Source organism: Ruegeria sp. CH5 (genome assembly GCF_056537025.1).
Genome location: NZ_JBQFQT010000001.1, coordinates 57,672 through 171,030, shown reverse-complemented (window position 1 = coordinate 171,030; position 113,359 = coordinate 57,672). Strand labels below are relative to the sequence as shown.

Annotated in this window: 109 protein-coding genes, 3 tRNA genes and 1 pseudogene (2 of these 113 only partly in view); 56 read left to right on the top strand and 57 right to left on the bottom strand. The window is 60.0% G+C overall.

What is annotated here, in order from left to right; all coding sequences use genetic code 11:
* From ACR0JC_RS00820 to ACR0JC_RS00800, 5 genes are all read right to left on the bottom strand, one after another.
* Positions 1-39, bottom strand: the 5' end (the start) of a protein-coding gene (locus ACR0JC_RS00820; protein WP_170339693.1) for a tetratricopeptide repeat protein. The gene continues 1,956 nt to the left of window position 1, outside the view; only the first 39 of its 1,995 coding nucleotides appear in the window; it begins with the start codon at positions 37-39; the stop codon falls past the left edge of the window.
* Positions 36-971, bottom strand: a complete 936-nt coding sequence (locus ACR0JC_RS00815) for a hypothetical protein (protein WP_170339695.1) — start codon at positions 969-971, stop codon at positions 36-38. The genes ACR0JC_RS00820 and ACR0JC_RS00815 overlap by 4 nt, the downstream gene beginning before the upstream one ends.
* A gap of 5 nt (positions 972-976) precedes the next feature.
* Positions 977-1,960, bottom strand: a complete 984-nt coding sequence (locus ACR0JC_RS00810) for a glycosyltransferase family 2 protein (RefSeq protein ID WP_170339697.1) — start codon at positions 1,958-1,960, stop codon at positions 977-979.
* Positions 1,961-2,324: 364 nt separating this feature from the next.
* Positions 2,325-2,401, bottom strand: a tRNA-His gene (locus ACR0JC_RS00805).
* A 47-nt stretch (positions 2,402-2,448) separates the two neighbouring features.
* A complete protein-coding gene (locus ACR0JC_RS00800; RefSeq protein WP_170340075.1) occupies positions 2,449-2,940 on the bottom strand; it encodes a GNAT family N-acetyltransferase in 492 nt (163 codons plus the stop codon).
* Between the two features lie 70 nt (positions 2,941-3,010).
* Here ACR0JC_RS00800 and ACR0JC_RS00795 point away from each other — a divergent pair, with 70 nt between their 5' ends.
* Entirely contained in the window at positions 3,011-3,199 is a 189-nt protein-coding gene (locus tag ACR0JC_RS00795; RefSeq protein WP_093961768.1) for a DUF6324 family protein, read from the top strand.
* Between the two features lie 2 nt (positions 3,200-3,201).
* On the opposite strand, the gene ACR0JC_RS00790 is transcribed toward ACR0JC_RS00795, so the two are convergent.
* From ACR0JC_RS00790 to ACR0JC_RS00760, 7 genes are all read right to left on the bottom strand, one after another.
* On the bottom strand, positions 3,202-3,633 hold the full coding sequence (locus ACR0JC_RS00790) for an MmcB family DNA repair protein (protein WP_170339701.1): 432 nt from the start codon (positions 3,631-3,633) through the stop codon (positions 3,202-3,204).
* Positions 3,634-3,982: 349 nt separating this feature from the next.
* Complete coding sequence (locus tag ACR0JC_RS00785) at positions 3,983-5,365, bottom strand: PIG-L family deacetylase (RefSeq protein WP_480762980.1); 1,383 nt, start codon at positions 5,363-5,365, stop codon at positions 3,983-3,985.
* An 84-nt stretch (positions 5,366-5,449) separates the two neighbouring features.
* Positions 5,450-5,746 (bottom strand): hypothetical protein, encoded by a 297-nt coding sequence (locus ACR0JC_RS00780; RefSeq protein WP_170339706.1) that lies wholly within the window; start codon positions 5,744-5,746, stop codon positions 5,450-5,452.
* Positions 5,747-5,813: 67 nt separating this feature from the next.
* A complete protein-coding gene (nusB, locus tag ACR0JC_RS00775) occupies positions 5,814-6,296 on the bottom strand; it encodes a transcription antitermination factor NusB (RefSeq protein ID WP_149776798.1) in 483 nt (160 codons plus the stop codon).
* The gene (locus ACR0JC_RS00770) at positions 6,293-6,844 is read right to left on the bottom strand and encodes a 6,7-dimethyl-8-ribityllumazine synthase (protein WP_005983872.1); all 552 of its coding nucleotides are present in this window, start codon (positions 6,842-6,844) and stop codon (positions 6,293-6,295) included. Before ACR0JC_RS00770 ends, nusB begins: the two co-directional genes overlap by 4 nt.
* A 2-nt stretch (positions 6,845-6,846) precedes the next feature.
* Positions 6,847-7,968 carry a 3,4-dihydroxy-2-butanone-4-phosphate synthase gene (ribB, locus tag ACR0JC_RS00765; RefSeq protein WP_170339708.1) on the bottom strand — a complete coding sequence of 374 codons (1,122 nt, stop codon included), beginning with the start codon at positions 7,966-7,968 and terminating at the stop codon, positions 6,847-6,849.
* A gap of 116 nt (positions 7,969-8,084) precedes the next feature.
* On the bottom strand, positions 8,085-8,672 hold the full coding sequence (locus tag ACR0JC_RS00760; protein WP_170339710.1) for a riboflavin synthase: 588 nt from the start codon (positions 8,670-8,672) through the stop codon (positions 8,085-8,087).
* 152 nt (positions 8,673-8,824) lie between these two features.
* On the opposite strand from ACR0JC_RS00760, the gene ACR0JC_RS00755 reads away from it, so the two are divergent.
* The 3 genes from ACR0JC_RS00755 to ACR0JC_RS00745 all read left to right on the top strand — a co-directional run bounded on the left by ACR0JC_RS00755 (position 8,825) and on the right by ACR0JC_RS00745 (position 13,353).
* Entirely contained in the window at positions 8,825-10,123 is a 1,299-nt protein-coding gene (locus tag ACR0JC_RS00755; RefSeq protein ID WP_170339712.1) for a capsule biosynthesis protein, read from the top strand.
* Positions 10,124-10,215: 92 nt separating this feature from the next.
* Positions 10,216-11,349, top strand: coding sequence for a polysaccharide biosynthesis/export family protein (locus ACR0JC_RS00750; RefSeq protein ID WP_367647286.1), 1,134 nt, complete (start codon positions 10,216-10,218; stop codon positions 11,347-11,349).
* Positions 11,350-11,352: 3 nt separating this feature from the next.
* The gene (locus ACR0JC_RS00745) at positions 11,353-13,353 is read left to right on the top strand and encodes a capsular polysaccharide biosynthesis protein (protein WP_480762977.1); all 2,001 of its coding nucleotides are present in this window, start codon (positions 11,353-11,355) and stop codon (positions 13,351-13,353) included.
* Between the two features lie 9 nt (positions 13,354-13,362).
* On the opposite strand, the gene ribD is transcribed toward ACR0JC_RS00745, so the two are convergent.
* The 4 genes from ribD to ACR0JC_RS00725 all read right to left on the bottom strand — a co-directional run bounded on the left by ribD (position 13,363) and on the right by ACR0JC_RS00725 (position 15,888).
* Positions 13,363-14,463 carry a bifunctional diaminohydroxyphosphoribosylaminopyrimidine deaminase/5-amino-6-(5-phosphoribosylamino)uracil reductase RibD gene (ribD, locus tag ACR0JC_RS00740; protein ID WP_170339718.1) on the bottom strand — a complete coding sequence of 367 codons (1,101 nt, stop codon included), beginning with the start codon at positions 14,461-14,463 and terminating at the stop codon, positions 13,363-13,365.
* Entirely contained in the window at positions 14,460-14,930 is a 471-nt protein-coding gene (gene nrdR, locus ACR0JC_RS00735; protein ID WP_039534475.1) for a transcriptional regulator NrdR, read from the bottom strand. Before nrdR ends, ribD begins: the two co-directional genes overlap by 4 nt.
* Positions 14,931-15,050: 120 nt before the next feature.
* Positions 15,051-15,464: a secondary thiamine-phosphate synthase enzyme YjbQ gene (locus ACR0JC_RS00730; protein ID WP_170340078.1), complete on the bottom strand. Its 414-nt coding sequence runs from the start codon at positions 15,462-15,464 to the stop codon at positions 15,051-15,053.
* A gap of 22 nt (positions 15,465-15,486) precedes the next feature.
* Positions 15,487-15,888, bottom strand: a complete 402-nt coding sequence (locus ACR0JC_RS00725) for a hypothetical protein (protein ID WP_170339720.1) — start codon at positions 15,886-15,888, stop codon at positions 15,487-15,489.
* 325 nt (positions 15,889-16,213) lie between these two features.
* Between ACR0JC_RS00725 and ACR0JC_RS00720 the strand changes: the two genes are divergently transcribed.
* Positions 16,214-17,320, top strand: a complete 1,107-nt coding sequence (locus ACR0JC_RS00720) for a helix-turn-helix domain-containing protein (RefSeq protein ID WP_480762972.1) — start codon at positions 16,214-16,216, stop codon at positions 17,318-17,320.
* A 187-nt stretch (positions 17,321-17,507) separates the two neighbouring features.
* Here the strand turns inward: ACR0JC_RS00720 and rpoD are convergent, their stop codons facing one another.
* The 9 genes from rpoD to ACR0JC_RS00675 all read right to left on the bottom strand — a co-directional run bounded on the left by rpoD (position 17,508) and on the right by ACR0JC_RS00675 (position 29,576).
* The gene (gene rpoD / locus ACR0JC_RS00715; protein WP_170339724.1) at positions 17,508-19,496 is read right to left on the bottom strand and encodes an RNA polymerase sigma factor RpoD; all 1,989 of its coding nucleotides are present in this window, start codon (positions 19,494-19,496) and stop codon (positions 17,508-17,510) included.
* A 114-nt stretch (positions 19,497-19,610) separates the two neighbouring features.
* Positions 19,611-21,563: a DNA primase gene (gene dnaG / locus ACR0JC_RS00710; RefSeq protein WP_170339727.1), complete on the bottom strand. Its 1,953-nt coding sequence runs from the start codon at positions 21,561-21,563 to the stop codon at positions 19,611-19,613.
* Between the two features lie 80 nt (positions 21,564-21,643).
* Positions 21,644-21,940 carry a hypothetical protein gene (locus tag ACR0JC_RS00705; RefSeq protein ID WP_170339728.1) on the bottom strand — a complete coding sequence of 99 codons (297 nt, stop codon included), beginning with the start codon at positions 21,938-21,940 and terminating at the stop codon, positions 21,644-21,646.
* A gap of 33 nt (positions 21,941-21,973) precedes the next feature.
* A complete protein-coding gene (locus tag ACR0JC_RS00700; protein WP_170339730.1) occupies positions 21,974-22,519 on the bottom strand; it encodes a sarcosine oxidase subunit gamma in 546 nt (181 codons plus the stop codon).
* The gene (locus ACR0JC_RS00695; RefSeq protein ID WP_170339733.1) at positions 22,512-25,445 is read right to left on the bottom strand and encodes a sarcosine oxidase subunit alpha family protein; all 2,934 of its coding nucleotides are present in this window, start codon (positions 25,443-25,445) and stop codon (positions 22,512-22,514) included. The genes ACR0JC_RS00700 and ACR0JC_RS00695 overlap by 8 nt, the downstream gene beginning before the upstream one ends.
* On the bottom strand, positions 25,442-25,705 hold the full coding sequence (locus ACR0JC_RS00690) for a sarcosine oxidase subunit delta (RefSeq protein ID WP_005983905.1): 264 nt from the start codon (positions 25,703-25,705) through the stop codon (positions 25,442-25,444). The genes ACR0JC_RS00695 and ACR0JC_RS00690 overlap by 4 nt, the downstream gene beginning before the upstream one ends.
* 53 nt (positions 25,706-25,758) lie before the next feature.
* Positions 25,759-27,012 (bottom strand): sarcosine oxidase subunit beta family protein, encoded by a 1,254-nt coding sequence (locus tag ACR0JC_RS00685; RefSeq protein ID WP_170339735.1) that lies wholly within the window; start codon positions 27,010-27,012, stop codon positions 25,759-25,761.
* 134 nt (positions 27,013-27,146) lie between these two features.
* Positions 27,147-28,001 (bottom strand): hypothetical protein, encoded by an 855-nt coding sequence (locus ACR0JC_RS00680; protein ID WP_174822022.1) that lies wholly within the window; start codon positions 27,999-28,001, stop codon positions 27,147-27,149.
* Between the two features lie 144 nt (positions 28,002-28,145).
* Positions 28,146-29,576, bottom strand: coding sequence for a Glu/Leu/Phe/Val family dehydrogenase (locus ACR0JC_RS00675; protein WP_093961747.1), 1,431 nt, complete (start codon positions 29,574-29,576; stop codon positions 28,146-28,148).
* Between the two features lie 430 nt (positions 29,577-30,006).
* On the opposite strand from ACR0JC_RS00675, the gene ACR0JC_RS00670 reads away from it, so the two are divergent.
* From ACR0JC_RS00670 to ACR0JC_RS00660, 3 genes are read left to right on the top strand one after another with little or no spacing between them, the layout of a single operon-like run.
* Positions 30,007-31,674 (top strand): pilus assembly protein TadG-related protein, encoded by a 1,668-nt coding sequence (locus ACR0JC_RS00670; RefSeq protein WP_254430712.1) that lies wholly within the window; start codon positions 30,007-30,009, stop codon positions 31,672-31,674.
* A complete protein-coding gene (locus ACR0JC_RS00665; RefSeq protein ID WP_480762964.1) occupies positions 31,671-32,231 on the top strand; it encodes a TadE/TadG family type IV pilus assembly protein in 561 nt (186 codons plus the stop codon). Before ACR0JC_RS00670 ends, ACR0JC_RS00665 begins: the two co-directional genes overlap by 4 nt.
* Positions 32,218-32,802, top strand: a complete 585-nt coding sequence (locus ACR0JC_RS00660; RefSeq protein WP_093961744.1) for a TadE/TadG family type IV pilus assembly protein — start codon at positions 32,218-32,220, stop codon at positions 32,800-32,802. The genes ACR0JC_RS00665 and ACR0JC_RS00660 overlap by 14 nt, the downstream gene beginning before the upstream one ends.
* 3 nt (positions 32,803-32,805) lie before the next feature.
* Here the strand turns inward: ACR0JC_RS00660 and ACR0JC_RS00655 are convergent, their stop codons facing one another.
* A complete protein-coding gene (locus ACR0JC_RS00655) occupies positions 32,806-33,276 on the bottom strand; it encodes a hypothetical protein (protein ID WP_170339740.1) in 471 nt (156 codons plus the stop codon).
* A 158-nt stretch (positions 33,277-33,434) separates the two neighbouring features.
* Here ACR0JC_RS00655 and ACR0JC_RS00650 point away from each other — a divergent pair, with 158 nt between their 5' ends.
* Positions 33,435-34,346, top strand: a complete 912-nt coding sequence (locus ACR0JC_RS00650) for a pirin family protein (protein ID WP_170339743.1) — start codon at positions 33,435-33,437, stop codon at positions 34,344-34,346.
* Between the two features lie 31 nt (positions 34,347-34,377).
* Here the strand turns inward: ACR0JC_RS00650 and ACR0JC_RS00645 are convergent, their stop codons facing one another.
* Positions 34,378-34,965, bottom strand: a complete 588-nt coding sequence (locus ACR0JC_RS00645; protein WP_170339745.1) for a TetR/AcrR family transcriptional regulator — start codon at positions 34,963-34,965, stop codon at positions 34,378-34,380.
* Positions 34,966-35,065: 100 nt separating this feature from the next.
* Between ACR0JC_RS00645 and ACR0JC_RS00640 the strand changes: the two genes are divergently transcribed.
* From ACR0JC_RS00640 to ACR0JC_RS00575, 14 genes are all read left to right on the top strand, one after another.
* Positions 35,066-35,314, top strand: a complete 249-nt coding sequence (locus ACR0JC_RS00640) for a hypothetical protein (protein WP_170339166.1) — start codon at positions 35,066-35,068, stop codon at positions 35,312-35,314.
* Between the two features lie 132 nt (positions 35,315-35,446).
* A complete protein-coding gene (locus ACR0JC_RS00635; protein WP_170339748.1) occupies positions 35,447-36,733 on the top strand; it encodes a homoserine dehydrogenase in 1,287 nt (428 codons plus the stop codon).
* A 72-nt stretch (positions 36,734-36,805) separates the two neighbouring features.
* Positions 36,806-37,789: a class II fructose-bisphosphatase gene (gene glpX / locus ACR0JC_RS00630; protein ID WP_093961740.1), complete on the top strand. Its 984-nt coding sequence runs from the start codon at positions 36,806-36,808 to the stop codon at positions 37,787-37,789.
* Between the two features lie 68 nt (positions 37,790-37,857).
* On the top strand, positions 37,858-39,600 hold the full coding sequence (recJ, locus tag ACR0JC_RS00625; protein ID WP_170339750.1) for a single-stranded-DNA-specific exonuclease RecJ: 1,743 nt from the start codon (positions 37,858-37,860) through the stop codon (positions 39,598-39,600).
* Positions 39,601-39,709: 109 nt separating this feature from the next.
* Positions 39,710-39,784 (top strand) — tRNA-Glu (locus ACR0JC_RS00620).
* 24 nt (positions 39,785-39,808) lie between these two features.
* Positions 39,809-39,883 (top strand) — tRNA-Glu (locus tag ACR0JC_RS00615).
* 319 nt (positions 39,884-40,202) lie between these two features.
* Complete coding sequence (locus tag ACR0JC_RS00610; RefSeq protein ID WP_170339752.1) at positions 40,203-41,942, top strand: ABC transporter substrate-binding protein; 1,740 nt, start codon at positions 40,203-40,205, stop codon at positions 41,940-41,942.
* 93 nt (positions 41,943-42,035) lie between these two features.
* Complete coding sequence (locus ACR0JC_RS00605) at positions 42,036-43,094, top strand: ABC transporter ATP-binding protein (protein WP_170339754.1); 1,059 nt, start codon at positions 42,036-42,038, stop codon at positions 43,092-43,094.
* A 1-nt stretch (position 43,095) separates the two neighbouring features.
* On the top strand, positions 43,096-44,172 hold the full coding sequence (locus ACR0JC_RS00600; protein ID WP_170339756.1) for an ABC transporter ATP-binding protein: 1,077 nt from the start codon (positions 43,096-43,098) through the stop codon (positions 44,170-44,172).
* Entirely contained in the window at positions 44,169-45,032 is an 864-nt protein-coding gene (locus ACR0JC_RS00595) for a carbohydrate ABC transporter permease (protein ID WP_005983941.1), read from the top strand. Before ACR0JC_RS00600 ends, ACR0JC_RS00595 begins: the two co-directional genes overlap by 4 nt.
* Entirely contained in the window at positions 45,029-45,826 is a 798-nt protein-coding gene (locus ACR0JC_RS00590) for a carbohydrate ABC transporter permease (protein WP_170339760.1), read from the top strand. The genes ACR0JC_RS00595 and ACR0JC_RS00590 overlap by 4 nt, the downstream gene beginning before the upstream one ends.
* 146 nt (positions 45,827-45,972) lie before the next feature.
* The gene (locus tag ACR0JC_RS00585) at positions 45,973-46,242 is read left to right on the top strand and encodes a DUF2160 domain-containing protein (RefSeq protein ID WP_370797609.1); all 270 of its coding nucleotides are present in this window, start codon (positions 45,973-45,975) and stop codon (positions 46,240-46,242) included.
* A 68-nt stretch (positions 46,243-46,310) separates the two neighbouring features.
* Positions 46,311-46,706 carry a BlaI/MecI/CopY family transcriptional regulator gene (locus ACR0JC_RS00580; protein ID WP_170339764.1) on the top strand — a complete coding sequence of 132 codons (396 nt, stop codon included), beginning with the start codon at positions 46,311-46,313 and terminating at the stop codon, positions 46,704-46,706.
* On the top strand, positions 46,693-47,790 hold the full coding sequence (locus ACR0JC_RS00575) for a M56 family metallopeptidase (protein ID WP_170339766.1): 1,098 nt from the start codon (positions 46,693-46,695) through the stop codon (positions 47,788-47,790). Before ACR0JC_RS00580 ends, ACR0JC_RS00575 begins: the two co-directional genes overlap by 14 nt.
* Here ACR0JC_RS00575 and ACR0JC_RS00570 read toward each other — a convergent pair.
* Genes ACR0JC_RS00570 through ACR0JC_RS00545 form a run of 6 tightly spaced genes read right to left on the bottom strand, consistent with a single transcriptional unit; the run spans position 47,778 to position 52,460 of the window.
* The gene (locus ACR0JC_RS00570; protein WP_170339767.1) at positions 47,778-48,938 is read right to left on the bottom strand and encodes an NnrS family protein; all 1,161 of its coding nucleotides are present in this window, start codon (positions 48,936-48,938) and stop codon (positions 47,778-47,780) included. The genes ACR0JC_RS00575 and ACR0JC_RS00570 overlap by 13 nt on opposite strands.
* Positions 48,939-48,947: 9 nt before the next feature.
* On the bottom strand, positions 48,948-49,859 hold the full coding sequence (gene ubiV, locus ACR0JC_RS00565; RefSeq protein ID WP_170339769.1) for a ubiquinone anaerobic biosynthesis protein UbiV: 912 nt from the start codon (positions 49,857-49,859) through the stop codon (positions 48,948-48,950).
* A 4-nt stretch (positions 49,860-49,863) separates the two neighbouring features.
* On the bottom strand, positions 49,864-50,862 hold the full coding sequence (ubiU, locus tag ACR0JC_RS00560; protein ID WP_170339771.1) for a ubiquinone anaerobic biosynthesis protein UbiU: 999 nt from the start codon (positions 50,860-50,862) through the stop codon (positions 49,864-49,866).
* Complete coding sequence (ubiT, locus tag ACR0JC_RS00555) at positions 50,859-51,386, bottom strand: ubiquinone anaerobic biosynthesis accessory factor UbiT (protein WP_170340083.1); 528 nt, start codon at positions 51,384-51,386, stop codon at positions 50,859-50,861. The genes ubiU and ubiT overlap by 4 nt, the downstream gene beginning before the upstream one ends.
* 48 nt (positions 51,387-51,434) lie before the next feature.
* Complete coding sequence (locus ACR0JC_RS00550) at positions 51,435-51,968, bottom strand: DUF2478 domain-containing protein (RefSeq protein WP_170339773.1); 534 nt, start codon at positions 51,966-51,968, stop codon at positions 51,435-51,437.
* A 12-nt stretch (positions 51,969-51,980) separates the two neighbouring features.
* Positions 51,981-52,460, bottom strand: coding sequence for a hemerythrin domain-containing protein (locus ACR0JC_RS00545; protein WP_254430713.1), 480 nt, complete (start codon positions 52,458-52,460; stop codon positions 51,981-51,983).
* Positions 52,461-52,566: 106 nt separating this feature from the next.
* On the opposite strand from ACR0JC_RS00545, the gene ACR0JC_RS00540 reads away from it, so the two are divergent.
* The 3 genes from ACR0JC_RS00540 (at position 52,567) to ACR0JC_RS00530 (ending at position 55,250) form a co-directional block, all read left to right on the top strand.
* Entirely contained in the window at positions 52,567-52,995 is a 429-nt protein-coding gene (locus tag ACR0JC_RS00540) for an RrF2 family transcriptional regulator (protein WP_170339775.1), read from the top strand.
* Positions 52,996-53,251: 256 nt separating this feature from the next.
* Complete coding sequence (locus ACR0JC_RS00535; protein ID WP_170339777.1) at positions 53,252-54,133, top strand: AraC family transcriptional regulator; 882 nt, start codon at positions 53,252-53,254, stop codon at positions 54,131-54,133.
* 139 nt (positions 54,134-54,272) lie between these two features.
* On the top strand, positions 54,273-55,250 hold the full coding sequence (locus ACR0JC_RS00530; RefSeq protein ID WP_170339780.1) for an oxidoreductase: 978 nt from the start codon (positions 54,273-54,275) through the stop codon (positions 55,248-55,250).
* Positions 55,251-55,387: 137 nt separating this feature from the next.
* Here the strand turns inward: ACR0JC_RS00530 and ACR0JC_RS00525 are convergent, their stop codons facing one another.
* Positions 55,388-56,221: a DeoR/GlpR family DNA-binding transcription regulator gene (locus tag ACR0JC_RS00525; protein ID WP_170339783.1), complete on the bottom strand. Its 834-nt coding sequence runs from the start codon at positions 56,219-56,221 to the stop codon at positions 55,388-55,390.
* Between the two features lie 169 nt (positions 56,222-56,390).
* Here ACR0JC_RS00525 and ACR0JC_RS00520 point away from each other — a divergent pair, with 169 nt between their 5' ends.
* From ACR0JC_RS00520 to ACR0JC_RS00505, 4 genes are all read left to right on the top strand, one after another.
* Positions 56,391-58,052, top strand: a complete 1,662-nt coding sequence (locus tag ACR0JC_RS00520) for a Na/Pi cotransporter family protein (RefSeq protein WP_170339786.1) — start codon at positions 56,391-56,393, stop codon at positions 58,050-58,052.
* A 194-nt stretch (positions 58,053-58,246) separates the two neighbouring features.
* Positions 58,247-60,172 carry a DUF3604 domain-containing protein gene (locus ACR0JC_RS00515; RefSeq protein WP_254444167.1) on the top strand — a complete coding sequence of 642 codons (1,926 nt, stop codon included), beginning with the start codon at positions 58,247-58,249 and terminating at the stop codon, positions 60,170-60,172.
* A gap of 150 nt (positions 60,173-60,322) precedes the next feature.
* Positions 60,323-61,153: a peptidyl-prolyl cis-trans isomerase gene (locus ACR0JC_RS00510; RefSeq protein WP_170339788.1), complete on the top strand. Its 831-nt coding sequence runs from the start codon at positions 60,323-60,325 to the stop codon at positions 61,151-61,153.
* Complete coding sequence (locus tag ACR0JC_RS00505; RefSeq protein ID WP_367647288.1) at positions 61,150-62,151, top strand: HupE/UreJ family protein; 1,002 nt, start codon at positions 61,150-61,152, stop codon at positions 62,149-62,151. The genes ACR0JC_RS00510 and ACR0JC_RS00505 overlap by 4 nt, the downstream gene beginning before the upstream one ends.
* 17 nt (positions 62,152-62,168) lie before the next feature.
* On the opposite strand, the gene ACR0JC_RS00500 is transcribed toward ACR0JC_RS00505, so the two are convergent.
* From ACR0JC_RS00500 to ACR0JC_RS00485, 4 genes are read right to left on the bottom strand one after another with little or no spacing between them, the layout of a single operon-like run.
* On the bottom strand, positions 62,169-63,092 hold the full coding sequence (locus tag ACR0JC_RS00500; protein WP_170339790.1) for a 2-hydroxyacid dehydrogenase: 924 nt from the start codon (positions 63,090-63,092) through the stop codon (positions 62,169-62,171).
* Positions 63,085-63,933 carry a fumarylacetoacetate hydrolase family protein gene (locus ACR0JC_RS00495; RefSeq protein WP_170339792.1) on the bottom strand — a complete coding sequence of 283 codons (849 nt, stop codon included), beginning with the start codon at positions 63,931-63,933 and terminating at the stop codon, positions 63,085-63,087. Before ACR0JC_RS00495 ends, ACR0JC_RS00500 begins: the two co-directional genes overlap by 8 nt.
* An 11-nt stretch (positions 63,934-63,944) precedes the next feature.
* The gene (locus ACR0JC_RS00490; protein ID WP_170339793.1) at positions 63,945-65,741 is read right to left on the bottom strand and encodes an IlvD/Edd family dehydratase; all 1,797 of its coding nucleotides are present in this window, start codon (positions 65,739-65,741) and stop codon (positions 63,945-63,947) included.
* Positions 65,738-66,496: an SDR family oxidoreductase gene (locus ACR0JC_RS00485; RefSeq protein WP_170339795.1), complete on the bottom strand. Its 759-nt coding sequence runs from the start codon at positions 66,494-66,496 to the stop codon at positions 65,738-65,740. The genes ACR0JC_RS00490 and ACR0JC_RS00485 overlap by 4 nt, the downstream gene beginning before the upstream one ends.
* Before the next feature lie 194 nt (positions 66,497-66,690).
* Here ACR0JC_RS00485 and ACR0JC_RS00480 point away from each other — a divergent pair, with 194 nt between their 5' ends.
* Positions 66,691-67,575, top strand: a complete 885-nt coding sequence (locus ACR0JC_RS00480) for an NAD(P)-dependent oxidoreductase (protein WP_170339797.1) — start codon at positions 66,691-66,693, stop codon at positions 67,573-67,575.
* Entirely contained in the window at positions 67,572-68,540 is a 969-nt protein-coding gene (denD, locus tag ACR0JC_RS00475; RefSeq protein WP_170339799.1) for a D-erythronate dehydrogenase, read from the top strand. Before ACR0JC_RS00480 ends, denD begins: the two co-directional genes overlap by 4 nt.
* Here the strand turns inward: denD and ACR0JC_RS00470 are convergent.
* Positions 68,537-69,187: a GntR family transcriptional regulator gene (locus ACR0JC_RS00470; RefSeq protein ID WP_170339801.1), complete on the bottom strand. Its 651-nt coding sequence runs from the start codon at positions 69,185-69,187 to the stop codon at positions 68,537-68,539. The two genes, denD and ACR0JC_RS00470, sit on opposite strands and share 4 nt — an antisense overlap.
* A 198-nt stretch (positions 69,188-69,385) precedes the next feature.
* Between ACR0JC_RS00470 and ACR0JC_RS00465 the strand changes: the two genes are divergently transcribed.
* The 10 genes and pseudogenes from ACR0JC_RS00465 (at position 69,386) to ACR0JC_RS00420 (ending at position 80,390) form a co-directional block, all read left to right on the top strand.
* Positions 69,386-70,399: a TRAP transporter substrate-binding protein gene (locus tag ACR0JC_RS00465; RefSeq protein WP_093961716.1), complete on the top strand. Its 1,014-nt coding sequence runs from the start codon at positions 69,386-69,388 to the stop codon at positions 70,397-70,399.
* 78 nt (positions 70,400-70,477) lie between these two features.
* On the top strand, positions 70,478-71,647 hold the full coding sequence (locus ACR0JC_RS00460; protein ID WP_170339803.1) for a mandelate racemase/muconate lactonizing enzyme family protein: 1,170 nt from the start codon (positions 70,478-70,480) through the stop codon (positions 71,645-71,647).
* A gap of 16 nt (positions 71,648-71,663) precedes the next feature.
* On the top strand, positions 71,664-72,506 hold the full coding sequence (locus tag ACR0JC_RS00455; protein WP_174819626.1) for a TRAP transporter small permease subunit: 843 nt from the start codon (positions 71,664-71,666) through the stop codon (positions 72,504-72,506).
* Positions 72,506-74,128, top strand: coding sequence for a TRAP transporter large permease (locus tag ACR0JC_RS00450; protein ID WP_170339805.1), 1,623 nt, complete (start codon positions 72,506-72,508; stop codon positions 74,126-74,128). The genes ACR0JC_RS00455 and ACR0JC_RS00450 overlap by 1 nt, the downstream gene beginning before the upstream one ends.
* A 10-nt stretch (positions 74,129-74,138) precedes the next feature.
* Positions 74,139-75,089 (top strand): phytanoyl-CoA dioxygenase family protein, encoded by a 951-nt coding sequence (locus ACR0JC_RS00445; RefSeq protein ID WP_170339806.1) that lies wholly within the window; start codon positions 74,139-74,141, stop codon positions 75,087-75,089.
* Between the two features lie 24 nt (positions 75,090-75,113).
* On the top strand, positions 75,114-76,616 hold the full coding sequence (locus ACR0JC_RS00440) for a UxaA family hydrolase (protein WP_480762934.1): 1,503 nt from the start codon (positions 75,114-75,116) through the stop codon (positions 76,614-76,616).
* Positions 76,613-77,617, top strand: coding sequence for a Gfo/Idh/MocA family protein (locus ACR0JC_RS00435; RefSeq protein ID WP_170339810.1), 1,005 nt, complete (start codon positions 76,613-76,615; stop codon positions 77,615-77,617). The genes ACR0JC_RS00440 and ACR0JC_RS00435 overlap by 4 nt, the downstream gene beginning before the upstream one ends.
* A gap of 125 nt (positions 77,618-77,742) precedes the next feature.
* A pseudogene (locus ACR0JC_RS00430) lies at positions 77,743-78,645 on the top strand (NAD(P)-dependent oxidoreductase); the annotation flags it as partial.
* A gap of 3 nt (positions 78,646-78,648) precedes the next feature.
* Positions 78,649-79,530 carry a DMT family transporter gene (locus ACR0JC_RS00425; RefSeq protein ID WP_170339814.1) on the top strand — a complete coding sequence of 294 codons (882 nt, stop codon included), beginning with the start codon at positions 78,649-78,651 and terminating at the stop codon, positions 79,528-79,530.
* The gene (locus ACR0JC_RS00420) at positions 79,527-80,390 is read left to right on the top strand and encodes a sugar kinase (RefSeq protein WP_170339816.1); all 864 of its coding nucleotides are present in this window, start codon (positions 79,527-79,529) and stop codon (positions 80,388-80,390) included. Before ACR0JC_RS00425 ends, ACR0JC_RS00420 begins: the two co-directional genes overlap by 4 nt.
* Here the strand turns inward: ACR0JC_RS00420 and ACR0JC_RS00415 are convergent.
* Positions 80,377-81,573 (bottom strand): mannitol dehydrogenase family protein, encoded by a 1,197-nt coding sequence (locus tag ACR0JC_RS00415; RefSeq protein WP_170339818.1) that lies wholly within the window; start codon positions 81,571-81,573, stop codon positions 80,377-80,379. The two genes, ACR0JC_RS00420 and ACR0JC_RS00415, sit on opposite strands and share 14 nt — an antisense overlap.
* Positions 81,574-82,917 carry a glucuronate isomerase gene (gene uxaC / locus ACR0JC_RS00410; protein WP_170339820.1) on the bottom strand — a complete coding sequence of 448 codons (1,344 nt, stop codon included), beginning with the start codon at positions 82,915-82,917 and terminating at the stop codon, positions 81,574-81,576.
* Positions 82,918-83,040: 123 nt separating this feature from the next.
* On the opposite strand from uxaC, the gene ACR0JC_RS00405 reads away from it, so the two are divergent.
* The 7 genes from ACR0JC_RS00405 (at position 83,041) to ACR0JC_RS00375 (ending at position 89,802) form a co-directional block, all read left to right on the top strand.
* On the top strand, positions 83,041-84,057 hold the full coding sequence (locus ACR0JC_RS00405; protein WP_170339823.1) for a Gfo/Idh/MocA family protein: 1,017 nt from the start codon (positions 83,041-83,043) through the stop codon (positions 84,055-84,057).
* Positions 84,054-85,055, top strand: a complete 1,002-nt coding sequence (locus ACR0JC_RS00400) for a Gfo/Idh/MocA family protein (RefSeq protein WP_170339826.1) — start codon at positions 84,054-84,056, stop codon at positions 85,053-85,055. Before ACR0JC_RS00405 ends, ACR0JC_RS00400 begins: the two co-directional genes overlap by 4 nt.
* Positions 85,052-86,104, top strand: a complete 1,053-nt coding sequence (locus tag ACR0JC_RS00395; RefSeq protein WP_170339828.1) for a Gfo/Idh/MocA family protein — start codon at positions 85,052-85,054, stop codon at positions 86,102-86,104. The genes ACR0JC_RS00400 and ACR0JC_RS00395 overlap by 4 nt, the downstream gene beginning before the upstream one ends.
* Entirely contained in the window at positions 86,101-87,282 is a 1,182-nt protein-coding gene (uxuA, locus tag ACR0JC_RS00390; protein ID WP_170339830.1) for a mannonate dehydratase, read from the top strand. The genes ACR0JC_RS00395 and uxuA overlap by 4 nt, the downstream gene beginning before the upstream one ends.
* A gap of 223 nt (positions 87,283-87,505) precedes the next feature.
* Positions 87,506-88,396: an NAD(P)-dependent oxidoreductase gene (locus ACR0JC_RS00385; protein ID WP_170339833.1), complete on the top strand. Its 891-nt coding sequence runs from the start codon at positions 87,506-87,508 to the stop codon at positions 88,394-88,396.
* 11 nt (positions 88,397-88,407) lie between these two features.
* Entirely contained in the window at positions 88,408-89,271 is an 864-nt protein-coding gene (locus tag ACR0JC_RS00380; protein ID WP_170339835.1) for a sugar phosphate isomerase/epimerase family protein, read from the top strand.
* A gap of 111 nt (positions 89,272-89,382) precedes the next feature.
* Positions 89,383-89,802, top strand: coding sequence for a secondary thiamine-phosphate synthase enzyme YjbQ (locus ACR0JC_RS00375; RefSeq protein ID WP_170339837.1), 420 nt, complete (start codon positions 89,383-89,385; stop codon positions 89,800-89,802).
* Positions 89,803-89,832: 30 nt separating this feature from the next.
* Here ACR0JC_RS00375 and ACR0JC_RS00370 read toward each other — a convergent pair whose 3' ends face one another.
* The 8 genes from ACR0JC_RS00370 to ACR0JC_RS00335 form a co-directional block, all read right to left on the bottom strand.
* Positions 89,833-90,603: an SDR family oxidoreductase gene (locus ACR0JC_RS00370; RefSeq protein WP_170339841.1), complete on the bottom strand. Its 771-nt coding sequence runs from the start codon at positions 90,601-90,603 to the stop codon at positions 89,833-89,835.
* The gene (locus tag ACR0JC_RS00365; RefSeq protein WP_170339843.1) at positions 90,600-91,640 is read right to left on the bottom strand and encodes a zinc-dependent alcohol dehydrogenase; all 1,041 of its coding nucleotides are present in this window, start codon (positions 91,638-91,640) and stop codon (positions 90,600-90,602) included. The genes ACR0JC_RS00370 and ACR0JC_RS00365 overlap by 4 nt, the downstream gene beginning before the upstream one ends.
* The gene (locus ACR0JC_RS00360) at positions 91,637-92,737 is read right to left on the bottom strand and encodes a mandelate racemase/muconate lactonizing enzyme family protein (protein ID WP_170339846.1); all 1,101 of its coding nucleotides are present in this window, start codon (positions 92,735-92,737) and stop codon (positions 91,637-91,639) included. Before ACR0JC_RS00360 ends, ACR0JC_RS00365 begins: the two co-directional genes overlap by 4 nt.
* Positions 92,734-93,732 (bottom strand): ABC transporter permease, encoded by a 999-nt coding sequence (locus ACR0JC_RS00355; RefSeq protein WP_170339848.1) that lies wholly within the window; start codon positions 93,730-93,732, stop codon positions 92,734-92,736. The genes ACR0JC_RS00360 and ACR0JC_RS00355 overlap by 4 nt, the downstream gene beginning before the upstream one ends.
* Before the next feature lie 3 nt (positions 93,733-93,735).
* On the bottom strand, positions 93,736-94,713 hold the full coding sequence (locus ACR0JC_RS00350; protein ID WP_170339851.1) for an ABC transporter permease: 978 nt from the start codon (positions 94,711-94,713) through the stop codon (positions 93,736-93,738).
* On the bottom strand, positions 94,698-96,233 hold the full coding sequence (locus ACR0JC_RS00345; protein ID WP_254430714.1) for a sugar ABC transporter ATP-binding protein: 1,536 nt from the start codon (positions 96,231-96,233) through the stop codon (positions 94,698-94,700). Before ACR0JC_RS00345 ends, ACR0JC_RS00350 begins: the two co-directional genes overlap by 16 nt.
* A 67-nt stretch (positions 96,234-96,300) precedes the next feature.
* Positions 96,301-97,275, bottom strand: coding sequence for an ABC transporter substrate-binding protein (locus ACR0JC_RS00340; protein WP_170339853.1), 975 nt, complete (start codon positions 97,273-97,275; stop codon positions 96,301-96,303).
* A 55-nt stretch (positions 97,276-97,330) separates the two neighbouring features.
* Positions 97,331-98,752 (bottom strand): aldehyde dehydrogenase family protein, encoded by a 1,422-nt coding sequence (locus tag ACR0JC_RS00335; protein ID WP_170339855.1) that lies wholly within the window; start codon positions 98,750-98,752, stop codon positions 97,331-97,333.
* A gap of 283 nt (positions 98,753-99,035) precedes the next feature.
* Between ACR0JC_RS00335 and ACR0JC_RS00330 the strand changes: the two genes are divergently transcribed.
* On the top strand, positions 99,036-100,064 hold the full coding sequence (locus ACR0JC_RS00330) for a LacI family DNA-binding transcriptional regulator (protein WP_170339857.1): 1,029 nt from the start codon (positions 99,036-99,038) through the stop codon (positions 100,062-100,064).
* 10 nt (positions 100,065-100,074) lie between these two features.
* Positions 100,075-101,712 (top strand): GMC family oxidoreductase, encoded by a 1,638-nt coding sequence (locus ACR0JC_RS00325; protein WP_170339859.1) that lies wholly within the window; start codon positions 100,075-100,077, stop codon positions 101,710-101,712.
* A gap of 148 nt (positions 101,713-101,860) precedes the next feature.
* On the opposite strand, the gene ACR0JC_RS00320 is transcribed toward ACR0JC_RS00325, so the two are convergent.
* Positions 101,861-102,172: a cupin domain-containing protein gene (locus ACR0JC_RS00320; RefSeq protein WP_170339861.1), complete on the bottom strand. Its 312-nt coding sequence runs from the start codon at positions 102,170-102,172 to the stop codon at positions 101,861-101,863.
* 35 nt (positions 102,173-102,207) lie between these two features.
* Positions 102,208-102,888: a GntR family transcriptional regulator gene (locus tag ACR0JC_RS00315; RefSeq protein ID WP_170339864.1), complete on the bottom strand. Its 681-nt coding sequence runs from the start codon at positions 102,886-102,888 to the stop codon at positions 102,208-102,210.
* A 259-nt stretch (positions 102,889-103,147) separates the two neighbouring features.
* Here ACR0JC_RS00315 and ACR0JC_RS00310 point away from each other — a divergent pair, with 259 nt between their 5' ends.
* The 4 genes from ACR0JC_RS00310 to ACR0JC_RS00295 all read left to right on the top strand — a co-directional run bounded on the left by ACR0JC_RS00310 (position 103,148) and on the right by ACR0JC_RS00295 (position 106,861).
* The gene (locus tag ACR0JC_RS00310; protein WP_170339865.1) at positions 103,148-103,933 is read left to right on the top strand and encodes an SDR family NAD(P)-dependent oxidoreductase; all 786 of its coding nucleotides are present in this window, start codon (positions 103,148-103,150) and stop codon (positions 103,931-103,933) included.
* Between the two features lie 51 nt (positions 103,934-103,984).
* Positions 103,985-104,968 carry a TRAP transporter substrate-binding protein gene (locus ACR0JC_RS00305; RefSeq protein WP_093961689.1) on the top strand — a complete coding sequence of 328 codons (984 nt, stop codon included), beginning with the start codon at positions 103,985-103,987 and terminating at the stop codon, positions 104,966-104,968.
* Positions 104,969-105,043: 75 nt separating this feature from the next.
* Positions 105,044-105,571, top strand: a complete 528-nt coding sequence (locus ACR0JC_RS00300) for a TRAP transporter small permease (protein WP_170339867.1) — start codon at positions 105,044-105,046, stop codon at positions 105,569-105,571.
* A 9-nt stretch (positions 105,572-105,580) separates the two neighbouring features.
* Complete coding sequence (locus ACR0JC_RS00295) at positions 105,581-106,861, top strand: TRAP transporter large permease (protein WP_170339264.1); 1,281 nt, start codon at positions 105,581-105,583, stop codon at positions 106,859-106,861.
* 182 nt (positions 106,862-107,043) lie between these two features.
* On the opposite strand, the gene ACR0JC_RS00290 is transcribed toward ACR0JC_RS00295, so the two are convergent.
* Positions 107,044-108,300, bottom strand: coding sequence for an NADH:flavin oxidoreductase/NADH oxidase family protein (locus tag ACR0JC_RS00290; RefSeq protein WP_170339869.1), 1,257 nt, complete (start codon positions 108,298-108,300; stop codon positions 107,044-107,046).
* A gap of 66 nt (positions 108,301-108,366) precedes the next feature.
* Between ACR0JC_RS00290 and ACR0JC_RS00285 the strand changes: the two genes are divergently transcribed.
* Entirely contained in the window at positions 108,367-108,729 is a 363-nt protein-coding gene (locus ACR0JC_RS00285; protein ID WP_170339871.1) for a MerR family transcriptional regulator, read from the top strand.
* 51 nt (positions 108,730-108,780) lie between these two features.
* Here ACR0JC_RS00285 and ACR0JC_RS00280 read toward each other — a convergent pair whose 3' ends face one another.
* The 5 genes from ACR0JC_RS00280 to ACR0JC_RS00260 form a co-directional block, all read right to left on the bottom strand.
* The gene (locus tag ACR0JC_RS00280; protein WP_170339269.1) at positions 108,781-109,512 is read right to left on the bottom strand and encodes a proteasome-type protease; all 732 of its coding nucleotides are present in this window, start codon (positions 109,510-109,512) and stop codon (positions 108,781-108,783) included.
* Between the two features lie 11 nt (positions 109,513-109,523).
* On the bottom strand, positions 109,524-110,321 hold the full coding sequence (locus ACR0JC_RS00275) for a transglutaminase family protein (RefSeq protein WP_170339873.1): 798 nt from the start codon (positions 110,319-110,321) through the stop codon (positions 109,524-109,526).
* 3 nt (positions 110,322-110,324) lie between these two features.
* Entirely contained in the window at positions 110,325-111,266 is a 942-nt protein-coding gene (locus ACR0JC_RS00270; protein ID WP_170339875.1) for an alpha-E domain-containing protein, read from the bottom strand.
* A gap of 2 nt (positions 111,267-111,268) precedes the next feature.
* On the bottom strand, positions 111,269-112,687 hold the full coding sequence (locus tag ACR0JC_RS00265; RefSeq protein ID WP_480762910.1) for a circularly permuted type 2 ATP-grasp protein: 1,419 nt from the start codon (positions 112,685-112,687) through the stop codon (positions 111,269-111,271).
* A gap of 238 nt (positions 112,688-112,925) precedes the next feature.
* A protein-coding gene (locus tag ACR0JC_RS00260) for a LysR family transcriptional regulator (RefSeq protein ID WP_170339877.1) crosses the window boundary here: on the bottom strand, positions 112,926-113,359 show its final stretch. The gene runs 439 nt beyond the window's last position; only the last 434 of its 873 coding nucleotides appear in the window; its start codon lies beyond the right edge, outside the window; its stop codon occupies positions 112,926-112,928.

Sequence of the window (113,359 nt, the reverse complement as noted above, 5' to 3'; positions counted from 1 at the left end):
TTTGCGCTGGCCGATGAACACGCCCCGTTTGGGCGTCATGACGCGTCTCCTGCCGCCATAGCCCGGCGCATGGCCCGGAACCGCTGGCGGGCGGCCATTACCAGCTTTGGGTGACGCTCTTCGCCCACAGCTTCAATACCGCGCATGTAGATCGGCAGTCTCCGGCGGGCACGCATCATCTTGTAGTACTCGGACGGCTCCAAGGTCCCACGCATCGCCTGCTGCATCACCGGCTTCAAAAGATTGAGTTTCCGCAGCATGGGTGCAGCAAAGTGGTTGGCGAACCAGGTTTTGAGAAGAACGACATTGCCGCCCTGCAGCCGTGTGACCTGTTGCCTGTCCAAGTCAAAGAACGGGTCGTAAAACACATAGGCCCGAGCGGCGGCCTGAACGGTTTCGACAGCGTCACTCAGCGGCAGATCCCAGTCCTGGACACGACCGAACCGATAGCGAGTTTCCCAAGGGACCCGCCGCTCGTCCAATGTGGTCTGAGGATTGAAAGCAATGACGATCGCACCCGGCACCAGCGCTGAGAACGTCAACGCGGCGAACCCTCCCATGGACGCTCCGGCAAACACGACCTGATCGAACTGGTCAAAAAACCCCTCGCGCGACTTGTCCTCGAAATAACCGATGATTTCGGGGTCGCGATACCATGCCTTTGTGCGGGCGATCACGCCCAGATGGGACCATCCCTCGTCCCGGAAAAACTTCCAGCCCCACGGCTCGCGGGCAAAGGACAGGTCATTGGCATTTGCAATATTGTCAAAACTGATGACCAGCCGCGCCGAGTCACGCTGGTGGAAGAGAACCGAGTGACGGTCGAGCTTTTGCAGAAACCCCGTCCCGTCCCCGCCGGGGTAAATCTCGACAAACCAAGGCGGAGGCGGATCGGTCAGAATGCGTTCATAGCCGGTCTTCCGATCCGGGTGGTCAGGTTGCAGCTGCGCTTTGGTCAGGTCGTCCGCCATGGCCGTCACACCAGATTGTCGACCAGCCAAGACCGGAACTCCACCCAATCGGGGCGCATCTTGATCTCGGCGATTTTGGCGCGGTGCCAGTCGCAGGCCCGTTCGTGCAATTCGCGCAGCTCGGGATCCGATTTGAGTTCGTCAAGCAACGGTGCTGCACGCTGGGCGATCGGCTGGATCGAGGTGTCCTGAACCTTGTTTGCATTCATGTCCGACCAGTAGGATTGACCCTGATCCACCTTTACGTGGTTGGTCCGCCCCCGGTCCCGCTTGATAAGAAAGCCATCCAGAGATCGAACGGAATAATGATGGAGCCGTCCGAAGGAATGGTCAAAATTCCGCCAGGCGCGCCAACCGACATTCTGGGCCGGAAACAGATTTCCGCCCGCGTCCGACCATGCGACCTCGGCCTCTTTGCCCTCTTCAATGCCCTTGGGTCTATGCGGACCGAACCGAGTGAACTTGCCATTGTTCCGAAACAGCGTTTTCAGACCATATGCGCGACCCGAATGATAGGGAAACTCCTGATCGGCCATGCAAAATGACCGTGTCACGGGCGTGTCGTCAAAACTGATATTGCCCGACGTCCCAAACAACCGCCATGCGAACGAAATGGCGTCCACCGATTGTCCTGCCTTCTGTTCAACGGCATCAATCAAGGCCGCGAAGCTGTTGTCGCCGCATCGAATGTTCCAAAACTCATCGACATCAAGGCACATCAGCCAATCGGCTTCTTTGACCTTGGGATGTCGCCGTGCCCGCCGGAGCATCTGGTGCTGGGGGTTTCCACCCTCAGGCACAGCATTCGGGACGTGGGATGCCAAACCCATCTGCCCAAGCCGTTGTGCAATCCTATCGGTACCGTCCTCACAGTCATTGGTGAAGATCACAAAATGATCGACGCCCAAAGTCCGATGAAACGCGACCCACTCCAGCATGTAGGGGCCTTCGTTTTTCATCGTCGTGAATACGGTAATGGTCTGAGACATTTACGCCTGTTCCCGAACTGCCTTTGACCTTCTTCTTACACAAACCGCACCAATGCTGCGAGGGTCGAATTCCGTACGGGGGAATGTCTGGGCCCACTGGTGCACCGCTACACGTGTAACCGGCCTTCGGACGCAAGCGCCCTAAGCACCACGGAAGCAGACGACAGGTCCCATCTGGAGTCGATTGCCCTCTCAAATAATCCCAGAATTTTGGGTTACGGCGTAAAAGGGACCAGTAAAAACCAAACTAATTCCGCCAGTTGCACCGCAAATCTCTTGCGACCGGCCTCGTTAATCCCAACCCTACCAACGGAAAAACAGCGCACGTCAAAAGCGGCGGTCGAGCAGTCTTGTCGAGGGGAGATGGTACCGCCTCCCTGGCTTGAACAGGGGACCTCTGGATCCACAATCCAGCGCTCTAACCAACTGAGCTAAGGCGGCACTCGTGAGGGGCGATTTAACGAACGCGTTCGGGGATTGCAAGAGCCTTAAAGTCGAATTGACCAGCTTTGTTCGATGAGATCGACGCCGAAGGAATGAACCGGTTTGCTGTCGGTCAAGCGCCATCCATACGCTTGGTACAGCTTGCAGGCAGCCCTGTGGCTTTCGTGGGTCCACAACACCATCGACGCATAGCCCGCGGATCGTGCAAAATCCATGCATGTCATCAAAAGCCGCGCCCCAAGTCCCCTGCCCCGCGCGTCGGGTTCCAGCAAAAAAAGCCGCAGTTTGGCGGTAGTTTCATCCTGCGCTACACAGAAAATACTACCAAGGCGCTTTCCGTCACTTTCAACGATCCATCCCCTCTCGCGTTGGGGATCATGCCCGGCGACAAATTCGTCCAGAATACGGGCCACCAGCGGAGCGAAGCTCTCGTCAAATCCTTCATCCCGCGCGTAAAGTGTTCCGTGGCGCTCGACCAGCCAATCGCGGTCATCTTCGCGAAACGGCCGGATCTCAGCATTGTCCCCTTGCAGCATCGGCCACACACTCCGCTTGATTCCCATTGCGTTGCAGGCTAGCAGAAACGCTCAGTCCCCGGAGGCGAGAATGGGCATCAATACCGAACGTGACATCGAAGCGAACCTTCAGATCGGTCCGACCGACCATGGAATGGTACGCCTGTTCATCGAGGCGGGCGAGCTGGAAATCCCCATGGATTTCGACCCGGAAGAAGCCGAGGAAATCGCCGACGAGATCCGCGCCGCAGCACAAGCCGCACGCGCCGTCAAAGGCTGAAATCAAAGCCGCGGATCACGCAGGCCGTGCAACCGCCGCGCGGCGTCCATGGCAAATTTCTGGATCATCTTTTTGCGTCTTGCCCCGGCCAACTTGGTCTCGGGGGACATGCGTACGATCTCGGCGTCATAAGCATCCGCAATGATAAGTCCGGTTTCAGCGGGCAGCAGCTCGGTGGGAAAGTCCGTGTCCACCGCCCAGAAGAAGCGGTCGCACCAATCCAGATAGCCCTGCCACTTCGAATCGGACATATAGTCGGCCCGGCTTGACTTGCACTCGATCACCCAAAGCTCGCCCTTTGGCCCCAACCCCATGACATCAACGCGCAACCCGCGGGTCGGGACGAATTCCTCAATCGAAACAAAGCCGTGCGTCACAAGGTGCCGAGAGACCCCCCTGGCCAGTCTTTGTCCGGGCTGAAGTTCAACTGTCATGCGCAGAGTGTGAACAATTAGTGAACAAATTGTCAAGTTGGCGAGTGTTGATCATCATCCCGGATTTGACCCGGCCCGCATGCCCAAGATTTGCTCCCACAATCAACTTCGGCACGACCCAGACCAAAAACTGTTGTGCAAGCCCCTTGTGCAACTCAGTTTTGCGCCCTACTTACGCCCTTGGCGGGTTCTGCCCTTCTCGTGACTGGTAGCATTCCGGTGGCCTTAAGCAATTCCGAGGGAGCTGGCTCTGTTCGGGTCCTGGCCCGTTTACCTGGCGCCCACCTGTACATACAGGTCCTCGGGAATCAAAACCGCACGGTTGCCTGGTGGTCCCGCCGCCTTCCGATCAGGTGAATTCCTGCGGATCGACCCGTGCGAAGGTTTCGTCATCAAGAGCAAAATCATAAAGCCTGCGCCCGTTCCATTGCGGCATATAGCAGTCAAACATTCTGTTTTTTTGCTCCGGCAGGCTTGGCACGGTCAAATCTGCCGCTGGCAGGTTCAATCCAAACGTCAACATCTGGGCGTCCGTGTAACGTGCAGATGCCTGCTTGACCGCATGATGCAACAGCACGTGTTCGACATGCCCGTATTCGCCAACTCGGTTGTGAGTGATGACGGTTGTCGGCGCGAACTGCTTCATCAACGCATAGGCGGATCCGGATAACAGCCCAAACAACGGATGGCGGCGCAATGGCCGGACGATTTCAGGTTCTGGCATGCCATCGCCGGTTGGCATGCGAATAAAACGGCGCAGCCTCGGGTAATCACTTTCGACCGCAAAGGGCAGTTGCACCCGGGTGGCTCCAATCATGTCGCACACCTGTTGCATCGCCGCTTCGCGCGTATCGGTGTCTCGACGGTTGGATGCAGGCCGGAAGAAGCTTGCAACGACAATTTCGGCATGTCCCTTGAGATGCGCCAGAAGTGAGCCGGCAAACAGCGTTTCATCATCTTGATGGCACACGCACACGAGAATGCGCTGATGGGCAAGCCCGTCCAGGCTGAGTGCGTTGCGCGCAACGTCCGGACCGGTCTCCAAAAGGCCGAAATTCGCGCTGTGCAGGGTTTCCGGCCCAACGAGGTTGACGGGCCGCGCGCGCCCTTGCTGGACCAAACGGGCCGAGCTTGCCTGCACATGGCCGTTTCGGTTGTCTCCCTGAATCAGGTAGCATCTGTCAGCCAGGCCAGACCAGACCGCATCCAGCTCGGCGACCCTGCTGTTCTTCTGCGCATCCAAGTGCAACAGGTCGATCGGGCCGAACGGCCGATCCTGAATCGCCTGCTCAAGCCCTTCGATCGCTGGGCTGAGGTAGAACTTCACGCGATCCGGGAAACGGTTTTCGAACCATCGGAATGCGATCGGCACGTAGATGTCGACCGGCGGCCACGAGGCGCGCAAACGCTGTCCGAGGTCGATGCCGATATACTTCAAACCGGGGTTCGAGTGCAGCGCCAACAGACCCGCGTGGCCGCCCGCCACCCCGACCTCGGCAAAGCAATTGCTTTCCTGTGCCAGCCGATGAAGAGAACGCCGTTTCGGCTCCATCGACGGCGCGAGATCGGATAAATGAAAGTCTTCTTGCTTGTGTGCATAGCACACATTTCCATTAATCGCGACTGGCTCGCCTGCTTGTTTCAGACCGTCGGCAATCGCCTGATTCAAACTTGACAGATCATCCAGAAACGCTGGCGAATTGATGACGTCTTCGTAACTTGGCTTGGTCAAGGAAACGGTCTTTCATAGACAATTCGATACGCTTGCGCATCAAATGTCAGGGGCAGACCAATTGCAAGCGCCAGGAACCACCTATCACGACCGGCGCGCTTCAACGCGCACGGGTTCCAACTTGACCGCGACCGGGGTACCGCCCCGCGGGCCTTTGGGTTTTTCGGCCATGCTCATGATCGCATAGGCGAATTGGACGCCTGCAAAGACGATCCCGTTCATGAACCAGATCATGATCAGCGCGATAAAGCCAATGTCGGACCCGGTGATGAGGTGACGCAGGTTGGCCACGTTCAAAAGCAGCAGCACCGCGACAAACACAGCCGAGATCACAAAGCCGAGCGCGACCTGGGTGATGTAAAGACGGATCAGTTTCGGCATGACGCACCTCCTTCACACGACAGGAGTCTAGCGCAATTTCATGCCGGGTAAAATCGCCCGTGGCGCGTCAGAACGCCTCGGGCTTGGCCTCGCGGGCCATGTGATCCAGTACCGCGTTGACGAATTTCGGCTCTTTTCCTTCGGGGAAGAAGGCACGCGCCACGTCGACGAATTCGGTGATGACCACCTTGGGCGGCGTGTCGCTCTGGCTCAGCTCGGCGCCGGCCGCGCGGAACAGTGCCCGCAGGGTCGGGTCGATGCGCGAGATCGGCCACTTGGCCACCAGCGCACGGTCGGTCATCTGGTCGATCGGCGCCTGATAGTTCACAGCATCATCCACCAGCTTGCGAAACAGCGTGCTGTCGCCTTCCAACATCTCGTCGCCCTCGTAGACCGCGCCGAACCGGTGATCCAGAAACTCGTTGACCACCTGCTCGGTCGTCTGGCCCGACTGCTCCATCTGGAACAGCGCCTGCACGGCATACAGCCGCGCGGCGGATTTCATCAGGCGTTTCCGGTTTGCCGGTTTCGGCGTGTCTGTCTGGGTCATGCTGTCGTTGATCCGTTGCTGTCGCCCGCCACGAGGATGGACTCGGACGGCGGTTTGAATCCGACGCCCTTTTTCGAAGCGCCCCACTTACGTCTGAGTGCGATCAGATGCAAGGCCGCAGCCGCCGCGCCGCCACCTTTGTTCATCTTTTCCGGATTTGCGCGCACTTCGGCCTGCGCGTCATTTTCAACCGTCAGGATGCCGTTGCCGATGCACAGCCCCTGCAGGCCCAGCAGCTGGATCGCCCGGCTGGAATCGTTGCAGACGGTTTCGTAATGCGTGGTCTCGCCCCGGATCACGCAGCCCAGCGCCACATAGCCGTCAAAGTTGCACTGGCGGTCGGCCATGGCAATCGCGGTCGGAATCTCGAGCGCGCCGGGCACCTCGACCACCTCGCAACTGCCGCCGGCGGCCTCGATCTCGGCCTTGGCGCCGCGAACCAGGTCGTCGGCGATGGCGCGATAGAACGGGGCCACGACGATCAGCAGCTTGACCGGGTCGTCGAATTTCGGGGTCGGCAGAACGCCGTGTTTGTCTTGCTCAGCCATGCTCAGTCATCCTTGAGAATCGAGCGGGTCCCGACGATGGACAGGCCAAAGGCGTCCAGACCCAGGTATTTCGTCTGCGGCGAGTCGGTCAGCAGCACCAGTTCCTTGATGCCCATCTTGGACAGGATCTGCGCGCCCAGACCGGTTTGCTTGATGGTGCGCGGGCCTTCGTCCTCGGCCGCGTACAACGAGTTGCGCGGGTTGCGGAACAGGCAGACCACGCCGCGCCCCTCGGCGGCGATCTTTTCCATCGCGCGCGGCAGTTCCTGCGGCGACTTCGGACCAAGACCCAGAATGTCCGAAGCCTCGTGCAGCGCATGGGTGCGGGTCAGCACCGGCTCGGGCGTGCTGATGTCGCCCTTGATCATCACCAAATGCTCAATCCCGTGGGTCTGATCGGTGAAGATCCGCATCTCCCACTCACCGCCATATTCCGACGTGACCATCCGGCGCGCGGTCTCGACCACCAGATTGTCGTGGCGCGCACGGTACGAGATCAGGTCGCTGATGGTGCCGATCTTCAGCCCATGCTCCTTGGCGAATTCGACCAGATCGGGCAGCCGGGCCATGGTGCCGTCGGGCTTCATGATCTCGCAGATCACGCCCGAAGGGTTCAGCCCGGCCAGACGCGAGATGTCCACGGCGGCCTCGGTGTGGCCGGCGCGTACAAGCACCCCGCCCCGCTTGGCGCGCAGCGGAAAGACATGGCCGGGCGTGGCCAGATGCGCCATGGTGTTCTGTTCGTTGATCGCGGTGGCGATGGTCAGCGCCCGGTCGGCGGCCGAGATCCCGGTGCTGACGCCTTCGCGTGCCTCGATCGAGACGGTAAAGGCGGTTTCGTGCCGCGACGAGTTGTTCACGGCCATCATCGGCAGGCCCAGCCGGTCGATCCGCTCGGCCGTCATCGGCAGGCAGATCAGCCCGCGGCCATGGGTGGCCATGAAATTGATCGCCTCGGCATCGGCGAATTCCCCCGGGATCACCAGGTCGCCTTCGTTTTCGCGGTCCTCGTGATCGACCAGAATGTACATCCGGCCCTGGCGCGCCTCTTCGATGATCTCTTCGATCGGGCTGATCGCGTCGCGCAGCTGGGCCTCGACCGGTCCGGGTGTTTCAAAGCTCATGGGGCAGCCTTTCACAGAGCAGGTGTTGCATCGCGGGATAGACCAGCGCGCGCGCAAAGGCCAGTCCGCAAACGAAGTGGGCCGTACCTAACGCGACGCAATTTCTTCGCTGGCGATCACGAAACCTCGGCCAGACGGGCCACGTACCGGGCCAGCGTGTCGATTTCCAGATTGACCCGATCTCCGACCTTCGCTGCACCCCAGGTCGTCACCTCTTTGGTATGGGGAATGAAGTTGATCCCGAAATCGCACCCGTCGACATCGTTGACCGTAAGCGAAGTGCCGTTCAGAGCAACCGAGCCCTTGGGCGCGATGAAGCGCGCCAAATCGTTGGGCGCGCGCAGGGTCACGCGGGTGCTGTCACCTTCTTCGGCCATCGCGACGATCTCTGCGACGCCATCCACGTGTCCCGATACGATATGGCCACCCAATTCGTCACCCACCTTCAAGGCCCGTTCAAGGTTGACCCTTGAGCCCACCTTCCAGCCGTCCAGATTGGTTTTGGAAACGGTCTCGGCGCTGATCTGAACATCGTACCAGTCATCACCCAGCGCGATGACGGTCAGGCAAACCCCGTCGCTGGCGATCGACGCACCAATATCTATGCCGGATGTATCATAGCCTGTCCGAATGCGCGCACGCAAATCGCCCTGCTGCTCCAACTCGATGATTGTGCCGATATCGGTGACGATCCCAGTAAACATTCCGTTAACCCTCTGCGCCTAAGCTGTGCCATGCAATCCACGCCGAGGTAAGGCCAAGTGGCGGGCGGAGCAAGCCCTGCCTTGCCCGGCTGGCCGCAAAAAGGCATAGTTTGCTCAACAAAACACGGGCAACAAGAATTCGAGCATCTGGCATGAGGCAACCGAAGGCCACCTCCGACAGTCGCGTATTCCTGTTTCTGCAGGGGCCGCATGGGCCGTTCTTCAGCGGCCTGGGTCGCATGTTGCGCGCGGCTGGCGCGCAGGTGTGGCGTGTCGGGTTCAATGCCGGGGACCAGGCGTTTTGGTTCGATCGCGCCAGCTATATCCCCTATCGCGGCAGGCTCGACGACTGGCCGGAAAGCCTGAGGGACATCATCCTTGCGCGCGGTGTTACCGACATCGTGCTTTATGGCGATGTTCGCCCGGTGCACGCCGACGCGATCCGGACGGCGCGAATCCATGGCATCCGTGTTCATGTGTTCGAGGAAGGTTACCTTCGACCTTGGTGGGTCACCTATGAGCGCAATGGGTCCAACGGGCATTCTCGCCTGATGGATCTGGAAATCGCCCAGATGCAGCAGGCGTTGCAAAGCTCGGGCGCCAAAACGCCCCCACCGCCGTCACATTGGGGAGATATGCGGCAACACGTTTTCTACGGCGCTCTGTACCATTGGTTCGTTCTGTGTGCGAACCGCGGGTACCGAAATTTCCGCCCGCACCGAGAAGTGCCTGTCTCAAAGGAATTCAAACTGTATTTCAAACGTTTGGCGCTCATGCCGATCCATCGGTTGCAGCGCGTTCTCGCCACTTGGCGTGTTAGGCGCGGCGGGTTCCCGTATCATCTTGTGCTGCTGCAACTGGGGCACGACAGTTCGGTCCAGGCGCATTCGGACTTTTCATGCATGGCCGATTTCATCACCCCGGTGATGGAGGGGTTCGCCAAGGGCGCTCCGTCCCACCACCGCCTCGTCATCAAGGAACATCCCCTTGAGAACCAGCGCGAACCGTTGAGAAGACGCGTCCAAGCACAGGCGCGCGCTTTGGGCATCTCGGATCGCGTGCATTACGTGCCTGGCGGAAAGCTGGCGCGACTACTGGATCACGCGAGCTCGGCCCTGACCATCAATTCCACCGCAGGACAGCAGGCCCTGTGGCGCGGCATCCCTCTGCGTGTCTTCGGCAAGTCGGTCTACGACAAGTCTGAACTGGTCTCGCATCAACCGATTGACGAATTTTTCAGGCACCCGCAAAAACCGGACACGGAAGCCTATCGGGCATACCGCCAATTCCTGTTGGAAACCAGCCAGGTGCCGGGCGGCTATTACTCGCGCGGCGGACGGCGCCAGTTGCTGCGGCGGGTTGCTGACATGATGCTGCAGGCTCGCGACCCTTACCAGGCCGCGCTGACCGGAATCGCGACCATCACGCCACAGTTGAAAATCGTTGAATGACACGGTGCTTCGCTGGCTGGAACTTGAAGTATGAAACCGCTAGTTTGACCGCAAACCAAAAGACTACATACGAAACTCGAGGTATTTCGGCAGTGCAGCGTTTCCCTACTCGATGGATACGAGGGTTTTCCCTTGTTGCAGCCGTTGGCCTTCTGACAGCGTGCCAACTGCCCAAGGCAGGGCCGAACAAAACCGAAATTCTGGCGGGCTCGACGGTCAATGGCGGCAACGCCCACGTGGTCGAAGTTGATGACCGGGTGGCCCACGTCACCTCTGCGGTTCCACAGTTTGGTTTTCCGCCTGCCTTCCGGTCAGCACAAAGCGTAACATCCGACACCATTCGTCCCGGCGACGTGCTTGGCCTGACCATCTGGGAAAACGTCGACGACGGTCTGCTGGCTGGCGAAACCGGCCCATCGACCAATCTCGATGAGGTTCAGGTCGACAGCGAAGGCTTTATCTTCGTGCCCTATGCCGGCCGCTTGCGCGCCTCGGGCAATACGCCCGAGCAGCTTCGCTCGCTGATTGCAGAAAAGCTGCGCGAGCAGACGCCTGATCCGCAGGTTCAGATCCGCCGCGTGGCGGGTGACGGTGCGACGGTCTCGGTAACCGGCACGATCGGCGCCTCCGGCATCTACCCGATCGAGCGCCCGACCCGCACCTTGTCGACGATGCTTGCAAGGGCCGGTGGCGTGGCGGTCGCCCCGGATATTGCGCTGGTCACGGTGATCCGCGGCAATCAGCGTGGCACCGTGTGGTATGACGATTTGTTCCGCAATCCTGAAACCGACATCGCTCTGCGCGGCGGTGATCGCATCTTGGTCGAACAGGACACCCGGTCGTATATCGCGCTTGGGGCCACGGGCGGGCAATCCCGCGTCGCCTTCGACAGTCAGGATCTGTCCGCGCTGGAAGCGCTGGCGCAGGTCGGCGGTTTGCAATCGCTGTCCTCGGATCCCACAGGTATCTTCGTTCTGAGAGACGAGCGTGAAGACATTGCACGCAAAGTGCTGGGCCAGGCGAACCTTCAGGGCGAACAACGCGTGATCTACCTGCTGAACCTCACGGCGCCCAACGGTCTGTTTGTTGCACGTGATTTCGTGATCCGAGACGACGACACGATATACGTGACCGAAGCCCCGTATGCACAGTGGACCAAGTCGATTTCGCTGATTGCCGGCGGTCTGACACCCGTTGCAAACGTCGCCACGCTGACCGGAAACTGAGGCATGAAACCCGGCGCCGACACTGCGGACGCCGAGGATCGAACGCGCCTGTATGTCTACAATGGCGGGTTTCTGACCCAACGCAGGGTCCGACGCATCCTGTCGCTGGCGGGATTCGACATTCGCGTTGGGCTTCCGCGTTCGGGCGACATGGTGGGTATCTGGGGCGAAAGCCCGACCGCACACCGCGGAATTCGAGTTGCGAAGGACCGGAAAATCCCGCTGTTGCGGGTCGAGGATGCTTTTCTGCGATCCTTGCTGCCGGGGCGCGATCACGAGCCGCCGCTGGGCCTGCTTCTGGAACGACGTGCGATGCATTTCGATCCGTCACAGCCGTCGGACCTCGAAACTCTGCTGGCCACGCACCCGCTGGATGACACCGCCCTGCTGGATCGGGCGCGCGGCGCGATCGCACGGCTGAAGGAATCGCATCTGAGCAAGTATTCGGCCTGCGACCCGGATATCGCGCCCCCGGATCCGGGCTATGTACTGGTTGTCGATCAGATACAGGGCGATGCGGCGGTTACGGCAAGCCGGGGCGACCCGGCGCGGTTTCTCGAAATGCTGATCATGGCCCAAGAGGAAAACCCCGGCGCGCGTGTGATCATCAAGACCCACCCGGAAACACTGCAGGGTCATCGGCGCGGTTTTTTCTCGGCAGATGACGAAACTGACCGTGTCTCCCTGCTGGCGGATCAGATCAGCCCCTGGTCGTTGCTGGAAGGCGCGATCGGGGTCTATACCCTGTCCTCGCAGCTGGGGTTTGAGGCCATTCTGGCCGGTCACAAACCTAGGGTTTTTGGGCAACCCTTCTATGCTGGGTGGGGTCTGACACAGGACGAGATGCCTCTGGCGCGCCGTCAGCGTAATCTGACCCGCGCTCAACTATTCGCTGCCGCCATGATACTGTACCCGACGTGGTACGATCCCTATCGCGACCAGCTGTGTGAGCTGGAAACGGTGCTGGATACGCTTGAAGCCCAGAGCCGCGCTTGGCGACAGGACAGGCACGGCTGGACAGCGTCTGGAATGCGCTTGTGGAAACGCAGGCATATTCAGCAAACCTTCGGGAAGTGGAAAAAAGTCCGTTTCGTGCCGGAACGACCCTTGGCGACCGATCGGTCCCATATGGTTTGGGGCAATCGTGATCTGGACGCCGAAGATGTGGTCCGCGTCGAAGACGGTTTTGTGCGCTCGCGCGGGTTGGGGGCCAACCTTGTGCCCCCGCTTTCACTGGTGACCGACGACCTTGGAATTTACTACGACCCCACCCGACCCAGCCGTCTGGAAGAACTGATCACCGCTCGCGAAGAGTTGCGACCCGATCAGGAGATACGGATACGCCGCCTGGTGACGCAACTCACCGCGGCGGGACTAAGCAAATACAATACGGGCGGCGGTTGCCCGCCCTTGCCGGACGGGCACCGGATTCTTGTACCTGGCCAGGTAGAGGACGACGCCTCGATCCGGTTGGGCACCAGCACGGTCCGCACAAATCTCGAGTTGCTGAGCACCGTTCGCGCGGCCAATCCCGACGCAGTTCTGATCTACAAACCGCACCCAGATGTTGAGGCCGGGCTTCGAGACGGTCGAATAGACGCCGAGGGTCTGGCGGATGTCGTCCTCCACGATGTCGATCCGGCACTGGTTCTGCCAGAGGTTCATGAGGTCTGGACAATGACCTCACTGCTTGGGTTCGAAGCTTTGCTGCGCGGGATAAAGGTCACTACGCTTGGGGCCCCGTTTTACGCCGGCTGGGGTCTGACGACGGACCTTGGATCGGTCCCGGCACGACGAGGCGCGCGACCGACGGTGTTGGGCCTGGCTTACGCCACGCTCATCGACTATCCACGGTATTTCGATCCAGTCACGCGCGACGCATGCCCGGCGGAGGTTGTCGCAGACCGTTTGACGAATGGCCCGATTGCACCAGCTGGGCCGGCAATTCGGCTGCTGGCTAAGCTTCAGGGGGCTTTTGCAACACATGCGAACCTGTGGCGCTAGGGCTCGCCGCTAGCGGACCGGCCTGCGCCAGACATGCAGGACATCGCCACCCAAGTCCCGGGTTTCGACCAGCGAAAAGCGGGGCGCGTCGCCCAATTCCTCAAGCCCCATGGCGCCAATGGCGGGCAATCCCTCGGCTCCGATGGCCAAGCCCGCGCTGAAACCGACCAGCTCGTCGACCAGATCATTTGCCAGCAGGGACGCAGCCAGAGCCGAGCCCCCCTCGCAGAATACCCGGGTCAGACCGGCCTGCCCCAATTGGTGGAGCATGTCTGCAGCGTCGATCCGGTGATCCTGCAACGCGCAGGATATCAGCCGCGCGCCCAGTCCCTGCCACGCCGCGGCACGCTCGGGATCGGGCGACGGGCCATGGCAAAGCCAAACGGGAATATCAGACGCGGTTCGGGCCAACTGGCTGAGCAAAGGCAATTCGAGGTGACGTGAAACTACGACACGCACGGGTTGCCGGTCGATACCCAGATCACGAACCGTCAGCGAAGGATCGTCGGCCCGCGCGGTGCCCGCGCCGACCATCACCGCATCGTGCCGCGCACGCATGGCATGCACCGCCCGGCGGGCCTCGGGGCCGGTGATCCACTTGCTCTGCCCGGTCTCGGTTGCGATCCGTCCATCAAAGCTGCCGGCAAGTTTCAGCGTCACGAAGGGTCGGCCTTGCTCGGTCTTCATGAAAAAGCCCGCGTGATCCATTGCCGCCTGATCGCTCAGAACCCCGGTCGTGACCTCAATCCCGGCATCGCGCAACATGGCAAACCCCTGCCCCGCGACGCGCGGATCGCTGTCCTCGATCGCCGAAACCACGCGGGCCACTCCGGCGTCGATCAACGCCTGAGCACAAGGTGGCGTCTTGCCGTGATGCGAACATGGCTCCAGCGAAACATAAGCCGTCGCGCCACGCGCTTGTTCGCTGGCCTGGGCCAGAGCCTCGGTTTCCGCATGAGGGCGACCGCCGGGCTGCGTCCACCCGCGCCCGACGATCCGGCCGTTTTTCACCAGAACACATCCGACCGCGGGGTTGGGCCAGCAAGATCCTTGTCCGCGCCGCCCCAAGGACAGGGCCAGCGCCATGTATCGCTTGTCTGTTTCGGTCACTCGTCAGTCGATGGCTGCGGCGGGCGCAGTTCGTGGACGAACTCCTCGAAATCATCGGCCGCCTGGAAATTCTTGTATACGCTCGCAAAGCGAACATAGGCGACGGTGTCGATCCGCGCCAGTGCTTCCATGACGATCTCGCCGATCTTGTTGGACGGAATGTCGGTCTCACCCATGCTTTCCAGGCGCCGCACGATGCCGGATATCATCTGGTCGATGCGGTCCGGATCAATCGGGCGCTTCTGCATCGAAATACGGATTGACCGTTCCAGTTTGTCCCGGTCGAAATCCTCGCGTTTGCCATTTGTCTTGATGACCACAAGGTCGCGCAACTGGACCCGCTCATAGGTGGTGAAACGGCCCCCACACGCGGGGCAGAACCGACGCCTGCGGATGGCCACGTGATCTTCTGCCGGACGCGAGTCCTTGACCTGAGTATCGATATTTCCGCAAAACGGGCAGCGCATCCGCCGTCTCCTCGTCCCTTGTTCCGCCTCTTTTTGTCAGCGCTGTGGCCGACTTATCCACAACTATAGGGCAGCCGCTAGAGTTTGGGTAGTCGGAAATTTCAACCGCTATATGCAGGGTCACCCAAAATGCGCCGCAACTCGGCGAACATGGGGCGCGGTCCTGTGCTCGAACAGGTAGATACCCTGCCATGTTCCCAAGGCAGGTTGCCCACGTCGGACCGGGATCGAAAGCGAGACCGGCATCATAGCCGCCTTGATATGGGCCGGCATGTCATCGGGCCCTTCATACGTATGTTTCAGATAAGACATCGACGGATGATCTGTGGGCGGAACCAGCCGCGAGAAAAATGCCTGCAGGTCCGTCTGAACCTCGGGATCCGCGTTTTCCTGTATCAAGAGTGAACAGGATGTGTGGCGGACGAACAGCGTCAGCAATCCGTCGGCCCCACTTGAGGATAGCCAGTCACGGATGTCGGAGGTGAACTCGTACAGCCCCTGCCCTCGGGTTTCGATGGTGAATTCGGCCTGCATCAACCGGGTGGCCCTGTTTGCGTCAGTTGAAGAATGGGCGCACGTTGCACCGGGCATTCGCACCTTGGACCGACATGCTGTAGCCCGGTTGAAATCCAGAAACCACTACGCTGGGTTGCTGTGGCACGCCGCCTGTCGGCGGTTTGATCGAAAACTGCACGGCGGTCCGACGCCCGGTTGTCACACTGGGCCCGTAGCCGCGCAAAACGTAAATCCGCTGCTGCCAGCCGGCCCCCAGTTTGCGCCGAGCAAAATCCGCCGCCGCGCACCAATACCCATCAACGTCCTGCCGGGCGCGGGGGATGACCTCAAAATCGGTGCTGTTCATCGGCTCGGTCCGGTACCCGTTCGGGGCGGCGTTAGTCTCGACCGGAGCAGCTGCAACCATTGCCGCAACCGCGTAGCATGTCAGAATATGTTTCATTGCAAATATCTTCCCTGATTTTGACACGCATCATAGCCTAGTTTTTCACCAAGCCCAGAACAGCGTCGTTCACGATGATTTCAGGAACAGTGCGCACGCGAGTGGTGCCTTGCGTCCGGGGAACTGGGACATGCATTCAATGTGTGCCGGGGAGCCACAGATCGGTTGGTGTGACCAAATCCTTCGGCTCTGCCCGATCCCCACGGGACTGACCCGGCACGCGGCTGATTTATGACGGCCGTACCATCGAGTCTTTCTTTGCCCGGCCACGTCTTTGTGATCTGAAGCCATTTCCGGTGCACGTAAGTGCGCCGTGTCTGACCCTGTGTGGAAACGGTCACCTCACAAAAACTATGCAAATGACAAAATTCGCTACATAATCCGGCCAATTCAGTGGGTTCCGGAGCGTGGCATGCAAGTCGATATCGCCAGAATTCAGCTGCTGGCGTCCGCGTTGCAGGATCAGGCAGGGAATACTGATACGGTCGTTCGAGTCCTCGCCAAAAGCGGGCTGAGTGCGCAAGACCTCGCGCCGCCTGCAAAGTTGTACAGTGCCCATAGCGAGGCCTTGTTTGCCCGCCACGCTTGCGATGAACTCAACGACATCCTGTTCGGCGCGCGAACGGGCTTGCAGTTCAGCGCAACTTCTAGCCTGACCGCTTATATCAGCAAGTATTCCCGGGATCTCCGGCAGGTACTGGAGAACGCCAACCACTTCCACCGGCTGATTGATCCGGCCTTCGCCGTGAGGCTGCATGAGTCCGGAAATTCGGCAACCATCGAGGCCAGGTGGAAGGACCCAAGCTTTTCGCGGTACCACCGGCGAACCGAGTTCCTCATGTTTGCCTGCATTGCCCGCCTGCGTGCTCTGACGGGGATCCCGATCCAACCGATCGAACTACGGTTTCAGCACAAGGTCGGCGCGCGAGAGGAAGACTATTCCAAACTCGGCAAATTCCCGGTGGTGTTTGGCGCGGAAAAGCTCGAGATCATTTTGCCGCAATCAACGCTCGACGTGCCTGTCCCGACCTACGACCCCAGCTTGCGACAGCACCTGATGGAATATGGTGACCGTCTTCTGCGTGAAAACAGTGACGAAAAACAGACTCTACGGTCGCGGGTCGAAGGGCGGATCACCCAATCGCTTCCGGGAGCCATCGCCCGCGCCGAACAGGTCGCCAAGGATCTGGGCATGAGCCCGCGGACATTCGGTCGGCGCCTGACCGAGGAAGGCACCAGCTTTCGCGAAATTGTCGACGACCTGCGCTGTGACCTCGCCAGAACGTTTCTGAAGAACGACATGAGCCTATCTGAGATCTCATACAGCCTTGGCTACGCAGACCAGGCGGCGTTTTCGACTGCCTTCAAACGCTGGACCGGGCAATCTCCCAGCGCATACAAGGATAAGTCCCGGCGCAGAATGCTTGCCTGACAAGCGGCCGGGGGTCATCAGCGTTGCCGCCTCGCCCCGACCTGTCCCATGAGCGGACACAAGCGATATGGTCCGCGAAGGCTCTGACCACTTGCGAATTCCCGCCAAATTGAATTCACGTTTGGCCGTCGTGAACCAAACCGCAGCTCAAATGAAAGAAGGCGCCTCGGTCGAGGCGCCTTTTTGATCACTGATCCAGGAAGGACCGCAGCTTTCGGCTTCGGCTGGGATGTTTCAGCTTGCGCAGGGCCTTGGCTTCGATCTGCCGGATACGTTCGCGCGTCACGCTGAACTGCTGACCAACCTCTTCCAGCGTGTGGTCGGTGTTCATGCCGATGCCGAAACGCATCCGCAGAACCCGCTCCTCGCGCGGGGTGAGCGAGGCCAGTACACGCGTGGTGGTTTCCTTGAGGTTTTCCTGAATGGCGCTGTCCAGCGGCAGCACGGCATTCTTGTCCTCGATGAAATCACCCAGCTGGCTGTCTTCCTCGTCCCCGATCGGGGTTTCCAGAGAAATCGGCTCCTTGGCGATCTTCATCACCTTGCGGACCTTTTCAAGCGGCATCTGAAGCTTTTCGGCCAGTTCTTCCGGCGTCGGCTCGCGTCCGATCTCGTGCAGCATCTGGCGGCCAGTCCGCACCAGCTTGTTGATCGTCTCGATCATGTGCACCGGAATACGGATGGTGCGCGCCTGATCCGCGATCGAGCGCGTGATCGCTTGACGGATCCACCAGGTCGCATAGGTCGAGAACTTGTAGCCACGGCGGTATTCGAACTTGTCCACCGCCTTCATCAGGCCGATGTTGCCTTCCTGAATGAGATCAAGGAATTGCAGGCCACGGTTGGTGTATTTCTTAGCGATCGAGATCACCAGGCGCAGGTTGGCCTCGACCATTTCCTTTTTGGCCTGACGCGCCTCTTTCTCGCCTTTCTGGACCTGCTGCACGATGCGGCGGAATTCGCTGATGTCCAAACCGACATATTGACCGATCTGCGCCATGTCGTTGCGAAGTTCCTCGACCTTGTCCGACGAGCGTTCGATGAACATCTGCCAGCCCCGGCCCGGCTTTTGAGCCATGTCGGACAGCCAGTTGGGATCAAGTTCGCGACCGCGATACTCGTCAATGAACTCACGGCGGTTGATGCGGGCCTGGTCGGCCAGCTTCACCATGGCACTGTCCAGCGACATCACCCTTTTGTTGATGCCGTACAACTGATCGATCAGGGCTTCGATCCGGTTGTTGTGCAGATGCAGGCCATTCACCAGTTCAACGATCTCGGCGCGCAGCTTTTGATAGGTCTGCTCATCCTTGTCGCTGAACGACCCATCCTCGTTCAGAGTTGCCGAGATCCGGCTGTCCTGCATTTCCGAGAGCTTTGCGAAATCCGTCGAGATCCGCTCAAGCTGGGTCAGAACCTGATCTTTCAGTGCCGCTTCCATCGCGGCCAACGACATGTTCGCCTGATCGTCTTCGTCATCGTCATCATCGTTGGCAATCGGGTTGCCGTCGGCGTCCAGTTCGGGACCCGTGTCCTTGGCGGGCTTGGCGGCCGCGACAGTCGAGGTATCCACCACTGGCTCTTCTACGTCGCCATCCTCGTCCATCTGATTGCCGAATGTCGCTTCCAGATCGATGACATCGCGCAGCAGGATGTCCTCGGACAACAGTTCGTCATGCCAGATCGAGATCGCCTGAAAGGTCAGCGGGCTTTCGCAGAGCCCGAGGATCATGGTGTTGCGACCGGCTTCGATCCGTTTCGCGATGGCGATTTCGCCCTCGCGGCTCAGCAGTTCGACCGACCCCATCTCGCGCAGATACATGCGCACCGGGTCATCGGTCCGGTCCAGCTTTTCGGTTTGCGCACCGGCCAGCGCAACCTCGCGGTTGCTGTCGGTGGTGACCAGATCGGTCGAGCCCTTCTGCTCTTCCTCTTCGGCCTCTTCGTCTTCGATGATGTTGATGCCCATCTCGGACAGCATCGACATAACGTCCTCGATCTGTTCCGAACTGACCTGATCCGGCGGCAGGACCTGGTTGAGCTGATCGTAAGTGATGTAGCCTTTCTCGCGAGCCTCGGCGATCATCTTCTTGACCTGGGCCTGGCTCATGTCCAGCGAGATTTCCTGTTCCTGGTCGTCGGACTTCCGTTCCTCGTTGGTATCCTTGGCGGCCATTCAGTGCTCCTGCAGGGATGGGTGATTCGATGGAACCGAATCATTAGCGCGTAGAAGTGATTCGGCCACCCGTTTACCCGTTTTTCTTTTCCAGTGCTTTATGAAAACACCACTTCAGCGGCGTTTCCGCTCGAACTTGATACCGGACATGATCGCCTGAAACGCGTCTTTCTCGTCACGATTGATTCGCGCCCCGTTGTCCGCAATGTCGAAAATGGCCCTGTCCTCATTCTGGCTGCGGCTTGCGCGGTTGCGTTCTTCGGCGGCCTGGGCCAACCGGAACGTCAACGCTTCGTCCGCCAGATCGGACAACTCCTCTTCGGCTTCAGCAATCTCGGCATCCAGCCCCCGGAGCGCTTTGATTTTTGCGAGTTCCTCGGCCAGAGTCATCTGTGCCTTTTCGACGTCGCCCGGTTTGTGCACACAGGGGATTACAGCGACATGGCGAAGGGCCAGCAGGTTTTCAAGAGGGGCCGGCCCCAAAGACTGAACAATGTGCTCTTTGAGGTTGTCGGGATCGTCGATCGCGTGCCGCAGGATCGCATCGCGTAGGGCCGCGTGATCGGGGTTCAGGCATTCCATCTCTTCCAGTTGATGCTCGAATTGAACGACCACCTCTGGGTTCAGGATTGCAATCGCTAGGATTGCCGCTTCACGCAGTTGGATATCCGCATTCTCCGAGGACGCAAGGAACGAGGCCCGCGCATCCGGAGTTGCCGACGGTTTTGGCGGTTGCCATTTGCCTTTCGGCTGCCAGTTTCGAGCCCCTGCCCCTTGCCGCTGCGGGCGGAAAAGCTGCCAGCGGAGGTCCTTGATTTCCTGCCCGTAATGCGACCGGATCGAGGGATCGCGGATCAGTTGGATCTTTTCGCGCAGCTCCTTGTCGAGGGCCGCCTTGCGCTCGGGGCTGTCGAACACCTTGCCCTCGGTCTCGCGCCGCCACAGAAGCCGCACCATCGGAATGGCCGCGTCCAGCACCGCCTGAACCGCTGCCGGGCCTTCGGCGCGCAGCAGATCGTCGGGATCCTTGCCTTCGGGCATCAGGGCGAACCGCAGAGACTTGCCGGCCACCAGCAGGGGCAGCGCCAGGTCGATGGCCCGCATCGCCGCGCGCAGGCCGGCCGTGTCGCCATCCAGCGCGATGATCGGCTCGTCGGCGATGCGCCACAGCATGTGCAACTGATGTTCGGTGATCGCGGTGCCCAGCGGTGCGACGGCGGCGCCGAAACCTGCCTCGGACAGGGCAATCACATCCATATAGCCCTCGGCCACGATCAGCGGTTGCCCCTTGCCCGCCGCCTGACGGGCCGGTCCGTGGTTGTAGAGGCTTCGCCCCTTGTCGAACAGCGCGGTTTCGGGCGAGTTCAGATACTTGGCGTTGTCATTGGGGTCCATCGCCCGCCCGCCGAACGCGATGCACCGGCCGCGCGGATCGCGGATCGGGAACATGATGCGGTTGCGGAAGGTGTCATAGGGCTTTTTGCCCTTGCTCGACGGCTTGGCCAGACCGGTGCCTAGGATCAGGTCCTCGGCCACGTTCTTGCCGCGCAGATGGTCCCACAACGCCTGCCAGCCATCGGGCGCAAACCCGATTTCCCAGCGGTCCAACGCCTGAGCGTCCAGACCGCGGCGGTCCAGATAGGCGCGCGCCTCGGCCCCTGCCCCGGTCTTGAGTTGCAGGCGAAAGAACTGTACCGCCTGCTCCAAGACATCGGCCAATTGCGCCCGGTGGTCCTGCTTTTCCTGCGCCTTTGGGTCGCGCGCGGGCATCGGCAAGCCGGCCTCGCGCGCCAGGATCTCGACCGCCTCGATGAACGAGACGTTCTCGGTTTCCTTCACAAAGCTGATCGCGTCGCCTTTGGCATGGCACCCGAAGCAGTAATAGAACCCCTTCTGGTCATCCACATGGAACGAAGCGGTCTTTTCGTGATGGAACGGGCATGGTGCCCACATGTCGCCCTTGCCCGGATTGGACTTGCGGTTGTCCCACATGACCTTGCGCCCGACGACCTGAGACAGGCTCAGACGGGTGCGTAGCTCATCCAGAAATCCAGGGGGCAATGACATGCTTCATACATGGCAGAAACCGGGCCGCCCGCCAAGGGCGCGGCGGGCCTTTGTCCACAGCCAATTCGCGGCCCTGTGGATTACTGCTGCAGGCACAGTTCCATCCAAGCCGCGCCAAGGTCTTTTTTGCGGATGTCGCGCATCTTCTGCTCGTAGACCCATGGGGTGATCAACGGGATAGCGGCGTTGTAGTTCTCGGGCCAGGTCGGGCCGGCCTCGGCCAGCGCTTCCGGAACGTCCCGTTCTTTCACGCGATCAAGACGGGCTTTTTGTACCGCCGCCACAACGTCTGCTTGATAGCGGCAGCTTTGCTCCTTGGTTTCAGCGGCAGCCAGCGGTGTGGCAAGCAGTGTGGCGGCAAGTGCGATGCGCAGCATAAGGTCCCCTTGGAATCAGTTCTTTGCAACAGTCTAACCGCGTGCTGCCACACCTTCCATTGCCCTCTGCAGATCATGCACCAACGATGTGGCCATCGACCGGAATACCATGATCTGAAAGGCTTTCTCACCAACCCGAGTGATCGACGCCGTCATGTGAAACAGCAGCGTGCGCGCCGTATGTCCGCGCTTGAAGTGCTGCGGGCGCAGATCGACGGGCACCAGACGGGCCAGGACATCTTCGGCCCCGTCGCCCTCAAGCCGCACCACGGCCCAGGCATCGGACTGGTCGACGACCGCGGCGTGGGCGGACAGCGACGGGTCCGGCGCGGGGCCGAACAGCATGACCTGACCCGGGCCGAACCAGACCGCCCGCGCGCCCGACTTCCCGGTAGCGCGGTTCGGGGCCGGCAGGGCCATGCCATGCGCCGCCTTCATCGCCTCGGACAGTGATTTGGTCTGCCCTTGAAAGGCCGAAACCGCATGTATCGCGCCCGGGTCGACCTCGGTGACCGAGACCGTTCCGATGGTCAGCGGCAGCAGCCCGTCACACGGGGTCTGGGCAATCAGCTTATCCACGCACACGCTCTCCTTCTGGGTCAAAGAACACCGAGTCCGTCACCTCGCACAGCGTGGTTACGCCGCGCAGGTGATCGACCATTTTGACGATCTCGCCATGACGGTCGAGGCCATCGGCCAGAAACGCCAACCCCAGCATGCAGCCCAGCGTCGGCGAATAGCAGACCGAGGTCACATAGCCCTGATCGTTGGTGCGCACCGGCGCGTCCTCTTCGTTGTACAGATGGGCGCCGGCCAGCAACTGGCGGCTTTCCCCGATGGGTTTGATCCCGACCAACCGCTCGCGCCCCGGCTCCTCAAGCCCCGAGCGTTCGGACATAGTCTTGCCGATGCAGTCCTTTTTCTGCGACACCATCCGGCCCATCCCGATGTCAAAGGCCGTGGTTCGCCCGTGGATTTCGGCATGGGTGATGAACCCTTTCTCGATCCGCAGGACGTTCAGCGCCTCCATCCCATAGAGACCGCCACCCAGTGCCTCGGCCCGTTGGGTCAGGATGTCGAACAGGCTGGCCCCGTACCGCGCGGGCACGGCGATCTCATAGGCGTGTTCGCCCGAGAACGAGATCCGGAACAGACGGCCCGGCACCCCCAGAACCGAAACCGGCCCGCAGGCCATGAACGGCCACGCGGCATCATCCAGCGGTGTGTCCAGAACGCCGTTCAGCACCTCGCGCGATTTGGGGCCGGCCACGGCGAATTGCGCCCATTGTTCCGTCACTGAAACCAGCGACACGTCCCAATCGGGCCGCAGCCCCTGGCGCACGAATTCCAGATGCTTCATCACGTCACCAGCGGCGGCGGTCGTGGTGGTCATCAGGAAATGACTGTCACCCAGGCGCGCGGTGGTGCCGTCATCCATGACGAACCCGTCCTCGCGCAGCATCAGCCCATAGCGCACGCGCCCGACCTTCAGTGTCGAAAACATGTTGGTATAGACGAAATCCAGAAACTGAGCGGCGTCGCGCCCCTGAATGTCGATCTTGCCCAGGGTCGAGACATCGCACACGCCGACCGCCGTGCGCACCATCTGCACTTCGCGGTCGCAGGATTGGCGCCATGTGGTCTCGCCCGGCTGCGGGAAATAGCTGGGCCGATACCACAGCCCCGCCTCGACCATCGGCGCCCCGCGCGCCACCGACGCCTTGTGCGAGGTGGTGAAGCGCTGCGGCTTGAACCCCGCCCCCTCGGCCCCCGCGCCCAGCGCGGCAATGGCAATCGGCGCGTAAGGCGGGCGAAAGGTGGTGCTTCCGGTCTCGGGGATCGCACGCCCGGTGGCATCCGCAAGAATGGCCAGCGCCGCGACATTCGAGTTCTTGCCCTGATCGGTGGCCATGCCTTGCGTGGTATAACGCTTCATGTGCTCGACCGAGCGGAAATTCTCGGTCGCGGCCTGTTTGACGTCCTTGACGGTCACGTCGTTCTGGAAATCCAGCCACGCGCGCCCCTTGCCCGGCACCGCCCACAGCTGCGCGATTTCATAGGGTTGATCCTCGGCCTGCGGCGGCTCGAGTTTGGGCGCCTTAAGGCCCAGATCACCCAGCGCCTCGGTCGCAGCCGAAATGCCCTCGCTCAGACAAGCCGCGGTCGAGAACGCGCCGTTGCAGGCCCCGGCCGGGCGCATCCCGGGCACGGCGCCCGGCGTGGGCACGAAGGCGGCAATGTCACGCCGCCAGGTCGGGCGCCCGTTCATGTGGCAGGTCAGGTGGACCGAGGGGTTCCATCCGCCGGTCATCGCCAGACAATCGGTCTGAATGCGCTCTTCTCCGCTGGCGCGGCGCACGGTTATCGACTCCAGCCCCTTGCGCCCCGAACTGCCACAGACCTGCGCCCCGCGCAGCACCGGATAGTCGGTCGACACCGGCCCGTCATGGCGGCTGTCTATCACGGCGGCCACGTGAACACCTGCGGCCAGCAGGTCGCGGGCCGTTCGGTGGATGTCATCGGTGTTGCCGAAGACCGTGACACTCCGGCCGGCCGCGACGCCCCAGCGGTTCAGATAGGCTCGCACGGCCCCGGCGGTCATGATGCCGGGCCGGTCATTGTTTCGAAACGCCACCGGGCGTTCCAGCGCCCCGGCGGTCAGAACCGAGCGGCGGGCGGCGATCCTCCAATAGGTTTCCAGCGGCGCACCGGCGGGACGGTCGCTCGTATGGTGCAAGACCCGTTCGAGCGCGACAAAGGTGCCCTGGTCGTAGGCACCCGCAACGGTCGTGCGGGTCATCAACCGCACATTGTCCATCGCCCGCAGCTCGGCCAGAACCTCGTCTGCCCAGACTTGACCCGGCTTGCCATCCACCTCGAGCGTTTCGGCCAGCAGACGCCCGCCCATCTGGTTGCTTTCATCGGCCAGAATGACATCCGCCCCGGCCCGGCCGGCCGTCAAGGCGGCCATCAAACCCGCCGGGCCAGCCCCGATCACCAGCAGGTCGCAGAAGGCATAGGCGCTTTCATACGTGTCGACGTTGGCCTGCCCGGACAGCGCGCCCAACCCCGCGGCGCGGCGGATCATCGGCTCGTACAGCTTCTCCCAGAAGCTGCGGGGCCACATGAAGGTCTTGTAGTAGAAGCCCGCGCCCAGGAAGGGCGCGGCCAGATCGTTCACCGCCATCACGTCGAAATTCAGGCTGGGCCAGCGGTTCTGGCTGCGCGCCTCAAGGCCTGGATAGATCTCTTGCATCGTGGCCCGCACATTCGGGTCCTGCGCGGCGTCTCGGCCGATGGTGACCAGCGCATTCGGTTCTTCGCTGCCGGCGGTCAGGACGCCGCGCGGGCGATGATACTTGAACGACCGCCCCATCAGGCGCACGCCATTGGCCAGCAGCGCCGAGGCCAGCGTGTCGCCCTGAAAGCCCGAATACCGGATGCCGTCAAAGGAAAATTCGACCGGTGTGCCGCGGTCGATCAGCCCCCTGCCAGCGACCCTCATCGTTTGCCCCCGGACGCAGGTTCGGTCGCCGAAATTTCGTGGGTCAGCGTGTTGCGTGTCACGACGATCCATGCGCCGCAGCCGCCCTCGTGATACCATAGATCCCGCGTCTCGCCCGCCGGGTTGTCGCGCAAATAGACGAAATCGTCCCAAGCCTCCGGCCCGGCATCCGGGGCGGGCCGGTCCAGATCGACGGCGGCCCCGCGATAGTAGAACTCGCGGCGGTCACGCTCGCCGCAATAGGGACAGGTGATCCTCATGGCCGCGCCTCCTGGCTTTCACAAATATTCGAAAGAAACATCCCGGCCCGCCCCTAATGCAGATTGTGCTGAGAGCCCTTGCCCTCTTCATCGATGATCCCGCGCCCGGTGCGGAAACGATCCAGCCGGAACCCTGTCGCGTTCTCGTGGTACCGGTCGGTGGCCATCAGGTGGGCAAACACGTTGCCCGAGCCCGGAACCGCCTTGAACCCGCCGTAGTTCCAGCCGCAGTTCAGGTACAGCCCGTCGATAGGGGTGCGGTCGATGATCGGCGACCCGTCCGGCGACATGTCCATGATCCCGCCCCAGGACCGCAGCACCCGGGCTTTGCCGATCATCGGCATCAGGGCCACGCCGGCTTCCATCACGCTTTCGACCGTCGGCAGATTGCCCCGCGCCGCGTAGGAGGCATAGAAATCCAGGTCGCCGCCGAACACCAGCCCGCCCTTGTCGGATTGGCTGATGTAGAAATGCCCCATGCCGAAGGTCACGACGTGGTCGATGCAAGGCTTCAGCCCCTCGGTCACGAAGGCCTGCAGCACATGGCTTTCGATCGGCAAGCGCATCCCGGCCATGCCGGCAACAAGCCCCGAACGGCCCGCAACCACAATCCCTACCTTCTTGGCCCGGATCGCCCCGCGCGTCGTCTGCACCCCGCGCACGGCGCCGTTTTCGATGTCGATGCCGGTGACCTCGCAATTCTGGATCAGATCCACCCCGCGCTGATCCGCCCCGCGGGCATAGCCCCAGGCCACGGCATCATGCCGGGCCGTGCCGCCGCGCGGATGGTACAGGCCGCCATAGATGGGAAAGCGCAGATCGTCATAGTTCAGATAGGGCAGCATCTCGCGCAGCGCATCGCGGTCCAGCAGGATGGCATCGTCGCCCTGGCTGATCATCATGTTGCCCCGCCGCGCGGCCGCGTCCCGCTGCCCGTCCGAATGGAACAGGTTGATGATACCCCGCTGTGAATGCATCACGTTGTAGTTCAGGTCCTCTTCCATCCCCTCCCACAGCTTGAGGGAATGCGAATAGAACTCGGAATTTCCTTGCAGAAAATAGTTGGCGCGCACGATCGTCGTGTTGCGCCCCACATTGCCGCCGCCGATATAGCCCTTTTCCAGCACGGCGACATTGGTCAGTCCGTGCTCCTTCGCGAGGTAATACGCGGTGCTGAGACCGTGCCCGCCGCCGCCGATGATGACGATGTCGTATTCGGCTTTGGGCTCGGGATCACGCCAATGCGCCGTCCAACCCTTGTTGCCGGTCAGTCCTTCCTTCAGGACGCGCAAGCCGGAAAAGCGCATTCAGATCTCCCTGCGGGTTTGCTGGCATCAAACCAACTTCCAACAGGAGTAGCAATCCGGGCTCGGGGCTCCGCATCCGTTTTCGACAAGAACTTGTCAACGCGCGACCAAACCGGTCGCAAACGAATTCGCCTTCAGAACCGCAGACGGAAGGCAACGCCCACGATCGGAGCGGTATCATAGCCCTGCCGGCTGACCTCTTGCCCTGCTGCGTTGTCCAGGCGCAACTCGCCGTCAAACTCGGCGCCCGCAAATGCCGACAACGAAACTCCGGGGTTTGGCGCGTATTCAACCGACAGAACAACCGGGATGCTGCTGTCCTCGCCTACGCCGCCCGGTGCCAACCCGTTATCGTTCAACTGAAAGCGGACCCTCTCGGACCGAACGGCAAGCCCCACGCTGACACTTTCCGAAGCCTTGTATTCCAGCGTGACCCCGGGGCCTTGAGTGGCCCCCAACGCGCGCCCGGTGCTCAGACGCCAGCGCTCGGCAAAGGTCCAGTCGACCAGAAGCGCGGGAAAGACTTCGAGATCATTGGTTCCAACCTCGGAGAACACGCCAAATGCCGGGCCGATGCGCAGATTGGGGTTCACCGCCCATGAAATACCGGCGAAGGCACCATAGGTGAAGCCGTCCGAGGCACTGGCGCCGGTCTCATAGTCCCATCTCAATTGGGGCGAGACGATCACCGCAGCCCCGTTGTCCAGAGTGAAACGCAATGGAACGCTCAGGCGAATGTCGCGGATGTCGTCCCACGGCTGGTTTCCGGGCAACCCGAAATCGTAGGAAAACTGACCGAAACTCGCCAGCAAACCCACAAAGGACCCGTCACCATAGCTGTAAATGCCGCCTGCCCGCAGAAACGCGCGCGATGCGCTGAAATCACCGCCGTCCTCAAGATCGGCGCTGCCCTGATAGACAGCCAACCCTTCCACAGTCGGCGTCCAGCCCTGTCGGGGCTGGGCAATGGCGGCAGTCGCAAGCGCCAAGGTCGCGGATCCTATCGCCGCGGCCCAAGCTACAGAACGGGTAATTTGCATGAGATCCTCGCTGGTTTCACTGCCTGAACTCCAGCGCAGGATGTGCGGCAACCGGACTTTTTGTCAAAGCCCGATTGCCCGGTTTGCGAGACGTCAGAGGCCCTTGGCCCGATAGCTCTTGGCTACACGGTCAATGGACACGATGTAAGCCGCGGTGCGGAGGTCATCCACGTCGTCGCGATCATGCCAGACCTCGCTCATGGCCTGGTAGGCGATGCGCATCGTGTCATCCAGACCCGAGCGCACCAGCTCAAGTTCATCCGCGCCCTTGAGGTATTTGGCCTTGAAGTCCGGAGACATCGACCACGCGTCGCCAAGATAGCGATCCAGCCGTTCCAGCTCTTTCACGATCAGCTCGTGCCGCGCCTCTTCCTGACGGCGCTGCATCCGGCCGAAACGGATGTGACTGAGGTTCTTGACCCATTCAAAATACGAGACCGTTACACCGCCGGCGTTCGCGTACATGTCGGGAATGATCACGGTGCCCTTCTTGCGCAGCACTTCGTCGGCCCCGGCGGTCACCGGGCCGTTCGCGGCCTCGATGATCAGCGGCGCCTTGATGCGCTCGGCATTAGACAGGTTGATCACGCCCTCCAACGCTGCCGGGATCAGAATATCGCACTCCTCTTCCAACACAGCAGTGCCCTCTGCGGTGTGCGTTGCATCCGGGTAGCCGTTCACGCCGCCATGTTTGACGATCCACTGGTGAACCGCTTCGACGTCGATCCCCTCGGGGTTATAGATCGCACCGTCACGTTCGATGATGCCCACAACCAGAGAGCCGTCTTCCTCACTCAGGAACTTGGCCGCGTGATAGCCCACGTTGCCGAGGCCTTGAACGATGACCCGCTTGCCGTCCAGCGAGCCTGACATACCAGCTTTCTTGACGTCCTCGGGGTGACGGAAGAACTCGCGCAGCGCGTATTGGATGCCACGCCCCGTCGCCTCGACCCGGCCCGAGATGCCGCCGGCATTCAACGGCTTGCCGGTCACGCAGGCCCGCGCGTTGATGTCTGTGGTGTTCATCCGCGCATACTGGTCAGCCATCCAAGCCATTTCACGCTCGCCGGTGCCCATGTCAGGGGCCGGGACGTTCTGCGACGGGTTGATCAGGTCGCGCTTGGCCAACTCATAGGCGAAACGGCGGGTGATCTGCTCCAGCTCATGCTCCTCGTATTTGCGCGGGTCGATACGCAGGCCGCCCTTGGACCCGCCAAACGGAGCCTCGACCAAAGCGCACTTGTAGGTCATCAGCGCAGCAAGCGCCTCGACCTCGTCCTGGTTCACGGCCATCGCATAGCGGATACCGCCCTTTACCGGCTCCATATGCTCGGAATGAACCGAGCGATAGCCGGTGAAAGTATGGATCTGCCCCCGCAGACGCACGCCAAACCGAACGGTGTAGGTCGCATTGCAGACCCGGATCTTTTCCTCAAGCCCGGGCGGAAGATCCATCAGGGCAGCCGCCCTGTTGAACATCAGATCTACACTCTCCCGAAAGCTGGGTTCCTTGATGGCCGTCATAAAATCCTCCATGCCGGTTGACGTCGAGCGTCATGACGTTTTGTCGCACCCTTGGCAAGCAGCTGCAATCGCGATTTGCACTTTTTTTCATCAATTTATGAACAGCGCGTTTCGACCATCCGAGCCGAGTCGCGGACGTTTACGATTTCCGGAAATTGTCCCGAGCAACGAAACAAAGCCACCCTTCCCGGCCAGACTGCCGCCGTTTTTCATTCAAAAAGAGCACCATAGTGACGATCACGCCCAATTCTCGCCACGATCCACATCTAAATTATTAAAGTTCCGAAGAACTGGCTTCGCTGCTTTTGGCCGGCAAAAGGATTTCGTTATGCGCAATTTTGAATGGACATCGACACGGTCGGAGAAACCGCGCCAGGCAGACCGGTGCCGGGGCGCCGTCGAGTCTTTCGTGACCTCGGAAAGCGGGACGATGACCATCTTCGCCCTCTTCCTTCTGATGATCATCTTCACCGCGGCGGGCTTCGCCGTGGACGTTATGCGGTACGATCGCGAACGTGCGCGCCTGCAATATGCTCTGGACCGCGCCGTATTGGCGGCGGCCGACCTGGACCAGGACCTTTGCCCCAAGGACGTAGTCGTCGACTACCTCGCGAAGGAAGGCTTGGACCAGTACCTGGTTGGTGACCCGATCGTGGAACCCAATGTCTGCGGCGCGACCGCCGTTACGATCGAAGGCTACCGCAAGGTCCAAGCGAGCGCCCAGATGGATGTCGGCATGCACTTCATGCAGTGGTGGGATGTTGACTCGATCGTGAGCGCGGCAACCAGCGTTGCCGAAGAAGCCATTGATGATGTTGAGATTTCTTTGGTCCTCGACGTCTCTGGCTCGATGAACAGCTACAATCGCCTGGCCAACCTGAAAGTGGCGGCCAAAAACTTCGTGCAAGAGATGGCGGACAAGACCGAGGACGGGAAGCTGTCGATCTCGATCATCCCATACGCAACTCAGGTGTCGCTGCCCGACTATCTGATGGACGAATTCAGCACGACCGGCACCAATAACCGGGCAAACTGCATCAACTTCACCAGCAGCGAGTTCAACACCACCGCGCTGGACCCCGATACGATCCGCCAACGCACACTGCACTTCACGCCGTGGAGCACCTATGACCGGCGCCCCAGCAACGGCTACGTCTACAGCGAAGTCTGTGACGAACTCGCCAACCGTGAGGTCTCGGTCCTGCAAAAGGATCCGCAGGTTCTCAAAGATCACATCGAAAGTTTTACGGCCGGCGGAAACACGTCGATCGACGTCGGTCTGAAATGGGGTCTTGCCCTGCTTGACGAAAGCATTCAGCCGGTGATCGCACGCCTGGCGGGTGACGAAGTGCCTGCAGAGTTCGCCACCCGTCCCAACAGCTACTCCAGCAACGACTCGATGAAGGTTCTGGTGCTGATGACGGACGGCGCGAACACCACACAATACATGGTAAACGACCCCTACCGTGAGGGTACGTCCATTCTGTGGTGGAATGCCAAAAAGTCCACCTATTCGACCTATGACTACGAGACCGAGAAGTACTTCTGGCACGATGTCAACTATACCGAATGGGACAGCAGCAAAGGTTGGTACTGGGGTCGCGAGATCTGGCAGGACGATCCCTATGGCAACGACGAGTATACTGTCTATCGGTGCACCTACCGGTCCGGCGGCGTCTGCTACAACTTTGACTACAGCAGAAGCGAAACCCGCACTGTTCTGGACAACAATGGCGACCCCGCGACATCGGTCAACCTGACCTGGGTTCAGGTCTGGGAACGCACGACCCGTCGCGCGATCCGCGACCTGTTCCGCGAAGCGCTGGGGAGCACGAAAGGCAACACCTGGTACAACAACGCGGTCACTTCGATCGGGTCGGGCACCAAGGACCCGCGCGCGCGCGCAATGTGTGCCGCCGCTCGCGCCAATGGCATCGTAGTCTTCACTATCGCTTTCGAAGCTCCCGATCAGGGCAAGGCCCTTCTGAAAGACTGCAAAAGCGATGATGGCGCCTACTACGAGGCGACCGGTGACGAAATCGTCGACGTATTTGCATCGATCGGATCGACCATCCGCAATTTGAGGCTGACCCAATGATCAAGCGTTTGCTTCATCAATTCCGCACGTTCCGGCGGAAAGAAGATGGGATGGCGACGATCGAGTTCGTCTTCTGGTTCCCCATCTTCATCATGACGACCTATTCGGCCGTCGAAGTCGGGATCGGGGCCTTCAACCACGCCAACCTCGAGCGTGGCCTGGACGAAACGATCCGCGACGTTCGCCTGAACAACCTCGAAAAGTATGCCACCAACGTTCAGGACGGCTGGACCCACACTCTGTTGAAGGACATCGTCTGCGACAAGGCAGGCTACATTCCTGAGTGCAAGGAGAACCTGATCCTGGAAATGACCCGCGTAGACCCGTTTATGGGCAACACGCTGGATCCGAACCCCTACTGCATCGATACCCCCGCAACGATCCGCAACAGCCAGATCTTCGAGCCGGGTACGTCGGATGAACTGATGATCGTCCGCGCCTGCGTCGAGGTAAAGCCGCTGTGGTGGGGAACCATTCTGGGTGCCATCGCGCGGAAAAAGCCCAACGGTATGTACGAACTGCACGCAACAACGGTGTTTGTCTATGAACCGACCTGATCGCTCAATCTTCTCGCTGGCTGTCCGGTATCTGAAACGGTTTTCGCGCAAGGAATCCGGCGTGATCAGTGTCGAGGCCGTGATGATCTATCCCCTGCTCTTCTGGGGCATGTGTGCGTCCTATACGTTCTTCGACGGCTACAAGCAGAGCTCGCGGAATCTCAAGGCGTCTTATGCGATCGCCGACGTCATTTCCCGCGAACGCAATGACATCAACGCGACCTATATGGATACGCTGTATGACCTGCTGCAGCAGATGATGTCGGACCGCTCCGACGTGTCGATGCGCATCTCGTTCCTTCGCTTCGACCTGCCGGATGACCGGCACTATGTGCAGTGGTCCTGTATTCGCGGCGAAAGCTTTGAGGCGTGGACCGATGGCACCATCAGCGAAATCCGGGACAAGCTGCCCATCATGCCGGACAACGGCAAGATGATCCTGGTCGAAGTGAAGGACTTCTATCGCCGTCCCTTCCGCATCGGATACGGCGAAAACGAATTTGCCATGGACAATTTCGTATTCACCCACCCGCGCGTCTACGACAAGATCGACGCACCGGGCGGGTGCTGAGAGCTATTCGGCCTCGGCCAGCATCGCGGAAAGCATTTCTGACAGGAACTTGGTCTCAGCGGCGGACGTCATGCCGCCGACGCCAATACGTCGCCCGACGCGCCACCAAAGGCCCGGGGCCCAAGCCCTGCCCCGTTTGCTACGGGTCGTCAGCAGAAAGCCGTTTGACGGTTTGAAGGCGAACACACCCCGATCCACCCCTTCGATTTCACCAACCTCGGCAATCAGCTTGCCGCTGCCTGTCCGCAGTTCCGTGCGCGTCAGCTCGATCCGGTCCGCTGTCGCATGCCAGACGCGATGCGCAAGCCAAAGCGCGCCACCTCCGACCACGAACAGGAACAGCTGCCATTCCGGCGCGGGCGGTGCGGCCAGGGCGACATAAGTCACGAACGCGCCCACGGTGACGAGCATTCCCACGCCCATCCACCGCCGTGCCGATGAAGCCTGAATCGTTGCCAGTACGTCTTCTTGCATTTCCAACTCCGCCTTTGCCTGCTCCCCTTACCCGCTTTCAGCGACAAGCAACAGGCCAAGACTCACCCGGCGCATTTTTGCACAGAAGCAGTGCTTTCTCGCGAATTGACCGTACTTCAGCGAAAATTAGATAACGGGTCCAGAGACAGGAGATCCACATGTCGCTCAGACCAACACTCGAAACCCGCAAGGCCGTTCCGACGATGGAAGGCGCTGGTGTAAAGCTGCACCGCGCTTTTGGATTTCAGGATCCGTCCGAACTGGATCCATTCCTGTTGTTTGATGACTTCCGCAACGAGCACCCGCAGGACTACCAGGCCGGCTTTCCCTGGCACCCTCACCGCGGCATTGAAACCATCACATACGTATTGTCAGGAACCGTCGATCACAGCGACTCGCTGGGCAACAGCGGCCAACTGGGTGCCGGAGACGTCCAGTGGATGACGGCGGGGTCCGGAATTCTGCATCAGGAAATGCCCAAGGGGAATGCATCCGGGCAGATGCATGGGTTTCAGCTGTGGGGCAACTTGCCCTCGGCTCAAAAGATGACGGCGCCTCGGTACCAGGACGTTCAGGGCAAGGACATTCCTGAAGTGATCGATGATGATGGCACCACGGTGCGGGTCATCGTCGGCAAGTTCTGGGGTAAGACCGGGCCGGTGGACGGTATCGCCGCGGACCCGCAATATTTGGACGTATCGATTCCTGCAGGGGTAAAAAAGACATTCAGGATAGACACTTATCGCCGTGCTTTCGCCTATGTTTTCGATGGGCAGGCCGCTTTCGCCGACGCCTCGCAGCCGACCGGCGTTCTGCTTGAGAAGGAAGTCGCCGGGCAAGAGCTGAACATTCGCGACATGTCGGGCAACCGGACGCTGGTGCGGTTTGGCACCGGAGACGAAATAACCGTTCAGGCCGGGCCTGAAGGCGTGCGATTCCTGTTGATCTCGGGTGCGCCGATCAATGAACCGGTAGCATGGCATGGCCCGATCGTGATGAACACGCGTGCCGAACTCGAGCAGGCGTTTCGGGAGTTGCGCAACGGTACTTTCATCAAGCCGGCGCACTGACTCCAGACAACCGGTAACGTGGCGCGGCCAATCAGGCCGCGACCGCCTTGCGTACCATATCCCAATAAATCTGCTCGACCTCGTCCAGCGAAAGCCGTCCACCGGCCCTGTACCACGTCATGACACCATTCAGCATGGCAATCACCGCTAGCGTCGCGATCTTCGCATCCTGAACAGAGAATAGACCGTCCTTCTGGCCGGCCAGCAGGATGCTCTGTAACGCATCCTCATATCGTCGGCGCAGCTTTTCGATTTCGGCGAAGTTTTCAGGCGTCAGATTTCGCAGCTCCATGTAGGCGATGAACACTTCGTCGGGTCGCTGCATGTGAAACCGGATGTGGAAACCCACGAATTGCCGCAAGGCACCCAATGCATCCGCCTGTGGTTCCAACGCTTCATAGGCCGCCAGCAGCTCTTGCATGTGGTCCTGCATCAGGCGGAACAGAAGGCTTTGCTTGTCCGGAGTGTAATTGTAAAGCGCACCGGCCTGCACTCCGACCTCCCCCGCGATTTGGCGCATGGAAACAGCGGCATAGCCATGCCGTGCAAACAATCCCAAGGCGGCCTCGCGAATGCGGGGCCCGGTGATATCGGAATGAGAGCCTTGAGTACGTGCCATGGATCCATCGTATATGAACGTACGTTCATATAGAACCCCGCTTGAACCGTTCATGCAAAAAGTGCATCACGTTCAGGTTCCTCACTGTTCGGGTCGCGAAATGAAAGCTGTTTCCGTCATCCTGCCGCTGCTTCTCTTGGCCGCGTGCGCAGATATTCCCGAGTTGGAGGGAAGCGAAGCGGCCTCGGTAAAGGCCGCGCCCTACCCCAAGCTGATCCCGTTGACCCAGGTCAACGTGCCGCCCGTCGACCCGGTGAACGAGGCAGCCGCCGTGGAAGAAGAATTGGAACAACGGGCCGAGCGGCTGTCGCAAAAGGCACAGGCACTCCAGAACGCCGAGACCCAGTAAGCCCCGTACGCTCGCCCACTGCGCAACAACTCTGTCCCTGACGGATTGCACCGCCGCGTTGAACCAGCTATGGCAGCCGACAAAGGACCTTGCGTCCAACAGGCAGACTTCGAGCGGAAAGGAACCCACGGAATGACACAGGCGCTACGGCTTGGAATTGCTGGCTTGGGAACCGTGGGGGTGGGCGTCGTCAAGATCGTGCGCCGTCATGCCGAATTGCTCCAAGCACGCACTGGTCGTCCGATCGAGATCGTTGCCGTTTCGGCGCGCGACGCCGCCAAAGATCGCGGGGTGAACCTGTCCGGCTTCGCGTGGGAAACCGACCCTGTGGCCTTGGCCAAGCGCGACGACATCGATGTGTTCGTCGAACTGATGGGGGGTGAAAATGGCCCGGCAAAGGCCTCGGTTGAGGCGGCGTTGGCCAGCGGCAAGGATGTGGTCACCGCAAACAAGGCGCTGCTGGCCATTCACGGCCAGGCATTGGCGGAACAGGCCGAAGCCGCGAGCCGCGTGATCCGGTTCGAGGCCGCCGTGGCCGGAGGAATTCCGGTCATAAAATCCCTTACCGAAGGGTTGGCCGGGAATGACATCAAGCGCGTCATGGGCGTGATGAATGGCACCTGCAACTATATCCTGACCCGAATGCAGTCGCAGGGATTGGGCTACAACGCCCTGTTCGAGGAGTGCGCTCAGTTGGGGTATCTCGAAGCGGATCCCAACCTTGACGTTGGCGGCATCGACGCGGCGCACAAGTTGGCGCTGTTGGCCTCTATCGCGTTTGGAACAAAGCCGAATTTCGACGGGATCGAGATCGAGGGCATTCAGCATATCAGCCTGGATGACATCCATCAGGCCGACGATATGGGCTACCGCATCAAGCTGTTGGGCGTTGCGCAGCGCACGCCGCGCGGGCTTGAACAACGGATGCAACCCTGCCTGGTACCCAGTGACTCGCCTTTGGGGCAGCTGGAAGGCGGCACCAACATGGTGGTCATTGAGGGCGACGCCGTCGAACAGATCGTTTTGCGCGGACCCGGCGCTGGCGAAGGCCCGACGGCCAGTGCGGTGATGGGGGATGTTTGCGACCTGGCGCGGGGCCTGCGGATTTCCACCTTTGGTCAACCCGCCACGTCGCTGGTCGACTCCAAGCCCGCAATCACCGGCCTGCCTGCCCCTTATTATCTGCGCCTTGCATTGCTGGACAAACCAGGTGCGCTGGCCAAGGTGGCCGCGATTCTGGGCAATGCCGGCGTTTCAATCGACCGGATGCGCCAATACGCACATGCCGAGGACACGGCACCGGTACTGATCGTTACACACAAGACCACACGCGCCACGCTGGACGTTGCGTTGGAGGACTTGCGCACCACGGATGTGGTTGCGGGCGAACCGGTAGCTCTGCGTATCGAGCAGGTTTGAACCCTTGCGGCCTGCGCCACGAGCAGGCTATGCCAGTCAGGACGTCTTCGCTTTACCAAAGGATTACATCGCATGAGCGCTGCCAAAATCGATTTCAACGACCGCCTTCTGTCCCTTGGACTTGCGCGCGTGGCTGAGCAGGCCGCTCTGGCCTCGGCCTCGCTGGTCGGACGCGGAGACGAGAAAGCCGCCGACCAGGCCGCGGTCAATGCGATGCGTGAACAGCTGAACCTGCTGGATATCGCTGGCGTGGTGGTTATCGGTGAAGGCGAACGCGACGAAGCGCCGATGCTGTATATCGGCGAAGAGGTCGGCACCGGCAACGGCCCCGGCGTGGACATCGCTCTGGACCCGCTCGAGGGTACGACGCTGACCGCAAAGGATATGCCCAACGCGTTGACCGTCATCGCGATGGGTCCGCGCGGTTCGATGCTGCACGCACCGGACGTCTACATGGACAAGCTGGCGATCGGCCCGGGCTTCCCCGAGAACGTGGTGACACTGGACATGTCCCCACGGGAAAGGGTCGAAGCGCTGGCCAAGGCCAAAGGCTGCACTCCCGAGGACATTACCGTTTGCATACTGGAACGTCCGCGCCACGAGGCGATGATCGCCGAGGTGCGCGAAACCGGTGCTGCGATCCGCCTGATCACCGACGGTGACGTTGCAGGCGTCATGCACTGCGCCGAGTCCGAGACGACCGGCATCGACATGTACATGGGCCAGGGTGGCGCGCCCGAGGGCGTTCTGGCGGCCGCCGCGCTGAAATGCATGGGTGGCCAGATCTTTGGACGCCTGATGTTCCGCAATGATGACGAACGCGGTCGGGCGGCCAAAGCCGGTATTACCGATCTGGATCGAGTCTATGCCCGCGACGAGATGGTCACCGCCGATGTGATCTTTGCGGCGACCGGTGTCACCGGCGGGTCGCTGCTGCCGCGGATCAAGCGGGAACCTGGTTGGGTCGAGACGACGACCCTGCTGATGCGCTCGAAAACCGGATCGGTGCGGCGCATGTCCTACCGCACCCCCATTTGGCCGCATGTCGAGGGCTGAGGGGCCCGCAGACACAACCGTTCAAGGGCCGGGTCCGACAGGATTCGGCCCTTTTTAGGAGAAGTGGATTGAGCTTTCTGGGTGTTGAACAGTCTTTGACGGGCCGCCGGTGGATTGGTCCATCGCCTGAATTGGACCGGGCCGCCGAGATGCTGGCCCAGCAAACCGACCTGCCCCGCCCCCTGTGCCAAGTGCTGGCACGGCGCGGTGTCCCGCCGATGGAGGCCGAGAGCTTTTTATCTCCAAAACTGCGCGACCTTCTTCCCGATCCTCGCAGCCTGCGCGACATGGAGATCGCCGCAACGCGGTTCCTGAAAGCGGTGCGAGACAACCAGCGCATCGCCGTTTTCGCCGACTATGATGTCGACGGCGGCAGCTCGGCAGCCCTGTTGCTGGTTTGGCTCAGGCAGATGGGGCGTCAGGCGACCTTGTATGTGCCTGATCGTATCGACGAGGGCTATGGCCCCAACGCCCCCGCCATGAGCCAGCTTGCTGAAACGCATGATCTGATCATCTGCGTGGACTGCGGCACGCTCAGCCACGAAGCAATTGCCGCAGCCAAGGGGGCCGATGTGATCGTTCTCGATCACCACCTGGGCGCCGAAACGCTGCCGGATTGCGTGGCCGTGGTGAATCCCAACCGGCAGGATGAAAGCGGTGACCTGGCCCATCTGTGTGCTGCAACCGTTGTCTTTCTGATGTTGGTCGAGGCCGGACGCCAACTGCGCGAGGCCAACAGCCAAGGCCCGGACCTGATGGCGATGCTGGATTTGGTCGCGCTGGCGACCGTGGCGGACGTCGCACCCCTGATCGGGGTCAACAGGGCGCTTGTTCAGCAGGGCTTGAAAGTGATGGGGCAGCGGCAACGCCCCGGACTGGTTGCGCTGTCCGAAGTGGCGCGCATGGATTCGGCGCCCAACAGTTACCATCTGGGTTTTCTGCTTGGGCCGCGCATCAATGCCGGCGGCCGGGTCGGGCAGGCAGACCTCGGCGCGCGGCTGCTCAGCACCGACTCGGTGACCGAGGCCGAGGCCTTGTCCCGGCGCCTTGATGACCTGAACACCGAAAGGCGCGACATCGAGAATGCGGTCCGCGCCGCAGCGCTGGCGCAGGCCGAAGAACGTGGATTGGATGCGCCGCTGGTGTGGGCTGCAGGTGACGGCTGGCATCCCGGCGTCGTTGGGATCGTGGCGGCTCGCCTGAAAGAGGCGTCGAATCGTCCCGCCGTCGTGATTGGTTTCGACGGTGACGAAGGCAAAGGCTCGGGCCGTTCGGTCTCGGGTGTCGATCTTGGCGCATCAATCCACCGGTTGGCCGCCGAGGGTTTGTTGGTCAAGGGCGGCGGTCACAAGATGGCCGCAGGTCTGACCGTGATGCGCGACCAGCTGGAACCGGCGATGGAGAGACTCTCGGAGTTGCTGGCAAAACAGGGGGCGGGCCAAGCCGGTCCTGCCGACCTCAAGCTGGACGGTGCGCTGATGCCCGGGGCGGCCTCGGTTGATCTGATCGAAAAGATCGAGCAGGCCGGCCCATTTGGCGCCGGGGCCCCTGCCCCTCGATTTGCAATGCCCGACCTGCAGGTCCGCTTTGCCAAGCGGGTCGGAGAAACCCATCTGAAGCTGTCGCTGTCGGACGGAATGGGTGGTGGGCTGGACGCGATTGCATTTGGTGCCTTTGACGGACCGATGGGCGAAAGGCTGTCAAATCACGGTGGCGCGCGGTTCCATTTTGCCGGTCGGCTCGAGGTCAATACATGGGGTGGAAGGCAAAGCGTGCAGTTGCGCCTGGAAGACGCGGCCGATGCAAATTGACCGCTGACGCCACTGCCTTTTTTGACCCGCAAAAAAGTTTCCTGGCCGTGCGTTTTTCGTCTTGCGGGTGGGGGGCGTAATCCGTAAAAGGCCCTCCACAAGCCAGCGTGGCCCGTTCGTCTATCGGTTAGGACGCCAGGTTTTCAACCTGGAAAGAGGGGTTCGATTCCCCTACGGGCTGCCACTTGTGCTTGGGCAATGCTGACGTGGCCCGTTCGTCTATCGGTTAGGACGCCAGGTTTTCAACCTGGAAAGAGGGGTTCGATTCCCCTACGGGCTGCCATTTTCACCCCCGAGAAACGCAAATCGCGCGCTACCACTGCGGCGACTTTCTGCATCCAGATTTGCAGCTCGACCAAGCGGTGACGCCAAAAAATCCATAACGAAGCGTCATTGGTATGCTCTTTTCGCCTAGCCGATGACGCCACGTCGGGTGGGTAAAAAACCATATATTTTCAAGGCTATAGTCGTTGACTTCGTTGGGTCGAACAGACCAATTTCGCCATTTACTAATTTTTTAGTTTGACAGACTCGCGAAAAATCGCTGATGCTGTTCGTCATCCGGTTCGCGCCGGAGAACCATAAATTTTGGGAGGAGAAAGATGCGGAAACATCTTTTGTCCGCAGTGGCGGCGGCTGCCGTCATTGCGGGGCACGGTCCTGTTTGGGCCGACGAAGCCGCAGCACAGCGGTGGGTCGACGACGAGTTCCAACCATCCACCTTGTCGAAAGACGAGCAGATGGCGGAAATGCAGTGGTTCATCAACGCTGCCGAACCGTATGCCGGGATGGAGATCAACGTTCTGTCCGAAGGTATCCCGACCCACTCGTATGAATCCGAAGTTCTGACGAAGGCGTTCGAGGAAATCACCGGCATCAAGGTCAACCACCAGATCCTGGGTGAAGGTGAGGTCGTTCAGGCCGTCCAGACGCAGATGCAGACCGGACGGAACCTGTATGACGGCTATGTCAACGACAGTGACTTGATCGGCACGCACTCGCGCCTGCAACTGGCCTATCCCCTGTCGGATATGATGGCGGGTGATTGGGCGGCGACAACCTCGCCGACGCTGGACCTGGATGACTTCATGGGTATCCAGTTCACCACCGGTCCCGACGGCAAGCTGTACCAGCTGCCCGACCAGCAATTCGCCAACCTGTACTGGTTCCGCAAGGACTGGTTCGATGACGAAGCCAACAAGGCCGCATTCAAGGAAAAATACGGCTATGATCTGGGCGTTCCGGTCAATTGGTCTGCCTACGAGGATATCGCCGAATTCTTCACCAATGACGTGAAGGAAGTCGACGGTGTCGCGATCTATGGCCACATGGATTACGGCAAGCGCGCGCCTGACCTTGGCTGGCGGATGACCGACGCCTGGCTGTCGATGGCCGGTGCCGGCGACAAGGGCGAGCCGAACGGTGTGCCCGTCGACGAATGGGGCATCCGCATGGAAGCGGGCACCTGTAACCCGGTCGGCGCCTCGGTGTCGCGGGGCGGTGCCGCAAACGGCCCGGCGGCCGTTTACGCGATCCGCAAATGGGACGAGTGGCTGCGGGCCTATGCGCCTCCGGGTGCGGCGTCCTATGACTTCTACCAGTCGCTGCCCGCTCTGTCGCAAGGCAACGTGGCCCAGCAGATTTTCTGGTACACGGCCTTTACCGCCGACATGGTCAAGCCCAAGTCCGAAGGCAACAATACCGTCGATGATGAGGGCAACCCGCTGTGGCGGATGGCGCCCAGCCCGCATGGCCCCTATTGGGAAGAAGGCCAGAAGGTTGGCTATCAGGACGTGGGATCGTGGACTTTCCTGAAGTCCACCCCGTCGGATCGGGCACAGGCCGCGTGGCTGTACGCTCAGTTCGTGACGTCCAAGACTGTCGATGTGAAGAAGTCCCATGTGGGTCTGACTTTCATCCGCGACAGCTCGGTCAACCACGAGTCGTTCACCGAGCGCGCACCTAAGCTGGGTGGCCTGGTCGAGTTCTACCGCTCGCCCGACCGCGTGGCATGGTCGCCGACCGGCATCAACGTTCCCGACTATCCGAAGCTGGCCCAAATCTGGTGGCAGCAGATCGGTGACGTGAACTCGGGCGCCTTCACCCCGCAAGAGGCGATGGACCGTCTGGCTGAAGAGATGGACATCACCATGGCCCGCATGCAGGCCGCGGATGAAAGCGCCGGCGTCTATGGCGGCTGTGGTCCGCGCCTGAATGAACCGCAGGATCCGGCCTTCTGGCTGGAGAAGCCGGGCGCGCCGAAAGCCAAGCTGGAGAACGAGAAGCCGCAAGGCCAGACCGTCAACTACGACGAACTGGTGGCACGCTGGCAGTCCCAGTAAGCCACTACTCCCCGGGGGGCGCCGGTACCGGCGCCCCTTACCAACCAAGACCAAACAGCGTTGCCACGCGCTGCGGGATCGGAACCCACGGACATGATCGAACTACAAAACGCAACCAAGCGGGTCGGCACCGTTACCCATATCAAACCCACGTCTCTGACGCTGCAGACCGGCCATTTCAACGTGCTGCTGGGCGCGACCGGGTCGGGCAAGACCTCTCTGATCAAGATGATTGCCGGCCTGGATCCGATTGCCTCGGGCAAGGTCCTGATGGATGGGCAGGACGTGACCCGGCTGAGCACACAAAAACGCAAGATCAGCCTCGTGCACCAGTTCTTCGTGAACTACCCGCATATGACTGTATTCGACAACATTGCATCGCCCCTGCGCGTTGCCGGAATGGCGCAATCCGAGATCGAAGGCCGCGTGGAAGAGGCCGCCGACCTGCTGCAACTGCGCCCGATGCTGCACCGTCGTCCGCATGAACTGTCAGGCGGCCAACAGCAACGCACCGCACTGGCCCGCGCCATCGCCAAGGACAGCCGCGCCGTGTTCCTGGACGAGCCGCTGGCCAATCTGGACTACAAGCTGCGCGAGGAACTGCGCGAGCAACTGCCCGAGCTGTTCGCCGGGCGCGGCGCCGTAGTGGTCTATGCCACCTCCGAACCCGAAGAGGCGCTGCTGCTGGGCGGCTACACCGCCTTGATGGAAGACGGCCGCGTGACCCAGTTCGGCCCGACCGCGGACATCTATCGCAATCCCGAAAACCTCGCCGCCGCGCGGGTGTTTTCCGACCCGCCCATCAACGTGGCCCGCGTCACGATCACCGGCGGCCAGGTTCAGTTGGCCGGCGGCGGAACATGGCGGCTGAGCCAGGGCATCAGCCTGTCCGACGGGGAATACAAGGTCGCCGTGCGCCCGCACCGCGTCACCCCCGTGCGCGCCTCGGCCGATGATGTCGAGCTGACCGGCCGCGTGATCGTGACCGAGCTCTCCGGGTCCGACTCCAGCGCGCATTTCCAACATGGCGAGGACGCCTGGGTGTCTCTGGCCGCAGGGGTCCACCCCTATCAGGTGGGCGAGGACCACACATTCTACATGAACCCGGCCCATTGCCGGTATTTCGGCCAAGACGGCAAAAGGGTGGCCTGACATGGCACAGATCAAGCTTTCCAACCTCAAACACAGCTACATGCCATCGCCGCAAGGCCCACAGGATTATGCGCTGAAGGAAATCGACGTGACCTGGCGCGATGGCGGAGCCTATGCCCTGCTGGGGCCGTCGGGCTGCGGCAAGTCCACGCTGCTGAACATCATCTCTGGCCTGCTGACCCCGTCCGAGGGACAGATCCTGTTCGACGACCGCGACGTGACCGCCCTGCCCCCTGATCAACGCAACATCGCACAGGTGTTCCAGTTTCCGGTGATCTACGACACGATGACCGTGGGCGAAAACCTGGCTTTTCCGCTGAAGAACCGCGGCGTCGATCCGGCGACGATCAAGCGCCGCGTCGACGAAATCGCCGAGATGCTGGATGTCACTGACATGCTGAACACCCGCGCCAGCGGCCTCAGCCCGGACAACAAGCAGAAAATCTCGATGGGTCGCGGTCTGGTCCGCGACGACGTGAACGCGGTAATGTTCGACGAGCCGCTGACCGTGATCGACCCGCATCTGAAATGGAAGCTGCGGTCCAAACTGAAAGAGCTGCACCAGCGCGTCAAGGCGACGATGATCTATGTCACCCACGACCAGACCGAAGCGCTGACCTTCGCCGACGAGGTGGTGGTGATGCAGGAAGGCGAAGTGGTCCAGATCGGCACCCCGGTCGAGCTGTTCGAACGCCCGCAGCACACGTTCGTGGGCCATTTCATCGGCTCGCCCGGCATGAACGTACTGCCCTGCGAGGCCCGCGGCGACCGCGCCCTGTTCGAAGGGCACGAGGTGGCGCTGGAAGGTCCGGTCGCGGGCAGCGGCGGCCGCACCGATCTGGGCATCCGGCCCGAATATGTGGGTTTCGGCCCCGAGGGCATTCCGGCCCATGTCACCAAGGTGGCCGATATCGGCCGGCATTTTGTGGTCAGTGCCATGGTCGGCAACACCGCGTTGAAGGCGGTGACCGAACACGCGGCCCCCGAGCCCGGATCGCAAGTCTTTCTGCAATTCAAACCTGAACAGACGCGCGTCTACCGCGACGGCTGGATCGCAACCGAGGAGCGCGCCCGATGAGAACGGAAAACCAGAAAGCGTGGTTCTTTGTCCTGCCGGTGCTGGCGCTGGTGGCATTCAACGCGCTGGTGCCGATGATGACGGTGGTCAACTATTCGGTGCAGGAAACCTTTGGCAACAACCAGTTCTTCTGGGAAGGACTGGGTTGGTTCGAACAGATCCTGCGGTCTGACCGGTTCCAGGCGGCGCTGGGGCGGCAGTTCCTGTTCACCGCGCTGATCCTGATGATCGAGGTGCCGCTGGGTATCATCGTGGCTCTGTCGATGCCGCGCAAGGGCTTTTGGGTGCCGGTCTGCCTGGTGCTGATGGCCCTGCCGATGCTGATCCCGTGGAACGTGGTCGGCTCGATGTGGAACATCTTCACCCTGCCCAAGATCGGCCTGCTGGGGTATTTCCTGAACGACGTGCTGGGCATCAACTATGACATGACCCAACAGCCGCTATCAGCCTGGATCACCATCGTGGTGATGGATGTCTGGCACTGGACCTCGTTGGTGGTGCTGCTGTGCTATGCTGGTCTGGTTTCGATCCCTGACGCCTATTACCAGGCGGCCAAGATCGATGGTGCAAGCCCTTGGTCCGTGTTCCGCTATATCCAACTCCCCAAGATGAAGACGGTTCTGACCATCGCGGTGCTGCTGCGGTTCATGGACAGTTTCAACATCTACACCGAACCCTTCGTTCTGACCGGGGGCGGCCCCGGCAACTCGACCACTCTGCTGTCGATCGACCTGGTGAAGATCGCGCTGGGACAGTTCGACCTTGGCCCCGCGGCCGCGATGAGCCTGATCTATTTCGCCATCACGTTGCTGGTTTCCTGGGTCTTCTACACCCTCATGACAAAGGATGACGCGCAATGAAGAAGCGGTCTCTCATCCCGATCCTGTATATCGCGTTCCTGATGCTGCCGATCTATTGGCTGGTGGCGATGTCCTTCAAGACCACGAACGAGATCCTGTCGGGCTTTTCCCTGTTTCCCCAGACCTTTACGCTGGAGAATTACATCACCATCTTCACCGATCCGACATGGTATTGGGGCTATATCAACTCGATCACCTACGTGACGATCAACACGGTGCTTTCGGTCTGCGTGGCCTTGCCTGCGGCCTACGCGTTCTCGCGCTATCGGTTCCTGGGCGACAAACAGTTGTTCTTCTGGCTGCTGACCAACCGCATGGCCCCGGCTGCGGTGTTCGCCCTGCCCTTCTTCCAGCTGTATTCGTCGATCCATCTGTTCGACACCTACCTGGCGGTGGCGCTGGCGCACACGCTGTTCAACGTACCGCTGGCGGTGTGGATCCTGGAAGGTTTCATGCGCGGCATCCCGAAAGAGCTGGATGAAACCGCCTATGTCGACGGCTATTCCTTCCCCCGGTTCTTCGTCACGATCTTCCTGCCCAATATCAAGGCGGGCGTGGGCGTGGCGGCGTTCTTCTGCTTCATGTTCTCGTGGGTGGAAATGCTGCTGGCCAAGACCCTGACAGCGGTCGAGGCCAAACCCATCGCCGCCGTGATGACCCGTACCGCGTCCAGCGCCGGCTACGAGCTGGGCCTGCTGGCCGCCGCCGGCACCCTGACCATCATCCCCGGCGCCATCGTCATCTGGTTTGTCCGCAACTACATCGCGCGCGGCTTCGCGATGGGACGTGTATGAGGTTCGACATGCGCAAACTCCTTCTCTCCCTCTCCCTGCTCGCCCCGTCCTCGGCGCTGGCGCAAGCCAAGGCCGGCTGGGGCAATGTCGGTCAGGAAGAACCCAAGGGCTTTTCATGGACCGACCCGCTGTGGCCCGATTTCTGGATGGCCTGGACCCCGGCAACGCTGGCGGTTTTCGTGGGCATCTTCTCAGCCATCGCCCTGATCGGCGTGCTCGAGGTGGTCAAGTTCCGCGACGGGATCGAACGCCGGGGCGTGCTGGGCCTGACCACCACGTTGGGCGACCGGCTGTTCATCACCCTGCTGGGTTCGGCCTACATCTTTCTGGCCTGGCTGGGGCTGGTCGGTCAACCGGTCTGGACCCCGCTTTTCCTGTCGATCGGCTGGGGCATTTTCGTTTTCTGGAAAGTTTAGGCTTTGCGTAACCGCGAAAGGATGCTTGTCTGGCAAGCATAACAGGCAAAATGGTGACACCGAGACCGATGCGAAAGAGAAAGACAGGAAATCTGCTGACCGAGGTTGAACTGGAGTTCATGAACGAGCTCTGGGCACTTGGCGAAGGCTCGGTACGCGACGTGCTGGACCGGCTGCCGCCCGAGCGGAACCTGGCCTACACCTCGGGCGCGACGATCCTGCGTATCCTGGATGAAAAGGGATTTGTCCAAAGCCGCAAGAATGGCAAAACCCTGATCTACCGTCCGCTGCTTGAGAAGGACACCTATCAGGCGCGGTCGCTGCAGAACCTGTCCCGCACGTTGTTCGATGACACCCCGGCCTCGCTGGTGGCACGACTTGTCGACGACGCCGGCCTGACCGAAGCTGATCTGGAGGAAATTCGAGCACTGGTAGAGAGGAGACTGCAAAATGACAGCGGTTAAACCGGTTCTCGATGTATTTCTCGACCTGAACGTGGTGCTGGTTCTTTCAGCACTCATCTGGTTGTGCGCCCGCATGGCCGTGGCCCGAACGCGTCTGCGGCACGACTACATGACACAGCTGCGCGTGCTGAAGGTTCTTTGCGTCTGCGTCATGCTCAGCCCTGTTCTGGCCCTTGGGGTCACGGCAGCCGCCGGTTTTTTCTGGCCGGGTCAGGCCGTTTCCATCGGTGATATTGCGGTAGCGGCGTATTTGCGCGGTGAAATCGCGATGCCGGCCACACAATTCGAAGCTCTGCTGAACACGCGCGAACGTTGGGTCGACACGGTTCTGTCCGGACAAAGCGCCCTTGTGACGGCCGCGCTGGTGCTGCTGGCCCTGGCCGCCCTCCGGATGCTGGTCCGCACCGTCCGGGATGCGCTGGCGATCCGCGATACGGTGGTTTCCAGCTTCCTGTGGCGGCGTTCGGCCAACGTGGACATCCGCTTGTCCGATCGGATCACGGTTCCATTTGCCGTGCGCGGGGCGCGTCGTCGCCATGTCGTTCTGCCCAGCCATCTGTTGGACACCCCCCGTGAACTGCGATTTGCCCTGGCGCATGAATTGCAGCACGTTCGCGCCCGGGATGTCGAATGGGAGATTGCGTTTGAGGCCGTGCGACCGCTGCTGTTCTGGAACCCTGCCTACTGGGTTTTAAAATACCAGTTCAGCCGATTGCGCGAACTGGCCTGCGACCAGTCCGTCGTCACCCGGCGCGGGATCGACGCGCGCGACTATACCGATTGCCTGCTGAGCTATTGCGCCCGCACCGTCGCACAAGGCCGGCCACGGGTGTTGAACGTGGCGCTGGTCTCTGGTGGCAAGGCCAAACGGGTTCTGAAACAGCGCGTGATCGCGCTGGCCGATGCGCCCTCGTTCTCGGCGCCCTTGCCGGCAATGTTCCTGGGTTCGGCCCTGCTGTTCGCTGTATTGCTGGCCTTGGGCGCAGCCACGATCCGCCAGACTCAGGACTGGAGCCATGACCGGCTGATGCTGTCGACCGTCGTGAACCTTGAACGGCTCGAGGCACGCAATCAGGGCAACTGATCGGCGACGCCCGGATCTATCCTGTTGCTGGCCCGACCGCTGAACACGGGTCGCTCGAGCGGGCGGCCCAACGCTTGGACGTGCCGCCAGAGGAACACTGCCCAACATGCTCCCCAAGCCAGGGCCGCGGGCACGTCTGCAGAGGACGCCCGCAAAACCGCGGCAAGGCACAGCAAAGCATATCCAATACTATCGATCGCACTGGGGCGCAGCCGGCCGCAACGGCGCGCGACCGCACGGGCAGCTACGGCATAGATCGCGCAGCTGACCGCTCCGACCGTCAGAACGTGCAACGCATCATGGGCCGCCAGCAAGTCGGGGAAGTACAGCGAAGCCGCCAACAGGGACAGACCAGCGGGCAACCACGCAAAGGCAATATGAAGCATCGCCAGCAATCCATCCTGAAGAACTGCCGTTGAATGCCAGAGCCACAGACGCCCACCTTCGCACCCGGCGCAGATCACAAGAAGGACGCCGATAAGCGGACCATTGGCGACGGAAACAAGTCCGAAAAGCACCGCAGTCAAAGCCAGAGCTGCCGCCGAAGCGTCCCCCAATGCCCTCGCGCACCGAAACTTTTGCGCGGCGGTTGGGCTTTGGTGCGTCCAATTCCATGTGAAAGCAGCGATCATGCGCCCACCGACAACCGACACCAAAAGTGCAACGAGTAAAACTGTGGAGAAGGACGGCGCAGACCCAGCTAGAAAGGCAAGTTGGCAGATGGCCAGGAAAAGGGCGAAAAGCGCCTGAAGCCCTCCGGCAACCGCGGGCTCGCGCAGTGCAGCCCAAGCGAGACGACCGGCGAGAAAGAGCAAGAACGCCGTGCCCATTGGGACGATGAACATGGGTTCGCCCCCAAGCGCACCGATGGCGGCAAACCGGGACATCGCCCAAATCGCAAACAGCAACAATGTGCCGGTTGGCGAGACAGAATCGCCCCCCGACCAGCTGCGCATCGCCGTCAGCGAATAGCCCGCGAATGCCGCACCGACGAAGCCAAACAGCATTTCATGCGCATGCCAGGCGTACAGCCCCGGCAACGGCGACCAATGGATGATGAAATCCTGCCCCAGAAACAGGCCGCTCACCCCCAGAAGGGCAGCCGCCCCCGCCGCAGGAAACATGATCCGATGAGGCGAGGACAGCATGGTTTCCGATCATGCAAGGGACGCCTGGGCTATCCTGCGGTAGCCGGCCTGACCGTGATAGAACCCATTGCTGAACGGCGTATCCGCACAAACCTGCTGCAACCGGGCTTCGGCCGCCACGGTCGACATGCTTTGATCCAGCACCGCCCGGTAAACCTCGGCGACGGCGACCATGTCCACGGCCTGCGGCATCAATCGCAGATGGCTCACACCATCGGCAACCAGTTGGGGCAGTTCCTGCAGCAGGATCAGATACCCTTCGGATTGGGTCTGGATCCCGTTGATGCGCAGGATCGGCTGCTCATCCCTCGTACGCAGTGGCATCCCGTCGGGGTCTTCTTCGCAGACGAATTGGCAATTGTCCTTTGTCCGCCCGTGCGAGCGCGCGTGATAGCACCGCGCCGAAACGGCCAGCGACGCCCGGCCAAAGACCTGCACTTCAACCCCGAGACCCAAGTCGCGCGCCATTCGCGCCGCGACGGCGATCGAGGGCGCTGGCAACTCGGTGGGCAGGCAGACATGCGTCGCCCCCTTTGACGCCATCCAGCGGATTGTGGCCTCGTTATAGGCATTCATGAATGGGCCGATGCGATGCGGTCGCGTACCGCGTGCATACAGTCCCGCAGCGTTGTTGATTTCGATCTCGGGCGACTCCATCTCAGACAAGTCTTCGGTGGCCTTGCGCTCTCGCTTCAGCATCACTTCGGCCAAGGAGGACAAAATCACCTTTTTCCCCGCCCGTTCGAGCCTTTCGATGATGGACGGCAGGTCAGCCTCTTGAAAGGGCGCGCGTTTTGAACAGATGACCTCGCCCAGATAGACCTCATCCACCGGAGCTTCGTCGGCGACACGCGCATAGAAATCCCGGCGTTGGTCGGCCGGCCAGTGATAGGCGATCGGGCCCAATGTAAGTTTCGTCATCGTTTCACCGCCATTTCTTCGTGGCAAAAGCGCCTTGCGTCTGTTTCTGACCCTCGGTCAGTGCGACGAGGTTCCCGATATCCGCTTCGCGACCCGCCCGGATATCGTCGACAGCGTTTCGAAATGCAGACACCACGGACCGGACATAACTCTTGGACCTTTGCCGCCCTTCGATCTTGAACGCATGCACCCCGGCATCGATCAACTCAGGCAGAAGGCGGGCCAGGTTCAGGCTGATCGGTTCCTCGAACGCATAGTACCCGTCCGGACGATGTGCGACCTGATAGCGGCCTTTGCAAATCGTCGGATAACCGGCCTTCTCATCTGGCCCGAACCGGTCGATGGTAAAGCCAGCCAACCTCGATGACATCGAACCATCGGCATCGCGCACGTACTCCACGTCGGACGCCGGCGAACAGACGCCATCGAGGTTCGTGGACTGCCCGGTCAGATAGTTCGTCAGGCTGCAGCGCCCTTCGACCATCAGACCGTGATTTCCGAAGATGAAGGTTTCGATCTCACAGGGGATTTCTTTTCGGATCTGCTGGATTTCGGGGATGGTCAAAATACGGGGCAGGACCACGCGTTTGACACCGAAATTCTCGCAATAGTAGCGGATCGCCTCGGGTGACGACGCTGCAGCCTGTACCGACAGGTGCAAGCGCATCTGTGGATGGGTTCGGGCGATGTAGTCGGCCACGCCCATATCAGCCACGATAAAGGCATCAACGCCGATCCGCGCACCGGTGTCGGCAGCGTGCCGCCAAAGGTCGACCTTGCCCGCCGGGGGATAAGTGTTGAGTGCCAGAAGGACCTTGGCACCCTTGGCATGGGCATAAGCGACCGCCTCCTCCAATTCCTGCGGCGTGAAATTCAGCCCCGGAAAATTTCGGGCGTTGGTGGCGTCCTGAAAGCCGCAATAGACGGCGTCCGCCCCGGCATCGACCGCTGTGCGCAGGGCAGCGGGAGTTCCGGCGGGGCATATCAATTCGGCGAGGCTCATGAAGCGGTCCCTCCTTCTACTTCTTGGTAATTTCGGCGCAACCGGGACAGGATCGCGCGGCCAGGCGGGCCGAACATGTCCGCAGCCTCCTGAGCGATGGATCCATCCATGTCGTCCAATGCATTGCGCAAACGGACGACGGCCTCGGTATCTCCTGTGATCTCCAAATCGCGCGAGAAAAAGGCCGCGTCGCCGTCCTGTTCCGCATCGACCAATTCCAACAGCAGCAGGAACCGCCCTCGAATAATGGCTGTAGCGTCAGGCAGCATCGACCGCGGCACGGCGCGAAAGCTCAGGTTCTGAGGATCTGGACGCAGATGCAGCGCGAACGGCAGCTCGATCGGGTCGATCAGGAAATCGGCGCTTTGATACGGGCCCAGTCGGGCGAACAGCGCAGGATGTTCCTGCGCGACCCTGCGGACCACCCGCGCGAGAATGGGCTGAACCGCCAAACAGGCCAAACGCGAAACGATTGCCTGTCCCGGTGGCCTTGGCCTGTTCGATGTCTGTGTTGGGCTCACCATATGCTGCATGTACTGCCTCATCCGTTTGGCTGTTGTATTTGTGCGGGTTCAACCCGGTGCCGCCGTGTTTCGGCCTTGTGCGATGGACGATCGGCACCATTCGCCCACAACGTCCTCAATGGGCGGCAGGAGTTTGGCGGTTCCACCGGCAAACTGATCGAAAGCGGCGCGATGGGTTTTGCTCACGCCGATCAGGACCGGAATATCCCGCGCCAAGGCCTCGGCAATGAGGGTGCGAAATCCGCGACCCTCGGCCTCGCTGAGTCCGAACTTGTTCAGCAGAACAATATCGCAACCGTCATCTTGCAACTGAGCGGTCGCGATGCCGACCACGTCTTCGATCGCACCCGCGTCCATGCGGCACGCGCCTGAGCCCGAACCCAGATCCTGCGTGATCCGGATGTCGGGACCATGCGGCAGCAGTCCAAGCGTTGTCTCACAAAACTGGGCGCCAATACCCGGAATGTTCACACGCAACGCTCCGAGCAAGCGCAGACCTTCTTCCTGCAATCGCGCGGCCACTGTCGCCAGCAAATGATCCGTTCCGCCTGCCTCACTGGCGTCGACACCTGCAAGAAGCATGATTGATCCCCTCTACCGTTCGAACCGTGGAAACAGGACCTGGTTTTCAAGCATCATGTGCCGGTCAAGATCCGCCAAAAGGTTCCGCAGCCCATCGTAAAGCCGTCGCCAAGACCCGCAGGCATGTGCGGGCAGTGTCAGCTCATGGGTGATATGCCGGATCAGAGCGATGCTCTCGGCGTGGCCATCGTGATCGGCGCGCATAACCCGGATCGGGTTTTCGATCCCTTCCATGCCGCCCATGCGCATGGCGGGAAACAGGACGATCTCCTCTTTTGCCATGTGCGTTTCCATTTCGGCCGCCAGTTCGGCCAGCGCGCGGACCAACCCTCGGGGGGCTTGGGGATCGTATCGGTGAACCAAGGCCACGCGTTCAGCAAGATGCTGAAGCTGTTCAAGCTCGGTCCGGTGTGTTTCGTGATACCGTGTGAGGATGAGATCAATCAGAGCGTCTGTCTCAAGATCAGCTTCGTGCATATCGAAGTTCGTCATGGTCCGTGCTTTCAGGGTTCACGACCCGAGCATCTCGAATCGGAATTTGATTTGCGCATTCTGTTTTGCTAATACGCATAGAAAATACCGATTGGAAAACGCGACCATGCGCCTCACCTCATTCACTGACTATGGTCTCCGCATTCTGATGCGGCTGGCTGGCAGCCCGGACCGCCCGTTTTCAACTGGCGAACTTGCGGATGAATTCAAGGTGTCACGCGCCCATCTCGCCAAGGTCATTTCAGCACTGGCCAATGCCGGATACCTCAAAACGCGACGGGGCGGTGGCGGCGGGGCTGTCCTGTCTCGCCCGGCGTCGGACATCCGCTTGGGCGACGTAGTGCGCACTCTGGAGACCGGGCAACCAATCGTTGAGTGTTTCTCGGCCGATGGCAGTGCGTGCACTCTGACTCCAAGCTGCCTTTTGAAGGATCGGCTGAAGCAAGCCGAGCAAGCGTTTTTTGACGACCTGAACCGGGCAACACTGGCTGATTGCATCTATCGCCCACCGTGGGAGATTTCGGCGGCGGAATAGCAGCCGGTCTGCCACTTCGGACAATTCGCCTGGGTTCTCTCAGAACTAATCAGGCTGCGACCACTGTTACCGTTGTGCTTAGACCGGTCAGATCAGATGCCCCCCCAATCTCGGCAGCGACGGTCAACCGCACGTCTCTGGAAATTCAGCCAGCTGTTTCTCCGGCGGACTTGCCTGATCCTCCGAATGTCAGACCGAAACTCTTGTGCGGAAAAATGCAGGTTGTAGTCTTGGCAGACTGGCCGGAGAGATCCCATTGGAACTGCAGAGACTCCTTGACGACGCCAAGGCGCTGATTACCGAGGCACAGCTGGATAATGGCTTCTGGCCCTGTGGTGTGCGGGACATGGTTCTGGCCCAGACGCGCCAATCCAAACGCCCGTCATGCTCGGTCGTTGAGCCCATGATCGGGCTGGTGCTTCAGGGCAGCAAGTCGGTGCAGTACGGAACCGAGCATGTCCGCTATGACGCGGGGGACGTTATTGTCGTGGGAAGCGCCCTGCCGATGGTCTCGGGCCTTGTAGATGCCTCGCCCGAACACCCCTACATCGCCCTATATCTCGGCATCGACATGCGCGTATTGCGGGGCGTCTACACCGACATGGGCGGCACCTCGCTGGACGATGCGGGTCCGGCCTTGGAAAGCGGTCAGGCCGACGCGGAAGTCATTGATTCATTTGCACGTCTTTTCCGTTTGCGCCGAGATCCGATAGCCGAGCAAACGCTGGGGACCGCCGCCGTCCGCGAGGTTTATTTCCGGGTTCTGCGCAGCGACAAAGGGCGCGCGCTGCGCCGTATCATCCGCGCGGACAGCAAGGCCAACCAGGTCGCCAAGGCAATCGCGCATATCCGCAAGGAGTACCGCTCGACGATCAAAGCCTCGGACCTTGCCGCGATCTCGGGCATGAGCGCATCGGTCTTCTATGACGCTTTCAAACGTGTCACGGCCAACAGTCCGCTGCAGTTCCAGAAAGACCTACGCCTGACCGAGGCCTTCCAACTGCTTCAGCAGACGGGAACGCCTGTATCGAGTGTTGCACATGCAGTTGGGTATGAAAGCCCGGCCCAATTCAGCCGTGAGTTCGCCAAGAAATTTGGCGTTCCGCCCCGAGAATTGACCCGGGATCACGTGACCTGAGCTGCACGCTTTGCTCTTGGATTTCGGAGAATCGAGCAAGAGTTGAGGAGGAAGCTCAGTGTTCCACCCGAGGCGGACAGGTTAGGTTCATCCATGATGCAACCGGGCGATGTTGCCCCCGAAATCGCAAGGATACCTGATGGCAGTCTCCGACCAAGTTCCTACAAATTCCGGATTTCACGCTAAAAGCACGGCGGCCGAAGTGCTGGCCGATATTGACCTGACCGGAAAGACCGCAATCGTAACCGGTGGCTACAGCGGCATTGGCCTCGAAACCGTCCGCGCCCTTGCCGACAAGGGGGCCGCGGTGATCGTTCCCGTACGGTCGGAAGCCAAAGCGCAAGAGAGCCTGGCGAGCGTGGGTGGCAACGTCAGAACCGCACCGATGGACCTGGCGGATCTGGGATCAGTCCGACGGTTTGCCGAGACGGTATCCAGCGACCTGCAAAACCTGGATCTGCTGATCAACAACGCCGGGATCATGGCGTGCCCCGAGGCCCGTGTTGGACCCGGTTGGGAATCCCAATTCGGTATCTGCCATATGGGCCACTTTGCCCTGACCAAGTTGCTGCTGCCGCTTTTGGAGCAAACGCCGGGCGCGCGGGTCGTTGCTCTTTCCTCGACCGCACACAAGATTTGCGACGTGCATTGGGATGATATCCAGTTCGAAAAGAAGGACTACGACAAATGGCAGGCCTATGGCCAAGCAAAAACCGCAAATGCGTTGTTTGCCAACGCCCTGTCCCGCCGTTTGGCAGAGACCGGCGGTTTGGCGTTTTCGGTACACCCCGGTGGGATCTTCACCCCTCTTCAACGGCACCTGCCGAAGGAAGAGATGATCGCACTGGGTTGGCTGAACGAGGATGGCGAGCCGTCCGCATTGGCCAAGGAGGGTTTCAAGACGCCCGAACAGGGCGCGTCAACAACGGTTTGGGCGGCGACTTCGCCAAAGCTGGTTGGCAAACCAGGAGTGTATTGCGAGGACGCCGACATTGCTGCCCCGACCGACCCCAACAGCCCGACGGCCCGATATTTTGGGGTCAACGCACATGCCTGCGATGACGCATCAGCCGAAAAGCTGTGGGACATAAGCGAACGGTTACTGCAAGAGGCCTGATACCCACGCAATCCGGTCGGGATGATCCCGGCCGGACTACGCTTCTTAGGGATAAGGCAGCGCCAAGTTTTTAGACCGCAACTTCGCCCCCTGGCCCTCTGCGCTGCCGGTCCCGGCCCGGGCTGGACCTCAACGGTTCAGGCCAAAGCCTGCTCGGGCGCAGGATCGGCGATCAACAGTTCGACATCTGCCACGCTCAGCGCCACAGCCAACTGGCTTGGCGGGACCGTGTCGACGATCAACGTGTCCAAATCCGACAGTTCACACACTTTGTGCAACTGCTTCTGATTGAACTTCTGGGCATCCAGCAGAAGATGGCGTTCTGCAGAACGGCCCAGCATCGCGCGTTTGACGGCGGCGATATCACCGATCGGCTCGCTGGGGCCATCATCGGACAATCCCGACGCGCCGATCATGCAGCGATCGACGTTGAACCGGCCCAGAAACTCCAGCGTTTCGTAACCAACGACGGCAGCCTCGGCGGCAAGATAAGCACCGGGGCAAACAATCACCTCGGCCGCGCTGCCGCCCAGTGTCACGGCCACCGGAATAGAATTCGTGATGACAGTGCAACGTATGTCGCGATATGCCAATGAGCGCGCCAGTTGAGCGGTTGTCGAGCCCGAGTCGATCATGACCGTCTCACCTTCACGCACAAGGCCAGCGGCGGCGTTTCCTATCCGCTCGCGTTCGGCAACCCGGGCCGCATTGCGCTCGTCCAGGCTGAGATAATGCCCTTGCACCGGCGCCGACGCGCCACCGTGCGCACGCGCAATCAGGCCGTCTTCGGCCAGCGCGTCAAAATCCCTGCGGACGGTCTCGGTGGATACGTCGAAACTGCGGGCCAGATCACTGATGCGCACGTGCGGGCGCAGCTTGAGCTCAAGCAGGATACGTCGGCGACGATCGGACTTTTTCAGCCGATCCCGCCCTTTCTTGCTGTGTTTCTGACGCGTTTTGGCCTTTGACATCCTATTGCCCCGGCTAGACGACAATCAACTTTTGTGGCGTTTGCCTCATTTTTGCAAATATTTTGTTGCATTACCCTCAAACTGGTGATGAAAATCGTCGGACTCACCCCATTGTGGAAGGCAAAATGTTGGCCATGCAACGGCGCAGCGCAAACAAGGTATCGAACGCATGATCGTGCTGGCCACCCATCTGGCGGCCGGCGTCGCCCTGCTTTTGTGGTCTGTCCGGTTGATCCGGACCGGAGTGGAGCGAGCGTTCCTGCCCGAGTTGAAACGCGGCCTGAAAATCCTGTCTGAAAACCGAATGTCCGCTGCATTGGGTGGCGGTATGGCAGCGATGCTTATGCAAAGCTCGACTGCAGTTGCATTGATCGGAGCCGGATTTGCGGTATCGGGTATGCTCGCTCCACCCTCGGCCCTTGCGCTGCTGCTGGGGGCGGAGGTGGGATCCGCCTTGATGGCAAAGGTGCTGACCCTTCCCGTCCAGGCGGTGATGCCATTCGCATTGCTGGTCGGCGTCGTGGTGTTTTTGAAAGCCGGACGACGGCGGACGAAACAAATCGGGCGCATCATCATCGGTTTTGCCCTGGTGCTGTTGTCGCTTGGGATGATCCGCGAAGCCACAGTGCCAATCGGGGCCAGCCCAATCGTTCAAAGCATTGCCGCATATTTTCAAAGCGACTTGATCAGCGCCTATGTGGTCGGCGCAATTCTGGCGTGGCTCATGCATTCCAGCCTGGCCGCGGTGCTGACCTTTGCCACATTCGCGGCGTCAGCGCTGGTCGGCGGCACGGTGGCCGCCGCACTGGTCATCGGTGCCAATCTCGGTGGCGCCGTGATCTCATTCGCCCTGCTCTGGTCGCAGGAGCGCCCGGCCAAGTTGGTCGTCCTGGCCAACCTGGTGGCTCGGGCCTGTGTCACTTTAGTGGCGCTGGCCCTGCTGCTGACCGGCGTGCTGCACATATCCGTGTTCGGCACAGCGCCCGGTCAACAGGTGGTGATGCTGCACATTGCGATGAATGTCGCCCTTCTGGTCGTTGCGCTGCCGTTCACCAACCTGCTGATCCGGTTGGCGGACGCGTTCGTTCCCCGCCACTCCAGCATCACCGCCGACAACGTGACCGCATTGGACCCCAGTGCTTTGGACCACGTGCCTCTGGCGCTGGCCTGCGCACAGCGCGAACTGCTGCGCATGGCTGAAACGGTTCAGGCGATGCTGGTGCCAACCATTCATCTGTTCCGGAACTGGGACCCCGAACTTGCCCGCACCATCGAATTGCGGGAGAACGATGTCGACCGCATGCATTTTGACATCAAAATCTACGTCTCGCGTCTGCGGGAAGGCGATCTGACACCTCAGCAGGAGAAAAAGACACTCGAGCTGGTGTCGATGGCCAACAACCTTGAAGAGGCCGCCGACCGGATCGCGGTCAACCTTGTGGCCCTGGCGAAGAAAATGGCTGACGAGGGCATCACATTTTCCAAGGAAGGTCTGACCGACATTGAACAATTCCACGATCAGATCACAACGAACGGCCAGTTGGCTCTGAGCATTCTGACCACCGGCGACGCTGAGGCGGCCCGCCAATTGGTCGCCGAAAAGGATCGCATCCGGATCGAAGAGCAATACCTGCAGGAGCGCCACCTGAAGCGCCTGCAAAGTCGGGGTCCGGCCAGTATCGAGACGACCAATATCCACCAGGAGACGCTGCGCCTATTGAAGCAAATCAACGCGGCGCTGGCCTTTGTGGCCTACCCGATCGCCGAGGAGACGGGAGATCTTCTGGAAAGCCGCCTGGCCAAACCGCGCATAATCTCGGACGCACCTTAGTCACGGCAATCTTCGGATTGTACTTTTAAAGACCGGCAGCCAAGGCTCCCGCCCTTCCGTGAGTACAAGGCTTTCTGGCTTCCTGAACCCGGCAGAATTGACAGTTGGCCCCACTCACATGCTATCGTCATATCAGAATGTTATGACATAAATCCGTTTCTTTGAATTCGAAGCTGTTGAATTGGGAGGTTCTCATGCTGCGACTCTACGTCTGTTCAATGCTGCTGACACTCGGCCCGGCAGGCGTTCTCGCCGACGCTGTGCCGACCAAGGAAGCTGCAGAGGGAACCTTTGCCGAGCGTCCGTTCTCGCCCTATGCCAACCGGACATTTCCGGAGCGCCCTCTTTGGGGGGACACGCACCTGCACACAGGGTTGTCACTGGACGCCGGAACGTTCGGGAACACGCTGCTGCCGGATGACGCCTGGCGATTTGCGAAAGGCCAACAGGTCATCTCGTCGACCGGACAGCCGGTTCGGCTTGCGCGCCCACTGGATTGGATGGTTCTCACGGATCACACCGACCTGATGGGGTTTGCCCCGGACCTGCAGGCCGGAAAGCCGGGGGTGTTGGCACATCCCAAGGGTCTGGAATGGTACGAAGGATACTCTGCGGGCGGGGACGAAGCTGCCAAGGCGGCGTTCGACATCATTTCCAATTTCTCGCAGATGACCCTGCCGGAAGACCTGCTTGAATCATACAGCCCCGGAGCGGACGCCTTTGCGTTTACCTGGGAACATATCGTGATGGCCGCAGAACGGCACAACGACCCGGGCAATTTCACAGCGTTCATCGGTTTCGAATGGACCTCGGTGCCCAAGGGATTCAACCTGCATCGAAACGTCATGCTGCGCGATGGCCCGATCCGTGCGCTGCAGATGGTGCCGCCGGTCACGCAGCCGCCCTATGGGAATACGGATCCGAAGGCACTTTACGAGTGGCTCGAAGAGTATCAGGCCAAGACCGGAGGCCGTGCCGTTGCCTTCGCGCATAACGGCAATCTGTCGAACGGCTGGATGTTCCCGACCGAAGACACCTATCACGGCGGCAAGGTGGATGAGGAATACGTACAGAACCGCGCCAAGTGGGAACCGCATTACGAGGTCACCCAGATCAAGGGTGACGGCGAAGCCCATCCCTATCTCAGCCCCGACGACCCATTTGCCGACTATGAAAACTGGGATGTCGGGAACCTCGATATCTCCGAGCTGAAAACCGATGACATGCTGGCCGGCGAATACGCGCGCGAGGCGCTGAAGCGCGGGCTGATGCTTGAAGAGAAATTCGGCGTGAACCCCTACAAGTTTGGCATGGGCGGCGCGACGGACAGCCATACGTCGCTGGCAACGGCCGAGGAAGACAACTATTTCGGCAAATCCGTAAGCGCCGAGCCGTCGGCCACACGCGTTCTGCACCCGTTTGTCGAAAGCGATCTGGGCGCCTTTGAGGGGCATACGCTGGTCGCATCGGGCTATACCGCAGTCTGGGCGTCCGAGAATACGCGCTCGGCCATTTTCGACGCGTTCAAGCGACGCGAGACATACGCCACGACCGGGCCTCGCATCGGGCTTCGTTTCTTCGGCGGATGGGATTTCGATGAGTCCGACCTGCTGACGCGTCTGGTGGCCGATGTGGGATACACCAAAGGGGTGCCGATGGGCGGCGATCTGCGTCCGCCCGAGGGCGAAGGCGCACCGACCTTCCTGATCGGCGCACTGCGTGACCCCGTCGGCGCAAACCTTGATCGAGTTCAGGTCGTCAAGGGCTGGTTGGATGCAGACGGCGCGCTTCAGGAAAAGGTCTACAACGTGGCCTGGTCGGACGATCGTGCGCTGGATGCAAATGGCAACCTTCCCGAAGTCGGCAATACCGTCGATCTGGATACCGCCAGCTGGAGCAACTCGATCGGCGCATCGGAATTGGTGACCGTTTGGACGGATCCCGACTTCGATCCCGACGCGCGGGCATTCTACTACGTGCGGGTTCTCGAAATCCCGACCCCGCGCTGGGTGCTGTACGACAAGCTTCGTTTTGGAATCGATCTGCCGGCCGAGGCCCAGCTGATCCATCAGGAACGGGCGTATTCTTCACCGATCTGGTACACGCCTGCCAGCGAATGAACCAAGACCGAAACCGGGGGCGCGGGATCGCGCCCTTGGGCCGGGGTCGTTGCAGCAACATCTTCACCCCAAGTTGAAATCGGCGATTTGACATGACGGGCCGTTGGGATCAACGATCGGGTATCGAATTGCCAGCAGGTCAGATTTTTCATGCGCTTTTACAAAGAACCGCTGTTCCACTTCATTCTGATCGGGCTGGCCATTTTCGGCTGGTTCTATCTTGTATCCGACGAGGCCGAGCCCCCGGTAGAGGCCGAAACGATCACAATTGACAGCGACGACATCGCGCTTTTGAGAACACGGTTCGAGGCCAGCTGGAAACGCCAACCCACCGACGCCGAGTTGCAGGCGCTGATCGATTCCTGGACCCGCGAAGAAATTCTTGTGCGCGAGGCCCGAAAGCTGGGCTTGGACCGTGGTGATCAGGTGATCCGGGCCCGCCTTGCCCGAAAAATGGAGTTTCTGACCACCGCAATTGCGTCCTCAGTCGCCCCCGAGGAGGCTGTTCTAGAAGAGCATCTGGCCCAGAACGCAGACCGCTTCACGACCCCCACCCTGATCGCGTTTGATCAGGTCTATCTGGGTGATGCCCCAGACCCGGACGTTGTCGACGATACTCTGCAAGCTTTGAACGGTGGCGCAGATTGGTCCAGCCTTGGTGTTTCGTCCTTGCTGGCGCGGTCGATGCCACTGACAGCCGCGGGTGCAATCGACACAACCTTTGGGCGCGGATTTGCGTCACAGCTTGACAGAAGCGAGCCGATGATCTGGGTCGGTCCGATCAACTCGGGATACGGGCAACATCTTGTCCGCGTGACCGAAGCAAAGCCCGGTTATCTTCCGCCGCTCGCCGAGATTTACGACTCCGTTCTGAACGATTGGCGCAGGGCGACGGCTCAGGACTTGGCGCAGGCTCAATACGAAAGCCTCGCCGCCCGGTACCGGGTCGAGACACCCGAATCCAAAGAGGGCGGCTCGTGAAGACGGTCTTCTTTGTTCTGCTGGCCTTTTGGCTGGGCATGGTTCCACAATTCGGCCGAGCACACGCGCTTGACCCCGGCTATCTGGACCTGAACGAACTGGCGCCGGGCACCTGGAGAATCCTCTGGCGTATTCCCGACGTGAACGGACAACCCATGGAGATCGATGCGGTTCTGCCCGATCATTGCGCGCCGGCACATGGCCCGGCGCCAACAGCGGAAAACCAGGCCTGGGTGTCTTCTTGGATTGCAGAATGTGATGCCGAAATCGCGGGCCATGTTGTGGCCATAGACGGGTTGGAGCGTCAGCAGAACGATGTCTTGCTGCGCGTTCGACCGCTGAATGCTGAACCCGTGACGCTCAGATTTACGCCTGATGAGGCCGAATTGACGGTCCCTGCGGAGCCTACGATCTGGTCGGTTTTTGGCAGCTACTTCCTGCTTGGTTTCGAACACATTCTGGGAGGCTGGGACCACCTGTTGTTTGTCTTTGCGCTTTTTGTTCTGGTGCGGAACCCATGGCGGTTGGTCGGTGCGATCACCGCCTTCACAGTCGCGCATTCGCTGACGCTGGCAATGGCGACGCTTGGGTTTCTCAACGTGCCCGCCGGCCCCGTCGAAGCCGTCATTGCATTGTCCATCGTATTCCTTGCTTTGGAAATCCTGAGGCACAAAGAGGGCGAACTGCGGTTATCCGAGCAATACCCGTGGATCGTTTGCTTCAGTTTCGGCCTTCTGCACGGGCTCGGCTTTGCCGGTGCTCTGGCTGAAATCGGCCTGCCCTCGCAAGAGATCCCCGCAGCGCTGCTGGCTTTCAACATCGGCGTCGAGGCTGGTCAGCTTGCCTTTATCGCAGTGCTCGCACTTCTGATTGCGATGTGGCGCCTTATCGCGCCACGGAACGCCGATTGGGTGACCCACTTGGCCATCCCGGTGACAGGCTATGCCATCGGGTGCATATCGCTCTACTGGCTGATCGAGCGTGTCAACGGTTTCTGAGCGCCTAAGCGGTCAATTCACAGATCTTTGCATTCCGGCACGGCGGTCAGAACCGATCCGTCCTTGAGATGCTGCAACAGATTGTCCACCGTCAGATCACCCATGGCGGCACGCGTTTCGACAGTAGCACTGCCCGCATGCGGCAACAGAACCACGTTTGGCAACTCGCGCAACGCTTGTGGAACGCGAGGTTCATCCTCGAAAACATCCAGCCCTGCCCAGCCAAGCGCACCGCTTTGCAGCGCTTCAATCAAAGCCGCCTCGTCAACGACGGACCCTCGGCTGACATTGATTAGCGTGCCCCCGGCCCCCAACGCCCGCATCACTTCGGCGTTGACCAGCTTGTTGGTCGACGGCCCGCCCGGTGTTATGCAAATCAACACATCCACGTGTTTGGCCATGTCGACCAGATTGTCGAAATACCGGTATGGCACATCCTTGGGACTGCGGGTGTGATAAGAGATTTCGGGCGACCACGGCGCCAGTTTGTCTGCAATCGCCTGGCCGATACGGCCAAGCCCCAGAATTCCAACCTTTTGATTGTCGGCTGATCGGGTCAAAGGGGCATTGCCTTCTGATTCCCACCGGCCCGATCGGACGTATTCATGGTCGCGCACAAGCTCTCGGTAGCAGGCCAGCATAAGCAGAACGGCGGTGGTTGCGACCTCGTTGTTGAGCACATTCGGGGTGTGCGTTACGACAACTCCACGAGCTGCAGCAGCCGTTGCATCGACTGCATCATATCCAACCCCATAGACGCTGATCATCTTCAGGTTCGTCAGTTGGGCCATCAGGTCGGGCGGCACGCCGTCATGTCCGTTCGTGACCACATGTGTGATGCGCGCGGCATCAAAATCGTCCAAGTGGCGAATATCGAATGCGGTGGACAGCCGCTCTTTCATCCGGTCGGTAATCCCGCCGATCTGCAACAGCTCAGTCATCCTGACTGACCTTCTGCCGCTGCGTGCCCAGCCCGTCGATCCTCAGTTCCATCACGTCGCCCTTCTTCAAATAGACCGGATCGGGCTTGATACCCATGCCAACTCCGGGCGGTGTGCCCGTCGAAATCACGTCACCGGGATGAAGGGTGAACAACTGGCTCAGATGCTCGATGATCTCGGCAACGGTAAAAATCATCGTCGCCGTGTTTCCAGTCTGCATCCGCTGTCCGTTCACATCCAGGGACATGCCCAGCGCCTGAGGATCGGGAACCTCATCGCGGGTGACCAACCACGGACCGGTCGGACCGAACGTGTCGCAGGACTTCCCCTTGGTCCATTGTCCGGTCAGTTGCGTCTGGAAATGCCGCTCGGACACATCATTGACGATGCAATAACCGGCGACATAGTCCAAAGCATCAGCCTTGGAGACGTATTTCGCCGTTTTGCCGATCACCACACCCAACTCGCATTCCCAATCCGTATGGGTGGACCCGCGCGGCATCACAACGTCATCATAAGGCCCCACGATGGCGGAGTTTGCCTTGAAGAACAGGATCGGATGCTTGGGAATATCCGCGCCCGTTTCGGCAGCATGGTCCGAGTAGTTCAGTCCGATGCACAGAAATTTGCCGATCTTGCCAACGCAAGCTCCGATCCGCGGATCCCCTTCAACAATCGGCAAGCTTTCGGAATCAATTGCGCGCAGCCTGTCCAGCACGGCGTCGCCCAGCGTTTCACCGGTGATATCGGTGACATGGGCGGACAAATCCCGCAATTGACCCGCAGAGTCGACCAACGCAGGCTTTTCCGACCCTGCGGCTCCGTAGCGAACAAGTTTCATTTCGGTTCCTTTTAGTGATTGTCCCGCGGCAGGAATTGCCGCGCGATGTCCCTGAATTTGTCGGCGCCCTTCAGCGTCATGCCGCGATCCAGACGATCGACCTTCTCGCGGAAGATCTCCTGCCAGGGTGACTGGTCGGGCGGGACCGAGTAGCCACCTGCGGCTTCCAGTTCGCGGGCACGTTCATGCAGCTCCTCCAGCGGAACAAGCATATCCGCCGTCCCTTTGCCCAGATCGATGCGCAGCCGGTCGCCGTTTCGCACCAGCGCCAGCCCGCCGCCTTCGGCCGCCTCGGGCGAGGCGTTCAGGATCGACGGGCTTCCGGAAGTGCCGGACTGGCGCCCATCACCGATGCAGGGCAGCGCTTCGATCCCCTTTTTCAACAGGTATGAGGGCGGCCGCATGTTCACTACCTCGGCCGCGCCCGGGTAACCTTTGGGCCCTGCGCCGCGCATGATCAGGATACAGTCTGCGTCGATGTTTTCTGCCGGATCATCGATGCGGTGATGAAAGTCTTCAGGCCCGTCAAACACGACCGCTCGGCCCTCGAAGGCATTGGGGTCATCCGGGTTCGACAGGTAGGCATCGCGGAAAGCGGACGAGATCACCGATGTCTTCATGATCGCGCTTTCGAACAGGTTGCCCGAAAGGTTGATGAACCCGGCCTGATGCTTGACCGGATTCCTAACCGGCTTGATCACGTCGTCGTTCAGCGACCGGCGTGTCCCGCAGTTCTCGCCCATCGACTGGCCGTTGACCGTCAGTGCATCGGGGTTGGGCAGCAATCCGGCATCAATCAACTCACCGACCACGGCAGGGACACCGCCGGCGCGCTGGTAATCTTCTCCAAGGTATTTTCCGGCCGGCTGCATGTTGACCAGCAGCGGTACGTCGTGACCCAGGCTTTGCCAGTCATCGTTGTTGAGAGGAACGCCAAGATGCCGGGCGATCGCATTCAAATGGATCGGCGCGTTCGTCGATCCACCGATCGCCGAGTTGATGACGATCGCATTTTCAAATGCCGCCCGGGTCATGACATCGCTTGGGCGCAGATCCTCCCACACCATCTCGACGATGCGCTTTCCGGTTTCATAGCTGATCTGCCCGCGTTCCCGGTACGGGGCCGGTATCGCGGCGGACCCGGGCAGTTGCATTCCCAAGGCTTCGGCCAGCGAATTCATCGTGGTCGCTGTTCCCATCGTGTTGCAATAGCCAACCGAGGGCGCCGAAGCCGCTGCGATTTCCATGAACTCATCAGTGTCGATTTCACCGGCGGCCAGGTCTTCCCGAGCCTTCCAGATCACAGTTCCCGACCCTGCGCGCTCGCCCTTCCACCAGCCGTTCAACATCGGGCCGACGGACAGAGCGATTGCCGGGATATTGACGGTGGCAGCCGCCATCAACAGCGCCGGCGTGGTCTTGTCGCAACCGATGTTCAGCACCACGCCGTCGATCGGGTAACCAAACAAGCTCTCGACCAGCGAAAGATAGGCCAGATTGCGATCCAGCGAGGCAGTCGGCCGCTTACCCGTTTCCTGAATCGGGTGCACCGGAATTTCGATGCACGTGCCACCGGCCGCGATGATCCCGTCGCGCACACGTTTGGACAATTCCAGGTGGTGGCGGTTGCAGGGGCTGAGATCGCTACCCGTTTGCGCAATGCCGATGATTGGCTTGCCGGATTGAAGCTCGGCGCGGGTCAGGCCGTAGTTGAGATACCGTTCCAGATACAGCGCGGTCATCTCGAGGTTCTCCGAGTTCATGAACCATTTCCGCGACCGCAGATCGTCCTTTGTTATCTTCGTCATTGGCCTGACCACCCCCCATCGATTATGTGTGTATGTCCTGTGGTGAAAGCACTCTCATCGCTTGCCAGGTAGACGACCAGTGCCGCTATTTCTTCCGCCTTGGCGACGCGGCCCATGGGTTGGCGAGCCACGAACTGCGCCATGGCCTCTTCCCTGCTGCCCAGCTCTTGGGCCAAGGCCTCGACCCGATCGCGCCAACTGGGGCTGTCGACCGTTCCGGGGCAGATGCAGTTGCAGCGAATGCCCTTTGTGATGAAATCAACCGCAACCGATTTCGTCAGCCCAACAACCGCAGCTTTGGTCACGCCATAGACAAAGCGGTTGGGCGCGCCGATGATCGACCCCAGAGCGGAAGACATGTTGATGATCGAGCCGCCGCCCCGTTCGATCATCCCCGGCAGCACAGCCTTCGTTGTGCGCATCATGGACCGCACGTTGAGGTCCATCGCAAAATCCCACTCCTCATCAGTGGCGTCCAGGATGGTCCCGTGATGCACGAAGCCCGCACAGTTGAACAACACGTCCGGATTTGCCCGCTCAACCCCCTGAGAGACGCTGGCGTCATCGGTGACGTTCATCTCGAAAATTTCGATATTTTCGAGATTCTCGGACCGAATCGAAGAAAGGTTTTCGAGGTTGATATCCGTCGCAAACACCTGCGCCCCTTCGCGCGCCATTGCGATTGCGCTGGCACGACCGATACCCTGTCCGGCAGCCGTCACAAGGACGCGCTTCCCCACAAGTCTTTCTGACATATGTAAAATTTACCTTTCACTACTTGCGATCAAACACCACGACCCCGGGCCCGAGTGCGACCGGGCAGCACCAAAAAATTCTGCGTGGAAACGCAACAGGCTTTGGCGCAGGAACTTGATGCCGTTAGCGTATGACAGAGATTTTGGTTTGGCTATAACCATGCGTGGTGCGGCCCGAAGGAGGATAAGCAAGTATGAGCGAACAGCGCAAAGTGACCCTTTTGGGCACCGGCCTAATGGGGGCGCCGATGGCACGAAACCTACTTGCGGCAGGCTTTCCCCTGACCGTTTGGAACCGCAGCGCCGAAAAGGCACGACCATTGGCGGACCAAGGTGCTACAGTTGCGGAGACCCCGGCCCAAGCGGTTGCCCAAGCCGATGTGATCGTGACCATGCTGTCCGACGGGTACGCAACCGGCGCGCTGCTGGAAGACCCTTCTTTCTGCGACCAGCTTAAACCTGGCTCCGTCTGGATCGACATGTCCAGCGCCAAGCCTGAACATGCCCGCGCGCAGTCTGCCCAACTCGAAACTCTCGGCCTGCGGCATCTGGATGCCCCGGTTTCCGGTGGCACCAGGGGGGCCGAGGCGGGCTCGCTGGCGATCATGGTGGGGGGCGACGAGGGCGTCATGCAGGAGGTACTGCCAGTCCTTTCCGCCATGGGGCGCCCCGTGCATGTCGGCCCCAGCGGCGCCGGTCAATTGTGCAAACTAGCCAATCAGACGATCGTTGCCGTCACGATTTCCGCCGTTGCCGAGGCAACCCTGCTGGCCGAACAAGGTGGCGCAGACCCGGCTGCTTTGCGCGCCGCGCTGCGCGGTGGGTTTGCCGACAGCGTGATCCTGCAACAGCACGGAGAACGCATGTCCAACCGGGATTTCGTTCCAGGCGGACTCTCGAAATTTCAGCTGAAGGATCTGGACAACACCTTGGCTGAGGCACGCGGTCTCGGCCTGGAACTGCCCAATACGCAAGCCGTACGCGACCGGTTCGAATACCTGATAAACGAAATGGATGGGGCCGAGCTGGATCACTCTGCGCTCTACCTCGAGCTCAGAAAACGGAATGGCATGTCGTGACGCATATCCTCATCATCGGCGGCGGTGGAATGCTGGGTCAGAAGCTGGCGCATCACATTTCGGCCGAGCAGACCTTTGGTCCGGACGCCCGTGTATCACTGTTCGACCTTTCATTTCCGGTCGAGGGTGCACCGGGAGAACAAATCGTTGGCGACATCGCGGCCCAGAACTCGGCCAAGCTTCTGGCAGCTCAGCGCCCTGACGTGATCTTTCATCTGGCCGCGATTGTCTCGGGTCAGGCAGAAGCTGATTTTGACCTTGGTTGGGACGTCAACTTGATGACGACCTGGGCACTGTTGAACGCATTGAAGGACGAGCATAACGCCACCAGCGGCGCCTACCGCCCGCGGCTGGTCTTCGCTTCGTCCATAGCCGTCTTTGGCGCCCCTTTCCCCGCAAGGATCGACGATGAATTCCTATGCGCCCCTCTGACCAGCTACGGGGCGCAGAAGGCTGCGTCCGAGTTGATGATTTCCGACTTCAGTCGAAAAGGATACATCGACGGCATCTCCCTGCGTCTGCCGACGCTGTGCGTGCGGCCTGGCAAGGCAAATGCCGCCGCTTCCTCCTTCTTTTCGGGTATCATACGAGAGCCCCTGAACGGGCTCGAGGCGGTTCTGCCGGTCGACGACACCGTTCGCCATTGGCACGCCAGCCCTCGGGCAGCGGCACGATTTCTGACCCACGCGGCCGATCTTGATACGAAACTGCTGAACGACCGGCGCGCCCTGAACATGCCAGGCATCAGTTGTACGGTCGCCGAACAGATCGAAGCTTTGCGGACCATCGCCGGTCAAGACGCGGTCAACCTGATCAAGCATGTTCCCGACCCGGACATAGAGCGCATTGTCAAAGGCTGGCCACGCGACTTTCAAACCGATCGCGCGCTTGAGCTGGGCTTCCGCGCAGAGTCGAGCTTTGAAGACATCATCCGCGTTTATCTTGAGGATGACTTCCGCGCTTAGTCGCCCATCGTCTTGCCTGTCAGATGGCGCTTGAGGTGGTCATGAATTTTCTGCTTGGTCTGTTGCTCATCGCCGGACAATGCGGCCTCGAGGATGTCGGCGTGATGCCGGATGTTCTCGGAGATGAACTCGAACCGCCGGTCCGCCACCATCAATTGCTGTCGGAACTGCGCGTAAATTCGGCCGTGCATCTGCTTTAACGTGTCCGACCCACAGGCCGAGATCAGCGTTTGATGGAATTCCTTTTCCGAGGCAAACCAGATCTCGATCAGCTCGCTGGGGTCGTCGGTGGCATGAATGCGCTTTTCGATATGGCTCAGCTTGTGATGCGCCGCGGTCAGCCTGGCTTCCCAATCCACCCCGCCGTTGCGGATCGACATTGCGGTGCCCTCTCCCTCCAGCAAAACGCGGATGTGGGTCAGCTCGATCAGTTTTTGCGGTGAACGCTTCGGGACGCGAAAGCCCTTCTGCTCCTGAAAGTCCACCAAACCAACGGATGACAAACGAAAAAGAACTTCGCGAACCGTGCTGGCCGAGCACCCATAGTCCTTGCGCAACTCTTCGGCCCGAACCTTGGCACCATGCTCGAATCCGTTCGAGATCAGACGCATTTTAAGGTGCTGATAAATATCTACTTCTTCATTCATTCCGGTTTGCACCTTTCAGGCCTGGCTCCTTAGTGTCCTAGTCGTATTTTCGATTTATTGCAAGAATCTCGAAATTTTTGGAAATTTCATATTTTTCTTGTTGCATTCGATTCGACCGCTTAACGTCTAGCAGCGTGTCGACAAGGGAGGCGGCAAGATCTCCTACCCGGCGCACTGCTCAACGTCTGGGAGGACAATATGAAAATAGTCAAGACAGCGGCTGTTGCCGCCGTAGCAACGACGATGGCGGCCGGTTTCGCGGTGGCCGAAACGACCAAGCTGAGAATTCAAACCCATTTCTCGCCCGAGACGCTGTCCGGGCAGATGGCGGCAAAATACGTCGAAGACATCCAGGAAATGTCGAACGGCGAGATCGAAGTCGAGATGTTCTACTCGTCCTCGGTGGTCAAATCGGTCGAAACCTTCGATGCCGCGGCAACGGGCATCCTCGACTGCGACATGACCGGCGGCGGCTATCAGACCGGTAAGAACCCTGCCTTCCAATTCGCGGGCGATCTGCTGGGCGGTTACCAGAACCCCTATCAGCAAATGGCATGGCTGCTGCACGGTGGCGGCAGAGATGCCGTCAATGACCTGTACAACGGCTACGACATGGAATTCATCGGCTGGTGGATCCCAGGACCGGAATCTCTGGCCTCGACCAAGCCGATCGCCAAGGTCGATGACTTCAAAGACTGGAAATTCCGTTCGCCCCCGGGCCTGGCCACCAAGGTCTTTGCCGAACTGGGCGCATCGCCGATCGTTATGGACTTCAACGAAATCTTCACCGCTCTGGAAACCGGCATCATCGACGGCGCGGATGCTGCGAACCTGACCAACAACGTGGGTCTGGGTCTGTACGAAATCGCCGGTCACACGAACTATCCCGGCTTCCACTCGATGCCCGCAGACCACCTGGCCTGCCGCAAGGACGTTTGGGACGCGATGCCTGCACATCACAAAAAGATCATGGAAGTCGCGATGGACAGCCTGGCGCTGCACAATGCGACGATCAACGAGGTGCAGAACGCTCAGACCGCCAAGGACCTGAAGGCCAAAGGCGTTCAGCTGTATGAATGGTCGCCGGAGGATCTGGCCGCCTACCGCGCAGCCGTTCAGGTCGGGTGGACCGAGTTCGCCACGACCCCAGAGGCCAAGGCGCTGTTGGAAAGCCACATCAACTTCCTGCGCGATCTGGGCGCAATGCAATAATCGGGCTTCGGCCACTCAACGACAATCGGAAAGGCCGTGCTGACGGCCTCTCCGAATGTGCCCGGGACCCTGCATTTCATGAAAATCACCAAGATCACCAGCCATGTACTGCAGTACGAGATGCCCGAAGTCCTGGGGTATTCGCAGCAGTATTATGACAAGCGCACAACCCATCTGGTCGAGGTTCAAACCGACGAGGGCGTGACCGGCTGGGGAGAGTGTTTTGGCCCCGGCAACGTAGCAAGAGCCAACAAATCCATCGTTGAACAGGTCATTCAGCCGATGGTTCTGGGGCTGGACCCTTTGGACAAGGACGTGATCTGGCACAAGGTGTACAACCTTCTGCGAGATCATGGGCAAGGCGGAATGCCGATACAGGCGCTGTCCGGCGTGGACATCGCCCTTTGGGACATCGTCGGCAAGGTGGCCGGTTTGCCGCTGCACAAACTCATCGGCGGCGCGCATCGGACAAGCGTTCCCTGCTACGGCTACGGGATGATGCTGCGGGATGAGCCGATCGCCGACCTTGCCGCCCGGTTCGAGGACGAAGCCGCAACGATCAAGGACATGGGGTTTGTCGCCACCAAGATGAAGACCGGGTTCGGGCCCAAACCGGACGTACAGCTGTGCGAGGCGGTGCGTCGCGGGGTTGGCGAAGACTTCCCCTTCATGGTCGACGCAAATCATGCCTACACGACCTCGGACGCGTTTTATGTGGGCCGTGCCTTGGAAGAGCTTGACGCCTATTGGTTTGAAGAACCGGTGGCCCCCGAGGATCTTGACGGCTATCGCGAACTGCGCGCGGGGCTGAAGGTCAATATCTCGGGCGGCGAGGCTGTGTTCAATCGCTGGGCATGGCGCGCGCTTCTCGAAAACCGCAGTGTCGATATCGCTCAGCCCGAAGTGTGCGCGTTGGGCGGAATCTCGGAGTATCTGCAGGTACTTGCGCTGTGCCACGCGCACTTCACCCCGGTCGTCAATCACGTCTGGGGAAGTGCGGTTGCTGTGGCCACCAACCTGCATTTGCTCGCGGCAATGCCGGCAATGCCGGGCGGTCTGCACCCGTGGGAACCGATGTTGGAATTCGACACCACGGACAACAAATTCCGCGACGATCTGCTGACCGTTCCGCTGGAGATACAGAAACAAGTCAAGGCCAACAACGGCCGCGTGACGATCCCGACCGGCCCCGGATTGGGCGTCGAGCCGGACCTGGAATTTATCGATCACCACCGGATCGACGGATAAGGACGAGGGCTACGTGATGCAAAAAAACTCAGGCGGAATACTGGAGTGGCTCATCCCGCTCGCCTTCGTCGCGACGGCCAGTTGGCTCGTCTGGCATTTGCCGGCCTTCCTGTTGGACTGGCTGCCCTACACGTCCGAATCTCTGAAAAGCCAGGTAACGGAAATCTATCTGCGCAGCGACGTGACGCCCGAAATGACCGGGGTTTTCGGCGGATTTGTCGATATTGTCGATATCGGCGCGCTGATACTGCTGCCGATCCTTGCGGTGATCGGAACCAAGACCGTCCAGCCGGCAGCGATGGAATACGAGGGCACGACTGCGATGGACCGCTTCGCCCTGTTCATCGGCCGGGTCACGATGATGATGATCGCCATCATGACGGTGGTGATGCTGTACGAAGTCTTCATGCGCTACATCCTCGAAAAGCCGACCGAATGGGCCAACGAGATGACGCTGTGGTTCGCCAGCTTCGTGTTCCTGATGTCCGGCTACTATGCCATGCAGCAACGCAGCCATATCCGGATCTTTCTGCTGTATGATGCGGTTCCTCGCTGGTTGCAGCGCGTGTTCGACACGATCTCGACCATCCTGATCGTGATGTTCGCGTTCTTTCTGGTCTACGGCAGCTATCAGCAGGTTTTCGTCAACAAACTCTACAAATGGGAGCTTTATGGCTCGGCCTTCAACCCGCCGATCCCGGCGACGTTGCAGCCCATGGTTCTGATCGTGATCACCCTGGTCGCCATGCAGGCCGTTCTGAACCTGATCGCGGATTGGAACAAAGAACCGGAAATCCACACGGATGAACCGGACGAAGACGAAATTGAGATGATCAAACGAGCGGTGGGACAAGACTAATGGATATTGGAACGATCTCACTCATTCTGATGGTCGCCCTGATCGTGCTTTTGGCGATCGGGATGCCCCTGGGTCTGGCCTCGGCCTCGCTTGCGGTTCTGGTTCTTGTTCTGAAGTTCGAGCCGACACTTCTTTTGAACCCGTTTTCATTCGGCGATGGCATTCTGACCGGACGTCCCGGGACTGGGCCACTCTATATTCTGGCGCAGAAGATATATGGGCTCTTAACGGACTACGTGCTCATATCCGTGCCATTGTTCATCTTCATGGCATCGCTGCTGGAGCGATCCGGGATCGCGCGCGACATGTATTCGTCGCTGAATGTCTGGCTGTCCAGAACACGTGGCGGCATCGCGATCGTGACCTCGATCATGGCGGTGATCATGGCAGCCATGTCCGGCATCATCGGCGGTGAGGTGGTCCTGCTGGGCCTGATCGCCCTGCCCCAGATGCTGCGCCTCGGCTACGATCAGAACCTCGCGATCGGCGTCATCTGCGCCTCGGGGTCGCTGGGGACCATGATCCCGCCCTCGATCGTTCTGATCATCTATGGGCTGATCACCGAAACCTCGATCAAGTCGCTGTTCACCGCGTCTTTTATTCCGGGCTTCATGCTGGCCTCGATGATCATCCTATACATTATCATCCGCACGCAGTTGAATCCTCATCACGCGCCGCTTCCGGAACCGGACCCGAGCGACCCCGAACCGGCTGAAAAGCGCAAACTGTTTGCCGCCTTCATGAGCATCGTCGTCGCCGGATTTTCCACCGTTCTGTTTATCCGCGCCGCGTTTTTCGAGCTTTCCGGCTCGAACGCTGCCAGCCAGGGCGAGCCCGCACGGCTGGGTACCGCTGACTACCTGCCCTGGTTTGCTGGCATCACCATCGTCGCCCTTTTGCTGATATTCTTTGTCTTTGGCCGACAGCGCGCAAAAATCGGCTGGGAAATGGGCAAAGGCCTCGTTGCACCGCTTGTCGTCATCGGCGTCGTGCTCGGCTCGATCTATGGCGGGATCACCGGCATCACCGAGGCTGCAGGCATGGGCGCCTTCGCCGTTCTGATCATCGCCATCCTACGTGGCGAAGGATCGTTCGAACTGGTTTGGGACAGCTTGATGCGGACGCTCAAATCCACAGGCACCATCATCTGGGTTACGATCGGGGCCGCCGCGCTGGCGGGTGCCTACACCATTGCTGGCGGACCCCAATACGTGGCCGATCTGATCGTCGGGCAGGACCTGCCGACGATGCTGGTCATTCTGGTGATGATGCTGATCCTGCTGTTCATGGGCGCATTCATGGATTGGGTCGGCATCGTGCTTTTGATCATCCCGGTCTTTCTGCCGATCGTCCTGCGCCTTCCCATCGAGGAAATCGGACTCATCGGTCAGTTGCAGCCCAGCCATGTCGCGATCTGGTTTGGCGTCGTGTTCTGTATGAACATGCAGGTCAGCTTCCTGTCGCCCCCGTTCGGCCCGGCGGCGTTCTACCTGAAATCCGTGGCCCCGCCGCATATCAGCCTGACGGATATCTTCCGCGGCTTCCTGCCATTCATCGGGATCCAGCTGCTGGCGCTTTCCGTTCTTCTGATCTGGCCGGGCATCATCGCGCTGTTGTTGTGAGGTCGAACCCATGCTGACACAAGATCAGATTGGCAAGTTCCAGACGGACGGATACCTCGTGGTCGAGGATGTAATTCCCGGTGACGTCCTTGATCGGGTGCAAGCCGAATACTCGGATGTCCTGAACCGGCTCTATGAGGGTTGGTACGAAAAAGGGCTGGTCAAGGACGAACCTTCACGAATGACTTTCTGGGACAAACTTCTGTCCGCCTATCAGGCCGGTTGCGACTATTTCCAGCCGCTGGACATCTCATTGCCCGGCGACCGGATCATGGCTGACACACCGTTCCATATTGGACCCGCCGTGTTCGACCTGCTGACGGCCCGGCCCATGCTAGACATCGTCGAGCAGTTGATCGGGCCAGAGTTGGTCAGCAATCCGATCCAGCACGTTCGGCTGAAGCCCCCTGCCCTCAAGCTGTCCAAGGACGAGGTTCGGGCGCATATAACCGCAACGGACTGGCATCAGGACCGGGCAGTTGCGTTGGAGGATGCGGACCAGACCGACATGGTCACGGTTTGGATTGCCGTCAACGATGCAACGATCGAGAACGGCTGCCTGCAAGTGCTGCCAAAGGCACAGGACCAATCCATCCTGCCGCATTGCGCGCGCACGCAGACAGGCATTGCCGACGGGTTCATTGACGAAGACCGAGCCGTGCCCTTGCCCGTCAAGGCGGGCGGGGTCATCCTGTTTCACCCGCTGACGCCACATGCGTCGCTGGTCAACGAAACGGACCGGTTCCGCTGGTCGTTCGACATCCGCTTCAGTGCGGCAGGCCAACCCACCGGTCGAGACCATTTCCCCAGCTTCATCGCAAGATCCAGATCGCGCCCCGAAACCGAGCTGCGGGATTGGCGTGTCTGCAAATCCAATTGGGAGGCGGCACGAGCAAGGCTGTCTAGACAGCCGCATATAGATATTCACCGGTGGACATCGGACTCGCCGTTCTGCGCCTAGCTGCAGCCGCCAGGAAAGCTGATTATGACTTTTGTACGTTTAGATCGAACGGATAGCGTGGTGGTTGCAACTCGGCTGCTGGAGGCCGGCAGCGTGGTCGAAGGTGTCACGATCAATGCGCGCATCCCATCGGGCCACAAGGTCGCCACGGGGACCCTTGCACCCGGCGATCCGGTCAGAAAATACTCCCAGATCATCGGTTACGCCACCCAACCGATCCAGCCCGGCGATCATGTGCACACCCACAATGTCGAGTTCCGAAACACCAGCGTGGACTATGAGTTTGCGACAGATCACAGGCCTATGAGACCCGCCACCTCGGTCGATACGTTCATGGGCTACCATCGGGACAGTGGTCGCGTCGGCACGCGCAATTACATTGCGGTTCTGACCACCGTGAACTGTTCTGCTACGGCGGCCCGCATGATCGCCAACCACTTCACGCCGGACAAGCTGGCCGAGTTTCCGAACGTCGACGGCGTAGTGGCCTTTGTCCACGGAACGGGCTGCGGAATGGCCGATTCCGGCGACGGTTTCGAAGCTCTTCAACGGGTCATGTGGGGGTTTGCGAAACATCCCAATCACGCTGCTGTTCTGATGGTCGGTCTGGGCTGCGAGATGAACCAGATCGACTGGCTGCTTGACGCATATGGGTTGAAGCAGAGTCCAACCTTCCAGACGATGAACATCCAGAACGTCGCCGGATTGCGCCGGACCGTGGAGATGGGCATCAGCAAGATCAACCAGATGCTTCCAATTGCCAATGAGGCAAAACGCAGAGAAGCCCCGGCGTCTGAACTGATGGTTGCGCTGCAATGTGGTGGATCGGACGCTTGGTCCGGTGTGACCGCGAACCCGGCGCTCGGACATGCCTGCGACCTGTTGGTCGCTCAAGGTGGCACGGGTGTCCTTGCAGAGACGCCCGAAATCTACGGAGCCGAACATCTTTTGACCCGCCGGGCCCTTGACCGCGCAACTGGGGAAAAACTGATCGGACTGATCGATTGGTGGCAAGACTACACCGCCCGCAATCACGGTTCGATGGACAACAACCCTAGCCCCGGCAACAAGCAAGGGGGTCTGACGACCATCCTCGAGAAATCGCTGGGGGCTACGGCGAAGGGCGGAACCACCCCTTTGACCGGCGTATTCAAATACGCAGAACCCATCACCGCCAAAGGCTTCACCTTCATGGACAGCCCCGGATATGACCCGGCCTCGGTGACCGGGCAGATCGCGGCCGGGTGCAACCTTGTGTGTTTCACAACGGGGCGCGGGTCGGCCTTTGGATCCAAACCGGCGCCGACGCTGAAAATCGCCACCAATTCCGAATTGGCGGCGCGCATGCCCGAAGACATGGACGTGGACACGGGCGACATTCTGACCAAAGGCGTCAGCGTCGAAGAAAAAGGAAAGGAGATATACCGACGGCTGCTCCAAGTCGCCTCGGGCGCGCGAACCAAGTCCGAGGCGCATGGCTTGGGTGATTACGAATTCGTTCCCTGGCAAATCGGAGCGGTGATGTGAAACGGATCCTCGTAGCCGGCGGCGGATTGATCGGTATCCGCCACGTCCGCGCCGTCATTGAGCATCCCGGCTGCACGTTGGTCGGGTTGGCCGATCCGGATGGCTCAATCCAGATCGACGCGCCGCGTTTTGCCAGTATGGACGAGGTGCAGGACACAGTGGATGGTGTCATCATCGCGACGCCGACCCGCCTGCATGCCGAACATGGCATTCTGGCCGCATCACGCGGTTGGCACATGCTGATCGAAAAGCCGGTTGCCGCGTCGGTCGATGATGCCCTGCGCCTTAAGACGGCCGTTAGCGAGGCCAATGTCCGCAGCCTGGTCGGCCACCATCGGCGGTACCACACAACCTTGCAGCACCTGAAGGAGGTGATCGCGCAAGGTACGATCGGACAAGTCATCAACGTCTCGTTGCTGTGGGCCGTGCGTAAACCCGAGAGCTATTTTGAACAGAACTGGCGGACTTCCGATGGCAGCCCGGTGATGATCAATCTCGTGCATGATATCGATGTCTTGCGCTTTGTGATCGGAGAAATCTCGGAGGTTGTCGCCCTGCCCGGCGCGTCGATCCGCGGATCGGATCGGATCGAAAGCGGCGCTGTCGCGATCGCATTCGAAAACGGCGCAACAGGTACCATCAGCTTTGCCGACACCGCGCCCAGCCCTTGGGGGTTTGAAGCCGGAACCGGCGAAAACCCGAACATCGGCACGACCCATCAGGACATGATGTGGATCACAGGAACCAGGGGCGCCGTCAGTTTTCCATCCATGACCCAGTGGCGCGGACAGGATTGGGGCACTGCGGCCCAAAAAGACCAACTTCCAAGGCCGGACCAGACACGCACACCGCTGGAGGCGCAACTGGATCACTTCCTGGACGTTATCGATGGCGCCCCACCTTTGATCGACGTCGAGGATGCAGCCCGGACGCTCGAAGTCACATCACGCATCGAACAGGAGCTGAAGGCGCGAACGGCCCGAGCGCGGGCCCCGGCCTGACTGAGACGCGGCAGGGCAAAATTTCGGACCATTCAAAAGGCCAATGACTATTCCCCGGGCAATATGAGCAATCAGACTGCAAATTCGCCCGCGACAGACACAAGAATGAAAACCAGACATATTCACGGAAAGGGAAACCAATGAGCAAACCATCAATCGGGTTTATCGGCCTGGGACTCATGGGCGGAGCCATGGTGAGCCGGCTGTTGGACCAGGGATACTCGGTCACGGTGTTGGGAAACCGCGACCGCACACATCTGGACGCCGCGATTGACCGGGGCGCCCGCGAGGCGCAAAACGCGCGGGAGTTGGCTCAGGCCAGCGACATCGTGATGCTGTGCATGGGAACGTCCGAGCAGGTCGAGGGCCGTATGCGCGGTGCTGATGGAGTGATCGCGGGACTGAAGCCCGGGGCGATAGTCATCGACTTTGGCACCTCGCTTCCGGGCAGTACACGCAACCTGGCCGAGGAGGTTGCCGCAGCCGGCGGAAGCTACATTGACGCGCCACTTGGCCGGACGCCGTCGCATGCGCTGGAAGGCAAGCTCAACATCATGACGTCCGGCGACAAGGCTGCCTTCGACAAGGCCGAGCCGACACTGAAGGATCTGGGTGAAAACGTCTTTTACCTGGGCCCTGTCGGATCGGGACATACGATCAAGCTGATCAACAATTTCTTCGGCATGACGGTCGCGAACGCGATGGCCGAAGCCTTTGCCATGGCTGACATCACCGGCGTTGACCGCAAGCAGCTGTACGACGTTATGGCCGCAGGGCCGCTGCATTCCGGAATGATGGATTTCGTCAAAGCCTACGGTGTCGAGAATGATCCAAACCAGCTGGCCTTTGCCATCAAGAACGCCGCGAAAGACCTTGGGTATTATGATCGAATGGCACGCGAGGCCGGCGTTGCCAGCGTGATGTCACAGGGCGCACTTTCCGCGCTGAACGACGCGCGCGACCACGGTCAGGCGGATGACATGGTCAGCCAGATGGTTGACTACTACGTCAAACGTTTCAACACCTGATCTATGGCCGTCACCGCCAACCCCAACGCGGACCTGCCGCGCCTTGGCATCGTGCTGATGCTGACGGCGTGGCTGTTCTTTTCGCTGGTGGACCTAGGGGCCAAATGGTTGGCGTTGGCCGGCGTGCCGGCATTTCAGTTGGCGTTCATGCGTTATGCAGGGCACTTCGTGATCTCTGTGGGCGTGATCGCCAAGGGCGGGATTGAGGCCAACCGGTTCAAGACCGACCATCCATGGCAGGTCATTAGCCGGGCCTTGCTGCTGATCTCGGCGACTGTTTTCAACTTTTATGCCCTGCGGTTTTTGCCCCTGACCGTCGTGTCGGCAATCATGTTTTCCAGCCCGGTCATTGTGTGTTTTCTGTCCGTCTTTGTGTTGAAAGAAAGCGTGGGCCCATGGCGTTGGGCGGCCATCATCCTCGGTTTTCTGGGGGTGTTGGTTGTCGTGCGGCCGTTTGGTTCGGCCTTTCATCCGACCATGCTGTTGATCGTCTACAATGCCACCGCGTTGGCCTTGTACTCGATCATGACGCGCAGGCTGTCGGGGGTTGTTGCCGTAGACACCATGCAATTCTACCTCGGGCTTACCGGTACGGTGGTCCTGCTGCCGTTCGCCATCTGGTTTTGGATCCAACCGGAAAACACGTGGAGCATGATCGTCCTGATCAGTCTTGGCGTCTTTGGGTGGTGCGGGCATCAACTGCTGACGAACGCGCATCGGTTCGGAACGGCGAACCAGCTGATGCCATTTACCTATTCGTTCCTGATCTATGTTGCGATCTGGGGTTATCTGTTCTTTGACACGGTACCGGACGCATTCACGTTGGCAGGGGCTGCGCTGATCATGGCTGCCGGTCTAATCATCTGGAAAAGAGAAAAGAAATGACGCGAATTGCCTGCATCGGCGAAGCAATGATTGAATTGTCCATGCTGGAATCCGGCGCAAAGGTGGGCGTCGCGGGGGATACGCTGAACACGGCCATCTACATGCACCGCGCAGCGCCTGATCTGCAGGTGGAGTATGTGACATGTCTGGGCGACGACCCGTTCTCGGGGCGCATCGCGGACTTCATCGCCAGCCATGGTATCGGGACATCCGGCATCCAAATCATTCCGAACGCCTCTCCGGGCCTGTACGCGATCACGACCTCTGCGGATGGTGAACGCAGCTTTACCTATTGGCGCAGCGAAGCGGCCGCCCGTCAGCTTTTTTCCGATCACGATTTCAGCTCGCTGAACGGCTATGACGTGCTGTACTTGTCGGGGATTTCCGTGGCCATTCTTCCGCATTCGGTAAGGCTTGCGCTTCTGGACTGGCTCGAAGGCGCTTCAGTCCGGTTGGTCTATGACAGCAACTTTCGTCCGCGTCTTTGGGATTGCGTTGAACACGCCCGGCAGATCAACCAGCGGCTTTGGCGACGTGCGGACATTGCCCTGCCATCCATCGACGACGAGATGGCACTGTTCGGGGAAAGCGCCGAACAGGTGGCCGCACGCTTTGCGGGTCATCACGGAATCGGTGCGTTAAAGCGCGGAGAGAATGGCCCCCTGTCCATTGGTCAGAGCATTGACCAAACCTATGAGCCTGCCAAAAACGTGCTGGATACGACCGCGGCGGGCGACAGTTTCAACGGTGGGTACCTCGCGGCGTTACTGACGGGAAAAACACAGGCCGAGGCCCTGATGGCTGGACACAATCTGGCATCCACCGTCGTTCAGTTCCGCGGCGCGATCATTCCCGGATAAGCGGCGCGAGATCCTCGGCTCCGACAAGACGCAAAAGCGGCACTAGCGGATCTGGCTGCTTGACAGCCAAAGCGATTTCCGACGCGCAAGGATCGTTCAGCGCCCGACCTTTGGCGGTCTCGGACAGGCAATAGGAGACCCAGGCCCGCATCCCCGCGATCACCGCCTGAGAGTCGGTCTCACGAAGTGTGGGAACAAATCGATACGGCAGCTTCTGGCTTCCATCCATCGCGATTTGGTCCAGACGATGCGCCAACTCGGGGTTTTCAAAGCGGCGCAACAGAGCCTCGGCATAGTCCGGAACCTGTGCTTGCACCGCAGCGGGCAGCGTTGCGCCCGCATCTTTCATCAACTCGGAAACCAGCGGGCGCAGAACCGGGTCTCGAACCGCCTCGTGGACGTAGGTCAGGCCGCACTCCAACCCGGCATAAGCCAACAGGGAATGGGCCCCGTTCAACATGCGCAGCTTTCGCATCTCGTGCGGGGCCACGTCATCGACCAGTTGCACGCCCGGCCAATCCGGATGCGGTCCGGCAAAACTGTCTTCGATCACCCACTCAGAGAACGCCTCGGTCGGAACGGCCATCGGGTCGCCGCTGATTGCGCGAACGGCGTCCGTGGTGGCCGGGGTGATCCGGTCGACCATCGCGTTGGGAAAGCGAACGACACCCCAATCCACGTCCAGACCGGCTGCTTTCGCGAAATCGGAAACGGCCGTCTCGAGCGTCTTGCCATTTTCCATACGATTGTCGCAGCTTAGCACCGTCACTGGCTTGCGCCGTTCCGCAAGACCAAAGGCAAGAAACCCGATCAGCGTTGCGGGTCCCTGCCCCGCCAGATCGGCGGCAATCGCCGGGTCCTGGAGGTTCAGCTTGCCCGCGGCATCCAGATGATAACCTTTCTCGGTCACGGTCGCCGAGATGATCTCGGCATCCGCCATCACATCAAAAACCGCTGCGCGATCCTCGGGCGCGACCAGAACGTCGCGCAGAGCTTTGATGCGCCGGACGCCCTGCCCCTGTACACACAGATCGTACTCGAAACCCTGCCGGGCCAATCCATCCCGAACCGAGGATGAACGCAGGCTGACGCCGACAACGTCCCATCCACCCGCTTGATCGGTGTAGTCCAGCAAATGCGCCCGGGCAAAGTTGCCGAGGCCGAAGTGAAGAATTGTACCCATCTAGCTTTGCAATCCATAAACCTGTTTCGCCAGATCGACCGCCAGCAACCGAGCAAGATGCTCGGCACTGTCCCGACCGAAGTAACCGCGCGCAACCTGCTCGGCCAAATGAATCGCCACGCCCCGCCGCCAGAGGTCGTGTCGTGCAGGAATGGACAGAAAAGCCCGTGTGTCGTCATTGAACCCGGCCAGATTGTAATACCCGGCCGTTTCAACGACCTGATTAAAATACCGCGCAATCCCGGCTGGACTGTCGTGGAACCACCAAGGCGGCCCGATCCGAAGGCACGGCCAATGTCCCGCCATTGGTGCCAGTTCACGGGCGTAGGTGCCTTCGTCCAGTGTGAACAAAATGATGCGCAGTTCCGCCGAGTTTCCGACCCGGTTCAACAGCGCCTCAAGGCCCGTGACCCAATCCATCGCGATTGGAATGTCGGCCCCCTTGTCCCGTCCGAAATCCCGCATTACCGCGTTGTTCGTGTTGCGTTTGCTGCCCGCATGTATCTGCATGGTCAGACCATCATCGACAGACATCTGCGCCATTTCGATCAGCATATGCCCGTAGAAACGGCGGGCGTCCTGTTCGGTCCCCTCCCGCCGTCTCAGCCGCTGGTACAGCGCATCCGGGTCCTCAAGCCACTCGGTCTGTACACGTTCGATACCGTGGTCGGTGGCGGTACAGCCCAGTTGGATGAAATAAGCTCGCCGCATCCGCAGTGCGTTGAGATAGCCATCATAGCTGTCCAGATCGCAGCCTGTCAGCTCGGCCAACTTGTCCAGGTTCTGTACGAACTCCGGGTCCGCCCCATCCAAGACCCCGTCTGGGCGGAAAGTCGGAACAACCCGCCCGCCCCAACCGCTTGCACGGATCTCCTGATGCTGTGTGAGAGTGTCGAGAGCCGAATCCGTAGTGGCCAGAACCTCGATCCCGAACCTGTCGAACAATGCCCTCGGGCGAAAATCGGGTTGCGCCAACTTTTCCGCGATCTTGTCGTAGATCAGATCTGCGGTGCGAGAAGACAACTCCTCGGACACGCCCAGCGTTTCATGCAGTACGTAGTTCATCCAGATCCGGGAAGGCGTTCCAAGAAACAGATGCCAGTGCTCGGCAAAGGTGCGGAAAACGGCGCGAGGATCCTTCTTTCGCCCCTCTTCCCCAACGCCGAGTTCCGACAAGGGAACGCCCTGCGAATAGAGCATACGGAACACGTAATGGTCGGGAACCACCAACAGCTCTGCCGGGTTGGGAAACGGCGCGTCGGTTGCAAACCACCCCGGATCGCAGTGACCATGCGGAGATACGATCGGCAGATCCTTGATGCCCAGGTACAGGTCTTCTGCCATCCCATTCAAATTGCCAGTCAATTCTGCCTCCGATACTGCTACCGTCAATTGTTAACACAGTTTTTAATGGTTGCATCTTTCCCGTTCGAACCCGCAGACTGACCGGGTGATCCGGGGGACTGAATGAATATTGCGCTGATTGGTTTGGGGATGGTTTCTGGCACGCATGTCGCCGCCATTCGGGCATCGGATCAAGGCCTCAGTCTTGCCGGAGTCCTCGGGCGCAATCTTGAAAAAACAGCTGAGTTCGCGCAGCGAAACGATACCCGCGCATTCGGCTCGGTCGAGGAAATCGCAAACGACCCAAAGGTCGACTTTGCGATCATCGCAACCCCGCCCGATCAGCGCACAGAGTTGGTACGGATTCTTTCGACCGCTTCGAAACCTATCCTGATGGAAAAGCCCATCGAAAGAACGCTGGGCGCCGCGAAAGCCATTGTCGAGCAGTGCGAGGTGTCTGGCGTACCGCTGGGCATCGTTTTTCAGCACCGCGCCGGCGCCGCCTCGCATGCGCTGAAATCGGCCATCGAACAGGGGGAACTGGGCGCGATCGCCACGGTGGAAGTCCGTGTCCCCTGGTGGCGCGATCAGAGCTACTATGACGAACCGGGTCGCGGCACTTATGCACGTGACGGAGGCGGCGTCATGATCTCGCAGGCGATCCACACGCTTGACCTTGCGATGTGGCTACTGGGGCCGATCTCGGACATTCAGGCCGTGATGAGAAAAACTCCACTACACGATCTCGAGGCCGAGGATTGGGCAGGTGCAATCTTTGAAATGGACAACGGCGCGGTGGGAACGTTGATGGCAACTACCGCCGAATATCCCGGGGCCGCTGAGTCCATCACGATCCAGGGCACGCGCGCCAAAGCGCATCTGGAGTCAGGTGTCCTGACCGTGACCACTTTCGACGGCCGGGAATCCACGGTCGGCGAAACCGCCGCCACAGGCGGAGGGGCCGATCCCATGGCGTTCACGCATGCGTGGCACCAGGCGGTCATCGAGGACTTCGCCAGGGCCGTTTCCAGTGGAACGCAACCTATGGCCACCGGACGCAGTGCCCTTTTGACCCACGCCGTCATCGACGCGATGCAGATCGCCAATCGAACCGGCCAGAAAACACGAGTCATCTCATGAGCCTGACCTGCGTCGCCCTTGGCCTCGACCACCGCCATATCTACGGCATGACGGAAAACATGCGCAAAATCGGCGTGGACTGCGTTGGCTATTGGACACAGGGCGATCCGGAGACGCTGGCGGGCTACGTCAAAAGGTTTCCCGATATTCCGCGGCTGGCCCAACTGGAAGACGCCCTGACCTGCGGCGCGGATCTGGCACTGATTTCAGCGATACCGGCAGACAGGGCCGCGTTGGCGATCCGCGCGATGCAGAACGGTATGGATGTCATGAGCGACAAGCCGGGCTGCACGACGTTCGAACAACTCGACCAGATCAAAAGAGCGGTCGCAGACACCGGTCGGATCTGGTCGGTGAACTTCTCGGAGCGGTTCGAAACGCCCGTCAGCACCCGGGCCATCGAGCTGGTCGAGGCCGGTGCCATCGGGCGCGTGGTCCAGACGGTCGGACTTGGCCCGCACCGACTGAACCGGGCGACCCGGCCGGAATGGTTTTTTCAGCCTGAACGCTATGGCGGCATTCTGACCGACATCGCCTCGCATCAGATTGATCAATTCCTGCATTACACAGGTTCGGAAACTGCTGAAATCACAAACGCTTATGTGGCGAACTACGCAAACCCGAGCGATCCCGGATTGCAGGATTTCGGCGAGATCAATCTGCGCAGCGAGAATGGAACCGGGTACATCCGGGTTGACTGGTTTACGCCCGATGCCCTGCCAAACTGGGGGGATGGTCGTCTGACGATCCTGGGCACCGAAGGATACATCGAGTTGCGGAAATACGTCGACGTGGGTGGAGCCCTGGGGACAGATTATCTGATCCTCGTCAATGGTGACACCTGCCAAAAGATCGACGCATCCGACGCCGGCCTTCCCTACTTTGCGCGCCTGGCCAACGACATTCACAACCGGACTGAAACCGCAATGACGCAGGCCCACTGCTTTACGGTCATGGAACTGGCACTGCGCGCGCAGGAATTGGCGGAACGCAGATGATCAACGTTGCGATCCTTGGTGCAGGTATCGGTGCGCAACATCTGGACGCTCTGGAACGGCTTGATCGCACCTTTTGCGTAGCCGCCGTGGTCGACCAGAATATCGACCGGATCGAACAGATACGGCAGAACTCGGGTTTTCGAGCATTGACCAACATTCAGGACGCTCTGGATGATCCGACGATTGATGTCATCGACATCTGCCTGCCGCCCCATCTGCATGTACCGACCACGCTTGCGGCACTGGCCGCAGGAAAACACGTTGTCTGCGAAAAGCCCCTTGCGACCTCGATGCAGGATGTGGATCGGATCACGGCAGCCGCACGCGACGCGGGCAAGGAGGTTTTTCCGGTTTTTCAATACCGGTGGGGCCCGTCACTGGCCCAATTGCGCCACCTGCAACGCGCGGGCCTGACCGGAGCGGTCCAAACTGCCGCGCTTGAAACCCATTGGTCCCGAGGGGCGGACTATTACGCGGTACCGTGGCGGGGGACATGGGCCGATGAACGCGGCGGCGCGGTTCTGGGCCATGCCATCCACAACCATGATCTGCTGACTCATATCGCGGGTGATATCGCCTGGGTTTCTGCAATGACCACAACGCGGGTCAACCCGATCGAGACCGAAGACTGCGCCGCGATCTGCTTCGGCATGAGTTCCGGCGCTTTGTGCACAAGCAATATCACACTAGGCGCAGCCACGGACGAAACCCGCCTGCGGTTCGTCTTTGAAAATTTGACTGCCACTTCTGGCACCGAACCTTATGCTCCGGGTCAAACGCCCTGGACTTTCGTCGCGCGGGACCCCGTAGATCAAGCCGCTGTCGACGAGGCTCTTGCGGCCTCCGCCGCCGAGCCAACTGGTTTCGAAGGATTTTTTACCGAAGTCGGCAAGGCGCTGCGGTCCGAGGCAAATTCGGCCGTTACGCTGAAGGATGGCGCTGCGTCCATCGGCCTTGTGACGGCGATTTATCACGCTGCGCGCACCGGGCAGCGCGTTGCCCTTCCCATCAGGCCCGATCACCCGCTGTATGAAGGATGGCTGCCATGAAACAATGTTGGCGTTGGTTCGGACCCGAGGATCCGATCGCTCTGGCCGATCTGCATCAGGTCGGGGTTCAGGGCATCGTCACCGCGCTGCATCACATCCCGCCCGGACAGCCTTGGGATGAACAGAGCATCGCCGACCGGCAGGCCGTTCTGGCCGCGGCCGGGTACAGTTGGGACGTTGTCGAAAGCCTGCCCGTCTCAGAGGCGATCAAGACGCAGTCGGCGGACATGGCCGAGCATCTGCAGGCGTACAAGTCCAGCCTCAGGGCTCTGGCCGCCCGTGGCATCAAAGTTGTTTGCTACAACTTCATGCCAATCCTGGATTGGACGCGCACCGCCCTTCGCGCCCAGCAGCCGCATGGCGGAACGGCCATGCTGTTCGACCTGACCGATTTTGCAGTTTTCGACATACATATTCTTGAACGTCCGGATGCGTCAGAAGACTATTCCGACACCGCCCAGCAAGCGGCCAAGGATCGCTTTTCGCGCATGTCGGAGGAGTCCAAGGCCCAGTTGCAGCACAATGTCACCGCGGGGCTGCCCGGTGCCAACGATCAGTGGAGCGTAGAGGACGTACGCGGCTTGCTGCAGACATATGCCGAGATAGACCGTGACCGACTGCGCGCAAACCTCATCGACTTCCTGTCTGAGGTCGCCCCGGCAGCCCAAGAATTGGGGGTGCGCTTGTGCTGTCATCCCGATGATCCGCCCTTCTCGCTGCTCGGTCTTCCAAGGATCATGTCCAGTACCGATGACTACGGCGCCGTACTGGATGCGGTTGATATGCCCGCGAACGGCGCAACCTTGTGTACCGGATCGCTGGGTGTTTCCCCTGAATTCGATGGGCCGGAGTTCGTGCGCAGGCATGGCGGCCGGATCCACTTTGTTCACTTGCGAAACACCCGACGCATCGCGGGGTCAGACAGCCAGAAGCCGGATTTCTATGAGGCTCCGCATCTGGAGGGCGACACCGACATGGTCGGCACCATTCGCGAGTTGATGAACGAACAGCGCCGCCGCATATCTCAAGGGCGGGACGACTGGAAAATTCCAATGCGGCCCGACCACGGACAAGAGCTGCTGAGCGATCTGGGCGGACACAGCACTCCCGGCTATCCACTGATCGGACGCATGCGCGGGCTGGCGGAACTGCGCGGCATTATGGCGGCGTTCTCATAACGCGTCCGGTCAGGCGGTTTATTCCCGCCGGAACACTTCTTTGCTTGCCTGAACGCCGCGTTCTTCGTTTACTTACGGCACGTAAACGGGCAGCGGGGTGTCTTCCGGACTCGCCCGACGTCTGTTCAAGACGCGTGAAACTCCCGCGAAAACCGATGCGATTGGGCATCATTTTTCGAAACGTCTGCCATACGGAAATGGCGAAAAAACGGGAGAACTCCAAATGAAAACTGCAGGCGTAATCGGTCTTGGCGACATGGGCAGCGGCCTTGCCAAGAACCTGATCAAGAATGGCTTTGAAACCTCCGGTTTCGACCTGAGCGAGACGCGCATGACCGCATTTTCCGACATGGGCGGCCTGGCCAAGGACAGCGTGGGACAGGTCGGCAGTCATGCCGCCAGCGTGTTCGTCATGGTGATGAACGGAGATCAGGCCCGCGATGTCATTCTGGGTGAAGACGGACTGGTTGCGAACATGGCCGAAGGCGGAACGGTCATCCTGTCGGCGACCATTACTCCGGCCGAAGCCCGCGCTATCGGGCTAGACATGGAGGGCTCGGGCATCCACCTGATCGACACCCCGGTCTCGGGTGGGTTTCCCGGCGCGCAGAACGGCACATTGACGATGATGGCTGCCGGTGCTGCGGATGTGCTGGACCAAAATGCCGAAGTCATGCAGGCAGTGTCGGCAACCATACACCGGGTCGGAGAAAACGCCGGTGACGGGCAAACCGTGAAAGCCTGCCTGCAATCCCTTATCGGATCGATCTTTTCCGCCACATTCGAGGCTGCGGCCCTCGCGGCCAAAGCAGGTGTCAGCGGTCAAGCATTGCTTGACGTGTTCTCATCCTCCAGCGCTGGGTGCGGTGTCGTGAACACCGCCCTTGAAAACATCATTGATCGCAAGTTCGAAGCCACCGGCAGCCATATCGCAACGATGCACAAGGACCTGACGATCTCGCTGGCCCTGGCCGGTGCGTTGGGCGTTCCAATGCATACCGCCTCGTCCGCTATGCAGATCTTTCACGCCGGAAAAACCAAATACCCGAACGGCGACAACTGGGTGTGTACCCGCGTCATCGAAGAGATCGTTGGCGCAGAATTGCATCGCTGAGGGGACCGGACATGAAACTAGGTGTGATTTGCGACGGCATTTCCCGCGATCTGCGGCATGCCGTGGACGTGATGGACGAATTCGGTCTGGACTATGCAGAGCTTCAGTTCGTAGGCGACACCGAGGTTGGGGACCACTCCCCGCAGGAAATTGCCGAGATCGACGCGCTCTTGCGCGACCGGGGCAAGCCTGTGTCCTGTCTGTCGCGCCATATCTTCGCGGGGATGACGGCTGCCAACAGGCCCGGTGACGACCTGCACACCCGACACATGGACGCGCTGAAACGCGTGATCGACATGGCGCATGTCGTGGGGTCTCCGCTGGTTCGGATCATGACCCAACGAAAAGAGCAGATACTCTGGGGAAAAAACGGCGCCGAGAAGTGGAACGTGGCGCATGGGGTATGGGACTCGATGCCGCCGCTGATCGCGCCGGCGGTTGAACTGGCCAGGGCTGAGGGCGTGACGCTTGTCGTGGAAACCGGAAACGGCACGCTGGTCAATTCCAACTATACCGCCCGCAAGCTGATTAACGAGTTAGATGCAAAGGATACGTTGAAAGTTCTTTGGGACCCCGGAAACAACTGCTGGTGCCATGAACTGGCATACCCGGACGGTTACGAAGAACTGCGCGGCGGCTATCTGGGGCACATTCACATCAAGGACGTAAAGGTCGACACGCCGAGGGCAACGCTGGAAGTGCGCCGCATGGGGGAAGGCCAGCTTGCGCCTCTGTTCCAACCCATCGCCGACGCGCTCAGATCCGACGGCTATGATGGCGTGATTTCCTTCGAAAGCGTTTATCATCCCGGCAACGGAAATTTCGAAGATGGGTTTCGTCTGTGCATAGACCGGTTCAAAAACCTGTTTGCATGAATGAAAGCTCTAGAGTTTTACAAATCAGATACTTAAGCCTGTAAGTTGAATGCCGAATGGGGTGCGGAAAGCTGGGCGCATTCCCGCAAGATCAAGGAAAGGATCTGATGGATGAAGCAAGAGTTTTTTGAGTTGTCCATTGAAACGCCCGGCAAATCCCTGACCGACATCAGCGGGATTGTTCAGCGTGCGGTTTCCGAACATGAGTTTGTCTCGGGCCTGCTTACCCTTTGGTGCGTCCACACCGGTGCCGCGCTGTTGGTGCAGGCCAATGCCGATCCCGAGGTGGTTAAGGATATCGAGAGGTTCTTCGAAGAACTGGTCCCCAAGTCACCAGGCAAGTATCACCACCGCCCGAGCGAAGACGACAACGCGCCATCGCACCTGCGGGCGCTGTTGACGCAAACGCAGGTGTCGATACCGGTCGAACAGGGACAGCTTCCGCTGGGCCGCGTTCAAAGCCTGTACCTGTTCGAACATCGCGAGGCACCAAAGACGCGGCGATTGAAGGTTCACTACATCGGGACTTGAGGCGTTGGCTCACATGGAGAGTTGACGGCGCTACCGCCCCATCCAACCCCCGTCGACAACAAGGATTTCACCGTTGACGTAGTCCGACGCTGCAGAAGCCAGAAAGACCACAGGTCCGGCAAAATCACCTGGCGTACCCCAACGGCCCTGGGGTGTTCGTTCCAGGATCGACTTCGACCGAACCGGATCGTCCTGCAGGGCTTGGGTGTTGTCGGTTGCGATGTAGCCGGGGGCGATTGCATTCACGTTCACACCCTGCCCGGCCCACTCATTGGAAAGGGCCTTCGTCAGCTGTCCGATACCACCTTTCGAGGCCGCATATCCGGGAACGGTGATGCCGCCCTGAAACGTCAGCAGCGAGGCGGTGAAGATGATCTTGCCCGAGCCGCGCGCCAGCATGTCCTTGCCGATCTCGCGAGACAGAACAAACTGAGAGGACAGGTTGACCTCAATCACTTCGTCCCACCAGTCGTCCGGGTGTTCGGCGGCAGGTTTGCGTTTGATAGTACCGGCATTGTTGACAAGGATATCAGGGGTTTGTCCATCGGCTCTTAACTGATCAATAAACCCATGCAGTGCAGAGCGGTCCGAGAAGTCGCATTGGTAAGCCCGGAAACTGCGCCCCATCGCCATGACGGCTTTTTCGACCTCCGAGCCGGACAGCTCGAGCGAGGCGGACACACCGATGATGTCTGCTCCAGCCGATGCCAATGCCTCGGCCATGCCACGCCCGATGCCGCGTTTGCATCCGGTCACAAGGGCCGTTTTTCCCGTCAGGTCGAAACTTTGCAAAACACTCATGAACGCGGTCCTACTTCGATCAGGCTTTTCATTGCGGTTGGGCTGCGATCCAGTGCTTCGAACGCGGCCTGAATGTCTGCCAGAGGGCTGACATCAGTGATCACGACATCCGCGTCCACTCCGCCCGAGGCGACAACTGCGATCGCCTTTTCGTAATCCTCCGGCTCATAGACCCGAGCACCGATCAGTTGCAGCTCTCGCCAGAAGAATTGGAACAGGTCGATCTGGGGTTTTTGAGCATGGATCGCGACCATCACGATCCGGGCCCGCGTCGCGGCAACGGCTGTCATCGCATCAACACCGGGCTGCGTTCCCGATACCTCGAAAACTACATCCGCCCCTTTGTCGCCCGTGCGCCCGTTGATCGTGGCCACCAGATCGGTTTCGATTGGGTTGATCGTGTCGAAACCAAGCTTTTCGGCAATGGCCAAGCGGTTTGGGTTCACTTCGGAAATCACGACGTTTCCGCCCGCGTCCCGGGCAACCATGGCAACCAGGATGCCGATCGGGCCGCCGCCGATGACGACGACGTCCTCGCCAGGTTGCAGGCCAGACAAGCGCACATCGTGGCAGGCAACGGCGACCGGCTCGATCAGCGCCGCGTGATCCATGCGCAAGTCATCCGGTAGAACGTGCAAGGTGTGGGCCGGAACGGTCCAGATCTCTTGCATGGCACCATCGGTATCGAGGCCGAGAAACTTGAGGTTCTGACAGATATGCTGATGCCCCCGTTTGCAGGCCGGGCACTCGCCGCAGTGATCAAGCGGTCGGACGACGACCTTTTGGCCGGGTTTTATCGTATCGACGCCCTCGCCCACCGCTTCTACGACACCGGACATCTCATGCCCAATTACCCGGTTCAGGCCGACACGGGCATCCATGTTGCCGTGGTAGACGTGCATATCCGTCCCGCAAATCCCGCAATAGGCAACGCGAATGGCGGCCTCGCCGGGGCCCGGAGCCGCTGCCTGGGCCTGTTCCACGGCAAAGCTCTTGTTGCCCCTGTAGTACGCCGCAGAGATCGTCTGGGTCGTCATGTATGCATCTCCCTGTGTTCCGCATTCAGTTTGTCCCAGTCGAATTCCACTCCGGTTCCCGGCGTATCCGGGGCAACGGCCAGGCAGTCTTCCACGACCAGCGGACGGGTCGTGTACCGGTCTATCGGGAATGAGTGTACTTCCAGCCACCCCGCGTTGGGTTGCGCCGAAACGAGGCTGACGTGCAATTCCTGCATGCCATGGCTGCAAACCGGTATGCCGTGTTGGGCGCTCAGCGCGGCCACGCGCAACCAGCCGGTGATCCCGCCGCAATTTGAAGCATCGGGCTGGATGAAACTCAGCTTCGCATCATCGAAGGCGTACTCGAATTCGTGAATCGTGTGCAGGTTTTCACCCATGGCAAGGGGCACGCCCGTGGTTTCGGCAATTCGGCCATAGCCTTTGTAGTCGTCTGGAATTGTTGGTTCCTCGAACCACAGGATATCGCAATCGGCGAACCCTTGGGCGGCCACGATGGCCTGCTCGACGCTCATGGAGTAATTCGCGTCGACCATGAAGAACCGGTCCGGCCCCAACATTTCGCGCACCGCCCGGGCCCGCGCCAGATCATCGGCCAGATCCGGTTGACCGACCTTGATCTTGACCGCGTTGAACCCACGCGCAAGGTAGCCTTCGGTCTGGCGTAGCAGTTTCTCCAGCGAGAAATTCAGGTCGATCCCGCCGGCATAGGCCTTGCACCGTTTGGACGCTCCTCCCGCCATTTGCCATAGTGGTGCATTCTGCGCTCTGCCACGAATGTCCCAAAGGGCAATATCCACGGCCGAGATGGCGAACGAGGCGATCCCACCCCGTGCTACGTAGTGCACGTGCCACTGCATGGCATCGTACAGGCTTTCGATCTGTTCCGCGTCTTGTCCAACCAGGAACGGCGCAAGGTCATGCTGGATCATCGCCAAGATAGCATGACCGCCCTTGCCGCCCGTGTAGGTGTACCCAACCCCCTCAACCCCATCCGACGTTTGGATGGTGACGGTGATCAATTGAAAGAACGTGTGATCCCCATGTTTGGCATCGACCAGGACTTCGGCGAGCGGGACGTTGAACAGCCGCGCTGAAACACTTTCTATGCGATTCACGAACCCAAGACCTTCTGCTGCCTGGCAATAACCCGAGACTGTAAAAGGATGACCGCAAAAAGAAAGCCTCCACGTATGACCATCTGCCAATAGGCGCTGAAACTGATGGTGCCCTGACCGTTTTCAAAGTTCAGAACGTTGAAAACCAGACCCAGCAAAAGCGCTCCGGCCACGGTCGCAGGGATCGACCCCATCCCACCTGTCAACAAGGTGCCGCCCACAACGACGGACGCTATGGCCGACAATTCCCAGCCAATACCCTCAAGGGGTTGTCCGGCTCCAAAGCCCGAGGCCAGAAAGACGCCAGCCAGCCCTGCGCAGCCGCCCGAAAGCAGGTAGACGAAAGCCTTGGCGCGATTCACCTTCAGACCCATGAGGTTCGAGGCATCCTCGCTGCCCCCGATCGCCAAAACGGTCCGCCCGATGGTTGTTCTTTCCAGCACCAGCCAAAGTGCCAGCGTCAGTCCGGCCACGATGACGATTGCCCATGGAAACAGGCCGAACGCCTGCCCCATACCAAGCTTGGTGAAGTTCGACCCCCAATCAACCGAAATTGTCTGGGCGCCCGAAATCACCAATGCGCCGCCTTTAGCGGCCAACATGGTCGCCAGCGTGGCGATGAAGGGCGGGATCCGAACGACGATAATGCAAAAGGCGTTGATCGCCCCGAAGCCCACCCCGGCAAGCACGGCCCCCGGCAGCGCAACCTGAATCCCGTATGGGCTGAGATAAGCCGCAACGACCGATGTAAAGGCCGCCACGGATCCAACCGACAGATCAATCCCGCCGGTCATGATCACGAAACACATGCCCAGCGCGATCGCGATGAACATCGCGTTGTAATTCAGGAAAGACGAGAAATTGTAGGCGCTGCCAAAGTTGTCATAGCGCATCAACCCAAACAGGATCAAAGCCAGCAGTGCGATCCACACCGTCACTGAGGCCGAATTGCGCCGAAGGTACTTTCGCAGGTCAAAAGCCGTTTCATCCAACATCGATCAAGCCCTCCGGAACTGCTGGACCCAAACGGCCAGGATTATGATGACGGCTTTGGCGATCAGTGCAACTTCGTCCTCTACCCCGTTGGCCAACAATGTATATTTGACCAGCTGGATGATCACGGCACCCAGAATGGCGCCAAAGATCGGCGCCCGCCCGCCTTGCAAAAGAGCCCCGCCAACGACAGCGGCCGCGATGGCATCAAGCTCCATCAGATTGCCGTTGCGCGCGGCGTCCGAGGCCGAGTTGATCGCAACCACGATCAGACCGGCCAGGCCTGCAAGCACCGCGCAGATGACATAGGCCCCGATCTTGACCCGCCGGACGGGACCACCCGCCAGATAGGCCGCACGTTCATTGCCGCCGATCGCCAGCAGGTAGCGGCCCCAAGTGGTTCTGGTGATCACCCAAAACAGCACACAGGCAATCGCCAGCGCCAGCCACCCCTGGAACGGCAAGCCAAGCACCTTGCCGGTTCCAAGATAACTGAATGAAGGGTTGGAAAATGTCTGCAGGTTCCCGTTCGTCAAGACTTGGGCAATACCCCGACCAGAGATGAAGAGAATGAGCGTCGCAACGATGGGCTGCACGTTCAACACAGCAACCATCACGCCGTTGAATACCCCGCATAAACCCGCGACGAGCAGCGGCAGGACAATGGCCAAAGTGACGCCAAGCATCGGATTGGCGGCGCCCAGATCCGACAGAAAGATCAGTGGAGCCAGCGCCCCGGCCAAAGCCATGACCGCGCCAACCGACAGATCGATCCCACCCGTGGCGATGACCAGCGTCATGCCCATGGCCACGATGGCGATCGTGGCAACCTGACTGATATTCACGAACAGGGTCTGCAGCTGCAGGAAATTTGGGGTGAAAAACGCATTGAACACCAGCAGGGCGACCAACGCGGCGATGCCGCCATGAAAGCGAAAGGGCATCGATGCGACCCGTTGCGGCAACTTCATTGCGCGGTCCATGAACCAGTTCCTTCTTCATGATGCGCAAGCGCGCGCACCAGTATATTCTCGGTAATCCCGGGGTTGGTCAGTTCCTTGACCGAGCGCCCCTCGTGCATGACCACGATGCGGTCAGCGCCTTCCACCAGTTCTTCGAATTCCGAACTGATGAGGACAACGCCGAACCCCTTTTCGACATAAGACCGAATGAAAGATTGGATCTCTCGCTTGGCGCCGACATCCACGCCTCGGGTCGGCTCGTCGAGTATCAGGATGTCGGGCTGTGTCGCCAGCCAACGGGCAAGAAGCACCTTCTGCTGGTTGCCGCCGGACAACTCGCGAATGGGTTGGTCCATATGCGCCGCCTTGATGCCCAGGTCGTCGATGAAGGCCTGAACGATCTCGCGCTCGCGGGCAAAGTCGATCTGACCACGGCTGGCCAGTTTCGGCAGCAGGGCCAGCGTTATGTTCTCGCGCACGGACATGTCAGGAATGATCCCTTCGGCCTTGCGATCTTCGGTCAGAAAGCCGACCCCGTTTGCGATCGCGTCACCCGGTCCGGACGGTTGCCCGACCGCACCGTGCAGCTCGATTGCGCCGCTGCGGGCCCCGTCCACACCGAACAACGCGCGCGCAGCCTCTGTCCGGCCAGAGCCCAGAAGCCCGCCCAGCCCAACGATCTCCCCGCGGTGGAGCGTGAGGTCGAAATGCGTCAGTCGCGGGCCTGTCGAGACAGAGACAGCCCGCAAAACGATATCGCCTTTCTTGGCCTTGGCGCCGGCGAAGTCCGTGAGCCCGTCTGCCGCGATCTCGTCCTTGTTGCGGCCCAGCATGTCCGCGATCATTTCCAGTTTGGTCGTGTCCTGCACGTTGCGCGTGCTGACTGTGCGGCCGTCTCGCATCGTTGTGACCCGGTCGCAGATCTGGAACAGCTCATCGAGAAAATGCGAGACATACAGGACGGAAACGCCCTGTTTCTTTAACTCGCGCACCACACCGAACAGAACCTCGACCTCGCTGGCATCCAATGACGAGGTGGGTTCGTCCATGATGACCAGCTTTGCGTCCAATGACACAGCCCGCGCAATCGCAACCAACTGCTGGATCGCTGTCGAGAAATTTCCCAGCGGCTCGGTCACGTCGATATCTATGCCAAAGCGCGCAAGAACCTCGCGTGCGCGACTGTTGCCTTCGCGCCAGTCGACCAGAAAGCCAAGACGTTTGGGCTCGTACCCCATGATGATGTTCTCGGTCACTGACCGCAGCGGCACTAGGTTGAGCTCTTGATAGATCGTGGCAATTCCGGATTCCTGCGCTTCGCGCGGAGTGGAGATGTGGCTCGGCACACCCGCCAGATGCACGTCGCCGGCATCCCGGTCGTAAACTCCGGTCAGGACCTTGATCATCGTCGATTTGCCGGCACCGTTCTGACCGATCAGCGCATGAACCTCGCCCGGTGCGATCTCCAGGCTGGCCTGGCTGAGTGCCGGTACGCCGGCAAAGGACTTTTCAATTCCCGACATCGAGACAAGCGCATTCATGACATGTCTTCCTCCGATTGCTTGCAGGCGGCACCGACCAAAGGCCAGCACCACCTACCAGGGAGAATCAATAGGCTTCGTCGATGTGATCGGCCGCGTTGTCCTTGGTAAAGATGCGATCTTCGACTTTCACCCATTCCGGGATCGTCTCGCCAGCCGCGTATTTCTTCATGACTTCACAGGCCAGAGGGCCGAAGAAAGGCGAGCTTTCGACCGTGACGCCCATCTTGCCGTCGATGATGGCTTGTAGCGCATCGCGTGTCCCGTCGATTGAAACGATGGTCACGTCCTCGCCGGGTTTGCGGCCGGCCAGCTCCAGAGCCTGGATCGCGCCGATCGCCATCTCGTCATTGTGGGCGTAGACCACGTTCACGTCGGGATGCGCCTGCAGCAGGGTTTCCATCACCTGACGACCCAGGTCGCGCGCAAAGTCCCCGGTCTGAGAGGCCACGATCTCAAAACGGTCATCCGCTTTGATCGCGTCGTCGAAGCCCTTTTTGCGGTCATTTGCAGGCGAGGACCCTGTCGTGCCTTCCAACTGTACGATGATGCCTTTGTCGCCCTCGAAATTCTCCATCAGCCATTGCGCGGCCCGGTTGCCCTGATCAATGAAGTCTGATCCAAGAAATGCCACGAAATGTTCGCCTGGCTTGGCGACGGCCGGATCAACCGAGCGGTCCACCAGAAAGGTCGGAATGCCGGCGGCACGGGCCTTCATAACGGCCGGGATCAACGGCTTTTCTTCCCGCGGGGGCAGGAACAGGACGTCGATGCCTTGCGCGATCATGCTGTCCACATCCGCAACCTGCTTGGCCGCAGATCCGGCCGCATCCGTCGCGATAAGATCCCAGCCGCAGGCCTCTGCCGTGTCATGGAACGATTTCGTCTCGGCAATGCGCCAGGGATTGTTCGACTCCATCTGCGCAAAGCCGACCTTGTAGCGATCTTTCTGCTCAAGCGGCGGCAGATCCTGTGCCATCGCCGTGGTGCCCAACAGCGCACCTGCGACAACCGTCGAGATCAAAAGGTTTCTGCGTTTCATGGTTATTCCTCCTCCATTGGTGCGGTCGCCTCCGTTTTGACCGCGAGTTTTCAGGTCATGCCCAATTCATGTAAGTCGTCTGTTTCCTCAGATAGCCATCGAAGCCATAGGCGCCGTCTTCGCCCCCAACCCCCGACAGCCCCCAACCAGTGTGAAACCCCTGTACGGCCTCGCCATTCGAACGGTTCATGTACAGTTCGCCGAACTTCAAACGGCTCGGGGCCTCCATCAATCGGCGGTGTGACGCCGTAAAGAGATAGGCGGACAGCCCGAATGACGTGTCATTCGCAAAGGCTATCGCCTGATCAAAATCATCGACTCGCATGGCTGTCGCCACGGGGCCAAAGACCTCCTCCTGCATCGCGGCATTGCCGTTGTCGGAGACCTCAAGAACGGTCGGGGACATCCAGTGCCCTTTGCCGTGCGCGCCGTCCGTCAAAGGCCCACCTTCGAGATGCACCGTGGCACCCTCTGCGATGCTGCGTTGGATGATTTCGGCGACCTTGGTCACTTCGACCTTGCTGACTTTGGGCCCCAGGTCGCAGTCCTCCATCGGATCCCCGATCGACAATGCGCGGGTTTCTGACACGAATTTTTCCAAGAATTGATCTGCAATGCCGCGATGCAGATACATACGCTCGTTGCAGGTGCAGATCTGGCCGCAATTGGCAAACCGGGCGGCAATGGCGGCCGAAACGGCGGCGTCAACATCCGCATCCTCCATCACGATGAACGGAGCCTTGCCCCCAAGCTCGAGCCGGACAACCTTGATCCGGTCGGCCGCTGTGCGAAAAATCTCTTTCCCGGCGCGCGTGCTGCCGGTCATCGTGATCAGCGACGTATCGGGGTGTTCGACCAACCGCTGCCCAACCACCGGCCCTCTCCCCGTCAGAACATTCAGAACACCGGGCGGAAACCCTACCTTGTCCGCAAGCTCGGCAACCGCAAGACCGGAAAGCGGCGTGATTTCATGTCCCAACAAAACAACGGTGTTGCCCGCGACCAGCGCTGGCCCGATTTTTCTGGCGGCCAATGCCAAGGGATAGTTCCAGGCCGTCAGCGCGACGACAACGCCGTAGGGATGGCGCCGAATCTGGATTTCTTCGGACCTGTTGTCCGAGGCCACTATGTCACCCGAAATCCGCCGGGCCTCTTCAGCTGCATGGCAAAGAAAGGTAGCGGCGGCATCCACTTCACCTCGGGCCTGCGAGATCGGCTTGCCCTGCTCGGCTGTGATCAAAGCAGCCAGACGCGCGGCGTCGACCCGGATGGCCTCGGCGAGCTTTCGGACCATTTGCGCCCGCTCGATCGCCGGGCGCGCAGACCACGCGCCAAAAGCCCTGCGGGCCGCCTCGACCGCCGCATCGGCATGCATGGCACCACCATCTGGAACCTGTGCTACGATCTCTTCATTTGCAGGGTTTTCGACATCGACCGCGTCCGCGTCAAAGTCGGCAAAGCGGCCATCGATGAACATCGAATGGCGAACGACTTGACCCAACTCCCCCACTACAGACCGCAATTTCGCCTCCCGCACTTGCTCGGCCAGACCACAATGGCGACCGCACCGCCGATCAAAACACTAATAATATTATTTCGTCAACACTAATATTAATTATCACTTACTAATATTAGTTGCGCACCCTCCGCATAGTCGATAAAAAGGATGCGAACAAAAAGGTTGAGCGATGAACGATCAAGCGAACAAAGCCGGGCAGCACAGGGGTGTAGGACGAGTCGCGGGCCGGCAGCGCGTAACGATGCACGACATTGCGCGCGTCGCCGGGTGTTCGCAGACGACAGTATCGCTGGTTCTCAACAAGAATGATTCCGTCAAGATCTCCGAGGATACCAAGCAACGGGTCCTGGATGCCGCCAACACGCTTGGATACGCCATGCCCTCTCAACTCAGGAAACCCCAGGACAGCGCGCGCCGGCCCGCGGCGCTGGACGGAACCATCGCTTTCGTCGTGGATGATCTGGCATCGAGCCCCGAGATGGTGAACGCGTTCAACGGCGTGAAACAGGCCGTTCGGGACACCGGAAATCTTGTGTTGCTGGCCGAAACCCAAAACGACCCCGAGGTCGAGCCCAGAACGCTGAGGTATTTCCTCGACCAACAGGTTGCAGGCATCATCTACGCGACCGTTTTCACGCGGCGGGTGGTCGTGCCGGAGATCCTCAGGCAGACGGCCACCCCGGTTCTGCTGCTGAATTGCTTCTGCGACGACCTCTCTTTTCCTGCAGTGATCCCCGGCGAAGTCGCTGCCGGACATACGGCGACCAACGCCCTGATCAAGGCCGGGCACAAACGAATTGCCACCATCACCGGCGAGCCGTTCATGGAATGCGCCGCCGGGCGTACGACCGGGTACAGAAACGCCTTGGCTTCCGCCGACATCCCATTTGACGAGGATTTGGTCATCGAGGGCAACTGGCTGCCCAGCGCAGGCTACGCCGCCACGCGGGAATTGATGAACCTGCCCTCTCCGCCAACCGCCATTTTCTGCCAGAACGACCGCATGGCCATCGGCTGCTATGAGGCGCTCAAGGAACTTGGCCTGTCCATCCCCGAGGACATTTCAGTCATCGGATTTGACGATGACGAAACCGCGCGGCACCTGTCGCCGCCCCTGACTTCGATGATCCTTCCCACCCGGGCGATGGGACGCTGGGTCGTCGAACAGCTGTTCCACGGACCGACGGACGGTCAGCGGCACCCACTCGTGAAGCTTGAATGCGAACTGGTCGAGCGCGACTCGATCAGCGAACCCAAACGCCGGACCTGAAGGCGAAATCATGACGGAAACCTTCGATCACATCGTCATCGGCGGCGGCTCGGCGGGCGCCGCGGCAGCAGCGCGGCTGGTCAACAAAGGCAAGTGCAGTGTTCTGGTGCTGGAGGCGGGGCATTCGCATCGCCATCCACTGCTGGACATGCCGCCGGGTATCTTCAAGATGATCAACGGGTCCAAGTTCATGACCTACCACCAGACCGAACCGCAGGACCACCTGGACGGCCGCGTGCATGACATTCCGCAGGCCAACGTTCTGGGCGGCGGGTCGTCGGTGAATGCGCAGGTCTATATGCGCGGTCGGCCTTCTGACTATGACGCATGGAACGACCTGCTGCGACAGACCAACGACGGGGTCGGCTGGGGATGGGACGATGTGCTGCCTTATTTCCGCAGGATGGAAGGCAACAACAGGCTGCACAACGACCTGCACGGCAGCGACGGTCCGGTCCAGGTCTCGGATCCGGGGCATATCGACGACATGTCCCGTTGGTTCGTTCAGTCTGTGCAGGCCCTTGGCGAACCATTCAACACGGACTTCAACGGCGCAAGCCAGCGCGGCGTCGGGTTCTATCAGTTCACCAATCGCGCCGGAAAGCGCAGCTCGTCAGCTTACGCTTTCCTCGCTCCTCTCGAGACGGACCCGAATTTGACCATCCGGCTGGGCGCAAAAGTCAGCAAAATCATCATCGAAAACGACCGGGCCGTCGGCGTGCAGTATCGAGACAAACGCGGGTCCCACACCGTCCGATGTGATGGTGAGGTTGTGCTTGCGGCTGGTGCCCTGGTCACGCCGAAAATTCTAATGCTGTCGGGTATCGGACCGGATGCACATCTTGCTGAACACGATATTCCCGTGGTCTGCCCATTGCCCGGGGTCGGCCAAAACCTGATCGACCACCCCGAAGTTCCGATCACCGCCTTTGCCAACGGCCCTTACGGATATTTCAAACAAGGTGAGGGCTGGCGGATGCTGCGCAACGGTATTCAGTTCAAGCTGTTCGGCAGCGGCCCGGTGACTTCGGCCGGGGTCGAAGCCGGCGCGTTCGTCAATCCGTCGAACCCTGATGGAGAACCAACCATTCAGGCCTTTTGCGTTCCCATCGTCTATCTGGATCGCGACGCGCTTGACGAGGTGCAGGATGACTTTGGCCTGACCGTTACGACCGTCGTAGTCAAACCGAAATCACGCGGAGAGGTTCGGCTTCGCTCGGCAGACCCCGACGCCATGCCAGTAGTTTCGCCCAACCTTCTTAAGAATGAAGACGATATGCAGGAGATGATCCGGGGGCAGAGTTTCTTTCGTCGAGCATTCACCTCGGGCCCGCTTGCGCAAAGGATCCGCGAAATTGTCATTCCGACAGCGGACGACGACCAGACGCTGCGAGCACACTGCAAACGGTTCGTGAAAACCAACTATCACCCGGCGGGCACTGCCAGAATGGGCCGTGACGGTGATGGAATGGCCGTGCTGGACCCCAGAATGCGCGTGCGCGGGGTCGAGAGCTTGCGGGTGTGCGACATGTCCGCCGTGCCGGACATCAACGCCGGCAACACAAACGCACCTGCGATGATGCTGGGCGAACGATGCGCCGACCTGATCCTTGGCATTGGATCAGCACGTGAGGACCGCAATTCCTAGCCCAAGCTGCGGGGCCGCTGTCGGTTGATCCGATTTCCGGCGCAATGATATGCCCCCTGCCCGACCCGTTTCGCCGAAAAACAGGTTAACCGGCCTCATGGGGTCAAGGTAATCGCGGGCCACGGCAAGCGCGTTCGCGGAATGCGCCTTACAGAAAGTCGTCCCGCCTGGGCGTGAAACAGTCGATCAACTCTCCGGCCGCCAGGCAAACACAACCATGGCTCACGCCGGACGGAATGATCAGGCTGTCGCCGGGCCCCAGCTCTCGCTCCTGATCTCCGATGACGAAATTGAACCGCCCGGACCGCACAAATGTCGACTGCACATGCGGGTGGTCGTGCAGCGCGCCTTCGGCACCTTCTTCAAACCGGAAGGACACCATCATGAGGTCTTCGTGAGCTGCCAAAACCTGGCGCGTGACGCCCGGGGCGGGCGACACAATCGGATAGCTATTGGTCATGATACAGTGTCCTCGGTCAGGTGGCGGCGTTCATTTCACTCGAAATACTCGGCATGTTTCGCGTGAACCTCTTCAATGGTCTTGTCGATACGGCCCAGATGACGGCGAATGGTTTCGCTCGCCACCGCCTCGTCGCGGTCTGCAAGCGCCTTGGCCAGCGCCACATGATCCCGAACCAGAGTCTCGGCCTCGCTCTCGCGCCCAAGGCTCAGAACGCACAGGCGGTCGATCTTTCTTTTGCATTCCTGAATCGTGTCGAAGGCCAGCGGGTTGCCGCTCAGCTCGCATATCAACCGATGAAAGTCATAGTCGAGTTGATGAAACTCTTCGGCCTCGTTCCTTGAAACCACGTCTTTCTGCCGCTTGAGGTTGTCCTCCAGCAGCTTCGAGTATTGGGGCTTCCAAACCTGGCATGCAGCGCGCACCACCTCCAACTCGACGGCCAGGCGAACAAAGCGTGCATGACCGATCCGTTCCATTGAAAAGCTACGGACCCGAGTGGCTTTCTGAGGACGGATCAGCAACAAATCCTGCGCCTCGAGCCTGTTGAAAGCATCGCGGACCGGCTGCCTGGACACCTCAAACTTCTTTGCGATGTCTGCTTCGGACAGTTTCGTCCCCGGCAGAATTTCAAGCGAAACGATCGCCTCGTACAGGCTCTCATAAACGATGTCGGTGGTTGTGCGCCGCTCGATCTTGTCCGTAATACTTTGCATTTCCTGCCTTTTTCTGCGCGTGACCAACTCGGGTGGCTTTCCGTGGCTCGAGGCCCCTCCCTCGATACTCGTCAGTGTATCTCCAGCCAATTGATTTGGCACGCACCGTGCGATGCCCTTTGTGATCCTCAAACAAAGTTGTTGACAATACTAGTATCCTAGTCGACTAAAATACGCAACACTGCTTCATGCCCGTTCGAACCCAAAGATCGGAACGGGCGCGCCGGCAGGCTGACCGGGGATCCAAAGGGACAAGAGAATGACCGAATTGAACGCTGAACAGATTGGCCTGAACCGGGACCTTGCAGGGAAGGTCGCGATCGTGACCGGCGGCGGACGGGACATCGGCCGTGCCTGCGTTCTGAAACTGGCCGAGGCCGGAGCGTCGGTCGCAATCAACTATCACAGCTCATCTACGGGTGCAGAGACGGCGGTCCAAGAGATAACGGCTGCCGGCGGTCAGGCGATTGCCGTACAGGGCGACATGACGTCAGGCGCGGATGTGGACAGGCTGGTCTCAGAAACGATTGCCGCCTTCGGGCCCCGGATCGACATTCTTGTCCACGTTACCGGAGGGTTGGTGGCCCGAAAGACCCTGTCTGAGATGGACATGGACCATTGGCGTTACGTTATGGACCTGAACACCACTTCTTTTGCCCGCGCCGTTCAGTCGGTGTTGCCGCACATGAAAAAAGGCGGCGCGATCGTCGGGTTCGCCAGTCAGGCGGGTCGTGACGGGGGTGGTCCCGGCGCGGTTGCCTATGCGGCCTCGAAGGGGGCGGTCATGACGATGACACGTGGGCTGGCCAAGGAACTGGGGCCCGAGATCCGGATCAATTCGGTTTGCCCGGGCATGATCGACACAGACTTCCACAATGTCTTCACCAAGACCGAAGTCCGCACCAACGTGGCCAGCGCCACACCGCTGAAACGCGAAGGCACGTCCGAGGATGTGGCAAACCTCGTCGCGTTTCTGGCCTCGGACGCCGCCGCTTTCATTACGGGCGCGAACATCGACATCAACGGAGGCCTGCTCTTTTCATAGCCGGCTCCGACCGATCACCAAAAACATCTGTCTGCTTCTAGGGAGGAAAGCATGAACACCAAACTTACAAAAACACTGATCGGCGCCGCAGCCATGGTCGTCATGACCGGCAGCGCATCTTTGGCCGAGGATTGGCGCGGGTGGAACATCCACGCAGACGGCTACCCGAATACTGTCGCGATGGACAAATTCGCCGAACTGGTCACCGAAAAGACCGGCGGTGAAATCAACCTGCAAATGTTCCACGGCGGCACATTGGGCAGCCAGCCCGATGCGGTCGAACAGGTCCGCGCTGGCGCCTTGGAGGTCGGAAATTTCAACCTGGGTCCGATTGGCCCGATTGTCGCCGAGGCAAATGTCGTTTCATTGCCCTTCATCTTCAAGGACGTCCCACACATGTTCCGCGTTCTGGACAGCGAGGGCGGTGCCGCGATCGCGGCCGGAATGGCAGCCAAGGGATTGACCCCGCTTGCCTGGTATGACGCCGGCGCCCGATCCTTCTACAACGGGACCAAGCCGATCAATACCCCGGCCGATGTCCAGGGCATGAAAGTGCGGGTCATGAACAACGATCTGTTCACCGGCATGATTGCCGAACTTGGCGGCAACCCCTCGCCCATGGCCTTCGCCGAGGTTTATCAGGCCCTGAAGACCGGGGTCGTCGATGGCGCCGAGAACAACTGGCCGTCCTACGAGTCGACCGGCCATTTCGAGGTTGCCGGCTATTACTCGCTGTCCCAGCACCTGATCATCCCTGAATGCGTGTGCGTCAACACCGACAAATTCAACGCCTTGTCGCCCGAACTGCAGGCCGCAGTCAGAGAGGCGGCGCAAGAGTCCGCCGAGTTGCAGCGGCAATTGTGGGCCGAGCGTGAAGCGGCCAGCCGCGCGGCGGTCGAGGCTGCGGGTGTGGTAGTGAACGAAGTGGCCGACAAAGCGCCGTTCCAGGCCGCGATGGCCCCGGTCTACGAGGCCTATTTCGCAACCAACCCTGACCTCCGCCCGTTGGTTGAAACCATCCAGGCGACCGAGTGATCGGACCGTATCGGATCTGATACCGTCCGGCCCTGCCAATGCGGGGCCGGACATCTGATCAAGAGTTTCAGGCTTATGAGCAATACATCTACGCCCCCGTCCTCAGTGCGCACTATGGTCAGGATCCTCGACCGCATCGCCGATGCATGCCGGATCGTGACCGGTGTCGCGCTGGTCGTGGTCACCGTCATATTCGGCTGGCTCGTCTTCGGCCGCTACGTCCTGAACGCAACGCCAACGTGGGTCGAGCAGGTCGCCCTGCTGCTGGTCATGACGATCGCGTTCATCGGCGCGGCGGTCGGTGTGCACGACAACACGCATTTGTCCGTGTCCCTCGTGCGCTCGGCGGTTCCGCGGCGAGTCAGGACGGCTCTGGTCGTTTGTACAGACGTGATCATGGCCGGGTTCGGTGCTCTGATGCTGGTGTTCGGGGCGCGGCTTACGATGTTTAAATGGGGGTCGCTCATCCCCTTGATCCAGGTTCCAGAAGGCTTGCGGTCATTGCCCCTGACCATTGGCGGGGGCCTTATCCTTGTGTTTTCCGTTGGTCACCTGATCCGCCTCTGCGTCGGTTTTGACGAGCGAAAAGACAGCATCGAATAGAGGCGGATCATGGGAATTCTTCTTTTGCTTGGCGTCTTCGCCCTGTGTGTACTGATCGGAACACCTGTGGCCTTCGCCTTGGGCATTGCCGCCATCTCGGCCTTCTGGTTCGAAGGTTTGCCGCTGATGATCGGGTTCCAGCGGATCATCTCGGGCATCAACGTTTTCTCGTTGATGGCAATCCCGTTTTTCATCTTCGCCGGTGAACTGATGTTCCACGGCGGGATCGCCATGCGTCTGGTGCGGTTCGCGTCAGCCGCGGTCGGCGCCGTTCGTGGGGGCTTGGGCATCGTGAATGTGTTTTCGTCGATGTTGTTTGGTGGAATTTCGGGATCGGCCATCGCCGATATATCTGCCCTCGGCTCCATTCTTGTTCCCGTGATGAAAGAGAAAGGCTACGACGCGGATTATGCGGTCAATGTGACGGTCACGTCGTCGATCGCAGGGATCATCATCCCTCCCAGCCACAACATGATCATCTTCGCCATTGCGGCGGGGGGCGGCATTTCGATCTCAAAGCTTTTCCTCGCGGGTGTAGTTCCGGGCGTGTTGATGTGCCTCTGCCTAGCCGTCGCCGCGTATCTTGTTGCGGTGCGCCGAGGGTATCAGGCCGAAACCTTTCCGGGCTGGAAGGCTCTGGTCATCAGCTTTCTCAGCGCGATCCCCGGGCTGCTGACTGCCGTGATCATCGTCGGAGGCGTCCTGTCGGGCATTTTCACGGTCACCGAATCCGGGGCGTTCGGCGCCATCTATGCCTTTGTCGTCACGCTCGTGGTCTACCGGAGCATCACCTGGGACAAGTTCTGCATCGCGGTTGCGTCGGCCGTACGTACGACGGCCATGGTCATGATCCTGATCGCCTGCGCGGGTGCCTTTGCCTATATGCTGACCTTCTACAGAGTGCCGGACAAAACGGTGGATCTGCTGACAGGCCTGACGGAAAACCCGATCCTTATCCTGCTGATGATCAATGCGGTTTTGTTGCTTCTGGGTATGATCATGGACATGGCGGCCCTGATCCTGATCTGCACGCCGATCTTCCTGCCGGTTGCCAACAGCCTTGGCATTGATCCCCTGCAGTTCGGAATGATCTTGCTGGTGAATCTGGGCCTGGGACTGTGCACTCCTCCGGTTGGCTCCTGCCTGTTTGTCGGCTGCGCCGTTGGCAAACTGCCGATGGAAAAGGCGGTTCGGACGATATGGCCCTTTTACCTGGCAATTCTGGTCGCCCTGATGCTGATCACCTTTGTGCCCGCTATCTCGCTGACCCTGCCAGGGTTGCTTGGATAGCAAGGGCGAGCAGGCAAAAGGTCCGGACGCACCTTGGGTAAAGGTGCGCCCGGTTCCGCCACTGGCGGCAACGGAAGAAACACCTCCGGTCGGCGCCGGAAGCCGAGCGTCAAAGGTGCCGCCACATGGTGATTACCCGCACAAACGCCGTTGGATCCCTGCTTTAGGCATCCCTGACCACATTATGCTCGGGCATCGCGCCAGGAACGGTAACGTTTCGTCCATCGCTTCGCCCGCATCTGATTTCGCATCAGCGCGAGAAACGCCGAGTGCGGTACTCTCGGTGGCTTGCCATTTGCCAGTCGTTCAAGCTGGAAATACGCCAGCACCATCGAGGCGAACCCCGCCAGCCTTTTGTTTTTCCAAGACACTTCCGGGATATTGACCGACTCTGATTTGCCATTCCGCCAGTTTTCGACAAGATCAGGTTCAAACGCCATCGCGCGGGCCACCCCAAGAACCGAGACGCCAATCCCGCCCCGGTTGTTGGCCAATGCATCCTCGGCAACAGCCCGAGAGCGAATGCCGCCGGTCACCATGATCGGCATTTTCGCGTTAGCAGCGATTTCCCGCGCGAAGTCTACAAAATAGGCTTCGCGCCGGGCCGTGCTGGAGCCATCCTCCTGCCTGCCCTGCATGGCCGGACTCTCATAGGAACCGCCGGACAATTCGACCAGATCAATAGCCATATCGCCAAGTTGGTTGACCACCCATTTGGCATCATCCTGCCCAAATCCACCTTTCTGAAAATCAGCCGAGTTCAGCTTCACCGAAACGGTAAAACTCCTGGACACGCTGGCCCGGATCGCGCGAACGACCTCAAAAAGGAAGCGCGCCCTATTCTCCAAAGAGCCGCCCCAATGGTCGGTACGGCGATTGGTCAAGGGCGATAGAAACTGGCTGATAAGATAGCCGTGGGCGGCATGTATCTGAACGCCGTCAAATCCTGCTTCTTCGGCCAACGCGGCTGTTCGAGCAAAACGGGCAATCAGGTCTTGAATTTCGGCCTCGGTCAGGGCCCGCGGCGGGTTGAAATTTTTGGACATACCGGGGATCTCGACCGGAACGTCGGACGCCGACAGCGCTTCTTCTCCCAGGCTCGCCAGGACCTGACGACCGGGATGATTGATCTGCATCCAGATTGCTCCGCCGCGCATCTGCCCTGCCTCGGCCCATTCCCGGAAAGGCGCAAGATCAGTTCCGTCTTCCAGAACCACGCTGGCGGGGCCGGACAGCGCATCAGCCGAGACCATTACGTTGCCGGTGATCAACAGGCCCGCCCCGCCCGCGGCCCAGCGGCGGTAAAGCCGGTGAATTTTCTCGTCTGGCACCTGCCCGAAAGCCGCCAGACTTTCTTCCATTGCAGCTTTTGCCAGACGGTTTCTGAGAACCGCGCCATTTGGCAATGTGAGCGGTTGAAACAGCGGTGAAACAGTCATCTTGGGATCCTTTTCTTCTCGATCCCAGGTGATATAAACCTTCGACAATGGTTGAAGGTCAAGGGCATGAAGATCGGAAAATTGGCAAAAGCCACAGGTGTGTCAGCGTCAAGCATTCGGTTCTACGAAAAACACGGCCTGATCCCACCGCCCGAGCGTCTGGAGAATGGTTATCGCGACTATCCCGACGCAATGATTTCCCGCATCAAGACCATCGCAATGAGCAAGTCGCTTGGCTTTTCTCTGTCGGAAATCAAGCGCTTCCTTCCGGAAGACCCGGAAATCACTATCCCGCGGCCCGAGGTGATCGCGAACCTAAAAAGCAAGTTGGCCGATGTGGATCAAAAGATCAAAGACCTGCACGGGATTCGCCGCGACCTGGACCAGATGATCGCCTATCTGAGTGACCCTGAGTCAAATGGCTGCTGAGGGTCTGGCAGCCTGAAACCTGCGCCCTGCGGGAGCACAAGACTTCGCTCCTCAGGCTTCGTATGCCGGAAGCTTTGACAGGGCGACCTTCAGCGCATCGCCCCACCCTTCGGATATGGTCCGAAAGTACTGATCGTCAGGCTCGAACCTTGAACGCGTGCCGGCCGTAAGGCTGTCTTCCTCATAAAGCAGCAGATCAAGCGGTGCACCGACGGACAAATTGGCCTTGATCGTTGAATCGAAACTGACCAGCAACAGCTTTACCGTTTCGGAAAAGCTCATGTCCGGATCAAACGCGCGTACCAGTATGGGGCGGCCGTACTTCGTCTCACCGATCTGAAAGAACGGGGTATCCTCACCGGCCTCGATGAAATTGCCCTCGGGATAGATCAGAAACAGGCGCGACGGGCCGCCTTTGATCTGCCCCCCCAGGATCAGGGTCGCGTGAAAGGCGCTGTCTGCCTGTTGGCCCGCTCGGGAATGCCCCTCGATGACGTCGTTCAGCGTCGCCGCAACCAATTGGGCGACCTGAAACATCGTCGGCGCCTCAAGGATCGACGGCGACCGGTCTTCCGGTGCTTTCGTACGTTCTTCCAGCAGGCTTATGGTGGCTTGGGTGGTCGCCAAGTTGCCAGCCGTCAACAAGGTGATTGAACGGTCGCCTTCGACGGTCCAATTGAACATCTTGTTGAAGGTGGACACGTTGTCGACACCTGCATTCGTGCGCGTGTCCGACATGAAAACCAGTCCGCGATTCAGCCGCATGCCCACAGCATAGGTCATCAGGTTCTCCGTTACTGCTGTGCGACCTGCAATTGAACCGTCAACTGCTCGCCCGCTGCCCCAATTCTGTTTCCTATTACCGGGGCCGCCTGGGCATAGTCCAGACCGGTTGCGACACGCACGTATCTGTCATCGGGTGAAATCCCGTTGGACACGTCGAATCCAACCCAGCCGAGCCCGTCCAAATGAACCTCGGCCCACGCGTGAGTGGCATCCTGCAATTCGGTTTCGTTCATCATCAGGTAACCCGAGACATAGCGGGCCGGCACGCCGATCTTTCGCGCGCAAGTGATGAACACATGCGCGTGGTCCTGACACACGCCGCGCCCGGCCTTGAGAGCGTCTTCTGCGCTCCAGTCCGGGTGCGAGCCTCCCACTTCGTAGGAGACCTGAGCCCGAACGCTTTCGGACAGGGCATGCATCCGCTCTAGCGGCTCACCATCCGGCAAAGCGGCAATCACGTCTGCAACACCCTTGCCCGGCGTTGTCAAAGGCGTGCTCCGCTGAAAAAGCCACAACGGCGTCGAGCCCTCGTGACGTCCCAACACACCATGCGTGTCTTCAACCTCAACAACACCCTCGGAGATTAATGAGATGCTTTGGGTATTCGCTTCGAAACTGATCAGTTCCACCGTGTTGCGATGGTAGTCCTCAAAGCTCAGCTCCTTGCGCCCCCCGGTCACTTCGGTGCTCCAAGAGAGGATATTCTGATTGCGGAAGGATTTGGGAGTTTTTCTCAGCTGCTGCAGGCCAAAGGGAACCGGCGCGTCGAAATCGTATCGTGTCTCGTGGCGAATATGCAGTTTCATTGGTCACTCATAGAACCGGTAGTCAACTTCAATCTGGCGGCTCAAGTATCCGAGATCCTTCAAAAAATCCTGAATGTACTCGTGTAGCCCAAGGTCAAAGATATCGGAAATCTGCCGGTCGAGGTACTTCTCGGACAGCGCATTGGCCGCCGTAACCGACGGCCCCGCAAAGCCATAGTCTTTGCTGAGATACGAAAGGTTCTCTTGGATTTTCCTGCAGCAGAAATGCAGGCTGCGAGGCATCCGCTGATCGAGGATCAGAAACTGAGCGATTTCCGACGGCCGGGTATTCTGGCCGTGGGTCATGCGATAGCCACCACCTGCACCCACGGACCGCAGAATGCTTTCCCATTGGATGTTGTCCAGTGACGAGCCGACCGAAAAGGCCGTCGGCAGAAGAACATAGTACTTCACGTCCAGGATGCGCCCGGTATTGTCGGCCCGCTCGACAAAGGTGCCGATCCGGGTGAAATCAAAAATATCGTTGCGCAGCATGGTCCCTAGCGTTGCGCCACGAACCAGAGCCGCCTGTTGACGAATAAGCTCCAGCGTCCCCGGCAGGTCTCTCTCGTTCACGCGGCGCTTCATGGCTTGATCAATCTGCATCCACGTGGCGTTCACCGCGCTCCAGACATCATGGGTCAATGCGGTTCGAACAAGACGCGCGTTGTCTCGCGCCTGCTTGATGACAGACTTGATCGAGGATGGGTTGTCGGCATCTCGCAACATCCAATCCACGGCATTGTCTTTTGAAATCTCATCATATTTGGCGCTGTAACCACCGAAAACGCCGGCGGTTTTCAGAACCGATCCCCATTCCGCATCGGAATTCTTGGTCCGGGTCAGCGCCATCCTCTGACCTGTTTCAAGCAGTCTGGCCGTGTTTTCCGCCCTCTCAAGATACCGGGACATCCAGAACAACCCGCCAGCAGTTTTTCCCAGCATGGTCAGTCCTCCAGAACCCAGGTGTCTTTGGTCCCGCCGCCTTGGCTTGAATTCACGACCAGAGACCCTTTTTTCAGCGCAACGCGCGTCAGGCCACCGGGGGTGATCTCGATCCCATCCGGGGAGACCAGAACAAACGGCCGCAGATCGACATGCCGGGGGGCAAGTCCCGAACGGGCGAAGATTGGTACTGTCGAGAGAGACAACGTGGGCTGCGCGATATAGTTCGACGGCCGCGACTTGAGCTTGTCACGGAAGGCCGCAATCTCTTTCTTGCTGGCGGTCGGACCGATCAGCATCCCATAGCCGCCCGAGCCGTGCACCTCTTTGACGACAAGGTCGGACAGGTTGTTCAATACGTAGGACAGCGACTCGGGGTCGCTGCAGCGCCACGTAGGAACGTTTTTGAGCAGAGGCTTCTCACCCGTGTAGAACTCAACGATTTCAGGCATGTAGGAATAGATTGCCTTGTCATCGGCAATGCCCGTGCCCGGTGCGTTGGCGATCGTAATACCCCCAGCCCGATAGACGTCCAGAATGCCGGGAACGCCCAGCGCGCTGTCCGGGTTGAAATTCAGCGGGTCCAGGAAATCATCGTCAACCCGGCGGTAAAGAACGTCGATTGGTTTGTAACCTCGCGTGGTGCGCATGCAGACGCGCCCATCGACAACCCGCAGATCGTGGCCCTCGACCAGTTCCACGGCCATCTGATCGGCCAGAAACGCATGTTCAAAATAGGCTGAATTATAGATCCCCGGTGTCAATACCGCGACGGTCGGCTCGCCGTCCGCGCAGGCCGGCGCACTGGACGCAAGCGAGCGTCTCAGATTGCGGGGATAATCGGATACATTGCGCACATTCGTGGCGCTGAAAAGCTCGGGGAACATCTTCAGCATGGTTTCCCGGTTCTCGAGCATGTAGCTGACCCCGGACGGCGTACGGGCGTTGTCTTCCAACACGAAGAACTCGTCTGGCCCGGTACGCACCAGATCGACGCCAACCACATGGGTGTAGACCTGCCCCGGCGGTGAGACACCCAGCATCTGCGGCAGGAAGGCTTCGTTGCTGGCAATCATCTCTGCCGGCACGCGACCGGCACGCACGATTTCCTGTCGGTGATAGATGTCGTGAAGAAACGCATTGATCGCCCGAACCCGCTGTTCGATGCCGCGTTCCAGACGCTGCCATTCGCGCCCTGAAATCACGCGCGGAACGATATCAAATGGGATCAAACGTTCTTCGGCCTCGGTCTTGCCGTAGACGTTGAAAGTAATCCCCGTCAGCCTGAAAACTTCTTCGGCTTCGCGCTGTTTGGCCCTCAGCCGTGAGACATCTTCCGCATTGAACCAACGTCCGATCTCTTCGTACGGACCTCTGAGAGACCCGTCGCCGTTGAACATCTCATCAAAATACTCGCTCATACGAGAAGTGTGACGATCAATTCAAACTTTGCAAGTTGTACGGGCTTTTCCAGTTGGCGGCCTATAGATAAATGCACAGTTTTCGAGCGAACAGCAGCCCGGCCGTCGATGACGAAACTGGTTCTGGGTGCAGCGAAAGTCATCGCCGCCACTCTACCGGCTTCTGGCTTCAATGACGTGCAGCCACCAAAGCAATTCTCGAAAGCAATCAGGGGCTACGGCTCCGCCAGAGAACCGGCTAAGCTCCCACCGCATCCAGTAGTGCGCCCCGGACTGCGTCTACCATTCTGGCACGGGGTGACATTGCCACACTCGCAAGACCGACGATGCGTCGGGGTCCGAACTGCTCCAGAGGAATTTTTTTGAGCCGCAAATGGTCATAAGACGCCAGACGACTGTCAGGTATGATCGAGACCCCGAGTTCAGCGGCGACCATGCTTGATATTGCCTCAAGGCTTTCAAGCTCCATGGCGTCTTTGACTTCTATACCCATCCTTTGCAACCAGGTCTCGATCTGCCTCCCCACAACCGCGTCGCGAGTGAACCGAATAAACGGCAGTGCGCCGAGAAGCTCTTCGGGAGAAAGGTCCGGAGTGTTTTCCGAGACGAGCAGGACCAGTTTCTCGGTCACGATTTCCGAGAACTCCAGCGACTTCGGCAGAATATCCGGGC

Bases quoted from the DNA above. Each gene is read 5' to 3' on its own strand.
- ACR0JC_RS00685 (WP_170339735.1), bottom strand. From the start codon at position 27,012: ATGCGCTTTTCCGGCTTGCGCGTCCTGAAGGAAGGACTGACCGGCAAC.
- rpoD (WP_170339724.1), bottom strand. From the start codon at position 19,496: ATGGCCGCCAAGGATACCAACGAGGAACGGAAGTCCGACGACCAGGAA.
- ACR0JC_RS00495 (WP_170339792.1), bottom strand. From the start codon at position 63,933: ATGAAACTTGTTCGCTACGGAGCCGCAGGGTCGGAAAAGCCTGCGTTG.
- ACR0JC_RS00440 (WP_480762934.1), top strand. From the start codon at position 75,114: ATGACTTTTGTACGTTTAGATCGAACGGATAGCGTGGTGGTTGCAACT.
- ACR0JC_RS00745 (WP_480762977.1), top strand. From the start codon at position 11,353: ATGAAACCCGGCGCCGACACTGCGGACGCCGAGGATCGAACGCGCCTG.
- ACR0JC_RS00525 (WP_170339783.1), bottom strand. From the start codon at position 56,221: ATGTCAAAGGCCAAAACGCGTCAGAAACACAGCAAGAAAGGGCGGGAT.
- ACR0JC_RS00585 (WP_370797609.1), top strand. From the start codon at position 45,973: ATGGCCTGGACCCCGGCAACGCTGGCGGTTTTCGTGGGCATCTTCTCA.
- ACR0JC_RS00515 (WP_254444167.1), top strand. From the start codon at position 58,247: ATGCTGCGACTCTACGTCTGTTCAATGCTGCTGACACTCGGCCCGGCA.
- ACR0JC_RS00320 (WP_170339861.1), bottom strand. From the start codon at position 102,172: ATGACCAATAGCTATCCGATTGTGTCGCCCGCCCCGGGCGTCACGCGC.
- ACR0JC_RS00665 (WP_480762964.1), top strand. From the start codon at position 31,671: ATGATCAAGCGTTTGCTTCATCAATTCCGCACGTTCCGGCGGAAAGAA.
- ACR0JC_RS00540 (WP_170339775.1), top strand. From the start codon at position 52,567: ATGCGCCTCACCTCATTCACTGACTATGGTCTCCGCATTCTGATGCGG.
- ACR0JC_RS00460 (WP_170339803.1), top strand. From the start codon at position 70,478: ATGAAAATCACCAAGATCACCAGCCATGTACTGCAGTACGAGATGCCC.
- ACR0JC_RS00285 (WP_170339871.1), top strand. From the start codon at position 108,367: ATGAAGATCGGAAAATTGGCAAAAGCCACAGGTGTGTCAGCGTCAAGC.
- ACR0JC_RS00405 (WP_170339823.1), top strand. From the start codon at position 83,041: ATGAATATTGCGCTGATTGGTTTGGGGATGGTTTCTGGCACGCATGTC.
- ACR0JC_RS00270 (WP_170339875.1), bottom strand. From the start codon at position 111,266: ATGCTGGGAAAAACTGCTGGCGGGTTGTTCTGGATGTCCCGGTATCTT.
- ACR0JC_RS00400 (WP_170339826.1), top strand. From the start codon at position 84,054: ATGAGCCTGACCTGCGTCGCCCTTGGCCTCGACCACCGCCATATCTAC.
- ACR0JC_RS00330 (WP_170339857.1), top strand. From the start codon at position 99,036: ATGCACGACATTGCGCGCGTCGCCGGGTGTTCGCAGACGACAGTATCG.
- ACR0JC_RS00310 (WP_170339865.1), top strand. From the start codon at position 103,148: ATGACCGAATTGAACGCTGAACAGATTGGCCTGAACCGGGACCTTGCA.
- ACR0JC_RS00725 (WP_170339720.1), bottom strand. From the start codon at position 15,888: ATGAAACATATTCTGACATGCTACGCGGTTGCGGCAATGGTTGCAGCT.
- ACR0JC_RS00500 (WP_170339790.1), bottom strand. From the start codon at position 63,092: ATGACTGAGCTGTTGCAGATCGGCGGGATTACCGACCGGATGAAAGAG.
- ACR0JC_RS00290 (WP_170339869.1), bottom strand. From the start codon at position 108,300: ATGACTGTTTCACCGCTGTTTCAACCGCTCACATTGCCAAATGGCGCG.
- ACR0JC_RS00730 (WP_170340078.1), bottom strand. From the start codon at position 15,464: ATGCAGGCCGAATTCACCATCGAAACCCGAGGGCAGGGGCTGTACGAG.
- ACR0JC_RS00670 (WP_254430712.1), top strand. From the start codon at position 30,007: ATGACCATCTTCGCCCTCTTCCTTCTGATGATCATCTTCACCGCGGCG.
- ACR0JC_RS00480 (WP_170339797.1), top strand. From the start codon at position 66,691: ATGAGCGAACAGCGCAAAGTGACCCTTTTGGGCACCGGCCTAATGGGG.
- ACR0JC_RS00675 (WP_093961747.1), bottom strand. From the start codon at position 29,576: ATGACGGCCATCAAGGAACCCAGCTTTCGGGAGAGTGTAGATCTGATG.
- ubiT (WP_170340083.1), bottom strand. From the start codon at position 51,386: ATGGTGAGCCCAACACAGACATCGAACAGGCCAAGGCCACCGGGACAG.
- ACR0JC_RS00795 (WP_093961768.1), top strand. From the start codon at position 3,011: ATGGGCATCAATACCGAACGTGACATCGAAGCGAACCTTCAGATCGGT.
- nrdR (WP_039534475.1), bottom strand. From the start codon at position 14,930: ATGCGCTGCCCGTTTTGCGGAAATATCGATACTCAGGTCAAGGACTCG.
- uxuA (WP_170339830.1), top strand. From the start codon at position 86,101: ATGAAACAATGTTGGCGTTGGTTCGGACCCGAGGATCCGATCGCTCTG.
- ACR0JC_RS00595 (WP_005983941.1), top strand. From the start codon at position 44,169: ATGAGAACGGAAAACCAGAAAGCGTGGTTCTTTGTCCTGCCGGTGCTG.
- ACR0JC_RS00790 (WP_170339701.1), bottom strand. From the start codon at position 3,633: ATGACAGTTGAACTTCAGCCCGGACAAAGACTGGCCAGGGGGGTCTCT.
- ACR0JC_RS00380 (WP_170339835.1), top strand. From the start codon at position 88,408: ATGAAACTAGGTGTGATTTGCGACGGCATTTCCCGCGATCTGCGGCAT.
- ACR0JC_RS00550 (WP_170339773.1), bottom strand. From the start codon at position 51,968: ATGCTTCTTGCAGGTGTCGACGCCAGTGAGGCAGGCGGAACGGATCAT.
- ACR0JC_RS00295 (WP_170339264.1), top strand. From the start codon at position 105,581: ATGGGAATTCTTCTTTTGCTTGGCGTCTTCGCCCTGTGTGTACTGATC.
- ACR0JC_RS00350 (WP_170339851.1), bottom strand. From the start codon at position 94,713: ATGGACCGCGCAATGAAGTTGCCGCAACGGGTCGCATCGATGCCCTTT.
- ACR0JC_RS00375 (WP_170339837.1), top strand. From the start codon at position 89,383: ATGAAGCAAGAGTTTTTTGAGTTGTCCATTGAAACGCCCGGCAAATCC.
- ACR0JC_RS00455 (WP_174819626.1), top strand. From the start codon at position 71,664: ATGCAAAAAAACTCAGGCGGAATACTGGAGTGGCTCATCCCGCTCGCC.
- ACR0JC_RS00280 (WP_170339269.1), bottom strand. From the start codon at position 109,512: ATGACCTATGCTGTGGGCATGCGGCTGAATCGCGGACTGGTTTTCATG.
- ACR0JC_RS00315 (WP_170339864.1), bottom strand. From the start codon at position 102,888: ATGCAAAGTATTACGGACAAGATCGAGCGGCGCACAACCACCGACATC.
- ACR0JC_RS00345 (WP_254430714.1), bottom strand. From the start codon at position 96,233: ATGAATGCGCTTGTCTCGATGTCGGGAATTGAAAAGTCCTTTGCCGGC.
- glpX (WP_093961740.1), top strand. From the start codon at position 36,806: ATGAGCGCTGCCAAAATCGATTTCAACGACCGCCTTCTGTCCCTTGGA.
- ACR0JC_RS00800 (WP_170340075.1), bottom strand. From the start codon at position 2,940: ATGCTGCAAGGGGACAATGCTGAGATCCGGCCGTTTCGCGAAGATGAC.
- ACR0JC_RS00575 (WP_170339766.1), top strand. From the start codon at position 46,693: ATGACAGCGGTTAAACCGGTTCTCGATGTATTTCTCGACCTGAACGTG.
- uxaC (WP_170339820.1), bottom strand. From the start codon at position 82,917: ATGGCAGAAGACCTGTACCTGGGCATCAAGGATCTGCCGATCGTATCT.
- ACR0JC_RS00690 (WP_005983905.1), bottom strand. From the start codon at position 25,705: ATGAGGATCACCTGTCCCTATTGCGGCGAGCGTGACCGCCGCGAGTTC.
- ribB (WP_170339708.1), bottom strand. From the start codon at position 7,968: ATGAGCTTTGAAACACCCGGACCGGTCGAGGCCCAGCTGCGCGACGCG.
- ACR0JC_RS00705 (WP_170339728.1), bottom strand. From the start codon at position 21,940: ATGCTGCGCATCGCACTTGCCGCCACACTGCTTGCCACACCGCTGGCT.
- ACR0JC_RS00370 (WP_170339841.1), bottom strand. From the start codon at position 90,603: ATGAGTGTTTTGCAAAGTTTCGACCTGACGGGAAAAACGGCCCTTGTG.
- ACR0JC_RS00530 (WP_170339780.1), top strand. From the start codon at position 54,273: ATGGCAGTCTCCGACCAAGTTCCTACAAATTCCGGATTTCACGCTAAA.
- ACR0JC_RS00640 (WP_170339166.1), top strand. From the start codon at position 35,066: ATGAAAGCTGTTTCCGTCATCCTGCCGCTGCTTCTCTTGGCCGCGTGC.
- ACR0JC_RS00605 (WP_170339754.1), top strand. From the start codon at position 42,036: ATGATCGAACTACAAAACGCAACCAAGCGGGTCGGCACCGTTACCCAT.
- ACR0JC_RS00610 (WP_170339752.1), top strand. From the start codon at position 40,203: ATGCGGAAACATCTTTTGTCCGCAGTGGCGGCGGCTGCCGTCATTGCG.
- ACR0JC_RS00395 (WP_170339828.1), top strand. From the start codon at position 85,052: ATGATCAACGTTGCGATCCTTGGTGCAGGTATCGGTGCGCAACATCTG.
- ACR0JC_RS00645 (WP_170339745.1), bottom strand. From the start codon at position 34,965: ATGGCACGTACTCAAGGCTCTCATTCCGATATCACCGGGCCCCGCATT.
- ACR0JC_RS00810 (WP_170339697.1), bottom strand. From the start codon at position 1,960: ATGTCTCAGACCATTACCGTATTCACGACGATGAAAAACGAAGGCCCC.
- ACR0JC_RS00635 (WP_170339748.1), top strand. From the start codon at position 35,447: ATGACACAGGCGCTACGGCTTGGAATTGCTGGCTTGGGAACCGTGGGG.
- ACR0JC_RS00265 (WP_480762910.1), bottom strand. From the start codon at position 112,687: ATGAGCGAGTATTTTGATGAGATGTTCAACGGCGACGGGTCTCTCAGA.
- ubiV (WP_170339769.1), bottom strand. From the start codon at position 49,859: ATGACGAAACTTACATTGGGCCCGATCGCCTATCACTGGCCGGCCGAC.
- ACR0JC_RS00655 (WP_170339740.1), bottom strand. From the start codon at position 33,276: ATGCAAGAAGACGTACTGGCAACGATTCAGGCTTCATCGGCACGGCGG.
- ACR0JC_RS00415 (WP_170339818.1), bottom strand. From the start codon at position 81,573: ATGGGTACAATTCTTCACTTCGGCCTCGGCAACTTTGCCCGGGCGCAT.
- ACR0JC_RS00385 (WP_170339833.1), top strand. From the start codon at position 87,506: ATGAAAACTGCAGGCGTAATCGGTCTTGGCGACATGGGCAGCGGCCTT.
- ACR0JC_RS00770 (WP_005983872.1), bottom strand. From the start codon at position 6,844: ATGGCTGAGCAAGACAAACACGGCGTTCTGCCGACCCCGAAATTCGAC.
- nusB (WP_149776798.1), bottom strand. From the start codon at position 6,296: ATGACCCAGACAGACACGCCGAAACCGGCAAACCGGAAACGCCTGATG.
- ACR0JC_RS00815 (WP_170339695.1), bottom strand. From the start codon at position 971: ATGGCGGACGACCTGACCAAAGCGCAGCTGCAACCTGACCACCCGGAT.
- ACR0JC_RS00760 (WP_170339710.1), bottom strand. From the start codon at position 8,672: ATGTTTACTGGGATCGTCACCGATATCGGCACAATCATCGAGTTGGAG.
- ACR0JC_RS00425 (WP_170339814.1), top strand. From the start codon at position 78,649: ATGGCCGTCACCGCCAACCCCAACGCGGACCTGCCGCGCCTTGGCATC.
- ACR0JC_RS00780 (WP_170339706.1), bottom strand. From the start codon at position 5,746: ATGCCGAAACTGATCCGTCTTTACATCACCCAGGTCGCGCTCGGCTTT.
- ACR0JC_RS00660 (WP_093961744.1), top strand. From the start codon at position 32,218: ATGAACCGACCTGATCGCTCAATCTTCTCGCTGGCTGTCCGGTATCTG.
- ACR0JC_RS00545 (WP_254430713.1), bottom strand. From the start codon at position 52,460: ATGACGAACTTCGATATGCACGAAGCTGATCTTGAGACAGACGCTCTG.
- ACR0JC_RS00520 (WP_170339786.1), top strand. From the start codon at position 56,391: ATGATCGTGCTGGCCACCCATCTGGCGGCCGGCGTCGCCCTGCTTTTG.
- ACR0JC_RS00420 (WP_170339816.1), top strand. From the start codon at position 79,527: ATGACGCGAATTGCCTGCATCGGCGAAGCAATGATTGAATTGTCCATG.
- ACR0JC_RS00300 (WP_170339867.1), top strand. From the start codon at position 105,044: ATGAGCAATACATCTACGCCCCCGTCCTCAGTGCGCACTATGGTCAGG.
- ACR0JC_RS00510 (WP_170339788.1), top strand. From the start codon at position 60,323: ATGCGCTTTTACAAAGAACCGCTGTTCCACTTCATTCTGATCGGGCTG.
- ACR0JC_RS00570 (WP_170339767.1), bottom strand. From the start codon at position 48,938: ATGCTGTCCTCGCCTCATCGGATCATGTTTCCTGCGGCGGGGGCGGCT.
- ACR0JC_RS00485 (WP_170339795.1), bottom strand. From the start codon at position 66,496: ATGTCAGAAAGACTTGTGGGGAAGCGCGTCCTTGTGACGGCTGCCGGA.
- ACR0JC_RS00470 (WP_170339801.1), bottom strand. From the start codon at position 69,187: ATGAATGAAGAAGTAGATATTTATCAGCACCTTAAAATGCGTCTGATC.
- ACR0JC_RS00365 (WP_170339843.1), bottom strand. From the start codon at position 91,640: ATGACGACCCAGACGATCTCTGCGGCGTACTACAGGGGCAACAAGAGC.
- ACR0JC_RS00580 (WP_170339764.1), top strand. From the start codon at position 46,311: ATGCGAAAGAGAAAGACAGGAAATCTGCTGACCGAGGTTGAACTGGAG.
- ACR0JC_RS00275 (WP_170339873.1), bottom strand. From the start codon at position 110,321: ATGAAACTGCATATTCGCCACGAGACACGATACGATTTCGACGCGCCG.
- ACR0JC_RS00335 (WP_170339855.1), bottom strand. From the start codon at position 98,752: ATGTTCATCGATGGCCGCTTTGCCGACTTTGACGCGGACGCGGTCGAT.
- ACR0JC_RS00600 (WP_170339756.1), top strand. From the start codon at position 43,096: ATGGCACAGATCAAGCTTTCCAACCTCAAACACAGCTACATGCCATCG.
- ubiU (WP_170339771.1), bottom strand. From the start codon at position 50,862: ATGAGCCTCGCCGAATTGATATGCCCCGCCGGAACTCCCGCTGCCCTG.
- dnaG (WP_170339727.1), bottom strand. From the start codon at position 21,563: ATGTCATTGCCCCCTGGATTTCTGGATGAGCTACGCACCCGTCTGAGC.
- ACR0JC_RS00340 (WP_170339853.1), bottom strand. From the start codon at position 97,275: ATGAAACGCAGAAACCTTTTGATCTCGACGGTTGTCGCAGGTGCGCTG.
- ACR0JC_RS00355 (WP_170339848.1), bottom strand. From the start codon at position 93,732: ATGTTGGATGAAACGGCTTTTGACCTGCGAAAGTACCTTCGGCGCAAT.
- ACR0JC_RS00445 (WP_170339806.1), top strand. From the start codon at position 74,139: ATGCTGACACAAGATCAGATTGGCAAGTTCCAGACGGACGGATACCTC.
- ACR0JC_RS00465 (WP_093961716.1), top strand. From the start codon at position 69,386: ATGAAAATAGTCAAGACAGCGGCTGTTGCCGCCGTAGCAACGACGATG.
- ACR0JC_RS00650 (WP_170339743.1), top strand. From the start codon at position 33,435: ATGTCGCTCAGACCAACACTCGAAACCCGCAAGGCCGTTCCGACGATG.
- ACR0JC_RS00590 (WP_170339760.1), top strand. From the start codon at position 45,029: ATGAAGAAGCGGTCTCTCATCCCGATCCTGTATATCGCGTTCCTGATG.
- ACR0JC_RS00755 (WP_170339712.1), top strand. From the start codon at position 8,825: ATGAGGCAACCGAAGGCCACCTCCGACAGTCGCGTATTCCTGTTTCTG.
- ACR0JC_RS00325 (WP_170339859.1), top strand. From the start codon at position 100,075: ATGACGGAAACCTTCGATCACATCGTCATCGGCGGCGGCTCGGCGGGC.
- ACR0JC_RS00490 (WP_170339793.1), bottom strand. From the start codon at position 65,741: ATGACGAAGATAACAAAGGACGATCTGCGGTCGCGGAAATGGTTCATG.
- ACR0JC_RS00695 (WP_170339733.1), bottom strand. From the start codon at position 25,445: ATGAGGGTCGCTGGCAGGGGGCTGATCGACCGCGGCACACCGGTCGAA.
- ACR0JC_RS00450 (WP_170339805.1), top strand. From the start codon at position 72,506: ATGGATATTGGAACGATCTCACTCATTCTGATGGTCGCCCTGATCGTG.
- ACR0JC_RS00305 (WP_093961689.1), top strand. From the start codon at position 103,985: ATGAACACCAAACTTACAAAAACACTGATCGGCGCCGCAGCCATGGTC.